The following is an 82,540-nucleotide window of genomic DNA, read 5'->3' on the forward strand; positions in this document are numbered from 1 at the left end:
GTTGCCGCCCCCGGTCGGCCGGGCCGCACCGCTCTGCGGCCGGCTGAAGGGCGACTTGGGCTGTGTGGCCGTGGCCGAGGTGGACGAGGACTTGCCGGCGTCCCCCGAGGCGGAGGACGAGGAGGTCGTGGCCGATGTGGCCGCGCCCGCCGGCTGCGTACCCTTCGCGCTCTGGGTGCCCTTCGCGGCGTCCCCGGTCGGGGCCTCCACCTCGCCGGTGGCCTGCTGGTCGCTCGGCTTCTCCGGCGGCGGGGGCATCCCCGGTGCCCGGGTGAACTTGGGCGACGGCGCGTCGGCGGGGACGGTCGCCCGGCCGACGACGGCCCGGCCAGTCGCCGCTGCGCCGCTACCGGCCGCCTCCTCGTCGGCCGGATTGGTCGAGGCTCCCGCGCTCCCCGACTTCGCCTGTGTCTCCGTCATCAACTAGTCCTGTTCGTCAGGCTCGTCGGCATTGCGAGCAATGGCCACGATGGTCACGCCGTCTGGAAGGTCCATCAGCTTGACCCCCATTGTGTTCCGGTCACGTGTACGGCGTACAGGCTTCACCGGAGTCCGAATCACGCCGCCGTTACTGGTGATCGCGAACAGCTCGTCGTCCGGGCTGATCACGACCGCTCCGACCAGCCCGCCCCGACGTTCGGTGATCTTTGCAGTCAGTACACCTTTACCTCCCCGGCCCTGGACCGGGTATTCCTCGATCGGGGTACGTTTTGCGTAGCCCCCGTTCGTTGCCACCAGCACGTCCATGCCCTCCCGGACCACCTCCATGGCCAGCAGGACGTCGTCCTCGCTGAAGCGCATCCCGATGACGCCGGAGGTTGCCCGGCCCATCGGCCGCAACGCCTCGTCCGTGGCGTTGAAGCGAATCGCCTGTGCGTTCTTCGAGACCAGTAGTAGATCATCCTCCGGTCCCGCGAGTGCGGCGCCGACCAACTCGTCCTCGTCGCGGAGGTTGATCGCGATGATGCCGCCGGATCGGTTGGAGTCGAACTCTTCCAGTCGCGTCTTCTTGACCAGCCCGTTCTTCGTCGCCAACACCAGGTACGGCGCGACCTGGTAGTTCGGGATCTCGATGACCTGGGCAATCTGCTCGTCCGGCTGGAAGGCGAGCAGGTTGGCCACGTGCTGACCCCTGGCCACCCTACTGGCTTCCGGCAACTCGTACGCCTTGGCCCGGTACACCCTGCCCTTGTTCGTGAAGAAGAGCATCCAGTCGTGCGTCGAGCAGACGAAGAAGTGGCTGACGATGTCGTCCTGGCGCAGCGTGGCGCCGCTGACGCCCTTGCCGCCCCGGCGCTGCGACCGGTACAGGTCGACCTTGGTGCGCTTGGCGTACCCGGTCCGGGTGATGGTGACCACGACGTCCTCGCGGGCGATCAGGTCCTCCATCGAGACCTCGCCGTCGAACGGCAGGATCTGGGTACGCCGGTCGTCGCCCCACTTGGCGACGATCTCGCCGAGCTCCTCGGAGATGATCTTCCGCTGCCGCTCCGGCTTCGCCAGGATGTCCTGCAGGTCGGCGATCTCAATTTCGATCTTGGCGAGCTCGTCGATGATCTTCTGGCGCTCCAGGGCGGCCAGCCGGCGCAGCTGCATGTCGAGGATCGCGGTCGCCTGGATCTCGTCGACCTCGAGCAGCTGCATCAGGCCCTGGCGGGAGTCCTCGACGGTCGGCGAGCGCCGGATCAGGGCGATCACCTCGTCGAGCATGTCCAGCGCCTTGACCAGACCACGCAGGATGTGCGCCCGCTCCTCGGCCTTGCGCAGCCGGTACGCGGTCCGCCGCCGGATCACGTCGATCTGGTGTTCGACGTAGTAGCGGATGAACTGGGCCAGGTTCAGCGTGCGCGGCACCCCGTCGACCAGCGCCAGCATGTTGGCGCCGAAGGTCTCCTGGAGCTGCGTGTGCTTGTAGAGGTTGTTGAGGACGACCTTGGCGACCGCGTCCCGCTTCAGCACCAGCACGATCCGCATACCGGTACGCCCGGAGGACTCGTCCCGGATGTCGGCGATTCCGGCGAGCTTCCCCTCCTTGATCAGCTCGGCGATGCGCTCGGCCAGGTTGTCGGGGTTCACCTGGTACGGCAGCTCGGTGACGACCAGGGAGGTACGGCCCCGCTTGTCCTCCTCGACGTCGACCACGGCGCGCATCCGGATCGAACCGCGGCCGGTGCGGTACGCGTCCTGGATGGCCGCGGTCCCCACGATCAGGCCGTGGGTGGGGAAGTCCGGGCCCTTGACGATCTCGATCAGCGCGTCGAGGGTGGTGGGCTCGTCCGCGTCCGGGTGCTCCAGGCACCACTGCACGGCCGCGGCGATCTCCCGCAGGTTGTGCGGCGGGATCTTGGTCGCCATGCCGACCGCGATGCCCTCGGAGCCGTTGACCAGCAGGTTGGGGATGCGCGACGGCAGGATCGTCGGCTCCTTGGCCCGGCCGTCGTAGTTGTCCTGGAAGTCGACGGTGTCCTCGTCGATGTCCCGGAGCATCTCCATCGAGAGCGGGTCGAGCTTGCACTCGGTGTACCGCATGGCCGCCGCCGGGTCGTTGCCGGGCGAGCCGAAGTTGCCGTTGCCGTCGACCAGCGGGTAGCGCAGCGACCAGGTCTGCGCCATCCGGACCAGCGCGTCGTAGATCGCGGAGTCGCCGTGCGGGTGGAACTGACCCATCACGTCGCCGACGACCCGCGAGCACTTCACGTAGCCGCGGTCCGGCCGGTAGCCGGAGTCGAACATGGCGTAGAGGATCTTCCGGTGTACGGGCTTGAGCCCGTCCCGTACGTCCGGCAGCGCCCGGCCGACGATCACGCTCATCGCGTAGTCGAGGTACGACCGCTGCATCTCCACCTCGAGCCCCACCGGCTCGATCCGGTCGTGCGAGATGACCGCACCGCCGGCGGGGGCGGGCGCCTCCGGCTCGCTGTCGAAGGACTCGGGAGTATCCGTCACTGGCAACCCTTATCAGACTAAAAGCCGCATCTCACTGTGGATAACGGCTGTGGAAACCGTTCAAGCTGTGGATAACCATGTGGAACCGCGGACCGACGCGGCACGGGCCGCCCGGTCCGCGGTACCCAACTCAGATGTCCAGGAACCGTACGTCCTTCGCGTTGCGCTGGATGAAGGAGCGCCGCGCCTCCACGTCCTCCCCCATCAGGACGCTGAACAACTCGTCGGCGGTTGCCGCGTCGTCGAGGGTGACCTGGCGCAGGGTCCGCGTCGCCGGGTTCATCGTGGTCTCCCACAGCTCCGGGTAGTTCATCTCGCCCAGACCCTTGAACCGCTGGATGTCGTCCGGCTTGGCGTTGGGCTTCTTCTGCTGGCGCAGCGCGATCAGGCCGTCGCGCTCCCGGTCGGAGTACGCGTACTGCGCGTCGTCGCCCTTGCGGTTCCACTTGATCTTGTATAGCGGCGGGGCCGCGAGGTAGACGTGGCCCAGCTCGACCAGCGGCCGCATGAACCGGAACAGCAGGGTGAGCAGGAGCGTCTGGATGTGCTGGCCGTCGACGTCGGCGTCGGCCATCAGGACGATCTTGTGGTACCGCAGCTTCTCGATGTCGAAGTCGTCGTGGATGCCCGTACCGAGCGCGGTGATCAGCGCCTGGACCTCGTTGTTCTTGAGCACCCGGTCGATCCGGGCCTTCTCCACGTTCAGGATCTTGCCGCGGATCGGCAGGATCGCCTGGGTACGCGGGTCACGCCCCTGCTTCGCCGAGCCGCCGGCCGAGTCGCCCTCGACGATGAACAGCTCGGACTCGCGCGGGTCGGTCGACTGGCAGTCGGCCAGCTTGCCCGGCATCGACCCCGACTCCAGCAGCGACTTGCGGCGCGCCAGCTTGCGGGCCTGGGCCGCGGCGATCCGGGCCCGGGCCGCCTGCGACGCCTTGGTGATGATGGTCTTGGCCTCGGCCGGGTTGCGGTCCAGCCAGTCGACCAACCACTCGTTGCAGACCCGCTGGACGAAGCTCTTCACCGGCGTGTTGCCGAGCTTGGTCTTGGTCTGCCCCTCGAACTGCGGGTTCGCCAGCTTGACCGAGATGATCGCGGCGAGCCCCTCCCGGATGTCCTCGCCGGAGAGCTTCTCGTCGCCCTTGAGCAGCTTCTTGTCCGCGCCGTACCGGTTGACCACGCTGGTCAGCGCCGCCCGGAAGCCCTCCTCGTGGGTACCGCCCTCGTGCGTGTTGATCGTGTTGGCGAAGGTGTAGACCGACTCGCCGTACGACTCGTTCCACTGCATGGCGATCTCGACCGCCATCCCCTCCTCCTCGGCGCCGAACTCGACCACCGTGCGGTGGATCGGGTTCTTCGAGGCGTTGAGGTGCCGGACGAAGTCGGCGATGCCGCCCTTGTAGCAGAAGGTCACCTCGCGCGGCTTGCCCTCCTCGTCCTGGACCCGCTCGTCCCGGAGCTGGATGGTGAGGCCGCGGTTCAGGAACGCCATCTCCTGGAGCCGGCGGTAGATCGTCTCGAAGGAGAACTCGACGGTCTCGAAGATCGTCGGGTCCGGCCAGAAGGAGACCGCCGAGCCGGTGGCGTTGGTCGGCTCACCCTTCTCCAGCGGCGACGGCTTGGAGTTGTGGTACTGCTGCCGCCAGAAGAAACCGGACTTCTGGATCTCCACGGCCATCCGTACCGAGAGCGCGTTCACCACCGAGACGCCCACGCCGTGCAGGCCGCCGGAGACGGCGTACGCCTTCCCGTCGAACTTGCCGCCCGCGTGCAGCACGGTCAGCGCCACCTCGACACCCGGCTTCTTCAGCTTCGGGTGCAGGTCGACGGGGAAGCCACGGCCGTTGTCCGTGACCCGCACGCCGCCGTCGGCGAGCAGGACGACCTCGATCGTGTCGCAGTAGCCGGCGAGCGCCTCGTCCACCGCGTTGTCCACGACCTCCCAGACCAGGTGGTGCAGACCACGCTCACCGGTCGACCCGATGTACATACCCGGCCGCTTCCGCACGGCCTCCAGGCCCTCGAGAACGGTCAGTGATTCGGCGGTGTAGTCCTGCTTCTTCTCCGCTGCCACCTTGGCCACTTTCTCGCGCCCGCCCGAGCGCCGGGGCGCGGGGGGCGCGGGTTCGGCGGGCAGGTGCGACGAGGGCGCGCGGACCGGCACCACGATCAACTTCCGGGGTACGGGCCGAGGCACCGCTCGCCGCGGGTGCCCGCGGATCGCGATCGGCTCGGACACGATGGCGGAGGAGGTGACGCGGGCCGGCAGGGCCCGTGTCGTTCGCTCCGCTCCGTATCCGCGTCTCCCACCGATCCTACTGTGCGCGGACGACAGAACGGGTACTCGGCACCCCCTGTGGGGCACCTGAGACCTCCATAGCCGGCCGAACGGCGCCGTCCGCGACCCCCTACACGCGCCGACGCTCCGGCACCCCGATCCGGTCCCGACCGCCCGGATGTCCGCCCGGCCGGCCGAGCGTCCCCCGGCGGCCCCGGAGCCCCGGGCACACCGGGCCCGCCGGCGGTCGCCCAGGCCCGGTGTCATCTGCCCGCTCGGGGGTCGCGCGAACCGTCCGCCGTGTCGTAACTTTGCGTCGCCGTCTATGGTCCCCAATGGCCCGCCGAGTGCGGTTTGGGCGTCCGGGACGACCGGTTCGTAACGTGCTCAGGAAGGTGACGGCCGATGGGGCTGGACAACGTCGCGGTGCACTGGCCGCGGACCGGCCGCTTCTACGACCCGGTGGCGCCGGCCGAGTTCGTCGACTTCGGCAAGCTCGCCGACGACCCCGAGGTCGCGGCGCCGACGGCGGCGCTGGCCGGACACGTGGCCAAGACCGGCACCGTACGCGCCACCGCCTACACCGAGCTGGTGGACCTGCTGCTCGGCCTCGAAGGTGTGCTGTACGCCACAGAGGCCGCGGCCGAGGACGAGGACCCGGTGATCGACCCGGACGGCTGCGCCTGGATCGCCGGCGGGCTGGAGCGCTTCGTCGAGGCGCACGAGCAGCACGGCGAGACGGTGACCTTCGACACGGTCGGCGCCGTACTCCGGGCCGCCCTCGCCGACGGGCGCCTCGCCGAGCAGCAGCTGCGCTGGCTGGAGAGCCGGCTCGACGCGTTGCGCGACGAATCGGGCGCCGCCCCGCAGTGGAGCTTTCCCCGCTCCGAACTGGCCGTGCTGGCCGGCTTCTACCGGCGCTGCGCCAACCGCGGGTTCGCCGTCTACGCCGACTCCTGATCGCCTGGCCGGCACCGCCGCCCGCCGGCGGGACCCGGCCGGCCCGGTCGTGACTCTGCTCACCCGGAGCCGACAAATCGGGCCGAAGCCGTCACCCTTGGTGACGGCGCCGCCGAGGGTCGGCAGGCGCGTCGGGACGTCGTGAGCGGGCACCGCCGCCGTCCGGAGGGAAGGTCGGCCTCACCCCCATGCGCTCCACGTTCGCCGCGCTGCGCTTCCGCAACTACCGCATCTTCGCCGGCGCCGGTTTCGTATCGGTCATCGGCACCTGGATGCAGGTCCTGGGCATCAACTGGTACGTCCTGCAACAGACCGGCTCGGCCACCAAGATGGGCCTCGCCGTCCTGCTCCAGACCATCCCGGCGCTGCTGCTGAGCGGTTGGGGCGGCGCGCTGGCCGACCGGCTGCCCGCCCGGCCGCTGCTGGTCGGTACCCAGGTCGTCAGCGCGGTCCTCGCGGCGGCGCTCGCCGTCGTCGCCTGGTCCGGCACGGGCGGGCTGCCGGCGATCTACGCGATCTCGCTGCTCGGCGGCGCCGTGGTGGCGATCGAGGGCCCGGTCATGGGGCGCTGGGGCTCGACCCTGGTGGACCGGAAGACCCTCGGCAACGCGCTCGCGCTCGGCTCGCTGACCAACTCCGCCGGCCGGATCCTCGGCATGAGCGTCGGCGCCGTCCTGGTCGCCGCGGCCGGCCCCGGCCCGCTCTTCGCGATCAACGCGGTCAGCTTCGGCGCCGTGGTGGTCGCGCTGCTCGCCGTACGCCCGGGGGAGCTGCACACCGAGCAGCTGACGCCGACGGGCGGCGACGAGCGCGGCGGCGTCCGGGCCGGCCTCGCGTACCTGCGCCGCCAGCCGGTGGTGCTCACCGCGCTGCTGCTCTCGTTCGTGCTCGGCAGCCTCGGCCGGAACTACCAGGTGACCATGGCGGCGATGAGCGACGGGCCGCTGCACGCGGGCGCCTCCGGCTACGGCTCCTTCTCCACCGTCTTCGCCGTCGGCACGGTCGTCGGTGCGCTCGTGGCGGCCCGGCTACGCGAGTTGAGCTACGGGATGCTGGTCGGTGCCGGCCTGCTCGCCAGCCTGTTGCAGATCTGCGCCGGCCTCGCTCCAGGGGCCCTGAGCTTCGCCGCGCTGGTCCTGCCGATCGCGGCGGCCGCGGTACTGATCGACACCGCCGTCGGCACCCGGGCCCAGCTCGACACGGCCGGCGCGATGCGCGGTCGGGTGCTGGCCGCGCTCGCGGTGACCGGCTCGGTCTCCGGCGCGGTCGGCGCGCCGCTGCTGGGCTGGCTGGCCGAACACGCCGGGCCACGGCAGACGCTGGTCCTGGCCGGTACGGCGGCGGCGCTCGCGTCGGCGACCGCCGGAGTGGCGCTCGGCGCGCTGCGCGGCCGGCAGCGGCCGGGCGAGGAGCGGTCCCCGCTGTCGAGCGCGCCGCGCGCCGGCCGGCGGTCGCTCGCCGCCGTGGTACGTGACGGTGGCCGGCCGCTGGCCGCCGCGTTGCGCGAGCCGGTCGGGCGGGGCGCCGCCCGGCTCCGACCCCGCGCGACGGTCAGCCGTACGTGTCCCGGGGGCCACGGCCCGCTACCCGTCTCGGCCCACGGGACCAGGACGGCGCGGTCGGACCATGGATGTGCAGCTTGCGCACCACGTTATGGCCGACGACAGCACCGATCCGCTGTAGCAGCGACCCGGCCAGCAACCGAAGCTGGGTCGCCCAGGCGGTAGATTCCGCCTCCACCGTCAGCTCGCCGTTCTCCAGCTTCACCGGCCGGCTGTGCTTGGCCACCTCCGGGCCGACCACCCGCTCCCAGGCGGCGAAGACGGTCGCCTCGGCCGCCGGCTGCTGCCAGCCGCGGGCCTTCACCAGCCGGGCGAGCACGGTACCGAGCAGCTGCGGATCGCGCGGGTCGGGCCCCGGACCGGAGTAGCCCCGGGGTCGCCGCCGCGGCTGGCCACCGCGGCCCGCCGACCCGGTCGCGCCCGGCTCGCCCGTCTCGTCGAGATCCGCTCCGGCGGTACGCCGCCGAGGCCGGGCCCGTTCGCGCCGGGCCTTGGCCGCGTCGAGCACCGCCCGGGCCAGCTCCGGCCCGCTGCGGTCCCCGTGGTCGGCGGCGGAGTCCCCGGCGGCGGCTGCGGCGCCGGTCCGGGCCGTGGGCGCGGGATCGGCCGGCGGCGTGCCGGCGGGGCGGGGATCGTCAGGCACGGCGCACCTCACCGGGAGAGACCTGGAAGCGGACGCCGCGCAGCGCCGCCGGAACGTCCTCGTCGACCGCGCAGGTCACCAGGAGCTGACTCGCCCCGCCGACCAGCTCGGCCAGCCGCTCGCGCCGACCGGTGTCCAGCTCCGCGAAGACGTCGTCGAGGGCCAGCACCGGCTCGATGCCGTCCGAGCGCAGCAGGTCGTACGCGGCCAGGCGCAGCGCCAGCGCGTACGACCAGGACTCGCCGTGACTGGCGTACCCCTTGGCCGGCAGCGGGCCCAGCGTCAGCACGAGGTCGTCGCGGTGCGGCCCGACCAGGGTCACGCCCCGCTCCACCTCGTTGCGCCGCGACTCGGCCAGCGCGGCGGCCAGCGCCGCCTCCAGGGCGGCCCGGTCCGGCACCGGGTCGGAGAGCTCCACCGACGGGCGGTAGGCGAGCCCGGCGGCGCCCCGGCCGGCCGCCACCGCGTCGTACGCCTTCGCGACGTGCGGCGCCAGCGCGGCCACGAGTTCGAGCCGCCCGGCCAGCAGCTCGGCGCCGTGCCGGACGAGATGCGCGTCCCAGACGTCGAGGGTGGAGAGGTCCCCGCCCCGGGACCCGCCCGTCTTGCGGGCCAGGTACGCGGTGCGCAGCAGGGCGTTGCGCTGCTTGATCACCCGTTCGTAGTCGGCCCGTACCCCCGCGTAGCGGGGCAGCCGGGCCACCAGCAGCTCGTCCAGGTAACGTCGGCGCTCGGCCGGGTCACCGCGGACCAGCTCCAGATCCTCCGGCGCGAAGAGGACCAGCCGCAGCGCGCCGAGCACCTCCCGGGCCCGTCGCACCGGCGAGCGGTTCAGCCGGGCCCGGTTGGCCTTGCCGGGCACCAGTTCCAGCTCGACCAGCAGTTCCCGCCCGTCGTGCGCGACCGCACAGCGGATCACGGCGGCGCCCGCGCCGGCCCGTACCAGCGGGGCGTCGACCGCGACCCGGTGACTGCCGAGGGTCGCCACGTATCCGAGCGCCTCGACCAGGTTGGTCTTGCCCACGCCGTTCGGACCGACGAAGACGTTCGCGCCGGGTTCGAGGTCCAGCCCGACCCGCTCGTACGAGCGGAAGTCGACCAGTTCGAGCCGGCGGACGTGCACGCCGGTTAGTTCTTGTGGGTCGGGTGTCCGCCGAACTGGTTGCGCAGCGCGGCCACCGCCTTGATCGCCGGCGAGTCGTCCTGCCGGGAGGCGAAGCGGGCGAAGAGGGAGGCGGCGATGACGTTCATCGGTACGGCGAGGCGGATCGCCTCCTCGACCGTCCACCGGCCCTCGCCGGTGTCGTCGGCGTAACCGCGCAGCTTCGCCAGCTCGGGATCCTCGTCCAGGGCCCGGTCGAGCAGGTCGAGCAGCCAGGAGCGCACGACGCTGCCGTCGCGCCACGACTTGAACACCCCGGGCACGTTGGTGACGAGCTCGGACTTCGTCATCAGCTCGTAGCCCTCGGCGTAGGCGTGCATCAGCCCGTACTCGATGCCGTTGTGGACCATCTTCGAGTAGTGGCCGGCGCCGACCGGGCCGGCGTGGACGAAGCCGAACTCGCCCGCCGGCTTGAGCGCGTCGAAGATCGGCATCAGCCGCTCGACGTGCTCCTGCGCGCCGCCGACCATCAGGGCGTAGCCCTCCGTCCGGCCCCAGATGCCGCCGGAGACGCCGACGTCGAGGTAGCCGATGCCCCGCTCGTTGAGCCGCTCGGCGCGGGGGAGGTCGTCGTTGTAGCGCGAGTTCCCGCCGTCGATCACGATGTCGCCCGGGGAGAGCACCTCGGCCAGCTCGTTGACCGTGGACTCGGTGAACGCGACCGGCACCATCACCCAGACGGCGCGCGGCGCGGCGAGCTTGTCGACCATCTCGGCCAGGCTCGCGGCGTCACTCACCTCCGGGTTCCGGTCGAAGCCGACCACCTCGTGCCCGGCGGCCCGGAGCCGCTCGCGCATGTTGCCACCCATCCGGCCGAGACCTACGAGGCCGAGCTGCATTACTTTCCTCCAGTGCTCCGGGCCAGCGCGGTCAGCGAGTGACCCGGATCGGCATGATCAAATAGCGGTAGCCGGGAATGACTTCGCCGTCCTCGCCGGCCGGGGAGATCACGGCCGGCTTGAAGGCGTCCACGAACGAGAGCACCGCGGTGGCGGCGCCCAGGTTCTGGAGCCCGTCGATCAGGTACTGCGGGTTGAAGCCGATGGTCAGCGGCTCACCCGTGAAGGTCGCGTCCATCGCCTCGCTCGCCCGGGCCTCCTCGGTGCCGCCCGCCTCGACCACCAGGCCGTCGGAGCTGAAGCTCAGCAGCACCGGCGTGGTGCGCTCGGCGACCAGGGCGACGCGCTTCACGACCTCGACCAGTGCGGCCACCGGCACCCGGGCCTCGGCGTTGTGGGTCGCCGGGAAGAGCGAGCGGACCGGCGGGTAGTTGGCGCCGTCCAGCAGGCGGCTCGTGGTCCGCCGGGTACCACCGGCGAAGCCGATCATCCCCTCGCCGGCGCCGCCGTGCGCCAGGGCGAGGGTCACCTCGCCGCCGAGCGGGCCGAGCGTCTTCGCGGTGTCGTGCAGGGTGCGCGCCGGCACCAGGGCGTTGATGCTCGCCTCGGGGTCGTCCGGGTTCCACTGGAGTTCGCGCAGGGCCAGCCGGTAGCGGTCGGTGGCCAGCATCGCCATCGTCGAGCCGTTCAGCTCGATCCGTACGCCGGTCATCATCGGCAGGGTCTCGTCCCGGCCGGCGGCCACGGCGACCTGCGCGACGGCCGCGGCGAACGCCGCGGCGTCGACCGTGCCGGCGCTGGCCGGCATCTCGGGCAGGGTCGGGTAGTCCTCGACCGGCATCGTGGGGAGGGTGAACCGCGCGCTGCCGCAGACCAGTTCGAGGTGGGCGCCGACCGCGGCGATGTCGACCGGCTTGGCCGGCAGCGCCTTGGTGATCTCGGCGAGCAGCCGGCCGGAGACCAGCGCCGCGCCGTCGGCGTCGCCCTGCACCTCGACCGTCACCTGGCTGGAGACCTCGTAGTCGAAGCCGGAGACGTGCAGGTTCCCGTCGGTCACCCGGAGCATCACCCCGGCGAGCACCGGCACCGATGGCCGGCTGGGCAGACTCTTCGCGGTCCACGCCACAGCGTCAGCGAGCGCGTCACGCTCTACCCGAAACTTCATGCCCCTGCCTCCGCGTCGACGTCGACGACAACTGTCTCATGCCGGCGGCTGTGAGCCGGCCCGGCCGACCGTGCGGCTCCCCATCGCACCTTAGGGCGCGTGCTCCTCGGCTGTGTGCCCGACCCCGGTGCTTCGAGGTTTGCCCGGAGCGCTGGCGAGGAATCCACAGAATGCCCAACGGTGATGATTGGTTTTTGTTCTCTTGAAGAGATAACTCATCGTCTTCATCGGTGCTGTGCAAACTGTGGAGAGCCAGAGTTTCGCCAGGTCAGAAGGTTATCCACCGCTGAGTTGGGTGTGGAGATCCGGGGTGGAAACCCGGTCCGTCATCCACAGCGGGCCGCCGCCGACGGGTTGTCCACGGTTGTCCACCGGTCATCCACCGGTTTTCCCCGGGGTTTCTCCCCAGTGCTGTGGAGGAGCGTTCGGGTATCGACGGGCGCCGTCCCCAGAACCTTCAACACGATACCCACAGCGGGCCGCCACCGGTGGACGACGCGGTGACCGTCCGTGTTCTTCCACAACGGTTTCCCCAGAGGTTGTCCACAGCTTGTGGGCAACCTCGTCGACGACCACTACCTGTTGTCCACCATCGGTGGATAACTTCCTGTGTACAACCGAAGGTCGGCGGTGACGCAGGACACGCCGGTACCCGTCGACGTGTGCGAGCGGCGCCCGTGGCGTGTTGGCGGCGACGTATTGGCGGCGGACGCCGCTGGGCACGGGCGAGCGGGAGGGGGGCGCCGCCGGACAGGGGCGAGTACCGGCGGTGGCCGGTCGCGGGTGCCCGCGGGCTCAGGCCGGCCCGGGGAGTCGTACGGGGTCGCGCGGGGTCCAGGCCTCGGGGCGGCTCAGGAGGTCTGCTTGATCCGGTTGGTCAGCTCGGCGATCTGGTTGTAGAGCGACCGCCGCTCCGCCATCTGCTGACGGATCTTCCGGTCCGCGTGCATCACGGTGGTGTGGTCCCGGCCACCGAAGGCCTGCCCGATCCGCGGCAGCGAGAGTTCGGTGAGCTCCCGGCACAGGTACATCGCCACCTGACGGGCGTTGACCAGGACCCGCGAGCGGGACTGCCCGCGCAGGTCCTCCAGGCTCACCCCGAAGTAGTCCGCCGTCGAGACCATGATCTGGTCCGCGGTGATCTCCGGACCCGAACCGTCGGGAATGAAGTCGCGCAGGACCTCCTCGGCCAGCGACAGCTCGACGGGCGAGCGGGTCAGCGAGGCGAAGGCGGTGACCCGGATCAGCGCCCCCTCGAGTTCCCGGATGCTGTTCGAGATCCGCGAGGCGATGAACTCCAGTACGTCCGGCGGCGCGAAGAGCCGCTCCTGCGCGGCCTTCTTCTGCAGGATCGCGATCCTGGTCTCCAGGTCGGGCGGCTGGATGTCGGCCAGCAGCCCCCACTCGAACCGGGTACGGAGCCGGTCCTCCAGCGTCGCCAACTGCTTCGGCGAGCGGTCGGACGTGATCACGATCTGCTTGTTGGCGTTGTGCAGGGTGTTGAAGGTGTGGAAGAACTCCTCCTGGGTCCGCTCGCGGTTCTCCAGGAACTGGATGTCGTCGATCAGGAGGATGTCGACGTCGCGGTAGCGGCGCTGGAAGGCGCTGGTCTTGTCGTCCCGCAGCGAGTTGATGAAGTCGTTCGTGAACTCCTCGGTCGAGACGTACCGGACCGAGCGGGCGTTGCCCAGCGTCTGGGCGTAGTGGCCGATCGCGTGCAGCAGGTGCGTCTTGCCCAGCCCGGAGCTGCCGTAGATGAACAGCGGGTTGTACGCCTTGGCGGGCGACTCCGCGACGGCGACCGCCGCGGCGTGCGCGAAGCGGTTGGACGAGCCGATGACGAAGGTCTCGAACATGTACTTCGGGTTGAGCCGGTTGCCCCCGGAATCCGGGGTGCCGCCCACCCGCCGGTCGTCGCGCAGCCCGGGGCGCAGGTCGACGGGGCCGCCCCGGCCGGGGCCGCTGTCGGTACCGCTCAGGCCGGGCAGGGAGGGGCGACTCGGTTCGTCGCGCCGGCCGCCGTCGCCGGGATAGTGGTGCTCCAACTGGCGGTGCTCGGGCCGTACCGGTGGCGGTCCGTGCGGGTCGACGCCGCGCTCGACCGGCGTCCGCCGCTCCTGGTACGGCGCCGGCGCGTGGCGGGTCTCCGGGTACTGCTCGGCGTAGGGCTCGGGGTACGACGCGGAGAAGAGCGTCTCCTGCCCGTCCCGGCTGCTCGGGATCATGCCGGGCCGCAGCACGAGTTCCGGTGCCGCGAACTGCTGGGCGGACCCGGTCGGCGCCGCTCCGGTTCCGGCGGACGCGCCGCCGTCCCGGTCGTCCCGCTCCGCGTGGTCCTGCCCGCCCGGCTGGTCCGGCCGCGCCTCGCCGCTGCGGGGGGTGCCGGCGTGCGGCGCGGTGGGGGCGGGATGCGACGGGGCGCCGCCGGACTGGGGAAGCTCGCGGGTGTAGTCGCCGGTCGGGCGCGGTACCGGCGGCGGGTCGATCGGCAGGGCGCGCTGCTCGACCAGGGGCGGGGCGCCCTCGGCGTAACCGTCGAGCACCGGGTACGCCCCGGAGGCGGCGCTGCCGTAGATGGTTCCGGTGGGGCGGCCGGTGGCGTCGTCCGGCGGGCGGACCGTCACCGCGACCTGGATGGAACGGCCGAACCGGCGGGAGAGCGCGTCGGTGATCGCCGGACGGAGCCGGGACTCGATCACGTCACGGGTGAACGCGTCCGGTACGGAGAGCAGCGCGGTGTCCTCGACGATGGCCCGCAGCCGGGTCAGCCGGAGGTAGGCGCGCTGTTGTGCCGAGACGATTTCGTCGGCCAGTTCGTCGGTCGTCGCGGCCCATACCGCGGCGAGGTCGATCGTCTCGGCCACCGTCACGCCACCCCCATCGCCTCTGCGTCCCCGGCGTCGCCGGACTTCCAGCCGGCCGTCGGGCCCGCCACCGCGCTCCAACCGGCGGGTATCCGCCCGTTCAGACGACGAGCCGAACCGCCGTCCACAAGTTATCCACAGCCTGTGTGTCGACCGATCGCGGGCTGCCCGCTGGACGTTTGTCGGACCCGCCCCGGCCGTTTCGGCTTTGCAGCGGGTTCACCGTGCCGAACGATTGACTGCCAGGTCTGGTCTTGTTTGTCCGGTCTTCTGCGGCAGCGACAGCAAAGACCCCCCTCACGCGAACCGCAATCGGGCACGCTAACAGCGTTGTCCACACCCCTTCAACCGTCGCCGCCGCCGGGGGCTGCTCGACATCGGGGAAAACAACCGCTTCGGTACTCGGCGTCCGGTACGTTCCGGCCGTGGGTCGGCCCGGATGTTTGACGCCTTCCGCCCCCCTGCGTAGGCTCGACCAGTTGTTTTCGGGCTCTCTGATAGGCTGTCGAGTGCTCGCTGTCCGCGGTCGCTCGCACGTGTCCGACGGACAGCGCCGAACGTGGCCGCCGATCGAGGTGGCCAACGCCAGACCACCACACCCCCGGCGCCCTCGGCTGGGGCGTACGAAGACGGAGAGCCTGACGTGAGCAAGCGCACCTACCAGCCGAACAACCGCCGGCGCGCGAAGACCCACGGTTTCCGGCTGCGCATGCGCACCCGGGCCGGCCGCGCCATCATCGCGAACCGGCGTTCCAAGGGTCGTGACCGCCTGTCGGCCTGACCGCCGGCACGGGGGCTCGATCAAGGGATGTAGGTAGTCGTGCTGGCCGCCGCGCAGCGACTGCGGCGCAGCAGCGAGTTCGCGGCGGCGATCCGGCACGGACGACGCGCGGGCCGCGGTGCCGTGGTCGTACATCTCGACCTTCCGGGCCCCACCGGTGCCGCCGGCGCGACACCGGACGCCTCGACACCCGACGCCGTGGCCCTCGACGGCCCGGCAACGCCCGAGCCGGCGCGATCCGTCGGGACGGAGCAGGTCTCCGTTCCGGCCCGCGCCGGCTTTGTGGTGTCCCGGGCCGTCGGCAACGCCGTCGCCCGCAATTCCGTCCGCCGCCGGCTGCGACACCTGGTCCGCGAGCGACTGGCCGGCCTACCCGCCGGCACCACGCTCGTGGTACGCGCGCTACCCGGCGCCGCGGATCTCTCGTACGCCCGCCTCGGGGCCGACCTCGACGCGGCGATCGCCGCCGCGCGGACGCCCCGCCGCTCCGGCCGGCGGGCCCCGTGACCGGCGGACCCACCGTGACGCGGCCCGCGACACTCGGTGCCCGAGTGCTGGCAGGACCCATCATCGCGTACCGTCGTTGGATAAGCCCGGCACTGCCGGCCCGCTGTCGGTTCTACCCGTCGTGCAGCGCGTACGCCCTGGAGGCGGTCGCCCGGCACGGTGCTCTCCGGGGAGCCGGTCTCGCGGTCTGGCGGCTGCTGCGCTGCCACCCCTTCCACCCCGGCGGATACGACCCGGTACCCGAGCCGGGCGGCCGCCGCCGTGACGACGTGACTGGAGTCCCGAATTGAGTCTCGACTGGATCTACTGGGCGATCTCGTGGATCCTGCTGTTCTGGCACTCGGCGTGGGACACGATCGGGGTGTCGGTCAACGCCGTCCTGGGCACCAACTGGGCGTGGATCCTCTCGATCATCTTCCTGGTGGTCACCGTACGGGTGATCCTCTTCCCGGTCTTCGTCAAGCAGATCAAGTCGCAGCGTGCGATGCAGGCGCTGCAGCCCAAGGTCAAGGAACTGCAGGAGAAGCACAAGGGTGACCGGGAGACGCTCCAGAAAGAGATGATGGAGCTGTACCGGGCGGAGAAGGCCAACCCGCTGATGGGCTGCCTTCCGATGTTCCTGCAGATCCCGGTCTTCCTCGGCCTCTTCCACGTGCTGAAGCGGCTCAACCCGGGCAACGGACAGAAGACCCTGTACGGCTGGACGGTCGACCAGTTCGACAACGCGGCCAGCGCGAAGCTCTTCAACGCGCCGATCTCGGGTCGGTTCGGCTCCACCGCCGACGAGCTGGCCCGGCTGGGCGCCAGCGGCAGCACCGTCAAGGTCGTCGCCGGCATCCTGGTTTGCATCATGATCGCCACCACGTTCCTGACCAGCAAGCAGATGATCCGCCGTACCGGCCGGGCGGAGGACCCGCAGCAGCGGATGATCCAGAACCTGATGCTCTACGGCATCCCGGTCTCGCTGCTGGTCTCGGGCTCGATCTTCCCGATCGGTGTGATCATCTACTGGGTCACGAACAACCTGTTCACGCTCGGCCAGCAGCAGTGGGTGCTGCGCAAGTACCCGCCGCCGCCCACCGCCACCAAGGGCGCGAAGCCGGGTGCCCCGAGCGCACCGCGCAAGGCCGCCCAGCCGGCGAAGACCACCGGACTCTTCGGCCGCTCGAAGCCGACGAACGGGGCGCAGCCGCCGGCCAAGCCGGCGGTGGACACCCGGGCGCTCGCGCCGAAGCCGGGTGCCAAGCCGATCAACCCCAAGAAGGGACGCCCGGCCAAGCGGCAGGGCTGACCCGTGCGCTGCCGGCGGCGATCCTGCCGCCGGCAGCGGGTGGGAGTTCGGAGTTCCGTGCAGCCGCCAGCGCGCTCGGCGCCGGATCCGGATTCCGCCGCGCAGCGCCGCGGTCACGGGCGAGACTGCCCGAAGAGACGTGCCTGTGGAGTACGGCGATCTCCCGCCGACCACGGGAACCAGCGGACCGTACGGTCCGGCCGAGCGAGTACGGAGATGAGACCGTGACCGACACCAGCATTCCGCGCGCCGAGCAGCCGCTCGACGAAGAGGTCGACCCGATCGTGGTCGCGGCGCAGGACGACGCCGTCGCTGTGGACGAGGACCTGGACGACGAGGAAGAGGCCGACGAGGAGCCCGTCGAGGAGAAGGCGACGAGCGGCAGCACGGACAGCGAACTCTTCCGCCAGAGCGAGATCGCCGCTGACTACGTGGAAGGTCTCCTGGACATCCTCGACTACGACGGCGACATCGACGAGCTGGTCTCGGGCGGCCGGCCGGTCGTCGAGGTGGTCGGCGGCCGGCTGCAGGCACTGGTCGGCCAGCGCGGCGCCACCCTGGAGGCGCTCCAGGAACTGGCCCGGCTCGCGGTGTTTCGCCAGACCGGTTCCCCGAGCCGGCTGCTGCTCGACGTCGGCGGCTACCGGGCGACCCGCCGCAAGGAACTCGCGGCCGTGGCCAAGAACGCCGTCGAGAAGGTCAAGGAGTACGGCGAGCCGGTCCGCCTCGAACCGATGTCGGCGTTCGAGCGCAAGTGCGTGCACGACGTGGTCAACGCGATCGCCGGGGTTGAGAGCGAGTCCGAGGGCGTCGAGCCCAACCGGCGCATCGTCGTACGGCCGGTCGACTGACCGCCCTATGACGCACGACCCCTCCGCGGCGCGAGCCGCGTCCGGCCCGGGTGGCGAGCTGCCGCCCGGGCCGTCCTCCATCCCCGCCCTCGACGCCGACACCAGCACCGACGCCGGTGCCGGTGCTCCGGGCCCGGGGAGCGCAGGCGACGCCCCCCTGCCGACCGAACTCTCCGGCGCGGCGCGACGGCTCTTCGGTACGCGGCTCGACCTCGCCGCGGCGTACGCCGGGCTGCTCGCCACCGACGGAGTCGTTCGCGGCCTCGTCGGGCCCCGCGAGGCACCCCGGATTTGGGACCGGCACCTGCTCAACTGCGCCGCGGTCGCCGAGCTGATCCCCGACGGGGCGACGGTACTGGATGTCGGCTCCGGAGCCGGACTGCCCGGTCTCGTGCTCGCGATAGCCCGCCCCGACCTCTCGGTCGTCCTGGTCGAGCCGCTCGCCCGGCGTACCGCGTTCCTGGACGAGGCGGTCACGAGGCTCGGGCTGCGGCGGTCGGTGACGGTCGTCCGCGCCCGCGCCGAGGAGTACCTGGCCGGCGATCCGCACGCCCGCCCGCTGGGCGATGTCGTCACGGCCCGAGCGGTCGCGCCGCTGGACCGGTTGGCCGGCTGGTGCCTACCGTTGGCCAGGGTCGGCGGGCGGCTGCTCGCGCTCAAGGGCGCCTCGGCGGAGGATGAGATCACGGAGCACCGCGATGCCGTGGAGCGCCTCGGCGGCGGTGAGCCGGTGGTACGGCGCTGCGGGATCGAGGTGATCGACCCTCCGACGACGGTGGTGGAGGTGGTCCGGGAACGGGCGGTACCGCCACCCGGAGGGAAGGCTGCTCGCCGCTCCGCGCGGCCGGCCCGGGACGACGGTGCCACCGAGGCCCGGCGGAAGGGTTCGCGCCGCCGACGGTGAGGGCCGTCCTGCACAGTGACGGTCGCCCTGCAGTGGCATCTTCCTGTGGCGACGGCCGTCCTTGCGGTGACGGAGACGCTCGGGCGGCGAGCGGCGGCGGCCGCCGCTCGCCGCCTTCGGCGCACGGCCGGGCCCGACAACGACTCTTCGGTACGCGACACGGGCAGCCTTTCGCCCGACGGCGGTACCGGGATGGTCGGTCGCTGTTCGACAGGATTGGTCGACAGGATTGGCTTCGCGGGTTCGGTTCGGCCGGCAGGGCTCGGGACGCGGCGCTTCACCGGCCTGGCTTGGCCTGGCTGGGTTGGCCGGTGGGGTTGCGACGTGGCGGTTCACCGGCCTGGTTGGGCCGGCCTGGTTGGGCCGGGCCGAGGATCGCTGCGGATCTGCGGGTGGCTGGATCCCTCGCCAACGTATGGGGGGGTCGGGCAGCGTGGCGGGCCGGCCGCGACGCCTCGACTGAGCTGCCCGGGATGGGTCGCATTCGACGAGCGGCCCCGACCAGATCGGCGGGCCTGCACCACAACTGTGCCCTGTCCCGGCTCCTTATCCCGCGCCTTCTCTCCCGCGCTTCTCCTGCCTTGACTTGATCCTCCGGGGCCTTCTCCCCGGCGCTTCCCTCTCGGGCATGCGTCCGACGTTGAGCATGGCGAGGCCACGCGGCCCTTTCGCCGCGAGGGGGCGGTGTGGCTGTCCCGCCGCGAGGCCGCGACGAGAGTTGCGTTTGGACGGTCATGGTCGGGTCCGCGCTCGCGTCGCGGCCCGGCAACGGTGGCCCGGCAGGCCCGCGTTCCGGTGACCGGGCACGCGTGCTTCCGGTGGTCCGTCACACGCGCTCCGGTGACCGGCCATGCGTGCTTCGGGTGGCCCGGGGCTACGCCGCCGGTCGCCGCCTCCGGCGGGTGTCTTGATGTCGTTCCGCCGGAGGGCGGCCGGAGGGCGGCCTTGACGCGCGGTCCGGCGTCCTGGTCGACGAGTTGAGGGGCCCGACTCGACCCGGCAGAACCTGTTCGGGCCGTGCGACTTGGAGCCGGGGTCGCGCCCGGAGACCCTCGCGGGGGCGGCTCGGCGGACCGGGAGCTTGACGGACCCGAGGAGTCGATGCGCCCAGAACCCGTGCGTACGAGGTACACGGATGGCCGCCAGGGTGACGGTGTACGGGTCTTCGAATGGGGCCCCTAACGCGCCTGTCTAGGCGCGGCGTGGTCCACGCCGGACGCCTCCCGGAACGAGATCGCATGGCCGTGCTGCCGGATCGCCGCAGCACGGCCCGCCGGGATCGCTGTAGCGGGAGCGGCGGCCCGCGCGGTGGGGCCGGCGAGCCGCCTGGCATCGTCCGCTTGCCGGGCCGCGCGGTGGGGGGCCGGCGAGCCGCCTGGCATTCTCCGCTCGCTGGCCGGAGACGGCTGCTGTATCGGTTACCCGATCTCGTTTCGACGCCACGGACCGATCCCGCCGCCTTCCGAAGCCCAAGATCTGATCGCGACGCGTCCTCCGACCACATGACCCGGACGGAACTTTTTTAGCTCGTCCTTGTACCGGATTCCTCGACTTTGTCCCGCTCGTTGAGGCTGATGTGACGGCTCGGGCAGCGGACAGCCGTGGCCTCTCGCGCCCAACGGCCGTAGGCTGGCGCGCGTCGATAGTGTGGACCGGGCAGCGGCAGACCCTCTTTAGTCGCCGCCCCTCGTCGGGCCGCACGTTCCGCCGGACGCCGGGTTGTGAGCGTCCGCGGTGGCGACCGACCCCATCCGAAGCGGGCAGGGATGACGTGGTGCATGACAACGGCAGGTATGACGAGCCAGCGATGACGGACTCCGGCGGCTACTACTCCGGTGGCGCCGCCGTTTCACGTGAAACTGAGTACGAGGGGTGGGCCCCCGGCAGTCGCCTTCGCGGTGCTGATGCCGATGGCGCAGACGAGCACTCGGGCGCCGCGCCGGCCGTACCGCAACCGCGAGAGGTGCCAGAAACCGCATCCGTCGTACCGCCACATGTGCCAGTCGCTCCCGGTGTCCCGAATCGGGCAGCGGTGCCGGACGCCGTGGCGCACGACGTCAGCCCACCCGTCGGGGGCCCCTTCGAAACCGTGATCGAGCCGGACGCGTACGTTTCACGTGAAACCGCGTCGCGGGTAGACGACGACCCACCACTGGCTATGGAGGCAATGCGCGCCGTGCAAATCCTGAATCCGAGTGGCGAGGTGACCATGCCTCGGCCGGCCCGGCCACGGGTCATGTGCGTTGCCAATCAGAAGGGCGGCGTTGGTAAGACCACCACCACGGTCAACCTCGCCGTGGCCCTGGCCCTGCACGGAAACAGCGTGCTCGTGGTCGACCTCGACCCGCAGGGCAACGCCTCCACCGGGCTCAACGTGCCACACCACGCTGGCGTACCGGACGTCTACGACTGCTTGATCGACAACGTCCCGCTGGCGGAGGTGGCGCAGGCGGTCGAGGGCATCCCGAACCTGTGGTGCGTCCCGGCGACGATCGACCTCGCCGGCGCCGAGATCGAACTCGTCTCGGTGGTGGCGCGTGAGTCGCGGCTGGCCCGCGCGATCGCCGGCCACCCGACCCGATTCGACTACGTCTTCATCGACTGTCCGCCCTCGCTGGGGTTGCTGACGGTCAACGCGCTCGTGGCCGCCCAAGAAGTGCTGATCCCCATCCAGTGCGAGTACTACGCGCTGGAGGGGCTCAACCAGCTGATCAACAACATCAACCTGGTCCGACAGCACCTCAACCCGGCGCTGGAGGTCTCCACGATCCTGCTCACCATGTACGACCGCCGGACCCGGCTCGCCGACGCGGTGGAGCAGGACGTCCGGAACCACTTCGGCGACAAGGTCCTCCAGGCGGTCATCCCGCGTAACGTACGGGTCTCCGAGGCTCCGAGCTACGGCCAGTCGGTGATGACCTACGATCCCGGTTCGCGGGGCGCCACCAGTTACTTCGAGGCGGCGCAGGAAATCGCGGAGCGTGGCGTCAAGGAACCGGTCGCCCGTAATGCGTAGGCCGGTCTCGTCGGTGAGAGGAGTGGCATGAAGAACCGTCCGCGGGGCGGGCTTGGCCGCGGCCTGGGGGCACTCATCCCCACCGGGCCGGCGGCGGGGGTGGCGACGGCGGAGAGCCCGGCCGATGAGGTAGAGCCGGGCGGTACTGCCCAGACCGCCGAGGCCGATGCCGGGCTGGTCCAGCACGCGGCGCCCGAGGCGCCGGCGGCGACGGACTTGCGACGCGAGCCCGACCTCGCTCCGGTGCCAGGCGCACGGTTCGCGGAGATTCCGGTCGAGGCGATCGTGCCCAACCCGAAGCAGCCACGGCAGGTCTTCGACGAGGACGCCTTGGAGGAGCTCAAGGTCTCGATCCAGGAGGTCGGCTTCCTGCAGCCGATCGTCGTACGCCAGCTCGACGAGAACAGCTACGAACTCGTCATGGGTGAGCGCCGGTGGCGAGCGGCGCAGGCGGTCGGCCGGGAGTCGATCCCGGCGATTGTCCGGGACACCCGGGACGACGCCATGCTGCGCGACGCGCTCCTGGAGAACATCCACCGGGCGAACCTGAATCCGCTCGAAGAGGCAGCGGCGTACCAGCAACTGCTGGAGGAGTTCGGCGCCACCCACGAGGAACTGGCCCGGCGGATCGGTCGGAGTCGTCCGCAGATCTCCAACACCATCCGGCTGCTGAACCTCCCGCCGCGAGTGCAGCAGCGGGTCGCGGCCGGAGTGCTCTCCGCCGGGCATGCCCGCGCGCTGCTCGGGCTGGACGAGGCCGAGGCCCAGGAGGAACTCGCGAGTCGGATCGTGAAGGAGGGGCTCAGCGTACGGGCGACCGAGGAACTGGTCACGCTGCTGGTCTCCGAGGGTCCCACGACCAAGGCCGCGCCGGCGAAGCGCCGGGCGAAGCCGCACGCACCGGCTCTGGCGGATCTCGCCGACCGGCTCTCGGACCGTTTCGACACGAGGGTCAAGGTCGACATCGGCCGAAACAAGGGCAAGATCACGATCGAGTTCGGCTCCGTCGACGACTTGGAGCGGATCGTCGGCATCATCGGCATGGACGGTCAGGAGACCGCCGACTAGCGCCGAGTCAACCCACCGATGGCCGAGTACGCCGTACTCGGCCATCGGCTTTTCGGGGGCCTTCTCTGGCGGCCCGTTTCACGTGAAACGGGGTAGGGCGACGCCGCGAGTCTCGGCCGGCTCGGCGACCGGCACGGGGCGAGTCCACGGCGTGACCGACCGCTCTTCGCCGCGCTCGGCCGCGGCGCTTCGACGCCCTCTGCCGGCTCGATCGCAGGAGGCTGCCCGCGACCGTGCTTAGGCAGACGCGCGGTGCCTCCGTGAGCGGTGGAGCGCCGGCCGGTCGAGCGATCCTTCGCCGGGGAGCCCCCGCAAGCCCCGCGAGGGCCGAGCATCGTCGAATCACCCGACGTAGGCGCCGCGTGATCACAACCCCGTACCGCAGCGGATGCGTCGGGTCCTTCCGGGCACCGGTTGCGCGAGCGTCGACGGAACCGGCCGATCCCATCCGGCCGAACCACGATGACGCCCGGGGTTGCCGGAACGACGAGAGCGCTGCGACGACGCCGTATCCGGCCGTACCGAACCGCCGGCCGGCCTGACCCGATCTCATGGTGGGTCGGCCCACGCGCTGTACGGTCGGCCGTGATCCTCCAAGGCCAGGGCGGGCCGCCACCCGATGCGCGGTGTCCAGATGCCCGGGTCGGTGCTTCGGCCCCGGTCTCACCCACCTCCCCGGCGGCCTGGCACGCACGCCGCCGCGCGCCGTTACCCCCGGCCTCCACCCGCCGGATTGCCTCGACCGCCCACCGCACAACTGGCCAGGACACTTAGACAGGCGCAACGGCCTCAACCCGCAAGCTCGTAATCGGCGCTGCGGGACCTGGCCGTCCGGATGAGCAGGTAGCCACTTCTGCTGAGTCGCGGGAGGATCGGTCGCCCGACGGCTTCCCACCCGTTCCGCGCCGAGTGCGCGGGCGCCGCCTGCCCGACCACCGCGTCCCGTCACGCCGATGCGGCGGGCCCTTCGCTCTCCGGTCGTCTGCGTCTCGTGCCGCCCGAGCGTTCCGTGTCTGCCATCCGGCCGCCCGTCCGGTATTGCTCCGTCCAGCCGTCCGGTTCTGCTCCGTCCTGTCCTGTCCTGCCTTGCTACCCGGGCCAGCCCAGACAGGCTCGATCCCAGACAGGCTCAATCCCTGTCTCGACCAAACCCTGTCTTGTCCGGCGTCCCGCTCGGTCCGGCTACGCGGTCCGTCCAGGTACGCGGTCCCTGTGGGAACGGCGCCCGGCGCCGCCTCCGGTCCGGACTCCGTTTCGGCCTTCAGGCGTACGTCCAGTCCGACCGGCGTCGTCCACCCGAGAACGCCTCAGCAGTCGGTACGGACCACATGCCGTGGGAGCGCATTCCGACGGGTTCGGCGGTGGTTCGGCGAGTCACGGGGACGGGCGTTGGTAATCCACAGCAGTTGTCCACAGGACGCGCCGTTTCACGTGAAACAGCGCGTGGAACGCCATGTTGGCCTGTGGATGAGCGGTCCGTCGAGCCGGCGATTCTCGCCACTATCGACGCGCGGGCGGCTCAGGAGCAGGTGAGACACCCAAGGCCGGACGTCACGACGCCAGGGCCGCCAGCGAGGGGGCCAACACGAGCGTGCGGCGCGTGCTCGCACCCATGTCGGGGTGGTCGATGACGGGAAGGAGGCCCGCCAGGGTGTCCGGATCAGGATCGCCTCTCCGCCGACGAGGAGTGGTCGACCTTCCCAAGAGACCACACCACGACGGGGAGGGCTGGCGGACGTGCCCGATGCGGACACGACGGTGCCGACCGGCTCGATCGAGGTGAGAGTCTCTCGGAGATCCTTGAAGCCCCGTCGTCCAATCGCCTGACACGGCCCACGTCTGCCATGCCTCCGGCGCGATGGACCCGCCGCCGGCCCCGGCGAGCCGGCCGTCCCCAGCCGGCGGAAACGGGTAGGGACATGGCTCCCGTACTCGGTTAGGGTCAGCGTCGTGCCCCTCACCCCTGCATCTGTTCCGGATTTCACGCGGTGGCCGTCCTTCCCGTTCGAGGGCGATCTCCGCGTCAAGAAACTCGACCCGCCGGTGGCCGTCGAGCCGCCGCGCAAGGGCGAAGGTTCCGGTGAATGCTTCGCCTGCAACGCTCCGGATGAGGCCTACATCTGGGTCAGCGAGCGCTGGCGGGTACGTGCCATGGACCGGCCGACCGGCCTGCCGATGGTGCTCATCCTCGAGTCCCGATCGCACCTGGATCTGGGCGACCTTCCCAACCTGCTCGCGGCTGAACTCGGCGTGATGACGGTACGGCTGGAGCGGGCGATCCGCTCGCTCGACGGCGTCGCGCGGGTACACGTCAACCGCTGGGGCGACGGCTCCGCCCATCTGCACATGTGGTTCCTCGCCCGCCCGTACGGTCAGCTCCAGTTGCGGGGGACGTTCCTGTCGCTCTGGGACGACATCCTGCCGCCGATTCCGGAGGCGACGTGGCGAGAGAACCTCGCACTCGTCGCGGCGTGGCTCGCGGAGTTCGGTGGTCGTCCCCTGGCCGAGCCGCCGCGCATTCAGTGGCAGGCACCGTCGAGCCTGACTCAGCAGGACGCGCCGGAGCCGGAACCGGCCTCGACCGACGATGCCGACGCGATCTCGGTGGCACTCGCCGAGGCGCCCCCGGATCCCGAGCCGGGCGTTGACCCGCAGCCCTGAGTCACGCCGGACCAATCGGCGGCGCGCGTGGTGACGCCGCCGATGTCACGCGACTCTTGCCGGTCCTTCCCCACAAATGGCTTAGGAGATCGGAACCCCCTGGCCGCGCCGCGAACCGGGCCGGGAACTCGACCCAGCACCCGACCGAACCGCAGCCGCGTACCCGGCCGAGTACGCGACAGAACCGCGGCCGATCGCCCGGCCGAAGCAGCCTGGACGAAGCAGCCTGGACGAAGCAGCCTGGACGAAGCAGCCTGGACGACCGTCCGAGGAACCGACCGGCGCGAACTCGATAGAGAGACCGTCGGAACAGAGCCCCTGCGGAAACACCCCGGAAGACCAGCCGGACGAAACCCACGCAACACCGAGCCGCGCAGACACGGAGCCACCCAGCCGCGCGGACACCCAGCCGCGCGGACACTGAGCCGCGCAGCCGCGTCGGAAGAACAGCCACACAGACACCCAGCCGCGTCGGAAGAACAGCCACGCAGCCGCGGAAACGCGACGGAAGAACAGCCGGGAGGTCAGTGCGGCGGTGTGCGGGGCGGACCTACCCCCGGCGCGCAGCCGCCCGGGACACCAGCGTCCCGAGCAGCGCGCCGAAGTCGAGGCCGGCCGCCTGCACCGCGAGCGGGAGCAGCGACGTCTCGGTCATCCCCGGCGCGACGTTGACCTCCAGCACGTGCGGGTCGCCGGCCTCGTCGACGATCAGGTCCACCCGGGAGAGGTCCCGGAGCCCGAGCGCGTTGTGCGCGGCGATGGCGGTCTCCGCCACCGCCGCGGCGACCGGCTCGGCGAGCCGGGCCGGGGCGTGCCAGGTGGTCAGCCCGGCGGTGTACCGGGCCGCGTAGTCGTAGACGCCGTTGCGAGGCACGATCTCCACGGCGGGCAGCGCCTGCGGTCCGGCGCCGAGATCCACGATCGAGACCGCGACGTCCATCCCGGGTACGTAGCGCTCGACCAGCGCGGTCGGGTCGTACGCGAAGCAGCCGACCATCGCCGCCGGGAGATCGGCGGCGTCCCGTACCACCGCCGCCCCGAGTCCGGAACCGCCCTGGGCGGGCTTGACCATCAGCGGCAGTCCCAGCCGCTCGACGATGCGGTCCAGTACGGCGACCGCACCCAGTTCGGAGAAGCGGTCGTGGGGCAGGGCCACCCAGTCCGGGGTCGGGATGCCGGCCTCGCGCAGCACCGCCTTGGCGGACGGCTTGTCCCAGGCGAGCCGCGACGCCCGCGCGTCGCACCCGACGTACGGCACGTCGCAGAGATCCAGCACGCCGCGCAGTGAACCGTCCTCGCCGGTGGCGCCGTGCAGCGCGATCACCACCGCGTCGGGCGGGTCGACCGCCAGCCCCGGCAGGAGCGCGGAGTCGGCGTCGCGCAGCTCCGCCTCCACGCCCACCGAGCGGAGCGCGTCCAGGACGCGGCGCCCGGACCGGAGCGACACCTCGCGCTCGTACGACAGTCCGCCCGCCAGCACCAGCACCCTCGGCTCGGGTACGGAGGAGTCCGGCGCCAGCGGTGGAGCCAGTTCGTCCGGGAACGCGGGGTCGACGGAGGGCGGCGTACTCATGCCGAGATCATGCCAAGTCGGGACCTGGCGTGTCCGACCCGGCCTGCCCACGACGGCGGCCGGACGGGCCGGCGACGGTACCGAAGACCCGCCGCATCGCGATCTCCTGCTCCATCACGCTGGCGAGCCGGCGGACGCCCTCGCGGATCCGCTCGGGGGGCGGGAACGAAAAGTTCAGGCGCATGTGGCTGGCGCCGCCGCCGTCGGCGTAGAAGCCGGTGCCCGGAACGTACGCGACGCGGGCGGCGATGGCGCGCGGCATCATCGCCTTCGAGTCGAGCCCGGCCGGCAGGGTCGCCCAGACGAAGAGACCGCCCTGCGGCTCCGTCCAGCTGGTCCCCTCGGGCATGAGGTCGCGCAGCGCGTCCAGCAGGGCGTCGCGCCGCTCCCGGTAGACCTCGCGGTAGATCTTGAGCTGTTGCCGCCACGGCATGGTGGAGAGGTAGGTGGCGACGGCCGCCTGCGCGAACGCGCTCGGGCAGAGGATCTGTGCCTCGTTCGCGATCACCAGCTTGTCCCGGACCGCGTGCGGCGCGAGGATCCAGCCCACCCGCATGCCGGGGGCGAAGGTCTTCGAGAAGGTGCTGAGGTAGAAGACTCCGTCGCGGCGTCGGGCGCGCAGCGGCGCGGGCGCGTCGCCGTCGAACCCGAGCTGACCGTACGGGTCGTCCTCCACCACCAGCAGGCCGGCGCGCTCGCAGATGTCGAGGATCCGTTCCCGGCGCTCCTCGCTCAGCGTCACGCCGGCGGGGTTCTGGTAGGTGGGGATCGTGTAGAGGAACTTCGCCCGCCGTCCGGACCTCGCCACCTCGGCGATGGCCAGTTCCAGCGCCTCGGGGACCAACCCGTCGCCGTCCATCGGTACGTGCACGACCTGCGCCTGGGCCGCCTGGAACACGCCGAGCGCGCCGACGTACGTGGGGCCCTCGGCGAGTACGACGTCGCCGGGGTCGAGGAAGAGCCGCGCGACCAGGTCGAGCGCCTGCTGCCCGCCGGTGGTGACCACCACGTCCTCCGGGGAGGCCCCGCACCCGACGTCGATGCCGGAGAGGGCCATCACCTCGCAGATCCGCTCGCGCAGTTCGAGGGTGCCCTGGCCGATGCCGTACTGGAGGGTCGTCGTGCCCTGCTCGGCCGCGAGCTTGCTCAGCATCTCGCCGACCGCGTCGAGCGGCAGCGCGGCGATGTACGGGGCCCCGCCGGCGAGCGAGACCACCTCGGGCCGGCTGGCCACGGCGAAGAGTGCGCGGATCTCCGACGCCGTCATGCCACGTACGCGCCGGGCGTACCGATCGGTATAGTCGTCGAGCGTCGTGCCGGTCATGACATCACCTCGATCGCGCGTTCGCGTCGGTTGGGCCGTTAGGCCGGAGTTCGGCGTGTGCCGGCGACTCTGGCGGCACGGCTTGGCTGGTCGATCCTAATCCTCGATCCCGTGCGACGGTCGTGGATATCCGGCCCGGTCCACATGACGGACGGCCGGTGCGGCCGATCGCCGGTTCCGTACCCGGACCGGGCGAATCGGCCCGACCACTCCCGTGCCGCGTGGTTCCGGCGTACGATCGCACGTCGGGGGGTAAGGCGGCGATGGCTTCTGCCTGCGGCGTTCCGACCTCCGACCGTCTCTTGGGGATGCGCCAATGTCGCGACGTCTGGTTAGTCTGACCCTCGACACTCTCGAAGACCTGCCGCGCCCGTGCCGGCAATGCGTCTACTGGGAGTTGGACCCGGTGGCGGCCGAGCGCGCCCGTACCGCGGGTGATCCGGCGCTCGAAAAGGAGGCATGGGTCTCCCAGACGCTGCTGGAGTGGGGTTCCTGCGGCAAGCTCGCGTACGTCGACGGGATGCCGGCCGGCTTCGTCATGTACGCCCCTCCCGCGTACGTACCCCGCGCGATGGCGTTTCCCACCTCGCCGGTCTCCGCGGACGCGGCTCTGCTGACCACGGCGCACATCGTGGCGGCCTTCGCCGGGGGCGGCCTGGGCCGGATGCTGGTGCAGGGCGTCGCCCGCGATCTCACCAAGCGGGGGATCAAGGCGATCGAGGCGTTCGGCGACGCGAAGTTCGGCGAGGCCGGCGAGGGCGCGGGCGGATGTGTCGCGCCGGCCGACTTCTTCCTCTCCGTCGGGTTCAAGACGGTACGCCAGCACCCCCGCTACCCGCGCCTGCGGCTGGAGTTGCGGACCGCCCTCTCCTGGAAGTCCGACGTCGAGTACGCGCTGGAGAAGCTGCTCGGCTCGATGAGCCCGGAGTCGCTGCTCCGCCCGGTACGCCCGGCCACCCGCTCCACCACCGGCTGACCCGGCCGGCCGCTCCACCGCCGACCGGGGACCGGCCCGCCCGGCACCGGGCGAACCGGCCGGCACCACCGCCGCCCCGGCTCAGCGTCGGGCGCCGCCGGCGGCGACCACCGCCCGCAGTTCGCTGACGTCGATGGAACCGGTCGGTACGTCCCGCTCGATCGGCAGGTACATCCGCTGTACCGCCGCGACGACCGCCTCGACGACCTGGTCCCGGAAGCGCGGATTGACCAGCCGTGCCCGGTCCACCGGCGAGGTGAGGTAGCCGACCTCGACCCGTACCGCGGGCATCCGGGTCAGTCGCAGCAGTTCCCAGGTCTTGGCGTGGGTACGGCAGTCCCGCATCCCGGTGCGTACCACGATCTCGCGCTGCACCAGCCCGGCCAGGCGCTCGCCCGCGTTCGAGGTGACCCCGTTGTCCGTGCCGTAGTGGTACGTCGCCACCCCCTCGGCCGCCGGGTTGGCGTGGTGGTCGAGGTGCAGCGAGACGAAGAGGTCGCCGCCCAACTCGTTCGCGAGTTCGGCGCGGGCGAGGTCGGGCAGGGGCGCGGCGGGCGCCGGACCACGGGTCAGGTGTACCCGCACGCCGGCGGCGGCGAGCCGCCCCTCCAACCGGGTGGCCAGGTCGTACGCGAGATCCGCCTCGGTCCAGCGCAGCCGCCCGTCGGGCACCACCACCCCCTGGTCCGCAGCACCGTGCCCCGGGTCGATGATGACGACCTTGCCGACCAGGGTCGGCCCGGACTGCCGGAGGGCGTCGGACTCGCGCAGCCACTGCGGTCGCCCGCCGACCACCTTGCGGCCCAACCGCCGCAGCGCGTTCATCGTGTGCGGCCCGCAGACGCCGTCCGCGCTGGTGAGCCCCACCTCCCGCTGGAACTGGGCGACCGCCCGCGCGGTCCGGGCGCCGTAGACGCTGTCCGCGCGGCCGACGTCGTAGCCCATCTCCAGCAGCCGTTCCTGTAGCGAGCGGACGTCCTCGCCGGTGAGCGGCTGGGGGATGGCGTGGTACAGGGTGCGCGCCCCGAGCCGCCAGCGCGCGGCGTCCAGCGCCCGCCAGGTCTCGGCGCCGACCTGGCCGTCGACGCTGAGCCCACGGGACTGCTGGAAGGCGCGTACCGCGCGCTCGGCGTCGGCGTCGAACTCGTCGACCGTACCGGCCGGGCCACCGTCGAGCAGGTCGAGACCGATCAGCACACCGCAGATCTCCCGTACGGCGGCGCCACGGTCACCACGTCGGATGGGACGCACGCGAAGACCCCCTCTACGCGGTGGTTGACGGGGACCGACGGCAGCACGCCGTACGGTCCTGGCCGTGGGTGTCGCACCCTCGATCGGACGAATTCGCAGCCTACCGTGGCGATCGGGCCCACTACCCTCAGTTGAACGGTATGCCGAGGGCGGCCCGGGCAGGCCCCGTTCCGTCGGACCCGCCCGGCCGCCGGGCCGCCCCGCCGGGAACGCCGGACGAGCCGGACGGTCAGGTGGGCAGGAAAAGACCGGCGCCCGCCCCCCGGGTACGGAGGCGGGCGCCGGTCGTGACGCGGTGGAGACGGACGTCAGAGCGCCGCCTCGATCATCTTGAGCAGGTCGCCCTTGGGCTTGGCGCCGGCGACCGACTGCACCGGCTGCCCGCCCTTGAAGATGGTGAGCGTCGGCACGGACATCACCCGGTACGCCATCGCGGTCTCCGGGTTCTCGTCGATGTTCAGCTTCACGATGGTGACCTTGTCACCCAGCTCGCCGGCGATCTCCTCCAGCAGCGGCGCGACCTTGCGGCACGGGGCACACCACTCCGCCCAGAAGTCCACCAGTACCGGCTTGTCGGACTGCAGCACGTCACTGACGAAGTTGGCGTCGGTGACCGCTCTCGTTGCTCCCACTAAATATCCTCCTCCGGGCGTACCTTGAGTTGTTCAGCCTTCGAGGGTCGCGAGGAACCGCTCGGCGTCCAGCGCGGCGGCGCAACCGGTACCGGCCGCGGTGATCGCCTGCCGGTAGGTGTGGTCGACCAGGTCACCGGCGGCGAAGACCCCGGGTACGTTCGTGTGGGTGCTCGGCGCGTCCACCCGTACGTAGCCGTTCTCGTCCAGCTCGACCTGACCACGGAACAGCTCGCTGCGCGGGTCGTGGCCGATCGCCACGAAGACCCCGGTCACGTCGAGCTGCTTCGTCTCGCCGGTGTGTACGTTGCGCAGCCGTACCCCCGACACCTTGCCGTCCGCGCCGAGGACCTCCTCGACCACGCTGTTCCACTCCACGCGGATCTTCTCATTGCTGAGCGCGCGCTCCGCCATGATCTTGCTGGCGCGGAACTCGTCCCGCCGGTGCACGATCGTCACGGTCTCCGCGAACTTGGTCAGGAACGTCGCCTCCTCCATCGCGGAGTCGCCGCCGCCGACCACGACGATGTGCTGGTTGCGGAAGAAGAAGCCGTCACACGTGGCACAAGAGGAGACACCGTGCCCCAGGTAGTCCTGCTCACCCGGGACGCCCAGCGGACGCCAGGCCGAGCCGGTCGCGAGGATGACGGCCTTCGCGCGGTACGCGGTCTCGCCCACGTACGCGGTGCTGACCGCGTCCGAGCCCGGGGTGCCGGTGTCGGCCAGCTCGACCCGGGTCACGTCGTCGGTGATGAACTCGGCGCCGAAGCGCTCCGCCTGCTTGCGCAGCGAGTCCATCAGCTCCGGCCCGAGGATGCCGTCCGGGAAGCCGGGAAAGTTCTCCACCTCGGTCGTGGTCATCAGGGCGCCCCCCGACTGGACACCCTCGATGACCAGCGGCTTGAGGTTCGCCCGGGCCGCGTACACCGCGGCCGTGTAACCGGCCGGACCCGAGCCGATGATGATCAGGTTGCGGACTTCGTCCACTGCCGTCTCCCGATGTGTGTGTTCGTGCCCGGCGCGGGTGCCGATGCCCGGTCCGGACGCCGATTGGTGGTGGAACGCCGCCAACTGCTGAGCAGAACGTCATCGTACGAACGGCGATTCCCAACACGGTCATCTGGTGGGTCACGTCACGCGCCCACCCAAACAGTCGGTGACCGTCGAGTTACCCTACCTGGGCCTGATAGCGCGTGTCGGCGCCCGAGCCGGGAAGCCCGCAATCCGGGCCGGCGACCCAGACCCAGCGGGTACCGCTCGCGTCCGCGAACGTGACCACGAGGGCGGGACTGCGCTGGAACGAGGCGTACTCGACCTGGTCGACGGCCAGTTCGCCGCCCATGTGCGTGCTCGCGATCGAGTTCAGGCAGGCGGCGAGGGCGTCCCGGTCCGCCAGCCGGTCCAGGGCGGAGACGGCCATGGTCTGGGAGCCGTCCGGTGCCGCGGCGGGTCCGGGGCCGGACGCCTCCGTACCGGCCGTTCCCCGCGCGTCCCTGCCGAACCGGGCGGCCAGCGACTCGGGGGTGTAGTCGGTGCCGGTCGAGACGATGCCGTTGCCGGCCGGGTTCAGCAGTGCCCGGGGAGTCCCCGCGCCGGCTCGGGGCTGCTCCGGAGCGCTACCGGCCGCACCGGTGGCCGCCTCGTTGTCCGCCATCTGCGGGCGGCGGTCGTCGACGTACTGGCTGACCCCGAATCCGGCGAACGCCGCCACCGCGGCGGCCACCGCCACCGGCCCGGCCCGCCGGGCCCACCGCCGGGAGCGGGCGCTCCGCCGTTCGTGCGACCCGGTCTTCCCGGGCCCGGTCTCCCCGCCCGCCGCGGGCACCGACCGGAGCTGCCGTACCGGGCGGGCCTGCTCCGGCACCGGTCGCCCGACGCCCGGCTCGGTCCGCCCGGGTTCCGGCTCCCCGGGCGCCGGCCCCGGGCCGGTGATCGAGTCGGCGGTGACCGGGTCGGTCGACTCCGGGTCGGTCGACTCCGGCGCCACCGGACCGGCCTGGGCGAGCGCGGCGAGCAGCCGGTCGCTGACGTCGGCCGGCATCTCCACCGGGCTCGTTCCCCAGCCGGCGAGGCTGCCCCGCACCGAGTCGACGGCCGGTACGAGCGTCGCGTAGGCCTCGGCCCACTCCGGCTCCTCGGCGATCAGCCGGGCGACCGCGTCCTCGTCCGGGGTGCCCTCCAGCGCCCCGCCGACATAGTCGGCGAGCAGGTCGATGTCGACCTCCCCGAACCGCCCCGCCGTCACTGTTCCTCCTGGTTGCCGTCGTGCCGCGACTGGCCCGACCCCGGTGATCGGACGCGGTGGCCGCCTCCCGGGTTCCCCGGGGTGACGGTCCGCACGTCGGCCCGCACCTCCGCCGGCCGGGCCGGCGCCGGAATCGCACCGGACGGCTCCGGCCGCAGGTGCCCGAGCATCCGGGCCAGGCGGGCGCGGCCACGGGCGCACCGGCTCTTGACGGTCCCCTCGGCCACGCCGAGGATCACGGCCACCTCGGCGACCGGGTAGCCCTGCACGTCCACCAGGATCAGCGCGGCCCGCTGCTCGGCCGGCAGTTCGGCCAGCGCCTGGCGTACGACGAGCGCGGTGTCGTGGTCCGAGGCCGGGGCGGCCGGCTCGACCCCGTTGCGCCGGCCCGTCTCCGTCGACCGGCTCCCGTCGGGCAGCGGCACGGTCGGGTGGGCCTGGCGCCGCCGGATCCGGTCGAGGCAGGCGTTGACCACGATCCGGTGCAGCCACGTGGTGACGGCCGCGTCGCCACGGAAGCGGGGGGCGGCCCGGTGCGCCGAGAGCAGCGCGTCCTGGAGCGCGTCCGCGGCCTCCTCCCGGTCGGCGACGGTACGCAGCGCCACCGCCCAGAGTCGGTCGCGGTGGCGGCGGAACAGCTCGGCGAACGCCTCCGGGTCGCCCGCCACGTGGGCCCGCAGGAGTTCCTCGTCGGTACGGTCGACCGCCCCGGTCACGGGGCGGCGGTGGGCCGGTTCGTCGGTCGCCCGACCCTTCGCGGAGCCGCTGTCGTCGATGCCGGTCACGGCCGCGCTCCAGACATGGTCCGGCCGAGGGGCGGCAGCGACTCGGGGCTCACCGTGCCTCGACCGTGATCTCCTGGACGCCGATCTTGTATCGGCCCGTGTCGTTCTTGGGGAGGTTGGTGATCCAGAAGAGCAGATAGCGGTACTTCGTCTCCGACGAGGGGGCCGAGAAGACCATCTTGGTGCCGCTGTAGTTCTCGAACGGCTCACCGACCGGATGGGTGAGGTACGCCGGAACCAGCTGCTTGTCGCCGTCCTTGGTGGCGGGCGGGTCGATGTCGCCGGTGTAGAGCGCGGCGGAGGCTCCGGACGCGGAGAGCTGCACCTGTACGGAGGTGACCACCCGGGGCTCCTTGAGGTCGATCAGGATGCCCATGCCCTGCTTCGTGTTGCCGAAGCTGCCGCTGCCCCGGTAGCTCTCGGTCTCCCAACCCTGCTCGGTGTCGCCGTCCACCGCCCGCTCGGCGTGGTCGCGCTCCGAGCCGGTGCCGTCCGGGTCGACGACGCGTACCTGGTTGGCCTTGATGTCGAGCTTCACGGGCTTCGACTCGGCCGGCGGTCCCGCGCTTCCGTTCTGTGAACTGGAGCTGGCCGACGGGCCGGGACCGGCCTGGTCGTCGGTACCGCCGCCGGAGAGTGCCCGGATGCCGAGCAGCAGGCCCACCACGGCGATGACCAGCAGGGCGGCCACCCCTACGGCGATCTTCCGGCCGCCGGCCGGCGCCGGTTCGGTGCTCTCGGGCTCGGTCGCGGTGAAGCGCAGGGGCCCGGTGTTCTCCAGGTACTGCTCCTCGGCGGCGGTGTCGAGCCGCCCCAGCTCGGCGGCGAGCACATCGGAGGAGGGGACCGCCAGCTGCGGGTCCAGCAGGTCCATGGTGAGGTCGTCGAGGTAGGTCGGGATTCCGGCCCGCACCTGCCGTGGTGCCGCGATGGCACCGTTCGCGTCGCGTACCGCGTCCGGCAGGGTGGAGCGGGTACGCCGGGTCCCGCCGTTGCCGGGCGACGCCTCGGCGTGCGGCCAGTGGCCGGTGAGGGCGTAGTAGAGGATCCCGCCGATCGCCCGGATGTCCGTTTCCGGGGTGTCGGCCCCGTCCGACCTCGCGTCGGAGAGGACGACGCGGCTGTCGTCGCCGACCATCACCGTGCCCGGGTGTACGTTGCCGTGCACCATCCCGGTGGCGTGCACCGCCGCGACCGCGCCGGCGACGGCGTGCGCGACGCTGGTGGCCCGGGCCGGGTCGAGGACCCCCTCGGCGACCAGCTCCCGCAGCGACTGCCCGTCGACCCACTCGCGGACGACGTAGGCCCGGTCCTCCTCGTCGATGGCGTCGTAGACGCCGACCAGGCTGGGATGGATCACCCGGCTCGCGGCGACGGCGGCCTGGAGCATCTCCTTGGCGGAGTCGCCACCGGGGTAGCGCAGCACCACCGCGACGGGCCGGCGCAGCACGACGTCGACGCCGCGCCAGACCTGCCGGCCCGCGCTGTCGTCGTTGATGTGCTCGGCCAGCTCGTACCGCTCGGCGAGGATTTCACCGACGGCGGGCGCACCGAAGGTCATCACCGGTGCGGCCTCGTCCGCCTCCTGACCTTCGCCGACCTGGGTCACCCGTCCTCCCTCGGTGATTGTGTCGATCGATGGACCCGCGCTGCTGGGCATTGGACTTCCGCTCTGCCGTCGAAGGAGCCGGTGGGCACCGTCAAGCCATAGCGTAGGCGCTCGCCGCACCCGTCGAGAGCGACCTTACCCGGGTTCGACTGATCCCCGACATGTCATCTTGCGGTCGTACTCGGCAGGGTGTCGGGTGTGAGGCGAACAGTTGGGGTACGTCGGGTGTCACCCGGATTGACGCGACGACCGGTCCCTAACCTATAGGGGCGATTTGCGGGCCGGCGCGGCCGGGTCGTCCCCGCACCGGACCCGGTCGGGCCGTACGCGGCGGCGCGAAGCCGTGACCATCCGCCGGTGCCGCGCGTTATCCACAACTGGATCAGTGCCCTGGGCTGCTGTTTTGTCGACTTGTCCACAGCTGGATCCCCAGGTTCGGTAACGGAATGATTGCGGACCGGACTCCCGCGCTCAGCGCCCCAGCCGGCGCCGCACCATGTCGACGACCTCGCTGATCTCGCGGACCTTCAGGGCCAGCGCCAGGCCGACGTAGCTGCCGCCCACCACGACCCCGCCGATCACCAGCCGGACCACCGCCTGCGGCCAGCTCAGGTGCGCCCCGTCCCCCGGAAGCACCGCGAGCACCAGCAGACCGGCGACGGCGGAGCCGGCCGCCGCCACCAGCACCCTGCCGAAGGTCCCGGCGATCGCGGCCAGGCCGATGGGGCCGATCCGCCGGCGCAGCCACCAGGCCGAGGCGATGGCGGCCGCGACGTACGAGACCGCGTTGCCGAGCATCATGCCGGGCGCGGTGAAGGCCGCGCTGAAGGCGGCGAAGAGCGCGATCTGCACCAGGACCCGCAGCGCCACGACCGGAATGTTGATCATGGCGGGGGTCTTGGTGTCCGGCAGCGCGTAGAAGCCGAAGGTGAAGAGCTGGCTGATGGCGAACGGCACCAGGGCCAGCCCGGCGACGATCAGCACGGTCGAGGTCGCGACCGCGTTCTCGCCGGTGAAGGCGCCGTACCGGAAGAGGGTGATGGAGATCGGTCCGGCGAGCACCCCGTAGCAGACCGCGATCGGCGCCAGCACCGCCGTCACCGTCCGGGTACCCCGGGACAGGTCGGCGGCGATGTCCCCGTACCGCCCCTCGGCCGCGGCCGAACTCATCCGCGGCATCAGCGCCGTGATGATCGACACGGCGATGATGCCGTGCGCCATCATCAACAGCAGGAAGACGTTGTTGTAGATCAGCGGTCCGGCCTCGTTCTTGTCGCCGGCGCGGCTCAGCAGGTTGAAGAGCACGATCAGGCCGAGCTGGCTCACCGCGACGTAGCAGAACATCCACGCGCCGAGCCGGCCCAGCTCGCGCAGGCCGAGGGCGCGGAAGTCGAAGCGCCAGCGCCAGCGGAAGCCGACCTTGCGCAGCGCCGGCAGCAGCCCCGCGGCCTGTACCGCCACCCCGACCAGGGTCCCGCCGCCCAACAGCACGATCCGTCCCGCGGTCATCTCCTCCGGCTGCACGATCTTGGCGCCGAAGATCGCGATGTAGAGGCCGGCGACGCCGATCACCACGAGGTTGTTCAGGATCGGCGTCCACATCGGGGCCGCGAAGTGCCCGCGCGTGTTCAGTACCGCGCTGACCAGCGCCGAGAGGCCGGTGAAGAAGAGCATCGGCAGCATCAGGTACGACAGCACCGTGACGAGCTGCCGGTAGGAGTGGCTCGACTCCTCGCTGGCGTACAGGAAGGTCAGCGCCGGGGCGGCCAGCAGCGCGGCCACCGTCGCGATGCCCAGGGCGATCACCGCGAGGGTGAGCAGCCGCTGGGCGTACGCCTGGCCGCCGTCCGGGTCGCTCTTGCGGCGGCGGACCAGCACCGGCACCAGCACGCTGGTCAGGATGCCGCCGAGCAGGAACTCGTAGACCTGGCCCGGGAAGATCTGCGCGGTGGTGTACGCGTTGCCGACCAGGAGGCCGCCGAGCGCGGCCGTGAGGGCCAGGGTCCGCAGGAATCCGGTGCCCCGGCTGACCAGGCTGCCGATCGCCATCACCGCGCTGTTCGAGGCGGCCGTGCCCTCGCCGGGCGCCTGCGGCGCCGAGGCGGTGGTCTCGATCATCGGTTGGTCGACCGGCTCCACCGAGATCAGCGTCGCGCCGTCAGGTGGTGGCTGGAAACCGCCCGGCGTGGCGTTCGCGCTGCGGTAGAGCCCGCCGCTCATGACAGCCTCCCAAGGGGTACGGCGGGCACGACGCCCACCGGTACTGCTCAGCCTCAGACCTTAGTCAACCGACGCCCTGCCCGGCGGGGCCGGCCGGGCGGTGGCCCGATAGGCTGGCAGTCCCATGTCCGAAACCTCCGTACCCAGCGCTGGCGCGCGTCGTGACCTGACCGCCGCGCAGCGCAACGCCGTCTCCGAACTGCTGCGGGTCTCGCCCGTCGCCGACGAACTGGGCCGTCGTTTCGCCCGGGCCGGTCACGAGCTGCACCTGGTGGGCGGTTCGGTCCGGGACGCGCTGCTCGGCCGACTCGGTGACGATCTCGACTTCTGCACCGACGCGCATCCGGACCAGACGCTGCGGGTCATCAAGGGGTGGGCCGAGTCGATCTGGGAGACCGGGCGGGAGTTCGGCACCATCGGGGCCCAGCGCGAGGGGCTGCGGCTGGAGATCACCACGTTCCGGGCCGAGTCGTACGACCGGGTCACCCGTAACCCCGTGGTGGCGTACGGCACCAACCTCGTCGACGACCTCAAGCGGCGGGACTTCACGGTCAACGCGATGGCCGTGAGCGTTCCCGAGCACCGCTTCACCGACCCGTACGGCGGGCTGGAGGACCTCTCCGCCCGGCTGATCCGTACCCCGGGCACGCCGCAGGAGTCGTTCGGGGACGACCCGCTGCGCATGCTGCGGGCGGCCCGGTTCGCCGCCCAGCTGCGGTTCGCGGTCCACCCCGACGTACGGGCCGCCATGATCGCCATGGCCGGCGACCTCGACCGGATCACCGCCGAGCGGATCCGGGACGAGTTCACCAAGCTGCTCTGCGGCGCCGACCCGGTCACCGGGCTCCGGCTGCTGGTCGAGACCGGGCTGGCCGACCGCTTCCTGCCCGAGCTCTCCGGGCTGAAGCTGGAGATCGACGAGCACGCCCAGCACAAGGACGTCTACGAGCACACGTTGACCGTGGTCAACAACGCCATCGCGCTGGAGCGGGCGGACGCCGCCGCCGGGGACACCGCGGCGGGCTGCGACTTCGTGCTGCGGATGGCCGCGCTCATGCACGACGTCGGCAAGCCGGCGACCAAGGCCGTCGGTTCGGACGGCCGGGTCAGCTTCCACCACCACGAGGTGGTCGGCGCCCGGATGACGAAGCAGCGGATGAAGGCGCTGCGCTACCCCAAGGACGTGATCGCCCAGGTCGTCGCGCTGGTCGGGCTGCACCTGCGGTTCTACGGCTACGGCCGGGGTGAGTGGACCGACTCGGCGGTACGCCGCTACGTCACCGACGCCGGGGACCTGCTGCCCCGGCTGCACAAGCTGACCCGGTCGGACTGCACCACCCGCAACCGCCGGAAGGCGGCGCAGCTGGCCGCGGACTACGACGCGCTGGAGCACCGGATCGCCCGCATCCAGCAGGAGGAGGACCTCGCCCGGGTCCGCCCCGACCTGGACGGTAACGCGATCATGGAGCTGCTCGGCATCCCGCCGGGCCCGCTGGTCGGGCAGGCGTGGCGGTACCTCAAGGAGCTGCGCCTGGAGCGCGGCCCGCTGGACCGGGACGAGGCCGAGGCCGAACTGCGCCGCTGGGCCAGCGAGCAGGGCATCGGGAGCTGAAGCCCCACCCGCCGCCGGAATCGGCGACGGGCGGCGGCGTCGATGCCGTTCGGGGTGGGGCCGCCCTACCCGCTCTGGGCGGTCAAGCTTGATCCCGTCGCGGGCAGGGCGGCCCCACCCTTTGCCGTACCGCGCGACCCCGCTCGCGGTACCGCATGATCGTTACTTGCTCGGCTCGACCGCCTTGCCGTCCACGACCGGACCGCCGTTGCCGCTGCTCGCCCCACCCAGTTTGGCGAGCAGGCCGGCCAGGTCGATGCCGGTGAGGTCGGTACCGAGCTGCAGACCCTGGGCGACGTTGCTCGCCACCGACTTGGTCAGCGAGGAGGCGCCGTCCGTGGAGATGACGGTCAGCTTGTCGATCTCGCGCATCGGCGCGCTGGCCGCCTCGACCACCTGCGGCAGCACCTTGACCAGCAGGTCGAGCACGGCGGCCTCGCCGTACGCGGCGAACGCCTCGGCCTTGCGGGCCATCGCCTCGGCCTCGGCCTGACCCTTCGCCAGGATCGCCGCCGCCTCCGCCTGGCCCTCGCGCTCGATCGCTTCCGCGATCGCGGTACGCCGGCGCTGCTCGGCCTCACCCTCCTTGGCACCCTCGATGGCGTTCGCCTCGGCCAGCGCGGCGCGCCGCGCCCGCTCGCCCTCACCGGTCAGCCGGGACTGCTCGGCCGCGGCCTGCGCGGCGGCGATGGTTGCCTGCCGCTGCGCGTCGGCCTTGAGTACCGCCGCGTTGCGGGCCGCCTCGGCCTCCTGCTCGACCCGGTAGCGCTCCGCGTCGGCCGGCTTGCGTACCTCGGTGTCGAGCTGGCGCTGCTTGAGCTCGGCGTTGCGCTCGGCCACCTTCTGCTGCTCGGAGAGGATCGCCTGGTCCCGTTCCGCCTGGGCGAGCGGTCCGGCCGCGGCCGACTTCGCCTTGGCCGCGTCGATCTCGGCCTGGATGGCGGCCTGCTTGAGCGCCAGGTTCCGGTTGGCCTCGGCGATCGCCTCCTCGGCGATGAGCCGCTCCTGCTCGGCCTGCTGCCGGGCGCGGGCCTCGGCGATCGCGGCGTCCTTGAGCACCCGGGCCGCCTCCGGCCGACCCAGGTCCTGCAGGTACGAGCCCTCGGCGATGATGTCCTGGAGCTGGAAGGTGTCCAGCACCAGGCCCTGGTTGGTCATCGAGTGCTCGGCCTCCTCGGCGACCGCGCTGGCGAACGCCGCCCGGTCCCGGATGATCTCCTCGATGGTGAGCCGGCCGACGATCGAACGGAGCGCACCGGCGAGCACCTCGCGGGTGAACTCGTCGATCTCCGCCTGCTGGTGCAGGAAGCGCTGGGCGGCGGCGCGGATCGCGTCCTCGGTACCGCCGACCTTGACGATCGCCACGCCCTGCAGCTTGGCCCGGATGCCCTGCTTGCTCACCGCGCCCTGGATCTCGACGTGGATCCGGCGGCTGGACAGGTCCAGCGACTGCAGCTTCTGCACGATCGGCAGGACGAAGACCGAGGCGCCGAGGACCACCTTCTGGCCGGACATGTCGGTCGAGCGACCGCCGTCGGCGGTCTGGGTGGTACGCCCCTTGCGGCCGGTGACGATGAACGCCTCGTTCGGGCCCGCGACCTTGATCCGGGAGAGCACGAACATGACGAGGACGACGGCGAGGACGACCGCCCCGCCGATGGCGACGAGCAGTGGTGTCATTGAGTTCCTTAGGAGGAGAGGTGGGGGACTTCTTCGACGAGCACGCTGGTCTCGCTGAGCGCCTCGATGACGAAGATCTGGGTGCCGGCCGCGAGCGGCTGCTCGGCCTTGGCGTTGAGCTTGACCGGCTGGCCGGCGACGCGTACCCGCACCTCGCCGTAGCCGGTGACGGGAATCGGGGTCACCACCACACCCATCGACCCGATCAGGTGCTGCCGGGTGGGGGTGGCGTCGGTACGCATGTCGCGCGCGGCCCGGGAGAGCCGGGTGGCGAGCCAGGCGGCGGGTACGGCGGCCAGCACCCCCGCCCCGGCCGCCGCCGCGGTCGGGCCGGGCCCCTCCGCGTGCAGCAGCTCGCTGGCGATGGCGCCGCCGAAGCCGAACGTGCCGGCGAACGCGGCCAGCGCCTCCAGGGTGACCGGCCCGTCGAGGTTCGGATGTCCGAAGTGGACGAGTTCGGTGCCGAGCAGCGCCAGCGCGAGCACCCCGACGCCGAGCCCGCCGATGATGAGGAAGACCAAAGTCACCGCGCCCACACCCGGAACGGTAAGTCTCGTGGGCAAGGCGAGGGGACCTGGCCCCGTGGTCGCCGGCGACCTGCCGGTGGCCGGCGGCCCGCGCGTCACGGCGCCAGGTCCGGGCCCTCCTACTCGAAGGCGGTGGTGAAGATCCGGGCCTTGTAGAACTCCGCGCCCGAGCGGGTCTGTGTTCCGGCGGCGGTGCCGTCGGCGTTGAAGAACTGCACGGTCGGCGTACCCCAGGTGCGGGCGCCGGTGTTGTCGGCGCGGACCTGGGCCCGCTCGCCGCCCGGACTGTCGACGTACGCCTTGACCGAGGTCGTACCCGAGATCTTCGTCAGCGCGAAGGTGGTGGCGTTGACCGAGTAGACCCCGGTGGTGTGGGTGATGTAGAGCGTGTCGCTGTCGGTGAGCGACGGTTGCAGGTCGTGCCCGAGGTTCGGCTTGGTCTCGCCGGCGGAGTTGGTGTACGTACCCAGGCTGATCGAGCCGTTCCGCGCGGAGAGCCGGGTGTCCCGGTACGTGCCGGTGACGGTGTACGGCACGAGCCGACCCTCTCCGATCGCCCAGAGGTACCCGTGCGACGGGTCCCAGAGCACGCCGTGCGCGCCCGCGAACGAGATGGTCTGCACCTTGGCGAGGGTGCTCGGCTTGCTGATCGCGGTCGGCGAGTAGAGCGTCAGGGTCCCGCCCGAACTGGCCACCACGATCGACCCGTTGTCCGGGATCCGCTCGATCGCGTGCGGGTTGCCGCCCGGCGTGGCCTGCCAGAGGATGTCGGCCGTGGTTGCCCGCGACTGGCCGTCCTTGACGTCGATGATCGCCGCCTGGCCGCCGGAGGCGGTGACCAGCGCGACCGTGCCGAACGCGGAGGTCGCCCGGATCCGGATGTCCGAGAGGTTCTGCCACACGCCGGCGGTGGTGCCGGGGGTGAACTGCCAGTGCAGGTTGGCATCGGTCCACGAGACGTTCCGGTTCCAGACCATCACCCGGTTGCTGACCTGCTCGGTCAGGGCCAGGTAGTAGTCCTCGGCGGCGCTGGCCGGGCTCGCCGTGGCCAGTACGGATCCGCCGCCGACGGCGGTCGCGGCCAGCGCCGCCAGGATCTCTCTTCTGCGCATCGCTTCTCCCACCTTCCGCGCGCCGTACGCCGGACCGGCGGGCGCGGCTCACCGGAACGGTCGCCGGGAAGCACCCGGCGACCGTTCCGAGCAACCGTCGTGGTCGCGGTCCGACAATAACCTCAATGAATGCTGGGCGAGTGGAAGAAATTTTTCACGCCCGGGGGTGCGGACCCGTCGTCAGACCCGGGCCCGGGTCCCCGGCGCGCCCGCGACCGCCGTGGTCGGCCCGACCTCCGGGCAGCGGGCGCCGGGCGCGGGCAGCTCCAGCGAGACCAGGTACCGCTCGGCGGCCGAGGCCATGCACGGGCTGACGTTGTAGATGCCGTGGCCGGAGCCCTCGTACGTCAGCAGGACGCCGCGGGTGCCGAGCTGCCGGGCCACATTGCTGGCCCAGTTGTATCCGCTCGCCGGGTCGTGCAGCGAGTTGACGAGCAGGAGCGGCCGGTCGGTATCCACCCGGAGCCGGTGCTGCGGGTTGTCGACCGGCGTCGGCGCGCCGAGGCAGGTCGTCATCGCCATCAGCGCCTGCGGGTAGCGGGTGTCCGGCGCGATACCGGCCATCCGGCGCAGGTGCTCGGCGTACTCCCGGTAGTCGCGCACCGGCAGCGCCCAGTCCTGGCAGAAGACCGCGAACGGGAACGGCGCGGTGGCCGTACCGTCCGAGGTGGACACTGCCGGCTCCCGCGCCCCCGTGACCGGTGCGGCCAGCGGCGCGGGACGGCCACCCGTGGCGAGCGCGGCCAGCGTCTCCGCCAGCTCCGCCCAGTCCGGGCCGTAGAAGGCGCGCTGGGCCAGCACGCTGAGCGTGTACGGGGTCAGCGCGACCGAGGGGCGCTTCGGGTCCGCCAGCTCGCCGCGTCCGGCCCGGGCCATCAGGTCGGCCCAGAGCCCGCGGACGTCCCGGCCGTGCAGGGCGCAGCTCGCGGTCGCCGTACACCAGGCCACGAACTGGTCGAACGAGTCCTGCGCCGTGGCGGCCTGGGTGTCCAGGAAGTCCCGGGTAGCGAGGCTGTGGTCCACCACGCTCTCCAGCAGCACGGCCCGGACCCGACCCGGGAACAGCTCGGCGTACTGCTCGCCGAGGAGCGTCCCGTACGAGCTGCCGTGGTAGGTGAGCCGGCGCTCGCCGAGCGCGGCCCGGACCGCGTCCAGGTCCCGCGCCATGCTGCCCGTGTCGACGTGGTCGAAGATCGGCCCGGTACGGGCCCGGCAGTCCTGCCGCAGCCGCCGGTTGTACGCCAGCGTCGCGTCGAAGTCGGCCTGGTCGCGCAGGAGCGGCGAGGGCTGCGCGGAGAGCAGCTCGGCGGAGCAGACGACGGGCTGGCTCCGCCCCACCCCGCGCGGGTCGAAGCTGACGATGTCGAACCGTCGGCGCAGCTCGTCGGTGAACCGCCCGATGCCGGTGACGACCCGGCTCACGCCGGAGTCGCCGGGGCCGCCCGGCCCGAACACCAGCGTGCCGACGCGCGCGGTCGGGTCGGTCGCGGTACGCCGCGCCAGGGCCAGGTCGAATCGCGGCCCGTCCGGCCGGTCCCAGTCCACCGGTAGCGAGAGCGTGCCGCACTCCGCGGTGGCGTCCTGCGGGCATGGGCTCCAGGCGATGCCCGCCGACGAACCGGGCCGGGCCGCCGCGCTCGGCGAGGCGGCGGCGACCGGGGCGAGCCCGGCCGCCGCGACCGTGGCCAGCGCCAGCGCGGCGAGCCGCCGTACCCGGCCGCGGTGCCGGGGGGTCGCGGCGCCGCGCGGCCGGTGGCCGGCGGTCGGTGGGATGGATTTGCCGCTGTACGGCATGGGGTGTTGTCCTTTCGATGAAGGAGCGATGACGAGAAGCGCCCCTACGGGGGCGAGGTGCTCTTTCACACCCGGGCCGTCGAGTTGCCGCTCGGCGGCCCGGGGCCTGGTCCGGACTACTCGACCTCCTGCAGGACGCGCTCCAGCTTGGCCATGCGCGCCTCCATCGAGACGAGCCGGTCGCCGAGTTCCGCCAGTTGCCGCGCGGTCTCCTGCTGGCCGTTCGCCGCGTTCTCGGCGAGCTGCTGGTACGCCTGCTCGCGCGCCAGCAGGGCCTTCGCCCGCCAGGTCCGGGCGATCTGCACGATGGTCACCGCGATCACGGTCGTCAGCAGGGTGAAGATTCCCACCGCGCCCACCACCTCGGTCAGTTCGTGCCCGTCCATCAGCGCTCACCCTCCTCGGCGTCCCGCTCGTCGATCCGCTCGTCGACCCGCGGGAGGGTCAGCGTCCGCGCCGCCGTGGCGATCGCCTCGGGCGTGAGCGCGAACGCGAAGTCGTTCACCTCGTAGAACTTCATGGCCTTCCCGTCCTCCGACAACTCCAGCTGCGCCGACACCAGACCGGCCGTCTCCAGCTTCCGCAGGTGGACCTGCAGCAGCGCGCGGCTGATGCGCAGCTCGCGAGCCAGCCGGCTCACGTAGTTGCGCTCGCGCGCCAGCGCGGCGACGACCCGTAGGCGGTGCGGGTTGGCCAGGGTGGAGAGCACCCGGACCAGATCGTCCCCGGTCGGCGGAGGGACGCTCATCCTGAAAACCTGCACATGCAAAGAGAAGTTAGCAGGTGCCAGAAGGAATTGCGAAGTCGGTGGGCCGCGACATAATGGCCGGATGCGCTGGACCGTGCTCGACTCGCCGATCGGCGAGCTGTCCGTGGTCGCCGACGAGCGGGGCATCTGCGGGGTGCGCTTCGGCCGGGTCGAGGGGGTCGAGCTGATCGCGGCGGAGACCGCCGACGAGCGGCTCCGGACCGTTCTCGCCGAGCTGCGCGCCTACTTCGCCGGGGAGCTGACCGAGTTCACCGTGCCGCTGTCGGTGCGGCAGGGGTCGGAGTTCGAGCGGGCCGTCTGGCGCGAGATGTCGCGGATCCCGTACGGCGAGATGCGGACGTACGGGGAGGTCGCCACGATCCTCGGCGACCCGGGAGCGGCACGCGCGGTCGGCGTGGCCTGCAACCGCAATCCGATACCGGTGATCGTGCCGTGCCATCGGATCGTGGGCGCCGGCGGAAAACTGGTCGGCTTCGGCGGCGGCCTGCCACGCAAGCGGCAGCTGCTGGAGCTGGAGGCCCGCGTCTCGTTCGCCAGCGCCTGGAGCTGAGCCGCGGCGGACCCGCCGAGCCGGGGCCGGGCGCTGACGGGTGGGGAACCGGTCAGCCGGGGCCGGGCGCTAAGCGGTGGCGAACCGGTCAGCGGGTGGTCGTCCGCGCGCGGCGCGGGTCAGCCGGTCGACACGTGCCGGATGAACTCGCCGACGAAGGGGCCGCGCCGGCCGGCCGGCCAGATGGCGCGCAGCTCCCGGCCCAGGTCCAGCCCGGCGACCGGCACCCGCACCAGGGTGCCGTCGCGCAGCTCGTCCTGCACGGCGAGGCGGCTGACCACCGTGGCGCCCAGCCCGGCCCGTACCGCCGCCTTCAACGCCTCGGTCGAGGTCATCACGCCGTACGGCTCCGCGACCGGGTGTCCGGCCCGCGCCGCCGCCTCCTCGTACGTCCGCCGGGTGCCGGATTCGCGTTCGCGCAGCAGGAGCGGGGTGCCGGCGAGCGTCGAGGCGGGCAGCGGATCGCTCGGCCCGGCCCACGGGTGTCCCGGCGCGACCACGACGACCAACTCGTCGCGGCCGATGCGGCGGCTCTGCAGGCCGGCGAAGACCCCCGGCCCCTCGACGAAACCGATGTCCGCTCCGCCGGCGCGTACCGCCGCCACCACCTCCTCGCTGTTCGCCACGGTGAGCCGGACCGCCACGTCGGGGTGGACCGCTCCGAAGCCGGCCACCCGCACCGGCAACACGTACTCGGCGTTGGTGTAGCTGGCCGCCACCCGCACCAGGCTCCGCGCGCCGGCCTGCACCGCCTCGGCCTCGGCCGCCAGCCGGTCCAGCGCGGCGAGCACCTCGCGGGCCGGCCCGAGCAGCCGCTCGCCCTCCCGACTGGGCCGGGAACCGCGCGGACCCCGGTGCAGCAGCGCCACGCCGAGCCGGCGCTCCAGCCGGGCGATCGCCTGGCTGGCCGAGGGCTGCGTGATCCGGTGGCGACGCGCCGCGGCGGAGAGGCTGCCCAACTCGACCACGTCGACGAAGAGGCCGAGAGCCGGCAGGTCACCGGGGAGAAGCTGACGGTCGGACATAGGTAAAGCCTATGGGCCCATCTTGGTTTCGCCACTACCCGGGTCGTGCCGGCCGGCCAAGACTTGCCGCATGACGAAGCAGGTCGCGGGCCCGGAGGAACCGGTCGTGTACCCCGCGCCGGTGCCGGCGCGCGCGTCCGGGTCCACGGGTACCGAAGACCGGCCGGAGCGCGGCCAGCACCCGCCGGGCGCGGCGGACGGGCCGCCCGGTCGCCGGCCGGACGGGCCGCTGTCCGGGCCGTGGCGGCTGCTGCCCGGACTCGGCGTCGCGGGGCTGATCGGCGGCGTGGCGACCGTCGCCGGCCGGCTCGTCCCGGTGCTCGGTGCGCCGGTCTTCGCCGTGCTCCTGGGCGCGGTGGTGCGGGCCCTGCTCGACCGGACCGGCGGGGCCGGGTCGCGGGCCGGATGCGCACCGGGCCGGACCGGGGGCGCGGACCCGTACCGCGTCGATGCGCGTCGGACCGACCCCGACGGGCTGCGGGCCGGGGCGGGCTTCGCCGGGCGGTACCTGTTGCAGGCGGCCGTCGTGCTGCTCGGTACCGGGCTCTCGGTCCGTACGGTCCTGCGGGTCGGGGCCGCCTCGCTGCCGGTGATGCTCGGCACGCTCGCCCTCTGCCTGGTCGCGGCCGTGCTTCTCGGCCGGCTGCTGCGCGTACCCGATCCGCTGCGCACGCTCGTCGGCGCCGGCACGGGCATCTGCGGGGCCTCCGCCATCGCGGCGCTGAGCCCGGTCGTCCTGGCCGGCGAGGCGGCGGTGGCGTACGCGCTCTCGACGATCGTGGTCTACAACATCGTCGCCGTCGTCGCCCTGCCGCCGCTGGGTCACCTGCTCGGCCTCAGCCAGCACGCCTTCGGGCTCTGGGCCGGTACCGCCGTGAACGACACCTCCAGCGTGGTCGCGGCCGGCTACGCGTACGGCGCAGAGGCCGGCCGGTACGCCGTCACGGTCAAGCTGACCCGCGCACTCATGATCATTCCGGTGGTGCTCGGGGTGGCGGGGCTGCGGTACCGCCGGTCCGCGACGCCGGCGAACCGGCCCGCCCTGTGGCGACTGGTACCCCCGTTCCTCCCGCTGTTCCTGCTCGCGGCGGCGGCCGGATCGGCCGGCCTGGTGCCGCCGTCGTGGGGCGCCGGCCTGGCGCTCCTGGCGGGGTACCTGGTCGCGACGGCGCTGGCCGGCATCGGGCTGGGCGTACGGCCCCGGGAACTGCGCCGGGCCGGCCTGCGCCCACTCGCCCTCGGCGGACTGCTCTCGGTGCTGGTGGCGACCGGGAGCCTCGCGTTGCAGGCACTCCTCACGCCCTAGCCGGCCGCCGCGCGACCCGGTCCCGTGGCGGCCGTCGCGGCGTCCTCCGGGGTCGGCGGCGGGCACTCGTCCTGCGCCGGCCCGTGCGGCGGTGCCGGGGAAGGGAACAGGGCCGCACCCTGGCGGGGGTGCGGCCCTGTCGGCCGGTGGGCGCCTCGCCGCGTGAGCGGGGCGCGCGGGGCCTACGGTACGGAGCCCTGGCAAGCGCGTGGGCACCCGGTCGGGGCCGGAGCGGAGCCTCCTTACCGCTCGACCCGGCCGGCGATGAAGTCCTCGACGGCCTGGTGGGCGTCGTGGTCGGCGTACTGCTCCGGCGGCGACTTCATGAAGTAGGACGAGGCGGAGAGGATCGGCCCGCCGATGCCCCGGTCCAGCGCGATCTTCGCGGCGCGGACGGCGTCGATGATGACGCCGGCCGAGTTGGGCGAGTCCCACACCTCGAGCTTCAGCTCGGCGTTGAGCGGTACGTCGCCGAAGGAGCGACCCTCCAGGCGGATGTAGGCCCACTTGCGGTCGTCGAGCCACGGCACGTGGTCGGACGGGCCGATGTGCACGTCGCTCTTGACCATCTCGTGCGGGATCTGGGACGTCACCGACTGGGTCTTGGAGATCTTCTTCGAGACCAGCCGGGTGCGCTCCAGCATGTTCATGAAGTCCATGTTCCCGCCGAAGTTGAGCTGGTACGTGCGCAGCAGCTCGACGCCGCGGTCCTCGAAGAGCTTGGCCAGCGCGCGGTGCACGATCGTCGCGCCGACCTGGCTCTTGATGTCGTCCCCGACGATCGGCAGGCCGGCGTCGGTGAACTTCTGCGCCCAGACCGGGTCGGAGGCGATGAAGACGGGGAGCGCGTTGACGAAGGCGCAGCCGGCGTCGATCGCGGCCTGCGCGTAGAACTTGTCCGCCTCCTCGGAGCCGACCGGCAGGTACGAGACGACGACGTCGACCTGCGCGTCGCGCAGCGCCTGGGCCACGTCGACGGGGGACTGGTCGGACTCCTCGACGATCTCGCGGTAGTACTGGCCGAGGCCGTCCAGGGTCGGGCCGCGCTGCACGAGCACGCCCGTGGGCGGTACGTCGGCGAGCTTGATGGTGTTGTTCTCGCTGGCGAGGATCGCCTCGGCCAGGTCCATGCCGACCTTCTTGGCGTCCACGTCGAACGCCGCGACGAACTGCACGTCGGAGACGTGGTAGTCGCCGAACTTGACGTGCATCAGACCCGGGACGCGGTCGTGGGGGTCGGCATTGCGGTAGTACTCCACGCCCTGTACCAGGGACGAGGCGCAGTTTCCGACACCGACGATGGCGACGCGGACGGAGCCCATCGCGTTTGCCTCCTTTGTGTTCTTCACGGCCGCTCCGGCTCTTCCGCCGGTCGCGGGTGGTCTTCTTCTTTTTCTTCTCGTGTTTCCTGCCCGGTGCCCCGCTGCGGCATCGCCGGGGGCCGGCCGGATCGCTCGTTCGCGATGAGTTCCTCCAGCCAGCGGACCTCGCGCTCGCAGGCGTCGAGTCCGTGGCGCTGCAGTTCGAGCGTGTAGGCGTCGAGCCGCTCGGCCGCGCGGCTCAGGACGTCGCGCAGGCCCTCGCGCCGCTCTTCGATCTTGCGGCGTCGACCTTCCAGGATCCGCAGGCGCGTCGCCTGGTCGGTACGGGCGAAGAACGCGAAGTGCACGCCGAATCCGGTGTCCTCATAGGTCTCCGGGCCGGCCTGCGCGATCAGCTCGGCGAAGCGTTCCTTACCCTCTGCTGTGATCTTGTATACGATGCGCCCCCGCCGGCTGGTGAGCGCGGGCACCGGCTCGGTTGCGGTGGCCGGGGTCTCGGTGGCTTCCGTGATCCAGCCCGCCGCCTGGAGTCGTCGCAGCGTCGGATAGAGCGAGCCGTAGCTGATCGCCGCGCGGATCGCACCCAACTTCGCCGCGAGTTCTTTGCGCAGTTCGTAGCCGTGCATCGCGGACTCCTGAAGGAGTCCGAGGACGGCGAGTTCGAGCACCGCTCTCCCTTCCACGCCTTCGCTCGCAGGCTATCAACGCTCCGATGTATCGGACCGATACATCGCACGTTAGACGCCAGGTGGCGTGCGAGCAAACCCCTAATTTTGCGCAGGTAAAGTCACGCTGAGTAGCGGAAGTCGCCTCTCCGGGCCGAACCGCGTACCCTTTCCCGCATGCGTACGCAGCGCCAGGTCGTCGACTACTCGCTACAGAAGCGAGCGCTGCTACGTGAGGTCTTCTCGGGTCGGGTGGGCACGTACGAGGTCTGTGACGCCTCGCCCTACCTGAAGAATGCGGCGCGGTTCCACGGTGAGCCGACAGAGGAGCGCTGCCCTATCTGCCGTCGCGAGAACCTCACCCATGTGCACTACATCTACGGCGATGAACTCAAGCAGTCGGCCGGTCAGGCGCGGACGCTCGCGGAGCTGCCCGTGCTGGCGATGACGCTGCGTGAGTTCCAGGTCTTTGTGGTGGAGGTGTGCCGCAGCTGCGACTGGAACCATCTCGTCGAGCAGTTCCTACTCGGGCGTGACGGGCTCGCGGGCGGTACGGACGACGGCTCGTCCGCCGACGCGGCCGCCGCGGCGGGTCCGGGCACGGCGGGTACCGGCGGCTCGGGGCGCGGCGCTTCGGCGACGAGGCGAAGGCGCGAGGCTCGACGGTGATCGTGGCCCACCCGGTCCGGGAAGTGTCCCGACAACGACCGGGCGGGTGGCACGACACAAACCGGATAAGTCCGGTTATTTCTGATGTGGCTGTCCCCGGCCGGTGGATCCGGTCGGGTGCTCGGCATGGCATGGCTCACGGCAACCCGGTGCGGGCGCTCGACCGCCCCACCGCGACCGGCAGGGTGTGACGAATGAACTCGTACGGCGATCCCAGTTCTCCGCGTGGCCGGGCCCAGATACCCGGCACACAGGGTGATCCAGGGCCTGCGGCGGACGACTCGTACTGGCGGGCGGCGCCCGGAGGAGGGTCCGGGGGTGGTTGGGGCGGCAACGGCGGCTCCGCCGCGCCCCGGGCGGCTTCCAGCGGGCGGGCCTCCGTCGGCAAGGCTTCTCCGGTCAGCCCCGATCCGGCGGGCACCGGACGGGCCTCGGTCGGCCCGCCGGCGTCCGGGTCCGCGTCGGTCGGTTCGGCCTCCGTCGGTTCGGCCTCGGCCGGCCGGGCTCGGGTCGGGCGGGCGGGCGTACCCGGCCCGGACGGCGGGATGGGCGCGGGTCGCCCCGGCGCCGGCCGGGCGACGGTGGGCGCCGCCTCGGTGGGTACCGCGGGCCGCGCCAGCGTCGCGCGCGCCGCGGTACCGGTCTCGCCGGCCGGCCCCGGTGGCTCCGGACCGGACGGGCCCGGTGGCTCGGGTCCGGGGCGGCGCGGGCGCGGCGCGGCGGCCGACGACCCGGACGCCAAGGCGAAGGCGAAGCGCCGCCGGCGCATGAACTGGATCATCGCCTCCTGCGCCGTCTTCATCATGCTCGCGGGCGTCGGCGTGGTCGGCTTCACCTACTACTCGACCACCGTCCCGCTCCCCAAGGACGTGCCGCTGCCGCTGTCGACCACGGTCTACGCGAAGGACGGCAAGACGGCGCTGGTGAAGCTCGGCGAGGAGAACCGCCAGTTCGTCACGAAGGAACAGATCCCCGAGTTCCTCCAGCACGAGGTGGCCTCGGCCGAGGACCGCAAGTTCTACGAGCACTCCGGCGTCGACTACGTCGGCATCGTCCGGGCGGCCTTCAACAACTTCACGGGCGGCAGCAAGCAGGGCGCCTCGACGATCACCCAGCAGTACGCCCGCAACGCCTACGCGAACCTGCATGACGACACGTACGCGCGGAAGGTGAAGGAGGCGATCCTCGCCTCCAAGCTGAGCGACAAGTACGACAAAGACGAGATCATGCAGCACTACCTGAACACGATCTACTTCGGTCGCAACGCGTACGGCATCCAGGCGGCGGCGCAGGCGTACTTCGGCAAGGACGTCAGCAAGCTGACCCCGGCCGAGGGCGCGGTGCTGGCCGCGGTGATCAAGCAGCCGGAGCCGGACCAGAGCACCGGGCACAAGGGCTACGACCCGTCGCTCAACCTGCAGGCCGCCACGGACCGCTGGAACTACGTGCTGGACGGCATGATCGAAAAGAAGTGGATGAACCCGGCGGACCGTCCCACGCAGTACCCGACGGTTCTGCCGATCAAGCAGAGCGGCACCGCCTTCGGCGTGAACACGCCGAAGGGCAACGTCGTCAACTACGTCCGCGACGAGATGAAGCAGATGGGGCTCTGCGTCGACGGGCCACGGGACAACCCGCAGAGCTGCTCGGCGCAGCTCGCCGACGGCGGTTACAAGATCACCACCACCATCGACCCGAAGATGCAGGCCGCCGCGGAGGCTGCGGCGCGGCCGGCCCAGAAGGGCTCCGAACTCGACGGCCAGCCGAAGAACCTGATGGCCGCGATCGTCGCGATCGACCCGAAGACCGGCCAGGTGCTCGCCTACTACGGCGGCGACAGCGGCGCGGACATCGACTACGCGGGCGTCAACACCGACAGCAGCGGCCGGCTCTACGGCGGCCACCCGCCGGGCTCGTCGTTCAAGGTCTACACGCTGACCGCCGCGATCGACTCGAACGTTTCGGTGCAGTCGCACTGGGACGCGTCGAACTTCAAGCCCGAGGGCTTCGACGCCGAGATCACCAACGCGGGCCGGGACGTGAAGAAGACCTGTGACACCTGGTGCACGCTCCAGTACTCCACGGAGCAGTCGTACAACGTGCCCTTCTACCACGTGACCGAGAAGATCGGCCCGGCCAAGGTCGTGGACATCGCCAAGGCCGCCGGGGTCAACACCATGTGGACCGTGCCGGAAAAGGGCGACCCGGAGGCGGTCGACCTCACCAAGAAGAAGGGCGACGACGTCGCGCCGTCCCCGTTCTACAACGTGGTCGGCTACGGGCAGTACCCCATCACCGTCCTCGACCACGCGAACGGCCTGGCCACCCTCGCGAACGGCGGCATGTACAACAAGGCCCACTTCGTCGTGAAGATCGAGCAGCAGAACCAGGCCACCGGCAAGTGGGAGAAGAAGGGCGGCGAGCAGCTCAAGCCGCAGCGGCGGATCAAGAAGTCGGTCGCCGACCAGGTAACGGCCGTGCTCAAGAAGATCCCGGGGATCAACCACCATGCCCTGGCCAGCGACCGGGAGGCCGCCGGCAAGACCGGTACCTGGCAGTACGGCAACACCAAGCACAACTCCAACGCGTGGATGGTCGGCTACACCCCGCAGATCGCCACCGCGGTCTGGGTCGGCAGCAAGGACCCGAAGAAGCCCGAGATCATCGACGATGACGAGAAGGACATCGGCGGTAGCGGCCTGCCGGCCGACATCTGGAAGCGCTTCATGGACGCCGCGCTGAAGGGCAAGGAGGAGGTCAAGCTGCCGGACGTCGTCCAGATGGGTGACGAGAGCGTCGGCAACGGCATCGAGAAGACCCCGCCCCCGCCGCCGCAGGGGCAGCAGTGCAACCCGATGGTCAACCCGTTCTGCAGCAACCCGCCCACCGGCCCGAACCCGCCCACCGGTCCGAACCCGCCCACCGGTCCCAACTTCCCCCCGGGTGGGCCGAACGGCGGTGACCGCAACAACGGCGGCTGACGGCCGTCGGGTAGCGATCGCGTGAACGCCGCCGGCGGCCGGGATTCCTCTCGGCCGCCGGCGGCGTTTCGGCCTCCGGTCCTCGCCCCGGACGTACCGACACGGGCCCGGGGGAGGACGGATGGCCGGTGCGTACGGCAGGATGCCTGTTCATGAGTGCGCAGTCGGCGGCAGGCATCGACGAGCCTGAGAAGATTGACCACCCTTCCCGGTCGGACGGGTTCGTCCGCGGGCTGTCCCAGGCGATCGGCGGCCCGCTCGGCGAGCACGCCGTCGGGGTCGACCGCCCGGTCAACCGGCCCAACCGGTTCTGGACGGCGGCGCGGATCGTGCTGGCCCTGACGTGTCTCACCCTCGCGCTGCACTGGGTGCAGAAGTCGCCCTGCCAGGACGGCGCCTGGCAGAACAACGTGCAGTACACCCGGTTCTGCTACACGGACGTGCTGGCGCTGTACTACGCGGAGGGCCTCAACGAGGGCAAGGTGCCGTACCGGGACCACCCGGTCGAGTACCCGGTGGTGACCGGGTACTTCATGGGCGCGCTCGGGCTGCCGGTACACAGCCTCGGCACGTCCCGCCCCGAGATCAACCAGGGGATGTGGTTCTACAACCTGAACGCGCTGGTGCTCGGCGCGCTCGCCATCGCCACCGTCGCGGTCATCCTCGCGCTGCGCCGCCGCCGGCCGTGGGACGCCGCGATGTTCGCGCTCTCCCCCGCGCTCCTGGTCACCGCCACGGTCAACTGGGACCTGCTCGCCGTCGGGCTCGCCGCCTTCGGCCTGTACGCCTGGGCGCGGCGCCGGCCCGTGCTCGCCGGCCTCCTGCTCGGGCTCGCCGGCGCGGCGAAGCTCTGGCCACTGTTCATCCTCGGCCCGCTGCTCGTGCTGGCGCTGCGGGCCGACCGGCTCCGGCAGGCGCTGGCGGCGCTCGGCACCGCCGCGCTCGCGGTCGTCGTCGTGAACCTGCCCGTGGCGATCCCGTACCGGGAGAGCTGGGACCGGTTCTTCGAACTCAACACCGAGCGGGCGATCGACTGGGGCACCCTCTGGTACATCGGGCGGTACCTGGATGGGAAGTGGCACAGCGGCAGCCCGGGCGACCAGGGGCCGTTCCAGTGGTTGAGCAACCACGTCGACCCGACCCTGAACTACCTGACGTACGCGCTCTTCGGAGTGGCCTGCCTCGCGATCGCCGCGCTGGCGCTGCGGGCCCCGCGCCGGCCCCGGCTGGCCCAACTCGCCTTCCTGGTCGTCGCCGCGTTCCTGATCTTCAGCAAGGTGTGGTCGCAGCAGTACGTGCTCTGGCTGCTGCCGCTGGCCGTGCTCGCCCGGCCGCGTTGGGGGGCGTTCCTGGCCTGGCAGCTCGCGGAGGTCTGCTACTTCGTCGCCTTCTACGGGGAACTGCTCGGCGCCTCCGGCAAGCAGGTCTTCCCCGAGGGCGTCTTCGTGCTGGCCGCGACGCTCCGGCTGGTCACCGTCTGCGTGCTCTGCGGTCTCGTCGTGCGGGACATCCTGCGGCCGGAGCGCGATCCGGTGCGCCAGACCTACGCGGACGACCCGGACGGCGGGGTGCTGGACGGCGCACCGGACGCGCCGTGGGCGCTGCGCTGGCGGCGACCGGTCGCGTCGCGGTCGGTACCGGGACCCGCCGTACCCGCCGCGGAACCGCCCCTGGAGCACGCCGCTCCGGCCTGACCGGCCGCCCCGATCCCCCGGCCGGCCCGCGCGGTCGGCCCGATCGCTCTGCCCGTGCGGTCGGCCCGTCTCGACCGCATCCCGGACAGCACGCCGCCCCGGCACCGAGGAAATCCCTCCGGTGCCGGGGCGGCTCGCGTACGTCCCTACAGCCGGTAGACGACCGCGTCGCCGACCTCCTCGCGCTGGATGCCGAGCGTCTCCACGGGCAGGTCGATGGTCGCCTCCCACGGCGTACCGCCGACCCGGTCCCGGACCAGCACGACGGTGCGTACCCCGAGGGTGCGCAGGTACTCCACGCTGGTCGCGTCCGGGAAGCTCGTGGTGGCCCGGCGGACCTCGTCGAGCTGGCGCGGGGTGAAGCCGCTGCCGCCGTTGACGATCTTCTGGAACCGCGAGGTCGACCAGAGCATCACGTTCTCGTCGAACTCCTGGCCGCTGGGCAGCACCAGGACCGGCCCCTCGGCGGTACGCATCGCCGCCGGTTGCAGCGGCACGATCGGGTGCGGGGTGGTGTTCAGCCCCTCGACGAGCACCAGCGCCAACGGCAGCACCATGGCCAGCCGCAGCCACGGCCCGGGCCACGGCGGTACGCGCTGCGCGGCGACCTCCCGTACCCGCACCACGAACGCGCTCACGGCGCCCGCCGCGAGGATGCCGAGCAGCAGCGTGGTCCAGAGCATCAGCCGGCCCGGCGTGCGGAGCCCGTTCCAGCCGGGCAGGTGCTCGAAGAGCGGCAGGTAGGTGTAGGTGCCGCCGAAGAAGCGGGTGCCCATCGCGAGGATCGCGGTGGCCAGCACCCCGGCGAGCAGGAACAGCCGCTGCCGTACCGTCCAGATGGAGAAGAGCAGCCCGCCCGCGGCGAGCGCGTAGAGCACGAAGCCCGGTAGCAGGGTCATCTCGGGGTGCCAGGGCAGCCCGGCGCGCGCCTGCTCGTGCAGGCTCCCCCAGATCCGCGACTCGGCGGGGGCGACGAAGAAGCCGCTCGGCGGGGGCGAGTAGGCGCCCAGGATGTCCACCGACCGCTTGGCCTCCGGATACAGCTGGGCGACCTTGAAGTACGGGATCGACAGCAGCGCCCCGGCCAGCACGAAGATCGCCCCGCCCAGCACGTCGGCGAGCAGCAGCCGGGCGCCGAAGGGGCGCCGTACGCGCCGGCCGAGGTAGCGCCGCGCCAGCCAGATCACCGTCGCGACCAGCACGACCAGGCCCAGGATGTACGCGAACGGCAGGCCGATGCCGAAGCCCAGGCTCAGCTGCCAGGCGGCGACGAGCCAGCCGGTCAGCGCCCAGCCGGAGCGGCGTCGCTCGGGGCGGTAGCCCAGCCGCAGCGACCAGCCGTGCCCCCGGGCCAGCAGGGCCAGGGCCAGTGGGATGCCGCCGTTGGAGACGATGTGCAGGTGCCCGGCCTGGGCGAGCAGCCACGGCGCGTACGCGTAGCCGGCGGCCGCCACCGCCGCCCCGGCCTTGCCCGAGCCGAGCTGCCGCACCAGGGCGTACGCGCCGAAGAAGGCGAGCGCGTGCGCCAGCACAAAGATGATGTTGTACCGGAGGACGGCCGCCGTGGGGCCACTGCCGATCATGCCGGCCGGCGCGTAGCCGAGCAGCATGTCGGAGAAGGCGAAGCTCCACCGCAGCGGGTAGAAGCTGTTGGACTGGAAGAGCTGCCCCGGGTCGGTCAGCAGGATGTGTCCCGACCAGGCCATCTGCCAGGCCTGCAGGGTCGGGTCCCAGACGTCCTGGGCAATGGTGTGCTGCGGGTAGCGCAACGTGGGCCAGGTCATCAGGACGGCGAGGGCGAGGCTGCCCAGCACCGCGAGCGTCCACTCGTGGATCAGCACCCGGCCGGTACGGCGCAGGATCCGGCGGACGCGTCCGGGCACCCGCTCCGGCTCGGGGGCGAAGGCGGCGAACGGATCGTCCTGCTTCTCCTCGCCGTCGGGCGCGGTTGCGCCCGTACCGGCGGGATCGCCGGCCGGCGCGTCCTTCCCGGCGTTCTCGCCGGCGGCGGCGCGCCGGGCGGCCCGGCCCAGCCTGATCCGACCGAGCCTGAAGCCGCGCGAGGCGGGCGCGGCGTCCCGGGCGTCTGCCTTCTCCCCGGCGTCTGCCTTCTCCCCGGTGGCGGCCTTCTCGTCGACGGTGGCCGGCCCGGTCCCGCCGCTCCCGCTCCCGCCCCGTTCGGTCGCGTCCGGCCCGGCCTTGCCGGGGTCGTCCACCAGCGCGGCCTTCCCGGGGTCGTCCCCGTCCGGCGCGGCCTTGCCGGAATCGTCCCCAGCCGGCCCGGTCGCGTCCGGCGCGGCCTTCGTCGGGGCGGTCTCCGCCGCCCCGGCCTCGCCCGATCGGGATCCGGGGGCGTCACCCGACCGGGATTCGACGGTCGCCCCGGGCTCGTTCGCCGGGCCGGTCTCGCCGGCGCCCAGGGTGGGCCCGGAGGTCACGTCGGTCACGTCTGACTGCTCCGTGGTCATGGTGTCGTTCCCTACCGGCCCAACCGGTCCCGCAGGTACGCGATGTCGGCGCCCTGCCCGTCGGCGCCACCCGGCGTCTCGACGATGACCGGAGCGTCGGCGGCACGGACCACCGCGACCAGCAGTTCCGGGTCGATGGTCCCCCGGGCGAAGTTGTCGTGCCGGTCCCGCCCGGAGTCGAACGCGTCCCTGGAGTTGTTGGCGTGCACCAGGTCGATCCGACCGGTGATCGCCCTGACCCGGTCGACCACGTCGAGCAGGTCCTCACCGCCGGCGTGTGCGTGGCAGGTGTCCAGGCAGAACCCGACACCGTACTCGCCGACGGCGTCCCACAGCCGGGCGAGCGCGTCGAACCGGCGGGCACAGGCGTTGTCACCCCCGGCGGTGTTCTCGATCAGTACCGGCGTGGCGAAGCCGCCCTCCTTCGCGGCGTACGCGAAGGTCTTGCGCCAGTTGTCGAAGCCGGCGGCGAGGTCGTCCCCCTTGCCGACGTGTCCGCCGTGGACGACCAGACCCCTGGCGCCGACCGCCGCGGCCGCGGCGGCGTGCGCGAGCAGCAGCTTGCGGCTCGGAATGCGGATCCGGTTGTTCAGCGTCGCCACGTTGATGACGTACGGCGCGTGGATGTAGACCTCGACCTCCGCCGTGCTCAACCGCTCGGCGTCCGCGCGGGGCTCCGGGCTCTTCCAGCCCTGCGGATCGGCGAGGAAGAACTGGACGGCGTCGGCCTTGCGGAGGGCTGCCTCGTCCAGTGGATCGACGGGATCGACGTGGGCTCCGATGCGCATGAGGGCGAGCCTACGTCGCGGGGGCGACCGGGAGGGTCTGCCGGAGGCGCCATTTCGGGGTACCGGTCCGCCGGCCGTCCGCGTCACCGGGTCGTCCACCGGTCGTTAGGCCGGGTGAAACCGCCGGTCCGGACCTGGGACAGGGGCCGACCGGGGGATCGAAGCGTCTTGACCTGCCGGTCTGGAAGAGGGGAAACGTGCCGTCGCCGACCCGACACCGCCGCGCCACCGTGGCCGTCGCCGCGCTCTTCGCCGGCGCGCCGTCGCTGGCGTCGAGCGTGGCGACGGCCGGCCCGCCACCCGATCCGGCCCGCGACGGCCGGCCGGAGGTGGTCTTCACCGGCGGTGGCCTGTTCCGGGTGCGCTGCGGCGTCGAGCCGAAGCCCACGTCGCTGCGGCTGCCACCGGAGAGTTCGCTCCGGGTGGTCAACGACACCGGCCGGTCGGCTCGGCTGCTGCTGGACGGTGTGGCGCAGGGCGAGATACCGGGCGGCTCGGCCGGGGACGTACTGGTTCACCGCGGTCCCGTGTCGGTGGCGCTGCGGCCGGACTGCCTCCTGACGGACGAGGCGGCCGTGCGGGTCGAGGTGCAGGCGGTACCGGTCGGCGCGGTGCCGACCGGTCCGGAGGCGATGTCCAGCGGTGACCTGGCTGGCGCGGGCGACCGTGCCGGGGGCGCTGCTCCGGGGGCGTCCTCCGCCACGCGGCCCGGCGTGGCGGAGGACGCCCCGCCGCTGAACTGGGCGCGCGGGCCGGCTGCGGAGCCCGCCGGGCAGATCCGGCCGGTGCGCGAGGGTGGCCCGGTGGGGTTGCTGGCGTTGATCGCCGCGATCTGTGTGGTGGGCGTCTCCGCAGGAGCAATTCGGGCTATTATCGCTCAACGTGCAACTCGGGCAGTTGTGGCGTAAGATGACAATACAATAGGCTCCGCGGGGTACCTCCAGTCCAACCTCATCGGTGTGGTCGTTCCTCCCCAGGTCCCACCCAAAGAATGCGGACGGGGTGCCCCGCGGCTCTACCGGAAGGCCCCGCCCCCGCCACCACGGCGGAGGCGGGGCCGGTCCGTCTCTCGGGCGGCCGCCGGTACGTCGCCGGTCCGTCTCTCGGGCGGCCGCCGGGACGTCGCGCGGGGCGCCGCCGGTACGCGGAGCCGGCCGGGTATTCTGGTCAGGTTGTCCAGGCGCGCCGGTGGGGTCCGCCCACGACGTGTCCCGGCAACGACGCACGACCTCCTGCCACGGAAGGACCGTGGCCGCTAGCCCACAGGAGGTGAGCACGTCTTGCGTCATTACGAAATCATGGTGATCCTCGACCCAAGTCTCGAGGAGCGCACCGTCGCCCCGTCGCTCGACACGTACCTGAACGTGATCCGGACCGCGGGTGGCTCGGTGGAGAAGCTCGACGTGTGGGGCCGCCGGCGCCTCTCGTTCGAGATCAACAAGAAGGCCGAGGGCATCTACGCCGTCATCGACCTGCAGGCCACGCCTGACGCGGTGGCGGAGTTGGACCGGCAGCTGCGACTCAACGAGTCCGTGCTGCGCACCAAGGTCATCCGGCCGGAGACGCGCTGACCCAGCATTCCGGCACGCCCGGATCTGACAGCTTTCCCGGCACGCCCGGATCAGCCTCGTTAGCCCTGTCGTACTGCTCTGGCAGCCTGTACCGACAGAGACTGATGAGTACGCGAGGAGATGGTCATGGCAGGAGATACCACCATCACGGTCATCGGCAACCTGACCGATGACCCCGAGTTGCGATTCACCCCGTCCGGCGCGGCGGTCGCCAAGTTCCGGGTCGCCTCGACGCCCCGGTTCATGGACCGCGCATCCGGCGAATGGAAGGACGGCGAGCCACTCTTCCTCGCCTGCACCGTCTGGCGGCAGGCGGCCGAACACGTCGCCGAGTCGCTCCAGCGGGGCGCGCGTGTGATCGTCTCGGGCCGGCTGCGTCAGCGGTCGTACGAGACCCGCGAGGGAGAGAAGCGCACCGTCATCGAGCTGGAGGTCGACGAGATCGGCCCGTCGCTGCGGTACGCCACGGCGAAGGTGCAGAAGATGTCGCGTTCCGGCGGCGGTGGTGGCGGCTTCGGCGGCGGTGGTGGCGGCGGCCAGGGCGGCGGCGGAGGTAACTTCGACGACCCCTGGGCGACGGCGACCCCGGCCTCCTCGGGTTCCGGTTCGGGCGGCGGCGGCAACTTCGACGACGAGCCCCCGTTCTGATGGCGCCGAGCGCCAGAGATCGCAAACCAGGAGCAAGAGCAATGGCAAAGGCTGCGGCACTGCGCAAGCCAAAGAAGAAGGTGAACCCGCTCGACAAGGACGGGATCACCTACATCGACTACAAGGACACCGCGCTGCTGCGCAAGTTCATCTCCGACCGCGGCAAGATCCGCGCTCGGCGGGTGACCGGCGTTACCTCGCAGCAGCAGCGGCAGATCGCCCGTGCGGTCAAGAACGCCCGTGAGATGGCGCTCCTGCCGTACACGACCACGGCTCGCTGAGAGGAGGCACCCCCATGAAGATCATTCTTACTCAGGAGGTGTCCGGTCTCGGCTCGCCGGGCGACATCGTCGAGGTGCGGGACGGCTACGGCCGTAACTACCTGCTGCCGCAGGGCTTCGCGATCGCCTGGTCCAAGGGCGCGGAGAAGCAGGTCACGGTCATCAAGCGGGCCCGCGCGGCCCGCGAGATCCGCGACCTGGGTCACGCGAACGAGGTCAAGGGCCAGCTTGAGGGCCTCAAGGTCAGCCTGCGGGCGCGCGCCGGTGACGCCGGCCGCCTCTTCGGCTCGGTCACCCCGGCCGAGATCGTCGACGCGGTACGCGCCGCCGGCGGCCCGTCGCTGGACCGTCGGCGCCTGGAGCTGCCGGGTCACATCAAGTCGATCGGGAACTACGCGGTGCGGGTCAAGCTGCACCCGGAGGTAACCGCCCGGTTCGACCTGAACGTGGTGCCCTCCAAGTAGCAAACCGCGCGAGACCAGGGGTGCCGTACCTTCGGGTGCGGCACCCCTCGTCGTATCCGCGTCGTCGGTGGCCGGGGGTGGCGCGCAACGCGACTCGCCCGGAAGTGCCTCGCCCGGAAGTGGCTTGCCGGCGCGGCTCGCCCGGAAGAGAGCGGCCCGCTCCGGTGGGGCTCGCGCACGCGCGGCTCGCCCGTCCCGGCGGGCAGAGCGCGAGCGAGGGCGGGCTCAGGTGATCCGCTGGTCGGTGAGCACGCTGACGAGCAGGGTCGTGAGGCCACCGCCGACCACCGCCGCGGCCAGCCCCACCGCCGCCGCCCGCCAGGTCCGGCCGACCCAGCGGAACACGACGGCGAGGATCAGGCTGGCCAGCAGCGCCATGCCGAGCCGGGGCGAGCCCTCCAGCAGCGACGCCAGGGCGCGCGCCCGCTCCGAGTCACAGCCGCCGCCGGTCACGTCCGTCACGCAGCCGGCCGGGGCGTTGCCGTCGAGCGTCAACATCCAGACGAGGAAGCCCAGCAGCGGTACCGCGTACCAGGCGACGGCGTAGAGCATGGCGGCGAGCGGGCTGCCCCGGTCCGCGTCGAGCAGGTTCCGCTCGATCTCCCAGCCGTCCCGGCCCGTGATCGTCCCCGCGCGCCCGAGTCCGCCCGCGTACGCCGGACGTCCCCCGCCCGGGTACGGCGTCCGGGCACGTTCCGTACGCTCCCGTGGCCCCCGGTCGCGGGTCGCGCCGTACCGGGTCGGCCGGGTGCCGGACGTCACCGCCCGCTGCTCGTCCCGGGCCACCCGCTCCCGCCGCGCCGGCTCCCGTGAGCCCCGCTGCCGGCCCGCCCGCGACGGCGGCTCCGGCCGGGACGGCGACGTCGGGCGGGACGGCGGCTCGGAGGTGCTCGGATAGGCGACCGCGGGCGACCGTGGGGCCGAGACCGGGGTGTCCATCCAGCGCGGGTCGTCCTTCGCCAGCCGGGTACCCGGCCAGAAGCGGCCCTCCCCGGTACCGGAATCGCCCCCGTCCCGCTGCTCCAGCGCGGCGAGCTCGCCCCGGTCCCACTGGCTCGTGTCGGTCATCCGGTCCCACTGGCCGGTGTCCGTCGTCGACGCCCACCTGCCGGCGTCCGGGTACTCCTCCCAGCGCCGGTCCTCCGCGCCCCGGTCGGACCGGCCCGGGTCCGGAGCATCGTCCCAGCGCCCGCCGCGCGACGTGGCGTCCGACCGGTCGCCGGAGCGGTACCGCCGCCGGCCGCCGATGCCGTCACGTGCCGAGCCGGCGTCACGTGCCGAGCCGGCCTCGCGACCCGAGCCGGCGTCGCGTCCCGTGATCTCCCACGACCGGCGCGCGACCCCCGGCGTACGGTCCCAGCGGTCCGAATCGTCGGTCGCGTCGCCCCGGTCACCGGTGGCCCGGCCGCGCCGCTCCAACTCGGCGAGTTCGCTCCGGTCCCACTGGCTCGTGTCGGTGAGCCGGTCCCACTGGCCGGTGTCGGTCGTCGACGTCCACCGGTCGGTCCCGTCGGACCGCTCCCACCGGCCGGTCGAGGTCGACCGCTCCCGGCGGCCGGCATCGCCGGAACGCTCCGACCGCTCGACCTCCCCGGACCGCTGCCAGCGGCCGCTTTCCGTACGTTCCCAGCGGCCCGTCTCCGCGGAGCGCTCCCAGCGGTCGCTCTCCGTACGTTCCCAGCGGCCGGTCTCGGCCGATCGCTCCCAACGGCCGCCCTCACCGTCGCCGGAGAGGGCGAGCGGGTAGGCGTCGTCCCCGTCCTCCGCCAGCCGGTGCCGGTGCCGGCCGCTGCCGCGCGGGCGCAGCACGGCATCCGGTTCGAGCACCGCGTCCGGCTCCAGCACCGCGTCCGGCTCCAGCACCCGGTCCCGCCCGGTCGAGCGGTCCCGCCGGTCCGGCTCCGCGCCGGTGAGCCCCCACCGGCCGGACTCCGTCGCGGACCCGAGCGCCGGAGCGCCCAGCCGCCAGGCCGAGGACTCCGTTGACGAGGACTCCAGGGCCGCCAGCGAGTCCCGCGCCCAGTCCGGCGTGTACCGGTCGACCGGGTCCGGGTCCCCCCGATGACGGGCGCGCCGACGGCTGGGGGTGGCGTAGCCGCCCTGGTCGCGTGAGTAGGGATCGGCGGCAAGTCGACCGTCGTCGTCCCAGCCGTCGACGGGAGGTCGCTCGGACCGGGTCAGATCCCCGCGTCCCCAGTCCCGGTAGTCCACGGCCGGAGCGTGACCTTTCTGCAACGGGAGTGCAACCAGTCAGGCAGACACATTCGTCTGCGGAGAGCATACGCCCCAGGACCAGGCAAACCAGCCCCCGATTTCTTCCCTCCACAAGGTGGGGAACGTGTTTTCGCAGGTCAGGGCGTTTTACCTCGGCCGTCCCCAATGGTTTTACACAGCCTGTGCACAGGGCTGCTCACATCCCCGCCCCCACTGTCCACAGCTTGTCCCGAAACTCGTCCACCGGCTTGTTTGAGCTGGTGACCCCGGCGTACGTATGGTTGCCACCCGACCCTGCCGACGCGTTCGGCTCCGGGCCGGTCGGTCGGGAAACATCCCAGGCCGGAAGTGTCGTACCTCGGCCTTAGGGTCCAGCCGACGCAGCGGAGGGGGGAAGCCGTGTCGGTCACCGACGACATGCGTCCGGAGGCGCGACCCGCCGGCGCGCAGCAGCCTGCCACCCCCGCTCCGCGCGACGGACAGTTCGACAAGACCCCGCCCCAGGACGTCGCCGCGGAGCAGTGCGTGCTCGGTGGCATGCTCCTCTCCAAGGACGCCATCGCCGACGTCGTCGAGATGCTCAACACGAACGACTTCTACCGGCCGGTGCACGCCACCATCTTCGACGCGATCCTCGACCTCTACGGCCGGGGCGAGCCGGCCGACGCGATCACGGTGGCCGCCGCGCTGGCGGACTCCGGCGACCTCGGGCGGGTCGGCGGGGCGCCGTACCTGCACACCCTCATCGCCAGCGTCCCCACCGCCGCGAACGCCGCCTACTACGCCCGCATCGTCAGCGAGCGGGCGGTGCTGCGGCGGCTCGTCGAGGCCGGTACCCGCATCGTGCAGCTCGGGTACGGCTCCGCCGCCGGCGGTGGCCGCGACGTGGACGACATCGTCGACCTCGCGCAGCAGGCGATCTACGACGTCACCGAGCGACGGGTGAGCGAGGACTTCGCCGTCCTCGCCGACATGCTCCAGCCCACGCTCGACGAGATCGAGGCGGTCGGGGCGCAGGGCGGGGTGATGACCGGCGTACCGACCGGCTTCACCGACCTGGACCGGCTGCTGAACGGCCTGCACGCGGGCCAATTGATCATCGTGGCCGGCCGCCCTGGTTTGGGTAAATCGACCGCATCCATGGACTTTGCCCGAAATGCCGCCATCCGGGCGAACCAGGCGAGCGCCATCTTCTCCCTGGAAATGAGCAAGGTCGAGATCGTCATGCGACTCCTCTCGGCTGAGGCCCGGGTGCCGCTGCACGTGCTGCGCAGCGGACAGCTCTCGGACGACGACTGGACCAAGCTGGCCCGCTGCATGGGTGAGATCAGCGAGGCGCCGCTCTTCGTGGACGACACCCCGAACATGAACCTCATGGAGATCCGGGCCAAGGCGCGGCGGCTCAAGCAACGGCACGACCTGAAGATGATCGTTGTCGACTATCTCCAGCTGATGAGCTCCCCGAAGCGGACCGAGAGCCGGCAGCAGGAGGTCGCGGAGCTGTCCCGGGGGCTCAAGCTGCTCGCCAAGGAGGTCGAGTGCCCGGTGATCGCGGTCAGCCAGCTGAACCGTGGCCCGGAGCAACGTACCGACAAGCGACCGCAGCTGTCCGATTTGCGGGAATCTGGGTCAATTGAGCAAGATGCCGACGTTGTCATCCTGCTGCACCGCGACGACTACTACGACAAGGAGTCGCCGCGGGCCGGCGAGGCGGACTTCATCGTGGCCAAGCACCGTAACGGCCCCACCGACACCATCACCGTCGCCGCCCAGCTGCACCTGTCCCGCTTCGTCGACATGGCGATCTAGGTTCTTCCGCCGTGCCGGCGGACCCGGCCGATGGCGTCCACGTCCTCCGTTGCGCTGGCGGACCCGGCCGACCGGCGTCCATGTCCTCCGGCGCGTCGGCGGACTCAGCCGACGAGGGGGAACCGGTCGGCCGCGCCACCGAGCGCCGCGCGTTCCACCGCGTCCAGGGGCAGCCGCCCGGACGCCTTGAGCAGGTATTCCACGTCCGACCAACCGGCCGGGCGAGGGACGTCGGCGCCGAGTAGCCCGTCGACCGTCGCGAGCGCGACGCGGGTCGCCCGAGGGTCCGGTGTCGGGGCGTCGGGCAGCTCCACGACCAGGTCGAGGTGGTGGATGACCGCCTCGGTGACCAGCGTCGCGACGAGGTCCGACACGCGCAGCACGTGCCCCTGGGTGGTCACGAAGCCGTCCGGGTCGGCGGCGCCGGCCGCCCGTACCGCCGCCGGCGCGGTGTCCCGCCACAGCCGGACCACCCCGCTGGGGCGTTCGAACGCCGACGCGGAGCGGCGTACCCAGGTGGCGTGCCGGCCCCCGTCGTCGGAGCCGTTGCCGACCGCAGTCCAGTAGCTGACCTGGTCCACGTCGGCCGGCCCCTCGGCCGGGCTGGCCAGCGCCACGAGCGCCCGCTGCGCGTCGAGGTTCAGGTGGAACAGCAGATCGCTCACGAGCCAGCCGCGGCACCGGGTCGGTCGTTGCAGGTCGGCGTCGTCGAGCGGGGCGACGGCGGCGGTGATGCCGTCGTACGCGGCCAGCAGTCCGGCGTGTCGCGCGGCGAAGGTCATCTCGCCAGCGTGCCACCTCTGCCCGGTCGCCGCAGCGGGGCGCCGCCCCGGCGCGCTCGGGGGCGGTCCGGTCGAGGTGGAACGCGCGGAGGCCGACCGGGCCGGCCGACCTCCACGCGCGCCGAAGGTCAGTCGAAGAGCTCGTTCAGGAAGCTCTTCTTACGCCGGTAGTGGCCGTGGTAGCCGTGGTGCCCACCGTGGTGCCCGTACCCGGGAGCCGGCGGGTAGCCGTGCGAGACGGGCGGCGGCGGGGGCGGCGGTACGTGGCCCGGAGCGGCGTAGCTGGGCTGGTGCGGTGGGGGCGGCGGGGGCGGGTTGTAGCCACCCGGCTGGGGTGGCGCCGCACCGGTCTGCTGGCGCTGCCAATTCGCCTCGGCCTCGAAGAGCTTCTCCAACTCACCCCGGTCCAGGAAGATGCCCCGGCATTCGCTGCACTGGTCGACGGTGACGCCGCTGCGCTCGTACTGGCGCATCTCGCCACGACACTTGGGACAGATTAGCTGCATCACTCGAAGGTACCGGCTCGTGTCACCGGTGTGCGGCCAGCGCGGCCGTCACCTCGTCGTCGGAAACCTCGTGGAAGTCCTCGTAGAAGCGGCTGACCGCGCCGAATTCCGCCGGTCGTTGCAGGCAGACGACCTCGTCCGCCTCCGCCACCAACGTTTCGTACGCCTCCTCGGCGCCGACCGGTACCGCGACCACCACCCGCTGCGCGCCGAGTTCCCGGGCGACCGCCACGGCGACCCGCGCGGTGGCGCCCGTGGCGAGACCGTCGTCGACGATCACGGCGGTCCGGTCGGTCAGGTCCAGCGGCGGTCGGTCGGCCCGGTAGAGCCGCTCCCGGCGCGCCAGCTCAGCGGTTTCCCGGTGGACCACCTCGTCGGCCTGTTCGGGTTCGAGCGTGGTCGGCCCGTCGGTGCGGACCTGCACCCCGCCGGGACCGAGCGCGCCGAAGGCGACCTCAGGCGCCCAGGGAACGCCGAGCTTGCGTACCACCAGCACGTCGAGCGGCGCGCCGAGCCGGTCCGCCACGGCCGCGGCCACCGGCACGCCGCCCCGGACCAGTCCGAGCACGATGACGTCGGGCTGGCCGATCAGTGCCGTCAGTCGGTTGGCGACGCCGACACCCGCCTCGGTCCGGTCCTGGTAGATGGTGCTCATGCCTAAGGTGTACGCCTCGCCGGCCGGGTGCGCGGCGCAGTCGCCCGAGAAGGACCGAGAAGGACCGAGAAGGCGAGCGCCGGCGGCGCCGGACCAGCCTCGGCCGCACGCTCGGGCCCGCCGCCGGGCCGGATCAGCCGGTGGCGAGCGCCGCCAACCGCCAGCCCAGCGCGGCGGCGCCGAGGCCGGCGACCAGGGTCACGGCGACGTTGAACAGGGCACGGTACCGCCCGCCCGTTCCGTCCGCGGCGAGCCGCACCGTCTCGTATCCGAAGGTCGAGTACGTGGTGAAGGCGCCGCAGAAGCCGGTGCCGGCGAGCTGGCCGAGCCAGCCCGGGAGGCCGCTGCCGGCCCCGGCGATCGCGCCGAGCAGCGCGGAGCCGGCGACGTTCACGACGAGGGTCCCCCAGGGCAGGGCGGTGCCGGCGCGCGCGGTGGTGGCCCGGTCGACGAGGAAGCGGCAGACCGCGCCGACGGCCCCGCCGAGCAGCACCAGTACGAGCGTCACGGTCGTTCCCCCGCCGGACGGGAAGGGACGAGGGGGCGGATCCGACCCGCGACCGCCCCGCCGAGTGTGACGGCGGCGAGCGCGCCGGCCAGCGTGCCGAGGACGTATCCGGCGGCGAGCCCGGGATGGCCTCCGGCGACCAGTCCCCGGGTCTCGACCGCGTACGTGGAGAACGTGGTGAACCCGCCGAGCACACCGGTACCGAGAAACGGGCGGAGCAGCCGGTGGGGTGCGATCCGCGCGGTGACGATCCGCATCAGTGCGCCGATCAGCGCGCAGCCGGTCAGGTTGATGCAGAGCGTCGCCCAGGGCAGGCCGCCCGGCTGCGTGGGCCAGCCCGCGCCGATGCCGTAGCGGGCGGCGGAGCCGAGCGCTCCGCCCAACGCGATCACGGCCAGCACGTCCGCCGGCACCCGGCCGCCGGCTCGGTCGAGGCCGCCGGGTCTCTCTGGCCCGCGAGGGTCCTCCGCCGGTGTCGTCACGGGGCCGGTACCGGCGCGGCGGCGCTTTCCGGGCGCTCCGTCCGCGTCGGGCGGCGCAGCCTCAGCGCCGGGGCCCAGGCGAGGAACGCGATCGGGTAGAGCAGGTACCCGAACCGGGTGGAGGGCATCAGCAGGATCGCGGCGAGCAGCCCGTACCCGCAGATCATCGCCGCCGCCGCGGCGGTGCGCGGCGGGCGGCGGGCGAGCCGGACGGCGATGGCCAGCCCGGCCGCGCCGAGCAGCGCGGCGGCCAGGACCCGGCCGTCTGGCAGCCCGCTGGCGATCAGGTGGCCGGGGAACGGCGACTGCGCCGGGCTGGCGACCAGGCCGTGCCCGAGCGGGAACCGGAGCACGTTCTCGACCAGCGCGGGCGGGTCCACCAGCCAGGCCGGCAGCAGGGCGGCGACCGGTAGTCCGATGGCGCCGGCCGCGACCCGGGCACCGGTACGCCAGCCGCGGGTGCCGGCGTGAGTCAGCAGGACGAGCGCGACCGGCCAGGCGAAGAGCTTGAGCGCCCCGGCGACACCGATCACCAGGCCGGCCAGGCCGAGACGACGGGCGGCGCAGAGCGCCAGCGCCAGCAGGCAGAGCGCGAGGACGGGCAGGTCGTCGCCGCCGGTCGCGAGGGTGAGTGCGCAGATCGGCAGCACGGTGGCGAGCTGGAGCGCCCGGACCAGCGGGTACGGGTCGGCCGAGCCGCCGGCCGCCCCGTCGCCGGCCGCCGAGCCGCCGGCGTCGACCGTCGCCGGCTGGCGCGGGTGGCGCAGCGCCGCCACGGCGAGCCCGAGCAGGACCGCGGTCACCAGCGCGAACCAGACCCGGGCGTCGCTCCACCAGCCGTCGCCGGCGAGCGCGCGGGGCAGGCCGAAGAGGGCCATGCCCGGCTGGTACGGCGTGTAGCCGAGCAACCGCTCGTCCGGCGGCAGCGCGGCGATCGCGTCGTGCCCCAGGTACGGGGTCCCGTGGTCGAGCAGCCGTGCGCCGGCCCGCTCGACCACCAGCACCTCCTCCTGGGCCCGGTCGGTGCGCCCGCCGGCGCGTTGGATCGCCTGCAGGACCAGCGGCAGCAGGGCCGTGGTGGCGAAGGTGAGCACGGTGATCGCGGTACGGGCGGCGGCGCTGGCCAGCGGCGTGCCGCCGTGCCGCCGCCGGAGCAGCAGTTGCCCGCCGACGAGCAGGGCGGCGAGCAGGTATCCGACCGTGGCCACGGTTCCCCAGGCGCGGTGCGGCAGGAGCGTCGAGGTGGCGGCGGTGACGGCGGCGAAGGCGGCGGAGAGCGCGTACAGGCCGAGGTCGGCGGCGAGGCCACCGGCCAGCCGGTCGAGCCGCGACCAGCGGGAACCGCCTCCCGAGCGGGCGGTGGGCGCGTCGGGCGCCGGGCCGCGGGACGACGCCGTGCTGCCGGTGGGCGTGGTTCTGCCGGGGTCACGCCGCAGCGGCGGGACTGCGTTGCCGGTGGGCTGGTCGGCGGGGATCACGCCGGCAAGTGTGGCAGACGGTCGGGGCGTACCCGGCCGCTCGGCCGGCGGCCGGGGGCGATCCGGATCACCGAGCCCTCGTCGTGCAGCGCCGGGGCGAGGGTGCCGGGTCGGCCGCCGGAGCCGCGGCGTAGCGCGGCGAGCAGCCGCTGGGCCGGCATGGCGCGGCCGAAGAGGTGGCCCTGCCCGGCGGCGCAGCCGAGTTCCCAGAGCGCGGCTCGCTGCGGCTCGCTCTCCACCCCCTCGGCGACGACCATCAGGTCGAGGCTGCGGCCGAGGTCGACGGTGGAGCGGATGACCGCGGCGGCCTCGGGCGAGGTCTCCATGCTCATCACGAACGCCCGGTCGATCTTGAGCTCGTGCACCGGGATCCGGGAGAGGACGGAGAGCGACGAGTAGCCGGTGCCGAAGTCGTCGAGCGCGAGCCGTACGCCGGCGTCGCGGAGCTGCCCGAGAACCTGGTCTACCACCTCGAGCTGGCTGATGGTGAGGGTCTCGGTGAGTTCCAGGATGAGCAGGTCCGAGGGGAGCTGGTGGGCGCGTAGCCGGGCCAGTACGGAGCCGGGAAAGCGGGGGTCGAGCAGGCTGCGCGGCGAGACGTTGACCGCCACCGGCAGCTCGAAGCCGGCCTCCCGCCAGCTCTTGGCGGCGACGAGGGACTGGTCGAGCACGGCCTCGGCGAAGGCGGGCAGCAGTCCGGAGCGCTCGACGGTCTCCAGGAACCGCAGCGGGTCCATCATCCCGTGCACCGGGTGCTGCCACCGGGTCAGCGCCTCCGCCGCGATCACCTCGCCGGTGCCGAGGTCCACGATTGGCTGGAAGTTCACGGTGAACTCGTGGTCGGCGACCGCCCGGGGCAGGTCGCCGCCGAGGGCGAGCCGGCCCAGATCCGCGGTGTCCCGGGTCGGTACGTACGTGGCGACCCGGCGGTTGGTCCGTTTCGCCTGGTACATCGCGACGTCGGCGCGGCGCAGCAGCTCGGCCATGCCGCCGCCGGTGCTGGGCGCGATGGCGATGCCGCCGCTGGCCTCGACGTTGATCCGCATGCCGTCGAGGTCGATCGGCTGGTGCAGCGCGGCCAGCAGGGCCTCCGCCCGGTGGGCGGCGACCGCCGGGGCCGGCACCCCGCGCAGCAGGATGGCGAACTCGTCGCCGCCGAGCCGGGCCACCAGGTCGCCGTCCTGGCTCGCGGCGCGCAGCCGTTCGGCGACCTGGACCAGTACCCGGTCCCCGGCGGCGTGACCGAGGGTGTCGTTGACCTCCTTGAAGTGGTTGAGGTCGACCAGGAGCAGTGCGGTGACGCCCTCGGCGCGGCGCCGGTTGAGCTGTTCGTTGCCCTGTTCCAGCAGGTACCGCCGGTTCGCCAGGCCGGTGAGCGCGTCGTGGGTGGCGGCGTGGGCGTGGTCGTCGGCGACCCGGGCCAGCTCGGCGTAGGCGGACGCGTTGCGGATCGCGGTGCAGAGGGCGGAGGTGAACGTACGCAGGGTGTAGCTCTCGCGTTCGGAGAGCACGACGGCGCCGCGGAACCGGAGTCGGAGCGTACCCAGGTCCTCCTCGCCATCGCGGCCCTCCAGCCGGCTCTCGATGACGGGGTTTGCGCTGGCCGTGGCGGTGCCGGCCGGGCCGTCGTAGCCGATGCCCTGCGCGGTGCCCCGGATCAGCCGCGGCCCGTCCGGACCGACCAGCTCGATCTCGATCTCGTCGGCGGAGAAGAGGCGGGCGGCACTGGTCACCGCGGTGGTCAGCACCGCGTCGAGGTCGACGTTGTTGAGGGCGTCGGTGGCGCTGGCCAGGCGCTGCCAGGCGTCCCGCTCGGAGCGGCTGCGCAGGCGGCTCGACGACCAGAGGTGCAGGCTCAGCGCGAGCGGCGGTATCACGAGGAGCAGGCGGGCGTCGCCGTTGAGCGTGAGGATGCCGATGGTGAGCAGCGTGACGACGAAGCGGGCCAGCAGCGAGCCGAGCCGGATGTCCCAGTTCAGCCTCAGCAGTTGGCGGATCGGCCGCCGGGTGGCGAACGCGATGGCGGCGGTGGTGAAGCCCTCGTCGAGGGCGGTCACCGCGATCAGGGCGAGGGCGACGGTACCGACGTCGGCGGTGGGGCGGTCTCCGGTGGCGTGGTGCCCCAGCGCCACGAAGATGAGTCCAGCCGTGGCCGCGCCCAGGGTTTCCTTGGCGACGCCGAAGGCTCCCTTCATCGGACCGACTCTCGCGACGAACTTGCTGATGGCGATTCCGGCGGCGGTCGTGAGGACCACCCAGGACGGCGGGGCGACGGCCAGCCCGACCAGGAAGGCCACCTCCGTCCAGGAGATGCCCTGCTGGTTGGCGCCGATCCGGACCCGGACCATGACGCGGTTGGCGACGAGGACCGCGAAGACCAGGGTCAGTACCAGGTAGAGCGGTGGCCTCGGCCCCGCCGCGGTGACGGCGAGGTATCCCGCCATGGCCAGGGCGGCGATCCCCAATACGACGACGAGACCGACAAGCAGCTGTAGCCGCCGATCGGTCGCGTTGTCGTCGGATCCTCTGGCGCTGGCCACCCCTGTCCCTCGCTGCGACGCCGGATCGCGGGTGCGATAAGGCTACTCGCTGCCGGGTGATCGGGGTGTCACGCCCGGGTCTCGTCACTCCCAGTCGAGGCCACGCATGGCTTCCTCCTCCGGTGAGCGCATCATCTTTCACCGCCGGTGGGCGTCGATGGCTTGGTGGAGGGAAGCTTATGGGATAGTCCGAGAATTTCGCGCGGCTATGTGCCGGTATACGCAGTATAAGCCAACTCGCCAATAAGCTGTCACTGGCTGTCCGGATCGCGCGACGTTCCGCATATACGGCCCGTCGATAATGGTTCGAAGCGACGTTCGCTTCGGGAATGTTCCCAGTTTCCGGTCATCATTCTGCAACAAAGTCACAAAGCTACGTTCGGCCACCGATCGACTGCGGATGGTTGGCCGTTCTCGGTTCGTCGAATGGTCGTCGCCGCTGCGTTCCGCGGCCATGCCGATGCAATATCGCCCGGCCGTGCAGGTCGTCCGCGCCGTCGACCCGGCTCGGCCGCACGGGACAGTGAGCCGCGTCCGCCCAGCTGTCAGGAAGTTTTGATCCAAAATCTTCGATCTATATCACGCCGCGTCGGAGCGTGCGCCAGCGGGCGCGGATCCGGAAATTCGATCCGTACGATTCCCCGCAAAAGCCCTGCAAGCCTCTCCGGTAATCGGCCGCGCCCGGGGTCGGGATGCTCGCCCCGCCTCTGGATATACGGTTCCCCGGCCCGAAGGGATCATCCATCGTTCGTATCTTCACCGACGACTTCGAGGGCGATGTCGGTGACCTTCCCGGGTGGCGAATCCGCACCGGGCCAATGGCGTGCCCATTCGAACGCCTGATCGAGTGCGATCGGTATTGTCGTCGTCCACGTAGCGAAACGCCCGAGGCGCCGCGCCGCCCCGACGGGGTTTCCCGGCTCGATAAGCTCGATCGGTGACCGAGGCCGTAGAACTCACCCATGTCGACTCCGCCGGCGCCGCCAGGATGGTGGACGTCTCCGGCAAGGAGGTGACCGGGCGCCGCGCCGTCGCCGCCGGCCGGCTGCGCACCACCGCCGAGGTGGTCAAACTGCTGCGCCGGGACGGGCTGCCGAAGGGGGACGCGCTCGCCGTGGCCCGGATCGCCGGCATCATGGGCGCCAAGCGGACCCCCGACCTGATCCCGCTCTGCCACCCGATCGCCCTGCACGGGGTGACCGTCGAACTGACCCTCGCCGACGCGGGCGTGGAGATCGTCGCGACCGTCCGTACCGCCGACCGTACGGGCGTGGAGATGGAGGCGTTGACCGCCGTCGCCACGGCCGGGCTCGCCCTGATCGACATGGTCAAGGCCGTCGACCCGGCCGCCTCGATCGAGCGGGTACGCGTCCTGCGCAAGGAGGGCGGCAAGACCGGCGACTGGACCCGTCCCGAGGACCGGCCGTGATCCGGGCGCGGGTCGTGGTGGCTTCGAACCGGGCCTCGGCCGGGGTGTACGCCGACACGAGCGGGCCACTGCTCGTGGCGGGGCTGCGCGAACTGGGCTGCGAGGTCGACGAGCCGGTCGTCGTGCCGGACGGGGATCCGGTCGGCGCCGCGCTGCGCCAGGCCCACGCCGACGGCGTCGACGTCGTGGTGACCAGCGGCGGCACCGGCGTCAGCCCGACGGACCGCACCCCGGAGGTGACCCGGAGCCTGCTCGACTACGAGGTCCCCGGGATCGCCGAGGCGATCCGGGCACACGGCCGGACCAAGGTACCGAGCGCCGCGCTCTCCCGTGGGCTGGCCGGGGTGATCGGGCGGACGCTGGTGGTCAACCTGCCCGGCTCGACCGGCGGCGCGCGCGACGGGCTCGCCGTGCTCGGACCGATCCTCACGCACGCCGTGGAGCAGCTGCGCGGCGGCGACCACCCGCAGCCCCCGCCCGCGGGCTGAGTCCCGGCCGGGCCGCCGCCAGGGAGGCCGGGGGCCGGCCTGCCCGGCGATCGGACGCAGCGCCGAGGTAGCCGAGGGTCGGTCTCCCGGTGATCGGACGCGTCGCCGGGGAGGCCGAGGGTCGGTCTGCCGGGTGATCGAACGCATCGCCGCGTCGGTCCGTGCGCGGCGATAGGCTCGGAGCCAGGGCCGGCAGGGCGACACCCGCCGGCCGTGCCCAGGAAGGAAGGTTCGCGCCGTGCGCCCGAGAGCTGAGCTTGCCGCCCCCCTCGCCCGGGACGCCGACCGGTGAACGTGGAGGCGACCAGCCGGCCGGCCGACTCCCTCGCCGCCGCCGCGCCCGTGGACTGGCAGGACGCCCGGCTCCTGGTGCACGCCGCCGGGCGGGCCGCCGCGCTCCCCGCCGTCGAGCTGCCCGTCGCGGACGCGGACGGCACGACGCTGGCCGAGCCCCTGGCTCCCCGTACCGACCTGCCGGCCTTCCCGACCTCCAGTGTGGACGGATGGGCCGTGCGCGGTACCGGTCCGTGGCGGGTGGTGGGGCGCGCCCTCGCCGGCAGCACGCCGGCACCGCTGGCCGAGGACGGTACGGCGATGGAGATCGCGACCGGGGCGATGCTTCCCGACGGGGCGACCGGGGTGCTCCGGATCGAGGAGTCGGGGCGCGACGCCGACGGGCGGGTCACCGGCACGCTGCGGGACACCCCGGAGTGGCGTACCCCGGGCGAGGAGGCGCGGGCCGGCGAGGAGCTGCTGCCGGCCGGTACCCCGGTCGACCCCGGGGTGATCGGGCTGGCCGCCTCGTGCGGCCACGACGCGCTCGCGGTGCGCCCGGCCCCGCGCGCCGCGCTGCTCATCTTCGGCGACGAGCTGCTGACCGCCGGCGTGCCCGGCGCCGGCCGGGTGCGGGACGCGCTCGGCCCCGCCGTACCGGCCTGGCTGCGCCGCCACGGCGCCGCGATCGACGCCCGGGACGTCATCGGCCCGGTGGCCGACACCCTCCCCGCGCACGTGGCGGCGCTGCGCACCGCCCTCGACCGCGCCGACCTCGTCTGCACCACCGGCGGCACCATGCGCGGCCCGGTCGACCACCTGCATCCGGCGCTGGCCGAACTCGGCGCCGAGTACGTGGTCAACACGGTGGCCGTACGCCCCGGTTTCCCGATGCTGCTGGCCCGGGTTGCCGGCACCGACGGCCGGGACCGGTTCGTGGCCGGGCTGCCCGGCAACCCGCAGTCGGCGATCGTCGCGCTGGTCTCCCTCGTCGCCCCGCTGCTGGCCGGGCTCCGGGGTCGGCCGGTGCCGGTGCTGCCGCAGGTCACGCTCGCGGAGCCGATCCACGGTCGCGGCGACTACACCCATCTGGCGCTGGTCCGCGTCGATCCGGCGACGGGCGCGGCCCGCCCGCTCCGGCACGTGGGATCGGCGATGCTGCGCGGGCTGGCCCAGGCCGACGGGTTCGCGGTCGTGCGGCCCGGCACCCGTGGCGAGCCCGGCCAGCGCGTACCCCTCGTACCGCTGCCCCTGACGATCGGAGAGCGACCGTGAAGTCATCCACCACCGGACGGGTCGCGCACGTCGCCGTGACCACCGAGCCGCTCGACCTCGCCGCCCACGAGGCGGCGGTCGCCGACCGGCAGGCGGGTGCCGTCGTCTCGTTCCAGGGCGTGGTACGCGACCACGATCATGGTCGCTCGGTGACCGAGCTCGAGTACGAGGGCCACCCGAGCGCACCCGACGTGCTCCGCGAGATCGTCGAGGAGATCGCCGCCGACCCGGACGTCTACGCGGTCGCCGTCTCGCACCGAATCGGGGTGCTCGCCGTCGGCGACGTGGCCCTGGTGGCGGCCGTGAGTACCGCGCACCGGGCCGCCGCCTTCGCGACCTGCGCCCGGCTGGTGGACGAGGTGAAGGCGCGCCTGCCGATCTGGAAGCGACAGCTCTTCGCCGACGGCGGCGAGGAGTGGGTCAACTGCCCCTGAGGCCGGACCCGCGCCGATCCGGCCGCCGTGGCCGGTCCCGGTGCCACCGGACGGGGCGGACCGGGACCGCACTCACCGCTGTCAGTCGGTGACCCGCTGGTCGGCCGACCCGAGCCGCTGTCCGCCAGTGACCCGCTGGTCGCCCGCCGGCCCCGGCTTCTGGCCGGCCGTGACCCGCTGGCCGCTCGTGAGCCGCTGGCCGCCGGCCGGCCCGAGCTTCTGGCCGGCCGTGAGCCGCTGGCCGCCCGACACCAGGCCGCGACCGCGCCACCGGACCGGCTCCGCGTAGAAGGCCGGCTCGGCACCCGGCCGCCACGGCAGGGCCGCCACGAGCACGATCAGCGCGAGCGCGAGCGAGTTCTCCATCAGGACGCCGAAGAAGCCGTCCCGGTAGTGCGAAACCTCCGGCAACTGGTGCTCGTACGGCCAGATCGGCGAGATCAGGAAGAGCAGGTAGAGCCCGAGCGCGGCCACGCCGTGCCGCAACCCCGTGAGCGTCGGGTACCAGATCGGCGGGCGCAGCCCCTGGAGCGCGAGGTTCGGCTGCGTGGCGACCCGCTGTTGCAGTCCGCGGCTGGCCTCCCGGCGGCGGATCGCGGCGTCGGCGAGGACGACGATGGCGGGGATCACCCAGACGAGGTGGTGCGACCAGGAGATCGGGCTGATCACGTTGGTGGTGAGCCCGACCAGCGTGAAGGCGGTCAGCTCGTCCCCGTCGGAGTGGGCGCTGGAGGCCCTGGAGAGGCCGAGCGCGAGCACCAGTACCGAGAACGAGAGCCAGAGCAGGCCGGGCGTCTCGATCGAGTCGTAGAGCCGGGCGAGCACGCCCGCCAGGGACTGGTTGGGCGTCATGTCGGCGGCGCCGACCCGTTCGGTCTGCCAGAGCACCGAGGTGAAGTACGCCATCGACTCGCGCCCGGCGACCGCGAAGGTCGCCAGCGTGACGCCGACGGCGGTGCCGACCGCGGTCAGCGCGGCGCGCCACTGGCGGGTGACCAGCAGGTAGAAGATGAACAGGGCCGGGGTGAGCTTCACCGAACTGGCCAGGCCGATCCCGACCCCGGCCCAGGCGCCGCTGAGCCAGAACCGCCGCAGCGGGCCGTCGGAGGCGAGGCTGCGCCGCCGGCCGCGCCGGGCCCGCCAGCGCAGGGCCACCAGGTCGGCCATGACCAGCCCGAAGAGCAGCACGTTGATCTGCCCGTACCCGAGGGTCTCCCGGACCGGCTCGATCGCGATCGCGAGCGGCACCGCGAGGCCGACGGAGAACCAGAGCGACCAGCCCACGCGGGTGGCGATCGGTCGGAGCAGGGCGGCGAGGACGAGCGCGAGTACGGCGATGCTGGCGAGGATGTTGAACCAACCGGCGAGACCGACCGGGATCTTGGCCATCGGCAGCATGACCAGCCCGGCGAAGGGCGGATAGGTGAAGCCCAGCGTGGTCTTCGGCGCGATGAACTCGTAGAGCTCGTTACCGCCCGCCCACCAGACCACCGCGCCGTGGTAGATCTTCATGTCGAAGAAGTTGTACGGACGACCGAATGCGCCGATGGCCAGCCATGCAGCGTAGAAGGCTCCGGCGACTATGCCGATCCGTACGACTGCCCGACGATCTAGCCCACGAGCAATGCGGCGGACTGGGGCGAGGCGGCCCAGCCGTCTCCCGACGGTCGCCGGCATGGCGTGGCCACCCCCGTACCAATCGTGTACTTCCCGTCCAGGTCCTGCACGGAGCCTAGAGCGGTGCCTCACTCGAATGCCTCCAGCGTTATCCGACCGTGTCCGATCCCACACTAGTTCGCGACATTTCTACCGCGTTAACGCGGGGCGTGCGGTTCAGGTGATTCGCGGTGTCCGTTCGGGGCGGTGCTGGGCCGGACCCGCGTCACCGCAGGTCGGCCCGAGGGGATGGAATCCGCTCAGCCGGGGAGACGGACGGCTGCCGCCGACTTCACGGACTTCATCGCGGTACGCGCGTCGCGTCGAGCGGTGCGCACCGCCCGTCGCATCGAACGCCGTCCATCCTGGACGGCGTGGCTGGCCCGCCAGCCGAGTCCAGGACGGCCCTGGGTGTCGACGGCGGCCAGGAGCAGACCGCCGAGGAGGCCGAGGTTCTTCATGAACTGGATCCGTTGACCGGCCCGCTGAGCAGGATCGTCGATCTTCCAATAGGGATGACCGGCGATGGTGGTCGGGACCAGTGTACCGGCCAGGACCACGGCGGCGGGCCGGGTCAGCCGACCGCTCGCCAGCGCGAGGCCGGCGACCGCCTCGACGGCGCCGTGGATCCGGACCAGGGTCGCCGGATCGGCGGGCGTGGGCAGCCCACTCTTCCGCAGCAGCGGCGTGACGCGATCCGTGACCGGCTTCGCGCGCTCCATGAACGGTCCCGGGTCCATCGCGGACCGTAGCCCGTTGACGACGAAGATCGCGCTCAACATGGTGCGCGCGGCGCTGCGTACGGGTCTCATGGCTAAGTCATACCTCGTCGGAAGCCGGCCCACCTGGCCATCCGCCGGACTGCCCCACCAACGCCGACGCGGGCGCGGGCGCGGCGTCCCGTCCTTCCCGCCGCGCTGCCCCGCATGCCGCCCCGGCGTGGCGCGTGCCAACCCGGATCGCTCCGGCGATTCGCCATTTACCTGGCGGGCGGGTAGCGGTAGCGTCGCGAGGCGTGACCAGTCTTCGGCTGCGACCGGAGGACACCGCTGACCCCCCGGCTATCCGCCGGGTGGTGGCCGAGGCGTTCGCCCGGCCGGACACGCCCGTACCGGCCGAGGTCCGGCTGGTCGAATCGCTGCGGGCCAGCGAGGCATGGCTGCCCGAACTATCGATGGTGGCCGAGGCCGACGGCGAGATCGTCGGCTACGCGCTGCTGACCCGGGTACGGGTCGACCCGGGGCTCGTACCAGCGCTCGCGCTCGGCCCGGTGGCGGTACCGCCCCGCCGGCAGCGACGGGGGTACGGCAGCGCCGTGGTGCAGGCCGCGCTCGACGCCGCCGTGGAGTTGGGCGAACGGCTGGTGGTCGTGCTCGGCGCGCCGGCCTTCTACCGGCGGTTCGGGTTCGAGCCGGCCGCCCGGTTCGGGCTGACCAGCCCCTGGTCCGGCCTGGGCGATCCGTGGCAGGCCCTGGCCCTGCCGGCGGCGGTGAGCGGTGCCGAGCCTCCGCCGAGCGGCGAGGTGAGCTATCCGCAGGCCTGGGCGCAGGTCTGAGCCTGTTTCGCCGCGCAGGGCTGAGCTGGTTCGTACGGGCCCGGCGGTGGGGCCCACCATTGCCCGGCTCAGCCCGTCAGGCGGGTTGGGTGCGCAGGTACCGGCCGAAGTGCGGCACGGTGAAGGCGACCGTTCCGCGCTCGCCGGAGTAGATCAGCCCTTTCTTGATCAGCGCGTCCCGGGCCGGGGAGAGGCTGGCCGGCTTGCGGCCGAGCGAACGGGCGATCTCGGCGGTCGGTACCGCCGCGTCCATGTCGTCGCGGGCCCCGCCGGTCTCGGCGTTCCGCTCGGATTCGCCCGTCACCAGGGAGAGGGCGGCCATCGCGCGCATGTACTCCCGTTCGGCCGGGGTCGCCCGCTCGAAGCGCGAACCGAAGAAGCCGACGGCCAGCTCGGCCTCGGCCTCGGGGGCGGCGACCCGGACGTCGGCGGCGGTCACCGGGGAACGCGGGGCGTGGTCCCAGGTGGACTTGCCGTACGCCTGCACGAAGTAGGGGTAGCCGCCCGACTTCTCGTAGAGCAGGTCCAGCGCCTTCTGCTCGTACTCGACCCCCTCCCGCGCGGCGGGCGCGCAGAGCGCCTGGTCGGCGGCGATCCGGTCGAGCCGGTCGATGCGCTGGTACCGGAAGAGCCGCTCGGAGTACGACTTCGCGGCCGAGAGCACGGCGGGCAGGTGCGGCAGCCCGGCCCCGACCACGATCAGCGGCGCGCCCAGTTGGGAGAGTTCGTGGCAGGCGGCGCAGAGCGCGGAGACGTCCTCCGCGCCGAGGTCCTGCATCTCGTCGATGAAGATGGCGATCCCGGTGCCGACGTCGGTGGCGACGTCGGCGGCGTCGGTGAGCAGCTCGACGAGGTCGATCTCGATGTCGCCGGAGTCGGCGCGCCCGGCGCTGGCCGGTACGTCGATGCCGGGCTGCCACCGGTCCCGCAGCCGCGGGGTGGTCGAGCCGCGCCCGCCCGACCCCGTGCCGGTGCGCATCGCGAAGGCCTTCAGCACGCCGAGGAACGCGTCTATCCGGTCGGGAGCGCGGTGGTGTGGGGCCAGCTCCCGTACCGCCATGTGCAGCGCGGCGGAGACCGGGCGGCGCAGCGACTGGTCCGGCCGGGCCTCGATCTTCCCGGTGCCCCAGAGCCGGTTGATCGCCTGCGAGCGCAGCGTGTTGAGCAGGACCGTCTTGCCGACCCCGCGGAGCCCGGTGAGCATCAGGCTCCGCTCCGGCCGACCCCGGGCGATGCGCTCCAGGACGATGTCGAAGACTTCCAGCTCCCGACCCCGGCCGGCGAGCTCGGGTGGGCGCTGGCCGGCGCCGGGCGCGTACGGGTTGCGGACCGGATCCACGCATTGCACCGTATCGGTTCGTCTAGCCCTGTAGCTAGAAACCGGTAGAGGAAGCTACGGCGTGTCCCGCGCGGGCTTCCTCTCGGTGAAACTAGGGCCGTCTAGCAAATGGGCTAGACGGCCCTAGTTTTGACTACCGTTCCTTCATGCAGAGGACGTAGTCCGCGAAGTCCATCGAGTCGTCGTACGTGTACCAGGTGTCGGCGTCCTTGTTGCCGTAGATCGGGTCGTTGGTGCACCGCTTCGTGTCCGTGGTGAACGGAATCCTCGCGAGGACCTCGTAGGTGTTCGGTCCACAGGGCACCTTCTGCAGCTCCGGATCATCGTCGGTGCCCTTGTTGACCACGCAGTCGCCCTTGCGGAAGTCGTTCGCGCTGCCGTTGCTCTGGCTACGGGTCGGCACGGGCCCCGGCACGTCCGGGATCGAGATCGTCGGAACCGGAACCGGCTCCGGCTCGTCCTGGCTCTGCGTGTACCGGTAACCGGCCCAGCCGGCGATGGCCAGGCACGGGCAGAGCAGGAGCACCACCACGAGCCCGATGATCAGGGCGACCTTGCTGCCACCGCCCTTCTTGGGCGGGGTCGGCGCGCCCAGGGGCGCGCCCGGGCCGCTGACCGGACCGCCCGGGACGCCCGGGCCGAACTGACCCGGGGGCGGCGTTCCCCACTGTGGTTGCGGGGCGCCGCCGGGCGGGGGCGGGTAACCACCGGCCGCCGCCGGCGGGCCGGAGGCCGGCTGGCCCCACTGCGCCGGGTCCTGCGGCGCCGGCGGGCCGGAAGCGGGTTGGCCCGAGGCCGGCTGGCCCCACTGCGCCGGGTCGTGCGGTGCGGGCGGGCCGGAGGGTTGCGGTTGGCCCCACTGCGCGGGATCCGGGGTGGGCAGCGGCTGGGTGGGCTGCGGCTGGCCCCACTGGGGTTCGGGCGCGGCCGGCGGGCCGGACGCGGGTTGGCCCCACTGCGCCGGATCCTGCGGCGCCGGCTGACCCCACTGCGCCGGGTCGTGCGGTGCGGGCGGGCCGGAGGGTTGCGGTTGGCCCCACTGCGCGGGATCCGGGGTGGGCAGCGGCTGGGTGGGCTG

At 72.3% G+C, this 82,540-nt stretch carries 66 protein-coding genes and 3 pseudogenes (1 of these 69 cut by a window edge); 29 read left to right on the forward strand and 40 right to left on the reverse strand.

The annotated features are described in order from the left end of the window. The 3 genes from AB0J86_RS02425 to gyrB all read right to left on the reverse strand — a co-directional run. Window positions 1-420: the beginning of a DUF3566 domain-containing protein gene (locus AB0J86_RS02425; protein ID WP_363851195.1), read on the reverse strand. It extends 468 nt beyond the left edge of the window; only the first 420 of its 888 coding nucleotides appear in the window; the start codon lies at window positions 418-420; the stop codon falls past the left edge of the window. 3 nt (window positions 421-423) lie between these two features. Then, a complete protein-coding gene (gene gyrA, locus AB0J86_RS02430; RefSeq protein WP_363851198.1) occupies window positions 424-2,946 on the reverse strand; it encodes a DNA gyrase subunit A in 2,523 nt (840 codons plus the stop codon). 130 nt (window positions 2,947-3,076) lie between these two features. Next, window positions 3,077-5,020, reverse strand: a complete 1,944-nt coding sequence (gene gyrB / locus AB0J86_RS02435) for a DNA topoisomerase (ATP-hydrolyzing) subunit B (RefSeq protein ID WP_363851201.1) — start codon at window positions 5,018-5,020, stop codon at window positions 3,077-3,079. Window positions 5,021-5,629: 609 nt separating this feature from the next. Between gyrB and AB0J86_RS02440 the strand changes: the two genes are divergently transcribed. Together AB0J86_RS02440 and AB0J86_RS02445 are read left to right on the forward strand one after the other, a co-directional pair. Continuing rightward, complete coding sequence (locus AB0J86_RS02440; RefSeq protein ID WP_363851204.1) at window positions 5,630-6,184, forward strand: hypothetical protein; 555 nt, start codon at window positions 5,630-5,632, stop codon at window positions 6,182-6,184. Between the two features lie 188 nt (window positions 6,185-6,372). Then, window positions 6,373-7,485 (forward strand): annotated as a pseudogene (locus AB0J86_RS02445) (MFS transporter); the annotation flags it as partial. A gap of 250 nt (window positions 7,486-7,735) precedes the next feature. On the opposite strand, the gene AB0J86_RS02450 reads toward AB0J86_RS02445, so the two are convergent. From AB0J86_RS02450 to dnaA, 5 genes are all read right to left on the reverse strand, one after another. Further along, window positions 7,736-8,389, reverse strand: coding sequence for a DciA family protein (locus AB0J86_RS02450; RefSeq protein ID WP_363851208.1), 654 nt, complete (start codon window positions 8,387-8,389; stop codon window positions 7,736-7,738). After that, entirely contained in the window at window positions 8,382-9,512 is a 1,131-nt protein-coding gene (gene recF / locus AB0J86_RS02455; protein WP_363851211.1) for a DNA replication/repair protein RecF, read from the reverse strand. The genes AB0J86_RS02450 and recF overlap by 8 nt, the downstream gene beginning before the upstream one ends. 5 nt (window positions 9,513-9,517) lie before the next feature. Next, window positions 9,518-10,390 carry a phosphogluconate dehydrogenase (NAD(+)-dependent, decarboxylating) gene (gene gnd / locus AB0J86_RS02460; RefSeq protein WP_363851214.1) on the reverse strand — a complete coding sequence of 291 codons (873 nt, stop codon included), beginning with the start codon at window positions 10,388-10,390 and terminating at the stop codon, window positions 9,518-9,520. Window positions 10,391-10,421: 31 nt separating this feature from the next. Further along, entirely contained in the window at window positions 10,422-11,555 is a 1,134-nt protein-coding gene (dnaN, locus tag AB0J86_RS02465) for a DNA polymerase III subunit beta (protein ID WP_363851217.1), read from the reverse strand. An 851-nt stretch (window positions 11,556-12,406) separates the two neighbouring features. Continuing rightward, a complete protein-coding gene (dnaA, locus tag AB0J86_RS02470; protein WP_363851220.1) occupies window positions 12,407-14,419 on the reverse strand; it encodes a chromosomal replication initiator protein DnaA in 2,013 nt (670 codons plus the stop codon). Window positions 14,420-15,062: 643 nt separating this feature from the next. Between dnaA and rpmH the strand changes: the two genes are divergently transcribed. The 9 genes and pseudogenes from rpmH to AB0J86_RS02515 all read left to right on the forward strand — a co-directional run. After that, window positions 15,063-15,200 (forward strand): 50S ribosomal protein L34, encoded by a 138-nt coding sequence (gene rpmH, locus AB0J86_RS02475; protein WP_363851223.1) that lies wholly within the window; start codon window positions 15,063-15,065, stop codon window positions 15,198-15,200. Window positions 15,201-15,239: 39 nt separating this feature from the next. After that, window positions 15,240-15,707, forward strand: coding sequence for a ribonuclease P protein component (rnpA, locus tag AB0J86_RS02480; protein ID WP_363851226.1), 468 nt, complete (start codon window positions 15,240-15,242; stop codon window positions 15,705-15,707). A 44-nt stretch (window positions 15,708-15,751) separates the two neighbouring features. Next, the gene (gene yidD / locus AB0J86_RS02485) at window positions 15,752-15,997 is read left to right on the forward strand and encodes a membrane protein insertion efficiency factor YidD (RefSeq protein WP_363851229.1); all 246 of its coding nucleotides are present in this window, start codon (window positions 15,752-15,754) and stop codon (window positions 15,995-15,997) included. Next, window positions 15,994-16,998: a membrane protein insertase YidC gene (gene yidC, locus AB0J86_RS02490; protein WP_363851232.1), complete on the forward strand. Its 1,005-nt coding sequence runs from the start codon at window positions 15,994-15,996 to the stop codon at window positions 16,996-16,998. Before yidD ends, yidC begins: the two co-directional genes overlap by 4 nt. 224 nt (window positions 16,999-17,222) lie before the next feature. Next, window positions 17,223-17,849: a R3H domain-containing nucleic acid-binding protein gene (locus AB0J86_RS02495; protein WP_363851235.1), complete on the forward strand. Its 627-nt coding sequence runs from the start codon at window positions 17,223-17,225 to the stop codon at window positions 17,847-17,849. A 7-nt stretch (window positions 17,850-17,856) separates the two neighbouring features. Next, entirely contained in the window at window positions 17,857-18,753 is an 897-nt protein-coding gene (rsmG, locus tag AB0J86_RS02500) for a 16S rRNA (guanine(527)-N(7))-methyltransferase RsmG (protein ID WP_363851238.1), read from the forward strand. A 1,807-nt stretch (window positions 18,754-20,560) separates the two neighbouring features. Next, window positions 20,561-21,769 carry a ParA family protein gene (locus AB0J86_RS02505; RefSeq protein WP_363851633.1) on the forward strand — a complete coding sequence of 403 codons (1,209 nt, stop codon included), beginning with the start codon at window positions 20,561-20,563 and terminating at the stop codon, window positions 21,767-21,769. 27 nt (window positions 21,770-21,796) lie between these two features. Next, window positions 21,797-22,837, forward strand: a complete 1,041-nt coding sequence (locus AB0J86_RS02510) for a ParB/RepB/Spo0J family partition protein (protein WP_363851241.1) — start codon at window positions 21,797-21,799, stop codon at window positions 22,835-22,837. Window positions 22,838-24,787: 1,950 nt separating this feature from the next. Beyond that, window positions 24,788-25,381, forward strand: a pseudogene (locus AB0J86_RS02515) (hypothetical protein); the annotation flags it as partial. Window positions 25,382-26,048: 667 nt separating this feature from the next. On the opposite strand, the gene AB0J86_RS02520 reads toward AB0J86_RS02515, so the two are convergent. Together AB0J86_RS02520 and AB0J86_RS02525 are read right to left on the reverse strand one after the other, a co-directional pair. Then, complete coding sequence (locus AB0J86_RS02520; protein ID WP_363851243.1) at window positions 26,049-27,071, reverse strand: D-alanine--D-alanine ligase; 1,023 nt, start codon at window positions 27,069-27,071, stop codon at window positions 26,049-26,051. Window positions 27,072-27,078: 7 nt separating this feature from the next. Next, the gene (locus tag AB0J86_RS02525) at window positions 27,079-28,395 is read right to left on the reverse strand and encodes a PLP-dependent aminotransferase family protein (RefSeq protein WP_363851246.1); all 1,317 of its coding nucleotides are present in this window, start codon (window positions 28,393-28,395) and stop codon (window positions 27,079-27,081) included. A gap of 316 nt (window positions 28,396-28,711) precedes the next feature. Here AB0J86_RS02525 and AB0J86_RS02530 point away from each other — a divergent pair, with 316 nt between their 5' ends. Continuing rightward, entirely contained in the window at window positions 28,712-29,371 is a 660-nt protein-coding gene (locus AB0J86_RS02530; protein ID WP_363851249.1) for a GNAT family N-acetyltransferase, read from the forward strand. Window positions 29,372-29,452: 81 nt separating this feature from the next. Here AB0J86_RS02530 and AB0J86_RS02535 read toward each other — a convergent pair whose 3' ends face one another. From AB0J86_RS02535 to murJ, 7 genes are all read right to left on the reverse strand, one after another. After that, window positions 29,453-30,622: an N-acetylmuramoyl-L-alanine amidase gene (locus AB0J86_RS02535; RefSeq protein WP_363851252.1), complete on the reverse strand. Its 1,170-nt coding sequence runs from the start codon at window positions 30,620-30,622 to the stop codon at window positions 29,453-29,455. A 308-nt stretch (window positions 30,623-30,930) separates the two neighbouring features. Continuing rightward, window positions 30,931-31,254 carry a thioredoxin gene (gene trxA, locus AB0J86_RS02540; protein WP_363851255.1) on the reverse strand — a complete coding sequence of 108 codons (324 nt, stop codon included), beginning with the start codon at window positions 31,252-31,254 and terminating at the stop codon, window positions 30,931-30,933. 33 nt (window positions 31,255-31,287) lie between these two features. Further along, window positions 31,288-32,241 (reverse strand): thioredoxin-disulfide reductase, encoded by a 954-nt coding sequence (trxB, locus tag AB0J86_RS02545; protein ID WP_363851258.1) that lies wholly within the window; start codon window positions 32,239-32,241, stop codon window positions 31,288-31,290. 181 nt (window positions 32,242-32,422) lie between these two features. Then, window positions 32,423-33,499, reverse strand: a complete 1,077-nt coding sequence (locus tag AB0J86_RS02550) for a hypothetical protein (protein WP_363851260.1) — start codon at window positions 33,497-33,499, stop codon at window positions 32,423-32,425. Continuing rightward, the gene (gene sigM, locus AB0J86_RS02555; protein ID WP_363851635.1) at window positions 33,496-34,215 is read right to left on the reverse strand and encodes an RNA polymerase sigma factor SigM; all 720 of its coding nucleotides are present in this window, start codon (window positions 34,213-34,215) and stop codon (window positions 33,496-33,498) included. Before sigM ends, AB0J86_RS02550 begins: the two co-directional genes overlap by 4 nt. Before the next feature lie 118 nt (window positions 34,216-34,333). Next, entirely contained in the window at window positions 34,334-35,944 is a 1,611-nt protein-coding gene (locus AB0J86_RS02560; protein ID WP_363851262.1) for a protein kinase family protein, read from the reverse strand. Between the two features lie 420 nt (window positions 35,945-36,364). After that, window positions 36,365-38,113 (reverse strand): murein biosynthesis integral membrane protein MurJ, encoded by a 1,749-nt coding sequence (murJ, locus tag AB0J86_RS02565; RefSeq protein WP_363851265.1) that lies wholly within the window; start codon window positions 38,111-38,113, stop codon window positions 36,365-36,367. Between the two features lie 124 nt (window positions 38,114-38,237). On the opposite strand from murJ, the gene AB0J86_RS02570 reads away from it, so the two are divergent. Then, window positions 38,238-39,725, forward strand: a complete 1,488-nt coding sequence (locus AB0J86_RS02570) for a CCA tRNA nucleotidyltransferase (protein WP_363851271.1) — start codon at window positions 38,238-38,240, stop codon at window positions 39,723-39,725. 162 nt (window positions 39,726-39,887) lie between these two features. Here the strand turns inward: AB0J86_RS02570 and AB0J86_RS02575 are convergent, their stop codons facing one another. The 6 genes from AB0J86_RS02575 to AB0J86_RS02600 form a co-directional block, all read right to left on the reverse strand. Next, window positions 39,888-41,405, reverse strand: a complete 1,518-nt coding sequence (locus AB0J86_RS02575; RefSeq protein WP_363851274.1) for an SPFH domain-containing protein — start codon at window positions 41,403-41,405, stop codon at window positions 39,888-39,890. A gap of 8 nt (window positions 41,406-41,413) precedes the next feature. Then, window positions 41,414-41,941, reverse strand: a complete 528-nt coding sequence (locus AB0J86_RS02580; protein WP_363851277.1) for a hypothetical protein — start codon at window positions 41,939-41,941, stop codon at window positions 41,414-41,416. A gap of 110 nt (window positions 41,942-42,051) precedes the next feature. Beyond that, window positions 42,052-43,044, reverse strand: a complete 993-nt coding sequence (locus AB0J86_RS02585; protein ID WP_363851279.1) for a DUF6528 family protein — start codon at window positions 43,042-43,044, stop codon at window positions 42,052-42,054. 180 nt (window positions 43,045-43,224) lie between these two features. Beyond that, entirely contained in the window at window positions 43,225-44,838 is a 1,614-nt protein-coding gene (locus AB0J86_RS02590; RefSeq protein WP_363851282.1) for an alpha/beta fold hydrolase, read from the reverse strand. A 116-nt stretch (window positions 44,839-44,954) separates the two neighbouring features. Then, on the reverse strand, window positions 44,955-45,224 hold the full coding sequence (locus tag AB0J86_RS02595) for a hypothetical protein (RefSeq protein ID WP_363851285.1): 270 nt from the start codon (window positions 45,222-45,224) through the stop codon (window positions 44,955-44,957). Beyond that, window positions 45,224-45,586, reverse strand: a complete 363-nt coding sequence (locus AB0J86_RS02600) for an ArsR family transcriptional regulator (protein ID WP_363851288.1) — start codon at window positions 45,584-45,586, stop codon at window positions 45,224-45,226. Before AB0J86_RS02600 ends, AB0J86_RS02595 begins: the two co-directional genes overlap by 1 nt. A gap of 82 nt (window positions 45,587-45,668) precedes the next feature. Between AB0J86_RS02600 and AB0J86_RS02605 the strand changes: the two genes are divergently transcribed. Beyond that, window positions 45,669-46,157, forward strand: coding sequence for a methylated-DNA--[protein]-cysteine S-methyltransferase (locus AB0J86_RS02605; RefSeq protein WP_363851291.1), 489 nt, complete (start codon window positions 45,669-45,671; stop codon window positions 46,155-46,157). 119 nt (window positions 46,158-46,276) lie between these two features. Here the strand turns inward: AB0J86_RS02605 and AB0J86_RS02610 are convergent, their stop codons facing one another. Beyond that, window positions 46,277-47,182 (reverse strand): LysR family transcriptional regulator, encoded by a 906-nt coding sequence (locus AB0J86_RS02610; protein ID WP_363851294.1) that lies wholly within the window; start codon window positions 47,180-47,182, stop codon window positions 46,277-46,279. 70 nt (window positions 47,183-47,252) lie between these two features. Here AB0J86_RS02610 and AB0J86_RS02615 point away from each other — a divergent pair, with 70 nt between their 5' ends. Then, window positions 47,253-48,488, forward strand: a complete 1,236-nt coding sequence (locus AB0J86_RS02615; RefSeq protein WP_363851297.1) for a putative sulfate exporter family transporter — start codon at window positions 47,253-47,255, stop codon at window positions 48,486-48,488. 242 nt (window positions 48,489-48,730) lie between these two features. Here AB0J86_RS02615 and AB0J86_RS02620 read toward each other — a convergent pair whose 3' ends face one another. After that, complete coding sequence (locus tag AB0J86_RS02620; RefSeq protein ID WP_363851300.1) at window positions 48,731-49,810, reverse strand: inositol-3-phosphate synthase; 1,080 nt, start codon at window positions 49,808-49,810, stop codon at window positions 48,731-48,733. Between the two features lie 23 nt (window positions 49,811-49,833). Continuing rightward, window positions 49,834-50,478 (reverse strand): PadR family transcriptional regulator, encoded by a 645-nt coding sequence (locus AB0J86_RS02625; RefSeq protein WP_363851303.1) that lies wholly within the window; start codon window positions 50,476-50,478, stop codon window positions 49,834-49,836. Between the two features lie 174 nt (window positions 50,479-50,652). Here AB0J86_RS02625 and AB0J86_RS02630 point away from each other — a divergent pair, with 174 nt between their 5' ends. The 3 genes from AB0J86_RS02630 (at window position 50,653) to AB0J86_RS02640 (ending at window position 55,819) form a co-directional block, all read left to right on the forward strand. After that, window positions 50,653-51,144, forward strand: a complete 492-nt coding sequence (locus tag AB0J86_RS02630; protein WP_363851306.1) for a DUF5318 domain-containing protein — start codon at window positions 50,653-50,655, stop codon at window positions 51,142-51,144. 194 nt (window positions 51,145-51,338) lie between these two features. Continuing rightward, the gene (locus tag AB0J86_RS02635) at window positions 51,339-54,125 is read left to right on the forward strand and encodes a transglycosylase domain-containing protein (RefSeq protein WP_363851308.1); all 2,787 of its coding nucleotides are present in this window, start codon (window positions 51,339-51,341) and stop codon (window positions 54,123-54,125) included. A 152-nt stretch (window positions 54,126-54,277) separates the two neighbouring features. Then, on the forward strand, window positions 54,278-55,819 hold the full coding sequence (locus AB0J86_RS02640; protein WP_363851311.1) for a glycosyltransferase 87 family protein: 1,542 nt from the start codon (window positions 54,278-54,280) through the stop codon (window positions 55,817-55,819). A 146-nt stretch (window positions 55,820-55,965) separates the two neighbouring features. Here AB0J86_RS02640 and AB0J86_RS02645 read toward each other — a convergent pair whose 3' ends face one another. Both AB0J86_RS02645 and AB0J86_RS02650 read right to left on the reverse strand, forming a co-directional pair. Beyond that, a complete protein-coding gene (locus tag AB0J86_RS02645) occupies window positions 55,966-58,287 on the reverse strand; it encodes a hypothetical protein (protein ID WP_363851314.1) in 2,322 nt (773 codons plus the stop codon). Between the two features lie 11 nt (window positions 58,288-58,298). Further along, the gene (locus tag AB0J86_RS02650; RefSeq protein ID WP_363851317.1) at window positions 58,299-59,075 is read right to left on the reverse strand and encodes a deoxyribonuclease IV; all 777 of its coding nucleotides are present in this window, start codon (window positions 59,073-59,075) and stop codon (window positions 58,299-58,301) included. 197 nt (window positions 59,076-59,272) lie between these two features. Between AB0J86_RS02650 and AB0J86_RS02655 the strand changes: the two genes are divergently transcribed. From AB0J86_RS02655 to rplI, 5 genes are all read left to right on the forward strand, one after another. Continuing rightward, the gene (locus tag AB0J86_RS02655; RefSeq protein ID WP_363851320.1) at window positions 59,273-59,983 is read left to right on the forward strand and encodes a hypothetical protein; all 711 of its coding nucleotides are present in this window, start codon (window positions 59,273-59,275) and stop codon (window positions 59,981-59,983) included. A 372-nt stretch (window positions 59,984-60,355) separates the two neighbouring features. Next, window positions 60,356-60,646 (forward strand): 30S ribosomal protein S6, encoded by a 291-nt coding sequence (gene rpsF / locus AB0J86_RS02660; RefSeq protein ID WP_363851323.1) that lies wholly within the window; start codon window positions 60,356-60,358, stop codon window positions 60,644-60,646. Window positions 60,647-60,772: 126 nt separating this feature from the next. Further along, window positions 60,773-61,294, forward strand: coding sequence for a single-stranded DNA-binding protein (locus tag AB0J86_RS02665; protein ID WP_363851326.1), 522 nt, complete (start codon window positions 60,773-60,775; stop codon window positions 61,292-61,294). Window positions 61,295-61,335: 41 nt separating this feature from the next. Then, complete coding sequence (gene rpsR, locus AB0J86_RS02670) at window positions 61,336-61,575, forward strand: 30S ribosomal protein S18 (RefSeq protein ID WP_091551811.1); 240 nt, start codon at window positions 61,336-61,338, stop codon at window positions 61,573-61,575. 14 nt (window positions 61,576-61,589) lie between these two features. Beyond that, entirely contained in the window at window positions 61,590-62,039 is a 450-nt protein-coding gene (rplI, locus tag AB0J86_RS02675; RefSeq protein WP_363851328.1) for a 50S ribosomal protein L9, read from the forward strand. Between the two features lie 225 nt (window positions 62,040-62,264). On the opposite strand, the gene AB0J86_RS02680 is transcribed toward rplI, so the two are convergent. Continuing rightward, window positions 62,265-64,250, reverse strand: a complete 1,986-nt coding sequence (locus tag AB0J86_RS02680; protein WP_363851331.1) for a hypothetical protein — start codon at window positions 64,248-64,250, stop codon at window positions 62,265-62,267. A gap of 420 nt (window positions 64,251-64,670) precedes the next feature. On the opposite strand from AB0J86_RS02680, the gene dnaB reads away from it, so the two are divergent. After that, window positions 64,671-66,062: a replicative DNA helicase gene (dnaB, locus tag AB0J86_RS02685; protein WP_363851638.1), complete on the forward strand. Its 1,392-nt coding sequence runs from the start codon at window positions 64,671-64,673 to the stop codon at window positions 66,060-66,062. Window positions 66,063-66,166: 104 nt separating this feature from the next. Here dnaB and AB0J86_RS02690 read toward each other — a convergent pair whose 3' ends face one another. The 7 genes from AB0J86_RS02690 to AB0J86_RS02720 form a co-directional block, all read right to left on the reverse strand. Then, window positions 66,167-66,844 (reverse strand): maleylpyruvate isomerase N-terminal domain-containing protein, encoded by a 678-nt coding sequence (locus AB0J86_RS02690; RefSeq protein WP_363851334.1) that lies wholly within the window; start codon window positions 66,842-66,844, stop codon window positions 66,167-66,169. A gap of 128 nt (window positions 66,845-66,972) precedes the next feature. Further along, entirely contained in the window at window positions 66,973-67,353 is a 381-nt protein-coding gene (locus AB0J86_RS02695; protein WP_363851336.1) for a zf-TFIIB domain-containing protein, read from the reverse strand. A 19-nt stretch (window positions 67,354-67,372) separates the two neighbouring features. Continuing rightward, a complete protein-coding gene (locus AB0J86_RS02700; protein ID WP_363851339.1) occupies window positions 67,373-68,005 on the reverse strand; it encodes a phosphoribosyltransferase family protein in 633 nt (210 codons plus the stop codon). Between the two features lie 133 nt (window positions 68,006-68,138). Further along, entirely contained in the window at window positions 68,139-68,513 is a 375-nt protein-coding gene (locus AB0J86_RS02705; protein WP_363851342.1) for a CrcB family protein, read from the reverse strand. Next, window positions 68,510-68,914 carry a CrcB family protein gene (locus AB0J86_RS02710; RefSeq protein WP_363851344.1) on the reverse strand — a complete coding sequence of 135 codons (405 nt, stop codon included), beginning with the start codon at window positions 68,912-68,914 and terminating at the stop codon, window positions 68,510-68,512. Before AB0J86_RS02710 ends, AB0J86_RS02705 begins: the two co-directional genes overlap by 4 nt. Window positions 68,915-68,991: 77 nt before the next feature. Beyond that, entirely contained in the window at window positions 68,992-70,311 is a 1,320-nt protein-coding gene (locus tag AB0J86_RS02715; protein ID WP_363851641.1) for a glycosyltransferase 87 family protein, read from the reverse strand. A gap of 158 nt (window positions 70,312-70,469) precedes the next feature. Further along, the gene (locus AB0J86_RS02720) at window positions 70,470-72,917 is read right to left on the reverse strand and encodes an EAL domain-containing protein (RefSeq protein WP_363851643.1); all 2,448 of its coding nucleotides are present in this window, start codon (window positions 72,915-72,917) and stop codon (window positions 70,470-70,472) included. A gap of 1,033 nt (window positions 72,918-73,950) precedes the next feature. On the opposite strand from AB0J86_RS02720, the gene moaC reads away from it, so the two are divergent. From moaC to AB0J86_RS02740, 4 genes are all read left to right on the forward strand, one after another. After that, window positions 73,951-74,442, forward strand: coding sequence for a cyclic pyranopterin monophosphate synthase MoaC (gene moaC / locus AB0J86_RS02725; RefSeq protein ID WP_363851347.1), 492 nt, complete (start codon window positions 73,951-73,953; stop codon window positions 74,440-74,442). After that, window positions 74,439-74,930 (forward strand): MogA/MoaB family molybdenum cofactor biosynthesis protein, encoded by a 492-nt coding sequence (locus AB0J86_RS02730; RefSeq protein WP_363851349.1) that lies wholly within the window; start codon window positions 74,439-74,441, stop codon window positions 74,928-74,930. The genes moaC and AB0J86_RS02730 overlap by 4 nt, the downstream gene beginning before the upstream one ends. A 342-nt stretch (window positions 74,931-75,272) precedes the next feature. Further along, entirely contained in the window at window positions 75,273-76,478 is a 1,206-nt protein-coding gene (locus tag AB0J86_RS02735; protein ID WP_363851646.1) for a molybdopterin molybdotransferase MoeA, read from the forward strand. Further along, a complete protein-coding gene (locus AB0J86_RS02740; protein ID WP_363851352.1) occupies window positions 76,475-76,912 on the forward strand; it encodes a molybdenum cofactor biosynthesis protein MoaE in 438 nt (145 codons plus the stop codon). Before AB0J86_RS02735 ends, AB0J86_RS02740 begins: the two co-directional genes overlap by 4 nt. 285 nt (window positions 76,913-77,197) lie before the next feature. On the opposite strand, the pseudogene AB0J86_RS02745 reads toward AB0J86_RS02740, so the two are convergent. Both AB0J86_RS02745 and AB0J86_RS02750 read right to left on the reverse strand, forming a co-directional pair. Beyond that, window positions 77,198-78,589, reverse strand: a pseudogene (locus AB0J86_RS02745) (glycosyltransferase 87 family protein); the annotation flags it as partial. A 239-nt stretch (window positions 78,590-78,828) separates the two neighbouring features. Continuing rightward, window positions 78,829-79,380, reverse strand: coding sequence for a DoxX family protein (locus AB0J86_RS02750; RefSeq protein WP_363851355.1), 552 nt, complete (start codon window positions 79,378-79,380; stop codon window positions 78,829-78,831). A gap of 203 nt (window positions 79,381-79,583) precedes the next feature. On the opposite strand from AB0J86_RS02750, the gene AB0J86_RS02755 reads away from it, so the two are divergent. Beyond that, complete coding sequence (locus tag AB0J86_RS02755) at window positions 79,584-80,123, forward strand: N-acetyltransferase (RefSeq protein WP_363851358.1); 540 nt, start codon at window positions 79,584-79,586, stop codon at window positions 80,121-80,123. 76 nt (window positions 80,124-80,199) lie between these two features. Here the strand turns inward: AB0J86_RS02755 and AB0J86_RS02760 are convergent, their stop codons facing one another. Further along, complete coding sequence (locus AB0J86_RS02760; protein WP_363851361.1) at window positions 80,200-81,462, reverse strand: ATP-binding protein; 1,263 nt, start codon at window positions 81,460-81,462, stop codon at window positions 80,200-80,202. A gap of 133 nt (window positions 81,463-81,595) precedes the next feature. Beyond that, window positions 81,596-82,540, reverse strand: a 945-nt coding sequence (locus AB0J86_RS02765; protein WP_363851364.1) for a hypothetical protein, incomplete at its 5' end; no start/stop codon positions are given.

This window comes from Micromonospora sp. NPDC049559, assembly GCF_040676675.1.
In the GTDB taxonomy this organism is placed as follows: Bacteria; Actinomycetota; Actinomycetes; order Mycobacteriales; family Micromonosporaceae; genus JBFAPK01.

Bases quoted from the DNA above. Each gene is read 5' to 3' on its own strand.
- AB0J86_RS02440 (WP_363851204.1), top strand. From the start codon at position 5,630: ATGGGGCTGGACAACGTCGCGGTGCACTGGCCGCGGACCGGCCGCTTC.
- gnd (WP_363851214.1), bottom strand. From the start codon at position 10,390: ATGCAGCTCGGCCTCGTAGGTCTCGGCCGGATGGGTGGCAACATGCGC.
- dnaN (WP_363851217.1), bottom strand. From the start codon at position 11,555: ATGAAGTTTCGGGTAGAGCGTGACGCGCTCGCTGACGCTGTGGCGTGG.
- rsmG (WP_363851238.1), top strand. From the start codon at position 17,857: ATGACGCACGACCCCTCCGCGGCGCGAGCCGCGTCCGGCCCGGGTGGC.
- AB0J86_RS02505 (WP_363851633.1), top strand. From the start codon at position 20,561: ATGACGGACTCCGGCGGCTACTACTCCGGTGGCGCCGCCGTTTCACGT.
- AB0J86_RS02510 (WP_363851241.1), top strand. From the start codon at position 21,797: ATGAAGAACCGTCCGCGGGGCGGGCTTGGCCGCGGCCTGGGGGCACTC.
- AB0J86_RS02520 (WP_363851243.1), bottom strand. From the start codon at position 27,071: ATGAGTACGCCGCCCTCCGTCGACCCCGCGTTCCCGGACGAACTGGCT.
- AB0J86_RS02525 (WP_363851246.1), bottom strand. From the start codon at position 28,395: ATGACCGGCACGACGCTCGACGACTATACCGATCGGTACGCCCGGCGC.
- AB0J86_RS02530 (WP_363851249.1), top strand. From the start codon at position 28,712: ATGTCGCGACGTCTGGTTAGTCTGACCCTCGACACTCTCGAAGACCTG.
- AB0J86_RS02560 (WP_363851262.1), bottom strand. From the start codon at position 35,944: ATGCCCAGCAGCGCGGGTCCATCGATCGACACAATCACCGAGGGAGGA.
- murJ (WP_363851265.1), bottom strand. From the start codon at position 38,113: ATGAGCGGCGGGCTCTACCGCAGCGCGAACGCCACGCCGGGCGGTTTC.
- AB0J86_RS02570 (WP_363851271.1), top strand. From the start codon at position 38,238: ATGTCCGAAACCTCCGTACCCAGCGCTGGCGCGCGTCGTGACCTGACC.
- AB0J86_RS02575 (WP_363851274.1), bottom strand. From the start codon at position 41,405: ATGACACCACTGCTCGTCGCCATCGGCGGGGCGGTCGTCCTCGCCGTC.
- AB0J86_RS02585 (WP_363851279.1), bottom strand. From the start codon at position 43,044: ATGCGCAGAAGAGAGATCCTGGCGGCGCTGGCCGCGACCGCCGTCGGC.
- AB0J86_RS02590 (WP_363851282.1), bottom strand. From the start codon at position 44,838: ATGCCGTACAGCGGCAAATCCATCCCACCGACCGCCGGCCACCGGCCG.
- AB0J86_RS02595 (WP_363851285.1), bottom strand. From the start codon at position 45,224: ATGGACGGGCACGAACTGACCGAGGTGGTGGGCGCGGTGGGAATCTTC.
- AB0J86_RS02600 (WP_363851288.1), bottom strand. From the start codon at position 45,586: ATGAGCGTCCCTCCGCCGACCGGGGACGATCTGGTCCGGGTGCTCTCC.
- AB0J86_RS02605 (WP_363851291.1), top strand. From the start codon at position 45,669: ATGCGCTGGACCGTGCTCGACTCGCCGATCGGCGAGCTGTCCGTGGTC.
- AB0J86_RS02610 (WP_363851294.1), bottom strand. From the start codon at position 47,182: ATGTCCGACCGTCAGCTTCTCCCCGGTGACCTGCCGGCTCTCGGCCTC.
- AB0J86_RS02615 (WP_363851297.1), top strand. From the start codon at position 47,253: ATGACGAAGCAGGTCGCGGGCCCGGAGGAACCGGTCGTGTACCCCGCG.
- AB0J86_RS02620 (WP_363851300.1), bottom strand. From the start codon at position 49,810: ATGGGCTCCGTCCGCGTCGCCATCGTCGGTGTCGGAAACTGCGCCTCG.
- AB0J86_RS02630 (WP_363851306.1), top strand. From the start codon at position 50,653: ATGCGTACGCAGCGCCAGGTCGTCGACTACTCGCTACAGAAGCGAGCG.
- AB0J86_RS02635 (WP_363851308.1), top strand. From the start codon at position 51,339: ATGAACTCGTACGGCGATCCCAGTTCTCCGCGTGGCCGGGCCCAGATA.
- AB0J86_RS02640 (WP_363851311.1), top strand. From the start codon at position 54,278: ATGAGTGCGCAGTCGGCGGCAGGCATCGACGAGCCTGAGAAGATTGAC.
- AB0J86_RS02645 (WP_363851314.1), bottom strand. From the start codon at position 58,287: ATGACCACGGAGCAGTCAGACGTGACCGACGTGACCTCCGGGCCCACC.
- AB0J86_RS02650 (WP_363851317.1), bottom strand. From the start codon at position 59,075: ATGCGCATCGGAGCCCACGTCGATCCCGTCGATCCACTGGACGAGGCA.
- AB0J86_RS02665 (WP_363851326.1), top strand. From the start codon at position 60,773: ATGGCAGGAGATACCACCATCACGGTCATCGGCAACCTGACCGATGAC.
- rpsR (WP_091551811.1), top strand. From the start codon at position 61,336: ATGGCAAAGGCTGCGGCACTGCGCAAGCCAAAGAAGAAGGTGAACCCG.
- rplI (WP_363851328.1), top strand. From the start codon at position 61,590: ATGAAGATCATTCTTACTCAGGAGGTGTCCGGTCTCGGCTCGCCGGGC.
- dnaB (WP_363851638.1), top strand. From the start codon at position 64,671: ATGCGTCCGGAGGCGCGACCCGCCGGCGCGCAGCAGCCTGCCACCCCC.
- AB0J86_RS02690 (WP_363851334.1), bottom strand. From the start codon at position 66,844: ATGACCTTCGCCGCGCGACACGCCGGACTGCTGGCCGCGTACGACGGC.
- AB0J86_RS02700 (WP_363851339.1), bottom strand. From the start codon at position 68,005: ATGAGCACCATCTACCAGGACCGGACCGAGGCGGGTGTCGGCGTCGCC.
- AB0J86_RS02720 (WP_363851643.1), bottom strand. From the start codon at position 72,917: ATGGCGGGATACCTCGCCGTCACCGCGGCGGGGCCGAGGCCACCGCTC.
- AB0J86_RS02750 (WP_363851355.1), bottom strand. From the start codon at position 79,380: ATGAGACCCGTACGCAGCGCCGCGCGCACCATGTTGAGCGCGATCTTC.